Here is a 114310-nt window from a genome sequence, read left to right as displayed (position 1 = left end):
TCTCGCCTTCCTGCGCATCCTGCGGCTGTGGTCGCTGTCGCGCAGCGGTTCGCTCTGGCGGCATCTGGAGATGCGCGGCCTGCGGCCGTGGCGCGAGGCCAGCCACGCGGTCATCAACCTCTTGACCTTCCTGTTTGTCATCACCGGCTTCGTCTACACGTTCTTCTTCCGCACTGGCGCCGGCCTGGAGAACTATATCGACGCGCTTTATTTCACCGTCGCCACGGTGACGACGACCGGCTTCGGCGACATCGTGCTGCCGGGCATGGCCGGCAAGCTGACGGCAATCGTCACCATGATCATCGGCATATCGCTGTTTGTCAGACTGGCTCAGGCGATCTTCCGGCCAGCCAAGGTTTTGTTTCCCTGTCCGCAGTGCGGCTTGCGGCGGCACGAGCCGGACGCCGTGCATTGCAAAGCCTGCGGCCATCTCCTCAACATACCCGACGAAGGGAACTGACGGCCGGCGGAACTACGACGCCGCCACTTCGGCCGGCTTCATTGGCCTGCGCTGAAGATTGAGCAGATTGCCCATCAGGATCAGCAGCGCGCCACCGGCGGTGAAGGCGTCGATCTGCTCGCTATAGAGCAGCCAGCCAATCAGTGCCGATAGCGGCACGCGCAGGAAATCCATCGGCGAGACGATGGTCGCGTCGGCATGACCAAGCGCACGGGCCATGCAGAAATGCGACGACATGCCGGTGAAGGCGATCAGCATGATCCATGGCCACAGCTCCAGTGGCGGGTTGCGCCACGTATAAAGCGCCGGGATGAGACCGACCACCGATTGGATAACCAGCATCCAGAAGATGATGCGCACGACGCTGTCCGTCCGGGTCAGCGACTTGATCGTGACCACCGAGATGCCGAAGCAGGCCGCGGCACCCAGCACGACGAGATGTCCAGGATCGACCGAGCCGACACCGGGGCGCACGATGATCACCACGCCGATCAGCCCCAGCCCGATCGCTGCCAGCTTGGCTCGGTTCAGCCTTTCGCCAAGAAAAATCACCGCCAGGATAGCTGTCCAGATCGGCGTGGTGAATTCGATCGAGATCAGCACGGCCAGCGGGATCAAAGTGAGGGCGTAGAGCCAGGCCGCCTGGCCCGTGTAGTGGATGACGTTGCGGGCGATGTGGGCAATGGGGCGCCGCGTGCGCATGGCTTGAAAGCCGCCACTCGTCATCACCAGCGGCAGAAGGATGAAGAAGCCGATCACAGAGCGCAACTCCAGCACCTGGAAGACGTTGAGCTCCGCTGTCGTGGCTCGGCCGGCGACCGTCATCCCAAGGAAGGAAGCGATCGACAGCGCCATCCAGAACGCGGCCTTGGGGATCGAGGGTGTGGGTGCCATTCGCGCTATGTCGCAGCCCAGGACTTCTGCCGCAATCGCTACGCAAGGCATTCTTCTGGGCCAGTCGCGACTGCTGGATGTTGTGAAACAGTCATGTGGCGGGCGGAACCTGAAACGGCAAGTGGCGTTGAGTCCCGATGGTCAGCCGTGCTGGCGGACCGTCCCGCCTTTTTGAAGATCGACAGGGAGAGCTTCGATGAGATTCTTCGCGCAATTCGCGCTTGCCGGCGGTTTACTGGTTGCGGCAGGCGCGGCACATGCCGACGAGACGCAATTTCTCCAGTCGTTCAAGGGCAATTTCGCCGGCAAGGGTATCGTCAAGGTCACCACCGATGCGCCGACCGTGAACGTGTCCTGCACGTTCAGCTCGAACGCGACATCGACCTCCCTGTCGCTCGACGGCAATTGCCGGGGGCTTGTCGTGGTCACGCGTGCCATCAGCGCGGATCTGAAGGCCAGCGGCGCCAAATACAGCGGCATCTATGTCGGCTCTCGCACGGGACCGGCACAGCTCAACGGCAGCCGTTCGGGCAACGCGATCAACCTGGGCATTCGCTGGGCCAAGGAGGTCAATGGCGACCGAAGGGCGCAGATGAAGGTCGAGAAACGCGGCGAGAACGGCATGCGGCTGACCGTCATCGACACCGACCCGAAAACCGGCAAGAGCGTGGTGACGAGCAGGATAGATCTGCAGCGCACCTAATCCTCGAGCGGCTCCGGCGGATGGGCGTCGCGGCCCTTGCCGAATGTGTAGCCGGTTTCCACCGCCTTGCGGCCGAACTTGTCGCGCAGGGCATCGATGGCGCCTTCGGCCATGGCGCGCTTGCGCGATTGGATGTCGACCAGATCGGGCGGGTCGGCCTTGTCGTCGTCCGAAAGGTCGCTGACGCCGATGCCTAGCAGCCGATATTTCGTGCCGTCGGTTTCCTTGCGCAGAAGCTCCACCCCGGTCTGAAAGATGCGGTCGGCGAGCCGGGTCGGATCGCCGAGCTGGCGATTGCGCGTGCGCAGCTTGAAATCCTGGCTCTTCAGTTTCAGCACCACGGTGCGCCCGGCAATGCCTGACTTTTTCAGCCGTGCCGAGACCTTTTCCGAAAGACCCCTGAGAACCGCGATCAGTTCCTCCAGCGACGCGATGTCGGTGTCGAAGGTGGTTTCGGCCGATACGCTCTTGACATCCTGGTCGGGATCGACGCGGCGGACGTCCTCGCCGCGCGAAAGGTGGTAGAGCCGGTCGCCCATCGTGCCGTAGCGGCGCATCAGGTCGCCGCGATCCATCTGCTGCAACTGGCCGATAGTGCGGATGCCGTCACGCTCCAGCGTGGCGTTGAATGCCTTTCCGACACCCCAGATCATGGTCACCGGCTGCGCCGCCAGGAAGCCGACTGCCTCGGCCTCGCCGATGACCGAGAAACCGCGCGGCTTGCGAAAATCAGACGCAATCTTGGCAAGGAACTTGCAATAGGACAGGCCGGCCGAAACGGTGATGCCGATCTCCTTCTCGACGGCCTGCGCGAAGCGCGCCAGCACCACAGCAGGCGGCAGGCCGTGCAGTCGTTCGGTGCCGGCGAGGTCGAGAAACGCCTCGTCGATCGACAGCGGCTCGACCAGCGGTGTCAGCGCTTGCATCATGGCGCGCACTTCGCGGCCGACGCGCACGTATTTTTCCATGTTGGGGCTGATGACGACCGCCTCCGGGCAGGCTTCGAGCGCCTTGAACATCGGCATGGCCGAGCGGACGCCCTGGATGCGGGCGATGTAACAGGCGGTGGAGACGACGCCGCGCTTGCCGCCGCCGATGATCAGCGGCTTGTCCTTGAGCGCCGGATTGTCGCGCTTTTCGATCGCCGCATAGAAGGCGTCGCAATCGATATGGGCCAGATGCAGCCGGTAAAGCTCGGGATGACGCACAAGCCGGGGGCTGCCGCAGCGCTCGCAGCGGCGCGTCGGGCTGCGCTGAAACATCAGGCAGTCGCGGCAAAAACCGTGATCGGGATTGTTGACAGGGGCCGCCATCGCTGCGAACATAAAGAGAACAGAAGCAATGGTACGACAGTGCAAGGCCAGCGACAAGGCTGGCCTGGGGAGAACGCATGAGCACGACCATAGCGCCGCTTGCGCCCGAGCTTTGGGCTGAATTCGAGGACCTCTTCGGCAAGCAAGGCGCCTGCTACGGCTGCTGGTGCACGCATTTCCGGCTGGCGCCGGCGATGCGCCGCGAGAGCAGCCGGGAACGCAACAAGGACCACATCAAGGCGCGTATCGAAGCCGGCCCGCCGCCCGGACTGCTGGCATTCGAGGATGGCCAGGCGGTTGGCTGGATGCAGATCGGACCGCGCGCCGACGTGCCCGAATGGAACAATCAGGGCAGGGGGTCGGCACCGGTCGATCCTGCCGACGCGGGGGATGCGGCCGTTTGGGCGATCTCCTGCTTCTTCATCCGCGCCAAGGCGCGCGGCAGGGGCATCACGCATCGCCTCGTCGAAGGCGGCATAGGTTTCGCCCGCCAGAATGGGGCCCGGCTGCTCGAGGCGTGCCCGATGGACCTGTCTCGCGATTCGCGCTCGATCGGCCTGTTCGTCGGTTCGTCACGGGTCTTCGAGAAGGCGGGTTTCGAGCGGCTGGTGGAACGCAAGGCCGGTCGCCCGCTGATGCGGCTGGTGCTTTGATCGAGATGGTCTGCCCGGGTGCCGTTGTCGATCTCACCTTGCGGTTGCAGCGGTAATTTCATACCAGACGGACAAAGTCTTTCTTCTAGGTCAAACGGAGAATTCGCGTGAACCGTGCCCTGCCATTCGTGTTCCTTCTTGCGTTGAGTGCCCCTGCTTTCAGCCAGACCGCCGACAGTCAGGGTGCGAAGCAATTGTCCGACGACTTGTCCCGCTATGTCGGCAAGCAGGCCATCGACAAAGGCATTTTGAAGGTTTCGCTCGAAGGTGGCGCCTACAAGATCGTGTTCGATTTCAAGGCACTTGCCGCATCATTTCCGGACCAGAAACTGCTGAAGTTCGACTTCGCGCCCTATGCCTTGATGGTCAAGCCGCGCAGCGACGGGTCCTGGGATGTCTCCATGGATTTCTCCCAAACCGCCTCCTTCGAGTTCAACGGACCCGAGGGGCTGCAAAGCACTCAGTTTTCGATCAAGGACGGCAAGGGCTCGGGTGTCTACGATCCAAATCTGGCGGCCTTTACCAGCGGCACCAGCTCGATGGCCGGCATGACGATGGCATCGAAGGATGCCAAGCAGCACATGGAAGCCAGCACGGGCGCCGGCATCGCGACCGTTGCCGCGACCAAGTCGGCGACCGGGGGCGTCGATTTCACAACCTCGCAGAAGGTGTCGAGTTTTGTCGAAGCGATCAATTTCGATGACCCCGAGAGCGGGCTGAAATTCCCGGTCACCGTCAGGTCGCCTGAACTGTCGGTCGAAGCCAGCGGCAAGGGCGTGCGGACCAAGCCATTGCTCGATCTCCTGGCATTTGCGGTGGCCAACGAGGACGAGGCGACGCTGAAGGCCAACCAGGCGCAGCTCAAATCGCTTCTGCTCGCCGCCTTGCCGCTTTGGCAGCGTATCGACGGGACCTACGGTTTCAAGGATTTCGCGGTGGAAAGCCCGGTCGGCAATTTCGGCGCCACCCAGCTCAGCACCGTGTTCGGCACCGATGGCGTGGCCGAGAACGGCACGATCACGTACGGCATCAAGGCATCGGGGCTGACCGTGCCGACCCAGCTTCTGCCGAGCTGGAGCGTGGGGTTGTTGCCCACCGATGTCGATTTGAACTTTGGCGGCGCCAATATCGATCTCGACAGCATGGCGAAGAAGGCGATCGAAGCCTTTGATCTCAATAAGAATCCGCCGCTGTCGGCCGAATTCGGCGAGCAACTTAAGGTCGACTTCATGGCCAGGATGCCGAAGGTCGTGCTTGGCCACAGCACCGTGAAGAACAAGGACACGGAGATCGCGCTGGAAGGCGAGATGACATTCCTAGGCGAAAAGCCCGAAGGAAGCGTAACCGTCGATGTCGCCGGCTTCGACAAGCTTGTCGAAGGCCTGCAGGAAGCGGCAAAGTCGGAACCGGAGGTTGGCCAATACGTGCCAGTCGCTCTCATGGCGAAGGGCTTTGGCAAGACGCTGCCCGATGGCCGGCTGGAATGGATCGTCAATGCCAAGGCCGATGGCTCGGTCACCGTCAATGGCGTCATGCTGAAGCCCGCCGATCCGGCCGTGGACGACAGCGTGGATGATGGTGACGGCGCGGATGACAGCGGAGACGACAGCGGCGGCGCAGGTGCGAACTGAACCCCTGAAGCTGGAGTTCAGAGCCCCAGCGCGCTTGCGATCTTGGGCGCTGCCTCGTGCCAGTCCTGGACGACGACCACATCGTCCGTCACCGGCGGCAGGAATGCGCGCAGCGAATTGTCGGCCATCAGGTGGAACAGTTCGGCGTCGGCGACCGATTCCCGTACCGACGCCAGATTGTGCGGCTGATCGTCGACGAAAACCACCGGTCGGCCGGCCCTGCCGCGAAGCTTGGCCACTGCCGGTCCTTTGGCCATTTCAGTGGTCAGAAGCGGGTAGCTCAGCCCAAGCGCGTCGAGATGGACGCGACGCACGGCACGGTGCTTGTGCGGCATGGCCGTCAGCAAGATGATTTCCGCGCGGTCGCCAAACCCTGCCAGGGCTTCTGCAGCGCCGTCAGTAATGTTTTGCCAATCGGCTTGCGCGTCAAAGAAATCGGCCAGCAGTGCCGTGACTTCGGGCTGTTCGATCAGGCGGCCGCTAGCGGTCTCTGCTATGTTGCCGGTCAGCCGAAACGAGGCCAGCGTCAGGCCATAGCCGCGCGCCTTGAGGAAATTCGGAAACGGCCGGATGAATTCGAGCACGACATCGTCGACATCGAGGACAAGCAAGGGTCGGTCGTCGGCTGCCAGTTCTTCAATCTGGCGCGCGGTTTCCGGATCATCGCTCATATGGAATGCTCGTGGTTGTCGTCGCCCAGCGGCAGCGACCGCAAGGCCTTGCCGACAGCCGCCGGCGGGGTGCCGGTTTCCTCGGCAAAGCGCATCAGAGTCGGCTCGTGGGCGAGGATGAATTGCAGGACACCGGCCAGAAAACCCGGCTCGCTGGCGGCTTTGCGGATCGAATGGACCTCTATGCCGGTGATCGCCAGAAAGCGCGGCAGCAGCTCCGGATCGGAGGCGACGAAGCCCAGGGCCTTCACGGCAATCGATTCCGCTTCTTCGCGCATTGACGCTGCGTTTGCCATCACTACCTTCGGTGTGTGGAATGAGTCTCTCCCGCAGTAATGGCAAGAGTTGCTTGCGGCAAGCCATTAGAGCGTGGCGCGCCCTTTGGACGCGCAGGGACGAGGTGGAATTCGCGCTGTTTTCCAGCCGCGGATTTCCGTTTCGTCAATCATATTGCCGTAAAGTGAAGCAGGGTTTGGTGCGTTCAGACATGGGCGCATGACGGTCGCCTTCGAAGCGGAAGGGCAGCCGGGACGGGAAATCGATGCCGAAGAAGGTTATGATCGTCGAGGACAATGAGCTCAATATGAAGCTCTTTCGGGACCTCATCGAGGCAAGCGGTTACGAGACCGTGCGCACCCGCAACGGTCTGGAAGCGCTCGATCTGGCGCGCCAGCACCGGCCGGATCTGATCCTGATGGATATCCAATTGCCTGAAGTGTCGGGGCTTGAAGTGACCAAATGGCTGAAGGAGGACGACGAGCTGCACGTCATCCCGGTCATTGCGGTGACCGCCTTCGCCATGAAGGGTGACGAGGAACGTATCCGCCAGGGCGGCTGCGAGGCTTATATTTCGAAGCCGATCTCGGTGCCGCGTTTCATCGAAACCATCAAATCCTATCTGGGCGATGCGTGATGTGCCCTTTCAGCCGAGCCGGAGCCTTGTGAAATGACTGCGCGGATCCTCGTCGTCGACGACATCCCTGCCAATGTGCGGCTGCTGGAAGTGCGGCTGCTGGCCGAATATTTCGAAGTGCTGACCGCCACCAATGGGCCGGATGCGATCGAGACCTGCGAGAACGGCAAGGTCGATGTCGTGCTGCTCGACGTGATGATGCCGGACATGGACGGCTTCGAGGTCTGTCGGCGGCTGAAGAGCGATCCGGCGACATCGCACATTCCGGTGGTGATGATCACCGCGCTCGACCAGGTTTCCGACCGCGTCCGCGGGCTCGAGGCCGGCGCCGACGACTTCCTGACCAAGCCGGTCAACGATCTGCAACTGATGACGCGAGTCAAGAGCCTGGTTCGCCTGAAGTCGCTGACCGACGAGTTGCGGCTGCGCGCCTCGACGACGCGCAACATCGGCATCGAGGAGTTGCTCAGCCGTAATTTCGCATCCGAGGACACGACGCCCAAAGTGCTTTTGATCGACGAACGCAAATCATCCGTCGAGCGCATCCAGAAGATGCTGCGCGACCGGGCCGATCTCGACGTCACACATGATCCGCATGCCGGTTTCTTCCAGGCCGCCGAGACGTCCTATGAATGCGTGATGATCTCGACCGCGTTCGCCGATTTCGATCCGCTGAGGCTCTGTTCGCAGTTGCGCTCGCTCGATCGCACCCGTTTCGTGCCGATCATCCTGCTGGCGGAGGAGGGCGAGGAGGAACGCATCATCCGCGGCCTCGAACTCGGCATCAATGATTATCTGATGCGGCCGATCGACCAGCAGGAGTTGACGGCGCGGCTGCGCACCCAGGTGCGCCGCAAGCGCTACAACGACCAGCTGCGCGCCAGCGTCACCCAGACCATCGAAATGGCGGTGACCGATGGACTGACCGGGCTGCACAACCGCCGCTATCTGGACAGCCATCTGCAGACGCTGTTCGATCGCGCCGTGGCGCGGCGCCGGCCGCTGTCGGTGATGATCACCGACCTCGACCGCTTCAAGGCGATCAACGACGCGCACGGTCATGACGGCGGCGACGAGGTTCTGCGGGAATTCGCACGGCGGCTGCGCAAGAATGTCAGGGGTATCGACCTTGCCTGCCGTTTTGGCGGGGAGGAGTTCGTCGTGGTGATGCCGGACACCGAGGGCGCAGTGGCCGAGAAGGTAGCCGAGCGCATTCGCGCCGAAATCGCCCAGGCAGCTTTTGCCATCGGCCAGGACGGCAAGGCGATCGAAGTCACGGTCAGCGTCGGCGTGTCGTCGGTGCTGAAAGGCGTGGACACGGTGGCGGCGCTGATGAAGCGTGCCGATCTCGCGCTCTACGAAGCCAAGAGCGGCGGCCGCAACCGGGTTGTTGCCAAAGCCGCATAACCGGCCAAGGCTCCGAATATCCAGTCAACCCGACAGGGTTACCCGTTTACCTTAATCCAAGCGATTCGCGAGCCTTGGTTAAGAAACTGTTGATTTTCATAAGCTCTTGCGCAACTGTGCAGGCCAAGACGAAGCCGGCACGAGGATAGAAAGCCGGCTCCGATCCCTGGGAATACCCCATGATGCTCAGGTCCGCCGCATCTCCTGGGTCCGTGGGGTCGGCCGGCCGGCGCTGGCACATAGTGGCCTCCTCGTACCGCTGCCAAACGCCGACCGGCCCCCTTCTCTCCAAAAGAACATCAGAACGTGCCAAAGCACGGAGGAATCTGCGTTTCTGCAGGTGAAATCGGAACACCCGTTCTAGCCGTTCCTACACAGTTTCGCTGTGAGGGCAGCCAACGATGAGGGGAAGAATACCCCTTCCATTTCATACATATGGCGCACAAGAGGCTTGCGGCAAGACCCGGCTCCTCCCGTAAAACCGCGACCCAAGCCAGGGTGCGGAAAACGGGAGTTATGATAATGATTTCAGATCATGCGGTTGTGATCGCCGGGGGTGGTCCGACGGGATTGATGCTGGCAGGCGAACTGGCGCTGGCAGGCGTGGACGTTGCCATTGTCGAAAGGCGACCGGATCAGAAACTGGCAGGATTGCGCGCTGGCGGCCTGCATGCGCGCACTCTTGAGGTGCTCGACCAGCGCGGAATTGCGGATCGGTTTCTTTCACAGGGACAGATATCGCCGTCCGTGGGCTTCCACATGATCCGGTTAGACATCAGCGATTTTCCCACGCGCCACAATTATCTGCTGGCGCTGCGGCAAAACCACATCGAGCGCATCCTGGCCGACTGGGTCGGCGAGTTCAAGGTGCCGATCTATCGCGGACACGAGGTTGCGGGGTTTGCCCAGGACGCCAGCGGCGTCGATGTCAAACTGTCCAACGGCCACCGGCTGAAGACGACATATCTGGTTGGTTGCGACGGAGGCCGCAGCACCGTTCGCAAATCAGCCGGTATTGAGTTCGCCGGATGGGATCCGACGATGAGCTGGATGATTGCCGAGGTCGAGATATCGGAAGAGCCGGAATGGGGCTTCCGCAGCAACGCCTTCGGAATTCATGCCCTGGGTAAGATCGAGGACGGCAAAAAAGTTGGCGTCGTGCTGACGGAACCGAACCTGGAGGCGCGCGGCGACCCGACCCTGCGCGAGCTCAGCGAGGCGCTGACTGCCATCTACGGCACCGACTTCGGGGTCCACAGCCCGACCTGGCTCTCCCGCTTCACCGACATGACGCGCCATGCTGCCGCATACCGCGACAGGCGCGTGCTGCTGGCGGGTGATGCCGCGCACATCCATCCGCCAATGGGTGGGCAGGGCCTCAACATCGGCGTGCAGGATGCGGTGAATCTTGGATGGAAGCTGGCCCAAGTCATCAAGGGGATATCGCCGCAAAGCCTGCTCGACAGCTATCACGCCGAGCGTCATCCGGTTGCCGCCCGCGTGTTGCGCAATACGATGGCACAGGTCGCGCTTCGCCGCACGGATGACCGCAGCAAGGCCTTGGCCGACACTGTTGCCGAGTTGCTCGGCATGGATGAAGCCCGCAAGAAAATCGCCGCGGAGATGTCTGGTTTGGGTGTCCATTACGACCTTGGCGAGGGGCATCCACTGCTTGGGCGGCGAATGCCCGATCTCGATCTGACCACCGCTGGCGGACCGTTGCGGGTCTTCACCTGCACGACGCGCAGCCAGTGTTGCTCAACTTCGGTGAGCCCGGCAGGCTGGACCTCGCGCCCTGGGCTGATCGGGTCCGGCAGATCGACGCCGGTTACGCCGGTATCTGGGACCTCCCGGTGCTCGGGAGGGTCGCCGCGCCCTGCGCCGTCTTGATCCGGCCCGATGGTTATGTGGCTTGGGCCGGGGCGGGAACCCAACAGGGGCTGGTGGACGCGCTGACCACCTGGTTCGGGTCGCCTGCTGCCTCAGATTAGCAGATACGATCGAAGCGCAATCGCGCGACCGCCTTGAAAATATTGCGTCGCTCCCTCCGACAGTGCTCCTGACAGTTGGTTGACAGGAGCTTCCTTCTGTGCAGAAATTGGTTGGACCATTGGACCACTTGGAGGAAATGTGGACCAGAACAGCCTGCCACCCATCCAGACGACGGCGCGCGATGACGCCGTGCTGAAGGCGTTGGTGGGCTTTGTTCGCGCCGAGGCCTTGCAGCCGGGCGAGCGGCTTCCAACCGAGCGTATTCTGGCCGAGCGGCTGAAGGTCAGCCGCAACACCGTGCGCGAGGCGCTGACACGCTGGGAAGGGCTCGGCCTCGTCGAGCGCCGGCAAGGCAGCGGCACCTATCTCAAGGCGGCCGTCTCGCCAGATATGCTGCACATGCCGCTGACGCTTGCCGGCGGCAATGATTTCACCAGCCTGATGCAGACGATGGAGATTCGCCGCGCGTTGGAAGCAGAGGCCGCGGCCCTTTGCGCCGAACGGGCCAGCCAGGCAGATATCGCCGAAATCGCACGCAAGCTCGACATCATGGAGCAGGCGTTCCGCACGCGCGACGGCATGTCGGCGGAAGAGGATTGGGAATTCCACCAGGCGATCTACCGGGCCTCGGGTAATCCGCTGTTCGAGCAGATCATCGCCGCCATGTACGAGTTGTTCCACCGCTTCTGGGAGCATCCGCTCGGCGTTCGCGATTTCGGCCATGCCAGCTTTCCCTATCACCGCACCATCTACGAATGCATCGCAGCCCGTGACCCGCAGGGCGCCCGCGCCGAAGCCCTCAAGCTGATCGCTACCGTCGAGGACGATCTCAAGCGCGGTGCCGCCAAACTCAAACTTTCGAGCCAGACATGAACGAGCATCCATCCGGTTTCGATCACGACTATCTCGCCGAGGCGGCGACACTCTTGGCGCATGACGAACCGTTCCCTGGCGGTGCGGTGGTGCCGCCGATCTACCAGACCTCGCTGTTCACCTTCGCCAGCTATGCCGAGATGGCCGATACCTTTGCCGGCAAACGAAAGCAGCCGATCTATTCGCGCGGCGACAATCCGACGGTGATGGAGTTCGAGGCGCGCGTGGCAGCGCTTGAGGGCGCAGAAGCCGCGCGCGGCTTTTCCAGCGGCATGGCGGCGATCAGTGCCACGGTGCTTGCGTTCGTTGGGGCAGGCGAGCGCATCGTGGCGGTGCGCAATTGCTATGGCGATGCCTATCGGCTGTTCGAGCGGCTGTTGCCTCGGCTCAACATCAAGGTCGACTATGTCGACGGCTCCGACCCGGATGCGGTCGCGGCGGCACTTCCCGGCGCCAAGCTGCTCTACCTGGAAAGCCCGACCTCGATGATGTTCGAGCTGCAGGACATCGCGCATCTGACACGGCTGGCCAAGGAACAGGGCATCGTCACCACCATCGACAATTCCTGGGCGACGCCGGTGTTCCAGAAGCCGATCGCGCATGGCGTCGACCTAGTGCTGCATTCGGCCTCGAAATACCTTGGCGGCCACAGCGACACCGTCGCTGGCGTCGTCGCGGGTTCGGCCGCTCATATCAAGCACATCAACGAGCAGACCTATTCCTATCTCGGCGGCAAGCTGTCGCCATTCGAAGCCTGGCTGTTGCTGCGCGGCTTGCGCACGCTGCCGCTGCGCCTGCCGCACCACATGAAGAGCGGCCTGACCATCGCCGAACGGCTGAAGGCGCATGCCAATGTCGAGCGCGTCAACCATCCCGTCTATTCGAACCATCCGGGCAAGGCGACACTGGCCGGCTATGCCGGTCTGTTCTCCTTCGAGGTGACGGACGATATCGACATCCCGGCCTTCGTCGATGCGCTGAAATATTTCCGCATCGGCGTCAGTTGGGGCGGCCATGAAAGCCTGGTCGTACCGGCCAAGGCGTCGCTTGAGCAGACGCCGGGCCTGAATTCGATGGCGCGCTTCGGCGTCAGCCCCCGAACCATCCGCTTCAATGTCGGATTGGAGAGTGTCGAAGACCTGTGGGCCGACGTGGCCCAGGCCTTCGAAAAAGCCAGAAAATAACAAGCGGGTTCAAAATGGGAGTCTTGAACATGAAAAAACTGACCGTCATGCTGGCCACCGTTGCGGGGCTGGCGATTTCAGCCGGAAATGCCGTGGCCGACTCGACCCTGAAAATGGTCGAAGTCATCACCAGCCCGCCGCGCACCGAATTCCTGAAGAAGCAGATCGCCGAATTCGAAACCGCCAATCCGGGCATCAAGGTCGAGCTTATCTCGCTGCCCTGGGGCCAGGCGTTCGAGAAATTCCTGACAATGGTGCAGGCCGGCGATACGCCCGACATCGTCGAAATGCCGGAACGCTGGATGGGCCTCTATGCCAACAATGCCCAGCTCGAGGATCTCGGCCCCTATATGGCCAAATGGGATGACGCCAAGACGCTGGGCGACCGCGCCAAGCAGTTCGGCTCGACCGTCAACAACACCCAGTTCATGATCCCCTACGGCTACTATGTGAACGCGCTGTTCTGGAACAAGAAACTGTTCAAGGAAGCCGGCCTCGATGGCCCGCCGGCGACGCTCGATGATTTCATCGCCGACGCCAAGAAGATTTCCGCGCTCCCGGGGAAGTACGGCTACTGCCTGCGCGGCGGGCCGGGCGCCTTCAACGGCATGCACATGTTCATGAACATCGCCGCCGGCAAGGGCGGCTACTTCAACGAGGATGGCACTTCGACGATCAACGAAGAAGGCTCGGTCAAGGGCCTGCAGATGCTGGCCGACATGTACAAGGACGGACTGGCGCCTAAGGATGCGGTGAGTTGGGGTTTCAACGAAACGGTCACCGGCTTCTATTCCGGCACCTGCGCCATGCTCAACCAGGATCCGGACGCGCTGCTCGGCATTGCCGACAAGATGAGCGCCGACGATTTCGCGGTAGCGCCATTGCCGGTCGGGCCGAGCGGCAAATCCTATCCGACGCTGGGCTATGCCGGCTGGGCGATGTTCGCCAACTCGCAGCACAAGGACGACGCCTGGAAACTGATGGCGACGCTTCTGTCGCCGAAGGACAATCTGGAATGGGCCAAGGAAGTCGGCGTTGTCCCGATCCACAACGGCGCCGACCAGGATCCCCATTTCAAGACGGAGCAGTTCAAGGGCTGGTTTACGGAGCTCAGCGACAGCTCCAAATATGAAATGGTCACCCCGCCGACGCATCTGGAGAACCTCGGCAATTTCGTCGACCAGGTGGCGATCAAGAATTTTCAGGAAGTGCTGCTTGGCCAGAAGACGGCCAAGGACGTCGCCGACCAGTGGGCTGCCTTCCTGACCAAGGAACAGCAGGATTGGCTGGCGAAGAACAAGAAGTAGTTTTTCTTCCCTTCTCCCCGTTCACGGGGAGAAGGTGTCACGAAGTGACGGATGAGGGCAGCACTAGCTTCTGCCAGGTTAGCGCTGCCCCTCATCTGTCTACGGCATCTTCTCCCAGTTTCACGGGGAGAAGGACACTCTCCGCCAGCCGACGTTCCAGGAGTGACCCCTAAACCAATGACCTATGCCGTGTCCGAAATACGATCCGCCGGCCAGCCGCGCCGCAAGCGGTTATCCCACGCCGCAATCGAGCCATGGCTCTATCTCAGCCCGGCGATCATCCTGCTGGTCGTGGTGCTTCTGGTGCCGCTGGTCATCGGCATCAGCTACTCCTTCCGCAAATTCTCGGCGTTCAAGTCCGAATATGTCGGGCTTGGGCAGTATCAGGCGATGCTGTCGGATCAGGTGCTGGGGCAGGCGCTGGTCAACACGTTGTGGTGGACCGTCGCCAGTCTGTTTTTCCAGTTCTTCCTTGGCCTCGGCCTGGCGCTGCTGCTCGACAAGCCATTTCGCGGCCGCAAGGCCGTGCAAGCCCTGGTGTTCCTGCCCTGGGCGGTGCCGTCCTTCCTGTCAGGCCTGACCTGGGCCTGGCTGTTCAATCCGATCATCGGCCCGTTCCCGCACTGGCTGTTTGCATTGGGGCTGAAGGCCGAGCCGACCAATGTGCTGTCCGATCCGTCAACCGCCATGTGGGGGCCGATCGTCGCCAATATCTGGTTCGGCATTCCGTTCTTCGCCATCACGCTCTTGGCGGCACTGAAATCCATTCCATCGGAACTGCATGAGGCGGCGGCCATCGACGGCGCTTCGCCCTGGCAGCGCTTCACCAAGGTGACGCTGCCGTTTCTGGCGCCGACCATCGCCATCACCGTGATGTTGCGCACCATCTGGATCGCCACCTTCGCCGACCTGATCTTCGTCATGACGGAGGGCGGGCCAGCCGGCTCGACCAACACGGTGCCGGTCTACATCTATGTCAGCGCCTTCAAATCGCTGGACAAGGGCTATGCCTCGGCGGTGGCGGTGCTGCTGCTCGTCCTGCTCATTGCTTATGCGATTGCGCTGATCGGTATCCGCCGCACCCTGGTGAGGCACGTCTGATGATCGCAGGACGCTCAACCTCGCAGCGCTTCTTCGGCGGCATCGGCCTCTACGCGGCAATCGCGGCCTACGTGCTCTTTGCCCTGTTCCCGATCTACTGGACGCTGAAGATCTCGGTCACGCCGGAGCGGCTGCTCTATTCCGAAGGCATCACCTTCTGGCCGTCGCACGTGACGCTGCAGAACTTCGTCACCGTGCTCGAGGCGACCGATTTCCCGCGCTATTTCCTCAACAGCGTCATCGTCTCGGTCTCGACGGCGGCACTGGTGACAATCATCGCCACGCTCGCCGGCTATGCCATGTCGCGCTTCACCTTTCGCGGCAAGGCAGCACTGGCGCTGATGTTGCTTTTGACCCAGACCTTTCCGCTGGTGATGGTCATTCCGCCGATCTACCGCGTGATGGGTCAGATCGGCCTGATCAACAGCCTGACCGGGCTGATCATCATCTACACCGCCTTCAACACGGCCTTTGCCACCTTCCTGATGCAGTCGTTCTTCGACGGCATCCCGAAGGATCTGGAAGAGGCCGCGATGATCGACGGCTGCACCCGCGCGCAGGCGATGCGCAAGGTGATCGTGCCGCTGACGCTGCCGGGCATGGGCGCCACCCTCGGCTTCGTCTTCACTGCAGCCTGGAGCGAGCTTTTGTTCGCGCTGATGCTGATTTCCAGCGACGATCAGAAGACCTTTGCCGTCGGCCTGCTCACCTTCATCGGCAAGTTCGCCGTCGATTGGGGACAGATGATGGCGGCGTCCATCCTGGCGCTGATCCCGGTCTGTATCTTCTTCGCCTTCCTGCAACGCTATCTCGTCACCGGCCTGACCGCCGGCGCCGTCAAAGGATAGATCGATGGCCTCTGTTACGCTCGAAAACGTCCGCAAGGACTATGGCGCCGTCCGCGTCCTGCACGCGGTCGACCTTGAAATCGCCGATGGCGAGTTCGTGGTCCTGGTTGGGCCGTCAGGCTGCGGCAAGTCCACGCTCTTGCGCATGATCGCCGGGCTGGAGGAGGCTTCCGGCGGCGAGATCCGCATCGGCGAGCGGCTGGTCAACGACGTAGCACCCAAGGACCGCGACATCGCCATGGTGTTCCAGTCCTATGCGCTCTATCCGCATATGGACGTGTCGAAGAACATGGGTTTCAGCCTGCTCTTGAAGAAGGCGCAGAAGGCGACGATCGATGCCAGGGTGGACGGCGCCGCCAAGCGGCTCGGGCTCGACACCTTCCTGCAGCGCCTGCCGCGGCAATTGTCGGGCGGCCAGCGCCAGCGCGTCGCCATGGGCCGTGCCATCGTGCGGGATCCCAAGGTCTTCCTGTTCGACGAACCGCTGTCGAACCTCGACGCCAAGCTGCGCGTCCATATGCGCGCCGAGATCAAGGCGCTGCACCAGCAGCTGAAGACGACATCGGTTTATGTCACGCACGACCAGATCGAGGCGATGACCATGGCCGACCGGATCGTCGTCATGCATGACGGGCTGATCCAGCAGGTCGGCGCGCCGCTCGATCTCTACGATCGGCCGGCCAACATGTTCGTCGCCGGTTTCATCGGTTCACCCGGCATGAATTTCCTGCCGGCGACGGTTCGGGAGGGCGCTACCCCGGAGGCCGTGCTGACCGACGGCCAGGCGCTGAGGCTGCAGGAAGGCCTGCCGCTCAAGGATGGTGACGCCATCACCGTCGGTTTGCGGCCCGAGCATATCAAGTTGGCGGATGACGGCGCGTTGAAGGGCGAGGTGGGTGTGGTCGAGCCGCTCGGGCTTTCGACGCAGTTCTACGTCAAGCTGGCCAGCCAGCAGCTTTGCGTCTTTGCTATGGGCCGTGCCGGCGTGAAGCCCGGCGACGAGGTACGGTTGGCGGCCGAACCACACCAGCTGCATCTATTCGATCCGAAGAGCGGTGAGCGCATCGGCTGAGGGACTCAGCCAGGGCAGATGCGGGCAGGATCACGCGCCGCTATCGGGCGGGAATACACGGTAACGCTACATTTCAATTGGATAAAATAGCGGAACGTCCAAGAGACATTTCCGGAACCTAACAGGACCACTCGGACCTTTGCGTGTCGAGCACAAGACCTTGGTCCCGCCGTCTTCTCAAAAAACGGAGGTTATTTCGCCACGAACTAGGCCGCCGTCGGAGCTAGTCAACACCGACGGCGGCACCTGCAATATGGGTGAGTGGGTTGTGTGCGGATATGGTGTGATCGCGGAAGGTGATTGTAAATCGCTAACCGCGAGGGCTTCTTTTAGACAGCGGCGAGCTGTCCAACGGGTTCTCAGCCGACTTGGCCGATCGCCGCTCCTTCAGCCACAGGGACTTCTTTCTCCTTGCCAGGTTCTCGTCTCGAACGCTGTCTTCGGCGGTCACTCCGCCATGCATCGCGGCAATCACGTAGTCGGCTCTGTTGGTTCGAAAGTCGCCTTTTTGTACGGACATCGTTTTCTCCCAGTGCGAGGCATTTCCCCCCTTTTCGCCTGACGCTGAAACTAACTGCCTATCCGTGGTGCAAGTCTACTAATCGGCGATTGTATTAAAACGATACACTCAGCAGGTATGGTGATGGCGCGATCGCACGAGAGGAGCCCATTCTGGCGGGGCTTCTTCATTGACCCGGTTGTGATCCTTGCGGGGGTGCCGCGGCGGGAGGGGCCGGAGCCTGCGGTGTGGGTTCCGTGGAAGGCGGGGCGGGGCTGTCAGGCTGAGGTGCAGGCTGTGCGGCCTCTTCCTCAGTCAGAACCTGGTCAGTCCTGGCCTTGATCTCATCGGCCGTCTGCTGGCTTATCAGCCCGTTGCTGACGGCGAAACCAGCAGCCAGAGCGACAAGGGCTGCAATGATTGCAGCTTTCAACTTCTTCGACATCCATAGGCGCCTTGTTCGTGACACCCAACCCACGGCCAAGGGTGCCGCAACCATGGCGAAGGGTCAATCCTTTGGCTGGAGTCTCTGCTCGGATGCAACGAAATCAATTGGCTACAAACGAAAAACGCCGCCCATTGGGCGGCGTTTCGGCATTGCAGCGAGAAACCCAGATTACTTGATCTTGGTTTCCTTGAATTCGACGTGCTTCTTGGCGACCGGGTCGTACTTGCGGAACGACAGCTTGTCGGTCTTGGTGCGGCTGTTCTTGCTGGTCACGTAGAAGAAACCGGTGTCGGCGGTCGACAGAAGCTTGATCTTGATGTTTGCGGCTTTGGCCATGATATCAGTCCGTTTGTTCGTGGGGTTTTGGCCGCTGGAGCACGGGGAAACACCCGGACGCGGGAAACTTGGCGCGACACATAAAGAACGCGCCCGGAAAGTCAAGCCCGGCAAGCCTCGTGCGATCCGCCTGAGCCTGCTGGTGAACGGAAATCATGCGGTTTCTGTCGCCGGTGCAGCAACCTTCTTCCAGTCTCCGGTCGTGTTCCACCAGCGATTCGGATTGGCGCGGTCGTCCAGCCCCTTGGAACGGCTGGCGAGAATCGGTTGAATGCGGATCACCGGTTCCTGATAGGAATGTGCTTGGAAAATCGCCTCGACGACACGAGCGGCCAGCGCCTGATCGTCCGGCAGTTCGAAGGAAACCTCGACCGTGCCGGGCCGCCGTCTCAATTCGGTTTCGGCGCCGGCGGCCGCACCGTCAAGCGGCCTGTAGCGTTCGATGCCGTGCGCCGACTGATAGGCATTGCGGTCGTATTTGCCCATGGCCAGCGGCGCAATCGCCACCACGGCATCCATGATGCGGTCGACGTCGGCGGCCGGAGCCTGGAACGTTACGAGCAGAAGCAGTGTCATTCGTAGCGATGTGGTTTCAAAGCCGCTGTCGATCATGGAAGTGTCCTCGAGTGTTTTGGGACGCCTTTTTAGCCCTGTGCTCCTGACACGGTTCTGTCAGCAGCCTGTCACCGTGCCGTGCCAAATGCAGGGCTGGCCGCAGTCGCGCTACAGCAGGATCTTGCGAACCAACCTGACGGCGACCAAAGCGATATAGGCCGCGAAGAACAGGCCGAGCGACCAGCCGAAGCCGGACGGGCCGAACGCATCCATGCCGATGCCGATCGCCTGCGGGCCGAGCACCATGCCGACGCCGTAGCACAGCACGAAGGCGGCGTTGGCCGACGCCAGTTCATGGCCGGAAAGCTGCGAGCCGAGATGGGCGAGGCCGATCGTGTACATGGCAGCGACGACGCCGCCCCAGACGAACAGAAGCGCGGCCATCAGATGCCAATTCTGGGCGAAGAAGGGCATGAAGACGGTGCCGATAAGACCGACCGTGGCGCAGGCAATCAGCAGGTAGCGGCGATCGCTGACGCGGTCGCTGATCATGCCGATCGGGATCTGCAACAACACATTGCCGAGGCCGATCATGGTCAGGAGAAGTGCTGCATCGGCTTCGGAATAGCCGATTCGGCTGCCATAGATCGGGAACAGCGCAAAGCCGCCGGTTTCCACCGCGCCGAACACCAGCACGGCAGCGGTCGCCGACGGCACCAGCCAGATGTAGCGCAGGAAATTGCTGGTTTCGCCATCCGAGGCGATCGACGGGCTCTCGTTGCGTGCTGCCAGCACGGGTATGGCCGCCAGCGTCACCAACGCGATGATGACGCCGAACGGCCTGAAGCCGGAACTGCCGAGATGGGCGAACAGCCATGGTCCGGCGGCAAAGCCGAGCGACAGGACAGTGGCATAAATGCCCAGGACAAGGCCGCGTCGGTGCGGCGGCGCCGAGGTGCTGATCCAGAATTCGGACAGGATGAACAGCACCGTCAGCGCAATGTGCAGCACGATGCGCAGTGGAAACCACATCCAGAAATCGGGTGCGAAATGAAAGCCGACAAAGGCCAGCGCGCCGGCGGCGATCATGGCGATCATTGTCCAGGCAACGCCGAAGCGCATGGCGAGCGGGGTCGCCAGCGGCGCTCCGGCGATCGAGGCGAGGCCGGCGACGGCGGTGTTGAGGCCGATCATCGAAGCCGAATGGCCGCGCGTTTCGAGGATGACGCTGAGCAATGGCATGCCAAGGCCGATGGCGATGCCGACGACGCTGATCGACGAGATCGCCGCCACCATCGGCAGCCAGTGTACGCGTTCGTCGCCCTGTGGTTGAGTATCGACCGTCATGGGATGCTGAATACTCTGCCTGTTTGATCTTACGCAATTCCGGGCGGAAAACCGCGTCACACTTTTCCTGGAATTGCTCTAGAGAAGTTCGCGGGTGAAGCGGCTGCGGACAAGCCGGTAGAAGGGCACGGGGCCGCCTGGACGCAACAGCGGGTCATGGGCGAGGCGCTTTTCCAGCTCGCCCAGGATCATTCGGGTGATGTCGGGTATGTCGGCTTCCCTGGCCTTGGCAAGCGGCAGCCAGACCAGCTCTTCCAGTTCGTTGGTCGGACCGCCACCGGGCAGTTCGACCGCGACGTCATCACGCCAGGCGCTGAAGAAGCGGGTGTCGAAGCGGCGCACCCGGTTGGGCGGCGTGATCGCGCGCGCGACGAAGCGCAGCATGTCCAGCGAGGGTTGCACGCCGTGTTCGGCAAAACCCTGCCAGTCGGACCTGGAGGTTGCGAAGGCACCCTTGCGGCCGATCAGCAGCCCGGCTTCCTCATAGGTTTCGCGGATGGCCGACAGGGCGATGGCGCGGGCTCGTGCGGCGCTTGTGCGCCCTGGCCCGGCGATCAGCCTGGCTTCCTGCTCCGGATGCAGGGCGGCGACGACCGGTATGCGGCTGTCGGCCGGATCGGTGCGGCCGCCGGGAAAGACGAACTTGCCCGGCATGAAGGCGTGGCCGGCATGACGGCGACCCATCAGAACCAGCACGTCATCGTCCTTGCGGTCGAGCAGGATGAGGGTTGCCGCGTCGCGCGGGCGGATTGGCCGGTCGCTATGAGCGACCATGCTCCGCTCGATCTTGTCGACTTCCGCCTTGGTCATACCGTCCATGCGCAGGACCTAGCGGAAACTTCTGGCAAGCGAAAGTGGCCTTTCACGGTCGGTATGTTGCGCCAGGCAGCATTCCTGGCTGCGGCCTAGGCTCCGGGATGCGGCTCGATCACGTCGTGCTCGCCGCCGAAGCCGTGCATATAGAAGGCCCATTGCAGTCCGATGACAGCACCCTTGATCGGCTGCAGCAGCGCAACCGACAAAAGGATGGTCAGCGGCACCCAGATGGCGATGTGCTGCCATGTGGACAGCGTCGACGTCGCCTCAACGCCCATGAAGGCGCCCAGCACGATATGGCCGACGATGACGATGACGAGATAGGCGGGCAGGTCGTCGGCCCGGTGGTGATGCAATTCCTCGCCACAGACACTGCATGTGTCGACGGTCTTGGTGAAAGCGCGAAACAGCTTGCCTTCGCCGCAATGCGGGCAGCGGCCGAGCAGGCCGCGCTTCATCGCCGTCCACAGCGGGCGCGTGGTCCGGCCCGAGTGATGTTCTCCGCCGAAAACCTGTTCTTCCATGGCTGTTGTCATCATCGTCTCCTGCCGCGCGAACCCGGTCGCGATTGCGACGCGCGGGCGCGGCCCTTGGCCTTGTGAAACGACCGTTTGGAGCCCGGCAGAGGCTTCGGGTCGGTCAACATCTCGAAGCGCATCGCCCCGGCCATCGGCGCCACCTCGATGAGTCGGACCTCGACACGGTCCGCGAGCTGATAACCTTTGCCCGAGCGTTCTCCGAACAGGGAGCGGGCCGTTTCATCGTATATATAGTAATCGCCGCCCAGAGTTGACACCGGGATGAAACCATCCGCGCCGTACTGCGGCAATTGGACAAATAGTCCTGACTTGGTGACGCCGGAGATGCGGGCATCGAACCGGTCGTCGACGCGTTCGGCGAGATAGCTGGCGATCAGACGGTCGACCGTGTCCCGCTCGGCCGCCATTGCGCGGCGTTCCGTGCCGGAAATCAGCACGGCGACATCTTCGAGCCGTGCCGCTTCGTCCTGCGTCAGTCCGCCCGGACCCAATCCGAGTGCGGCAATTAGTCCGCGATGCACGATCAAATCGGCATAGCGGCGGATCGGTGAGGTGAAATGGGCGTAGCGGCGGAGGTTGAGACCGAAATGGCCGATGTTCTTTGGCGAGTATTCGGCTTGGCTCTGCGAGCGCAGAACCACTTCGTTGACCAGGCCTTCATTGTCGGCGCCGCGCACGCGCTCCAAAATGCCGTTGAACTGGCTTGGCTGCATCTGCGCGCCGCGCGCAAGTGACAGGCCCAATGTCTGCAGGAACTCGCGCAGCGATTCCTGTTTGGCCAGCGATGGCGCGTCATGGACGCGATAGACCAGTTCCTGTTTCTTCGCCTCGAGCGTTTCGGCCGCCGCGACATTGGCCTGGATCATGAATTCTTCGATGAGCTTGTGGGCATCGAGCCGGTCCGGCACGATGACGCGATCGACGGTGCCGTCCGGCTTTAGCACGATCTTGCGCTCCGGCAGGTCGAGTTCGAGCGGCTGGCGGCCATCGCGGCCGCGCTTCAGGATCGCATAGGCGTCCCACAGTGGCTTCAGCACGGTTTTGAGGATAGGGCCTGTCTTGTCGTCCGGCGCGCCCTCGATCGCCGCCTGAGCCTGCTGGTAGGCGAGCTTTGCCGCCGACTTCATCATGACGCGATGGAAGGAGTGCCTGAGCTTGCGGCCCTCGGCCGAAAAAACCATGCGCACTGCCAATGCCGGCCGGTCCTGGCCCTCGCGCAGCGAGCAGAGATCGTTGGAGATGCGCTCGGGCAGCATCGGCACGACGCGATCCGGGAAATACACCGAATTGCCGCGCTTCAGCGCTTCGCGGTCGAGTGCCGTGCCGTAGCGCACATAGGCGGCGACGTCGGCGATGGCGACAGTGGCGACCACGCCGCCCGGGTTCTTCTCGTCGAGATCCGGCGTGGCGAAGACGGCGTCGTCATGATCCTTGGCGTCGGCCGGATCGATGGTGATCAACGGCAGGTCGCGCCAATCCTCGCGGTGATCCAGCGTCGCGGGTTTGACCGCTTCGGATTCTGCGATGACGTCGGCCGGGAAGATATGCGGAATGTCGTGTGCGTGGATGGCGATCATCGAGACCGCCTTTTCGCTGGTCAGCGAACCCAGCACGTTGAGCACCTTGGCTCTCGGCAGCCCATAGCGGGAAGCCCGCGCGGGCTCGACCTCGACCAGGTCGCCGTTCTTGGCGCCGTTCTGGAATTCCTTGTCGACGATCAGTTCGGGCTGGCGCCGTTCCACCGGCTCGATGCGGAAGGTGCCGTCCTGCAAGATGCGAAAGACACCGAGCACGGCATCGGTGCGTTTTTCGAAAATCTTCACCACCCGCCCGGTGTAGGCGGGGCCGCCCAGGGCAACGTTCGTCTCGTCGGCCGGAAAGGTCTTGGCCAGCACGCGGTCGCCAATGCCGGGCGCCGGTCCACTGCCACTGCGCGACAGGCGGATGGAAACGATGGGCGGCGGTCCATTGGCCGTGTGTTCGGTAGGACGCGCCAAGAGCACGCCATCGGCATCACGGTCAAAAATATCGAGGACCGTGACATGGGGCAGGGCGCCGACGCGGGCCAACCCCTTGCGCTCCTTGGTAAGGACGCCTTCGTCCTGCAAGTCGCGCAAAATGTCCTTCAGCCAGATGCGATCGTCGCCGCGCAGCGCGAACGCCTTTGCGATGTCGCGTTTGCCGGCGCGATCGGGATTTTCGGCGATGTAGCGCAGGATTTCGTCACGCGACGGCCGGTAGTCGTCCTTGACCTTGGCCCTGGTGTCGGCGGTGCGCGGATCGCCGTGGGTTCTGCCGGTGATCTTGCGCGCCACGCTGCCCTATCCTTTTTTCTTCGCGGCCGGCTTCTTCGCAGCCGGCTTCTTGGCGGCTACTTTCTTGGTTGCCGGGGCCTTGGCCGCCGCTGCCTTGCGGAACGGCTTCTTGCCGCCGCCGCCCTTGGCTTCCTTCTCGGCAATCAGCGCCAGCGCGTCCTCGATGGTCACCGACTGTGGATCCCTGCCCTTGGGCAGGGTGGCGTTGACCTTGCCGAAATTCACGTAAGGTCCGTATTTGCCGTCGCGCACGACGATCTTGCCGCCGCCATCGGGATGGTCGCCAAGCTCCTTGAGCGCAGCGGCAGTGCCGCCATTGCGTCCGCCCTTGCCCTTCAACTGCTTCTCGGCGATCACCGACACGGCGCGGTTGAGGCCGATCGAGAACACGTCCTCGATGCTCTCGAGATTGGCATAGGTGCCGTCATGCAGCACGAACGGACCGTAGCGGCCGAGCCCGGCCGAGATCATCTTGGCCGTTTCCGGATGCTGGCCGACATCGCGGGGTAGCGACAGCAGCGCCAGCGCCTTTTCGTGATCGATCGATTCTGCCGTCCAGCCCTTGGGCAGGCTGGAGCGCTTGGCTTCCTTGCCGTCGCCGCGCTGCAGGTAGGGGCCGAAGCGGCCGCTCCGCAGCGTGATTTCCTCTGACGTGTAGGGATCCTTACCGATGACCTTGGTGCCGTCCTCGCCGCCGCCATTCTCGCCATTCGGATTGGCGGCGTCGCCGAGCTGGCGGGTGAAGGAGCATTCGGGATAGTTGGAGCAACCGACGAAGGCGCCGAACTTGCCGAGTTTCAGCGACAGATTGCCGGTGCCGCATTTCGGGCAGATGCGCGGGTTCGAACCGTCTTCGCGCGCGGGAAACACCAGCGGCGCCAGTTCCTCATTGAGCGCGTCGAGCACGTCGGTGACGCGCAGTTCCTTGATGTCGGCGACGGCACCGGAAAAATCCTTCCAGAAATCGCGCAGCACGTCCTTCCAGGCGAGCTTGCCGTCCGAGATCTCGTCGAGCTTTTCCTCGAGGGACGCGGTGAAGTCGTACTCGACATAGCGCTTGAAGAAGCTTTCGAGGAAGGCCGACAGCAGCCGGCCCTTGGCCTGCGGCACCAGCCGGCGCTTGTCGATGGTGACATAGTCGCGGTCTTCGAGCGTCTTCAGGATCGCCGTATAGGTGGAAGGCCGACCGATGCCGAGTTCTTCCAGCTTCTTGATCAGCGACGCCTCGGAATAGCGCGGCGGCGGCTCGGTGGTGTGCTGGGTGGCATTGATCGCCTGGCGGGCAAGCTGCTCGCCGGCGCGGATTTCGGGCAGGCGACGATTTTCCTCGTCTTCCGTATCGTCGTCCTTCTGGTCGGTGTAGGCGGCAATGAAGCCGTCGAAGCGAACGACCGAGCCGACGGCGCGAAGCTCGGCGGTGCGCGATCCATTGACCGCTTCGATCTCGGCGGTGGTGCGCTCGATCTCGGCCGACTGCATCTGGCTGGCGATGGCGCGCTTCCAGATCAGCTCATAGAGCCGCATCTGGTCGGAATCGAGATATTGCCTGACCGATGCCGGCGTGCGCATGAAATCCGTCGGGCGGATCGCCTCGTGCGCTTCCTGGGCGTTCTTGGCCTTGGCCGTATACTGGCGCGGCTTTTCCGGCAGGTATTTTGCGCCGAATTCCTTGGTAATGGCGTCGCGTGCGGCGTCGATCGCCTCGGGTGCCATCTGCACGCCGTCGGTTCGCATATAGGTGATGAGACCTGTGGTCTCGCCGCCGATCTCCATGCCTTCATAGAGGCGTTGCGCCACCTGCATGGTGCGGCTGGCCGAGAAGCCGAGACCTGACGAAGCGGCCTGCTGCAGGGTCGAAGTGGTGAAGGGCGGGCCGGGATTGCGCTTGGTCGGCTTGGCTTCCACCGACACCGCCTTGAAGGTTGCGCCATCAAGCATCGACTTGATGTCGTCGGCCTGCGCCTTGTTGGAAATGTCGAGCTTTTGCAGCTTCTTGCGGTCGAAGGCGGTCAGCCGCGCTTCAAAATTCTCGTTGCGCGGCGTGCCCAGCAGGGCGGCGATCTGCCAGTATTCCTCGCGGATGAAGCGCTCGATCTCGGATTCGCGGTCGCAGACGAGACGCAACGCAACCGACTGGACGCGGCCGGCCGAGCGGGCGCCCGGCAGCTTGCGCCACAGCACCGGCGACAGCGTGAAGCCGACGAGATAATCCAGCGCCCGGCGGGCGAGGTAGGCATCGACCAGCGGTGCATCGATCTGGCGCGGATTGGCCATCGCCTCCAGCACCGACGATTTGGTGATGGCGTTGAAGACGACGCGGCTGACCGGCTTGTCCTTCAGCGCGCGCTTCTGCTTCAGCACTTCCAGCACATGCCAGGAAATCGCTTCGCCTTCGCGATCCGGATCGGTGGCGAGGATCAGGCCGTCGGCGTCCTTGACCGCCTTGGCGATGTCGGCGAGGCGTTTGCCAGAGGCGGTGTCGACCGCCCAGGACATGGCGAAATCCTCATCCGGACGCACCGAGCCATCCTTGGCCGGCAAATCCCTGACATGGCCGAACGAGGCCAGAACCTTGTAGTTCTTGCCGAGGTATTTGTTGATTGTCTTCGCCTTGGCCGGCGATTCGACGACGACGACGTCCATGAGGTCTCATATCAGCTGTGGTGCGGCAGAAGAATTCCGCTGCGCGCGACGAAATCTCGTTCTATTTGTCGCTCACATGGCCGCGCTTTTGCATCCGGTCAAGGGGAAGCGCCCAAATTGCGGGCCGGTCCGCAGCAATACACTCTAAGAGTGTATGGAGAAAATCACAGAATTTTGGGAAAGGGAGATGTGGTGCCGAGCCGGCGAAAACGACCTGGTTTCACTTTTCCACCGAGTCGCGGAGTGACGGCCGGGAATAGCGTCGGTTCGACGCCAGAACGGCTGATTGATGCTGGCCGCCGGCGGCATGAAGCGATGCCCGGCGACCAGTCAGCAGGCGGGACTGGGATAGAGTGGCTTAGTCGGCCTTGACGATGTGCCAGACTTCGCCGACGCCGTCGCCGGTCACGTCGCCGGGCTTCTTGTCCTTTATGAAGGTGTAGACCGGCTTGCCGTCATAGGCCCACATCTTGGTGCCGTCGGTGCGGTCGACAACGGTCCATTCGTCATCCGCCTTGGCGCCGGCTTCGGCCTTCAGCGGCGGCCAGTTGGTGGCGCATTTGTCATAGCAGTTGGTCTTGCCCTTCTCGTCCTTGTCATAGGTGTAAAGCGTCATGCCGTTGGCGTCGGTGTAGATCTTGGTGCCATTGACCTCGGCTTCCTTCCACGCGTCGGCGGCGAAGGATGCGGCTGTGCTGAGTAGAAGCGCTGCCAGTCCTGCGGTTATGGTTTTCATGGAAATCTCCCTGACTGATATCTGGAGACGCGCGGGAAATCGCGGCCTCACAGCATCAACGCCTGCGGGCTGTGGTTTCTTCCTGGCAAGTGCGTCGGGCAATGGATGATCTTGCCAACACAATGGTGATTGGTGGACAAGGCTGCGCGTCGCTATATCGGCGTCACGGCATTGGAGTTCTTGGAAATGGCATTGGACATCGGCTATGTCAGCGCGATCGGGGCGGGAGCTATCTCGTTCCTGTCGCCTTGCGTGCTGCCGCTGGTGCCGCCTTATCTCTGTTATATGGCCGGCGTGTCGGTCGACGATTTCCGCGGCAATGCCGGTGCGACAGCGCGTGAAGGCGCACGCGGCGCGCTGCTCTTTTCCTCGATCGCCTTCGTGCTCGGCTTCTCGACCGTCTTTGTCGCGCTGGGCGCCGGCGCCTCGACCATCGGCCGGCTGCTGCGCGTCTGGCAGGAGCCGCTGGCAATGGGCGCCGGTGTGCTGATCATCCTGATGGGCCTGAATTTCCTCGGCATCCTGCGCATTCCGCTGCTGTCGCGCGAGGCGCGCTTCCAGTCGCAGGGCAAGCCGGCAAGTGCCGTCGCGGCCTATGTCATGGGACTGGCCTTCGCCTTCGGCTGGACGCCCTGCATCGGCCCGGTGCTGGGGCCGATCCTGACGCTGGCAGGTGGCCGCGAAACGGTGGGCGAGGGCGCGCTGCTGCTCGCCGCCTATTCGCTCGGGCTGGGCATCCCATTCCTGATCGCCGCACTGTTTTCCGGCGCCTTCATGCGCTTCCTCGGCAAATTCCGCGTCCATCTCGGCCGCGTCGAAAAAGCGATCGGCGCGCTGCTGGTCGTCGCCGGGGTGTTTTTCCTCACTGGTGGCGTGCAGACGGTGTCGTATTGGCTGCTGGAGAATTTTCCGGTGCTGGGGCGGCTGGGGTAGGTTTGATCTAAATTTGGATGCGGCTCACCGCAACGCGGTCACGAGCTACCGTGGGATCGCTGAGAACTCGCTCGATCCAAGAATGGGTATCCGGACTTGGAAAAGCGATCTTGCCAATCGCCGTGGTGTCATTTTGCCAAATTTCTTCGCGCATTAATCCTCGATCTTTCAGCTCCTTCAGGCATTCAAGCGTTGCCATGGCAATGGGCGCAAATCGCACTATCTTTTCGATATCGAATCCTGCCTCCCGAATGTCGCGAGCCAAAGTTACAACCGCGAAATGTGATGCTGTTTCGGCTTCGCTGTATCCGCTCTCGAGAGACAGTAGCGCGACACCTGCTCCGTAGGGGGTGATGTCAACGCCAAGATACCTTGCAAAGTTCTCTACACTACCAAGCCTTGAATTTTTCTGGTCGGCGCTCGAAACAATTTCTCGCGAGATATTCGACTGCTTTTTTGAAAACGGCCACATGTGAATTATCCCCGAGACGATTAGAAAATTTAACATGATCTAACAGCACCGGCTATCGCTTTGCTTTTGCTTAGGGCGACGCGGATGCCTACGGCAACGCGGATCGAATCCTGAACGCCTCCGCTCCCACCTCACCGGAATTTAACCGCATTGGTGAAGCATGGCGCCACTGCTAGCATGCTTTGATTCCCAACCCTTTCATATGGTTGTCGTTCCATGAGCCAGAGATCCTGCCTGTCCGTCATCCTTGCCGCCGGCGAAGGCACGCGCATGAAGAGCGTGCTGCCGAAGGTGCTGCACCAGATCGCCGGCCTGCCGATGGTCGCCCATGTGGTGAAGGCAGCCGAAGCCGCTGGTGCCGGCAGCCAGGCGCTGGTGATCGGCCATGGGGCCGAAGAGATGCGCAAGGCGGCGGCGAAATTCGCTCCAAAGGCCGAGACCTTCGTGCAGGACAAGCGCCTCGGCACCGCGCATGCCGTGCTCGCCGCGCGCGATGCGATATCAAAGGGTTATGACGATATCCTGGTGATGTTCGGCGACACGCCGCTGATCGACGCCGATGCGCTGACCGTGGCGCGGCTGAAACTGGCGGAAGGTGCGGCCGTCGTGGTGGTTGGCTTCCGTCCGCCCAGCCCGACGGGCTATGGCCGGCTGATCGAAAAGGACGGCAAGCTGGTCGCCATCCGCGAGGAAAAGGATTGCTCCGAGGAGGAGAAAAAAATCGGCTTCTGCAATGCCGGGATGATGGCGGTAGCCGGCGCTCACGCGCTGACGCTGCTCGATCAGGTCGACAACAAGAATGCCAAAGGCGAGTATTACCTCACCGACATTGTCGAGATCGCCGGCGCGCGAGGCCTCGATGTCGTCGCCACCGAAGCCAGCTTCGAGAGCGCGCTCGGCATCAACAATCGCGCCGAACTGGCGCAGGCCGAGGGCATCTGGCAGGCGCGCCGCCGCCATGAGGCAATGCTGTCGGGCGTGACGCTGATCGCGCCGGAGACCGTGTACTTCTCGCACGACACCGAGATCGGCGCTGACACCATCGTCGAGCCCAATGTCTGGTTCGGCCCGGGCGTGAAAATCGCCACGGGCGCCAAGATCCATGCCTTCAGCCATATCGAGGGCGCCACCATTGCGTCCAATTGCGATGTCGGGCCGTACGCGCGGCTGCGGCCGGGCGCGGATCTCCGAAACAAGGCCAAGGTCGGTAATTTCTGCGAGGTCAAGCAGGCGGTTATCGAGGAGGGCGCCAAGGTCAACCATCTGACCTATATCGGCGATGCCCGCGTCGGCGCGGGTGCCAATATCGGCGCCGGCACCATCACATGCAATTACGACGGCTATTCGAAATTCTTCACGGACATCGGCGAGGGCGCGTTCATTGGCTCCAATTCGTCGCTGGTGGCGCCTGTCACCATCGGCAAGGGCGGCTACATCGCCTCGGGCAGCGTGATCACCGAAAGCGTGCCCGACGACGCGCTGGCCTTCGGCCGCGCCCGCCAGAAGACGATTCCAGGCAAGGGCAAGGAATTGCGCGAGCGCTTTGCTTCGGCGGCGGCGGCGAAGAAAAAGGCTGCTGGATAACGGGCGTTAGCCGGAAGTCTTCGCGTCCTTGCCGAAAGCGGCTGTGACTTCGATCTTGCCGACGATCGCCTTGTTGAATTCAGGGAGATCTTCGGCCGGAATCCAGTATTCCAGATGCGCCTTGCTGCCAGCGTGCTCGACCCGGTAGCGGTCGAGAAAGCTCTTGAGAACGTCGAACCGGGTGACGAACCCCGAGCCGCTGGCCGGCACGTTCCAGTCGCGTGCGATCTGCACCGCATAGGCTTCGGTCGTCACGGGATAGAAAATGGGCTGCTCGGGCAGGCGCGGCGGAAACGCCTGCATCCCCGAGGCCTGGATCAGTTTCAGTTCCCTGGGGCCGACAGGGCGCCAGAGGGTTACGGTGGGCTTGCTCTCGCTCATGGCAGGGCTATTAGCGAGATATCTCTCTGGTGAAAACCATCGTCTGAAAACCGAAGCCTGACAAACCGAACGATTGCAGTAACCGGATTGCAAGGCGGCCTGTCATGGTGCATCGACAGAATGAGCGTTCCGTTATACGGGACGAAATGCAATGTGACTTTCCACGGCAGGCCGGCCATCCCTAAATAGCGCTGGTTTTCCGGGGAATCGGGGGCTTTCTGCATGTGCGGTATCGTTGGAATCGTCGGCCACTCGCAGGTTGCGCCGCTCATCGTCGATGCGTTGAAGCGGTTGGAGTACCGCGGCTATGACTCGGCCGGCGTCGCCACCATCGAGCGTGGCGAACTCGCCCGCCGCCGCGCCGAAGGCAAGCTGATCAACCTGGAGCGCCGGCTCAAGGACGAGCCGCTCGACGGCACGATCGGCATCGGTCACACACGCTGGGCGACGCATGGCGTGCCCAACGAGACCAATGCGCACCCGCATTTTTCCGATGGCGTCGCCATCGTCCACAACGGCATCATCGAGAATTTCGCCGAACTGCGCGCCGAGCTGATCCGCGACGGCTATTCTTTTTCGTCGCAGACGGACACCGAGGTCGTGGCGCATCTGGTGGCGCGCGAACTCGCCAGGGGGCTGAAGCCGGTTGATGCCGCGCACCAGGCGCTGAAGCGGCTGGAAGGCGCTTTCGCGCTGGCCATCATGTTCAAGGGCGATGAAGACCTGATCGTCGGCGCGCGCAACGGTCCGCCGCTGGCTGTCGGCCATGGCGATGGCGAGATGTTTCTGGGTTCAGACGCCATCGCGCTCGCCCCGTTCACCAATTCGATCACCTATCTCGAAGATGGCGACTGGGCGGTGGTGCGCCGCGACGGCGTCACCATCTTCGACATCGACGGCACAAAGGTCGACCGCAAGCGCCAGCAGTCCCTCTCGACCAGTTTCATGGTCGACAAGGGCAATAGACGCCACTTCATGGAGAAGGAAATCCATGAACAGCCCGAGGTGATCTCGCACACGCTGGCGAATTATCTGGATTTTGTCGGCGGCGTCTCCAAGCCGCTCGACCTGCCTTTCGATTTCGCCAAAATCGACCGGCTGGCGATTTCGGCCTGCGGCACCGCCTATCTCGCCGGCCTGATTGGCAAGTACTGGTTCGAGCGCTACGCGCGACTGCCGGTCGATATCGATGTCGCTTCGGAATTCCGTTACCGCGAAATGCCGCTGTCGAAGAACGATGCCGCCTTCTTCATCTCGCAATCGGGCGAGACCGCCGACACGCTGGCCTCGCTGCGCTACTGCCGCAAGGCGGGGATGAAGATCGGCGCCGTCGTCAATGTGCGCGAATCGACCATGGCGCGCGAATCCGACGTCGTGCTGCCGACGCTCGCCGGGCCGGAAATCGGCGTCGCCTCCACCAAGGCGTTCACCTGCCAGTTGTCGGTGCTGGCATCGCTTGCCGTGCGGGCTGGCGTGGCGCGCGGTACGATCTCGAAGGAGCAGGAAAAGACCTTTGTGCGCGAGCTTTCGGAAGCACCGCGCTATGCCAATCAGGTGCTGAAGCTCGACCATCAGATCGAAAAGACCGCGCGCGACCTCGCTCACTATAAGAACGTGCTCTATCTCGGCCGCGACACCAATTTCCCGCTGGCCATGGAAGGCGCGCTAAAGCTCAAGGAAATCTCCTATATCCACGCCGAAGGCTATGCAGCCGGCGAACTGAAGCACGGCCCGATCGCACTGATCGACGAGAACATGCCGGTCATCGTCATCGCGCCGCACGACCGCATTTTCGAAAAAACCGTGTCGAACATGCAGGAAGTGGCGGCGCGCGGCGGCAAGATCATCCTGATCACCGACAGCAAGGGTGCGGCACTGACGAGCGTCAAGACGATGGAGACGATCGTGCTGCCGGACGTGCCGGAAATCATCTCGCCGATCATCTACGCGCTGCCGATCCAGATGCTCGCCTATTTCACCGCCGTCTTTATGGGCACCGACGTCGACCAGCCGCGCAATCTGGCGAAATCGGTGACGGTGGAGTAGGCCTCATCCTTTCGTCATCCACGGGCGGAGCGGGAGCGAAGCTCCTGCGCAGACCCGAGGATCCATTCCGGGACGGTATGGCGGATCAAAGCGGTGCAGAACTTGGCGCTACCACCCAGTCCCGCGGAAAAGCTCGAACCACTCCGGATTGACCTTTTCGATCAATTCAATCTTCCACTGACGCGGCCAACGTTTCAGCGACTTCTCGCGCTGGATCGCATCGGATCGTTTGTGACGCCAATATAGATGGTGCCGCGTTTCCGGCTCGCAGTTAAATAGACATAGCCCGTCATGAACGAAGTATAGCGACCGAAGGATTCGCCGACCATCTTGAGGGGTTGCGTTCTTCGGCCGACGTCACGGAATGGATCCTCGGGTCTGCGCCGCGTCGCTTCGCTCCTTGCTCCGCCCGTGGATGACGAAGGGGAGGGATGTTTCGGCTAATCGCGAACGTATGCTGCTTCCGTTTGGATTGCTTCGCTGGAAGCGGCGGCATAATCGGCTCTTTAAAAACTTCGCAGTTCCAAAACTTCGTCCGGTTCACTAATGTTGCGCTGCAACCCGCGCCTCCGGTGAATCATGTCCGACGCTCCCAAGACTTCCGGCGTGACCCGGCTGAGGAACTATTTCCTCACGGGCTTCATTGTCTGCGCGCCGCTGGCGATCACCGCCTACATTGCATGGTCTTTCATCGGCTGGGTCGATTCCTGGGTGAAACCCTATATTCCGGCCCGCTACAGCCCTGACACCTATTTGTCGTTTCCGGTGCCGGGGTTCGGGCTGATCGTCGCGTTGATCCTGATCACGCTGATAGGCTTCCTGACGGCCAACATAGTCGGCCGCGCCATCGTCAATTTCGGCGAGCGCCTGCTTGGCCGCATGCCGCTGGTGCGCGGCATCTATGGCTCGCTGAAGCAGATTTTCGAGACCGTGCTGTCGAACAAGGGTGACATGTTCCGCCAGGTCGGGCTGGTCGAATATCCGCGCAAGGGTGTGTGGTCGCTGGTGTTCGTCGCCAGCGAGAAGGAAACCGAGATCAACCAAAAGCTCGACCAGGAAGGCGATCCGCTGATTGCCGTGTTCATGCCGTGCACGCCGAACCCGACCACCGGATTCCTGATGTATGTGCCGAAGTCGGACATCGTGCTGCTCGACATGACGATCGAGGACGGCGCCAAGCTGATCGTCTCGGCCGGGCTGGTGGCGCCCGAGGTCAAGCAAATGGTTGTCGTGAATGGCGAGCCGATCGAGGGGATGCTCGCCAACCCGTCGGTTGCCGCCCTGGCTCAGCCGGCGCGCAGGAGCCGCACGGCCTCGTCGCGGCCGAACAAATAAAGCAGCAGGCGCAACGCCTCGCCACGCTGCGATTGCAGCTCCGGGTCGCGCGACAGGATCAGCCTGGCATCGTCGCGGGCGGCCTCCAGAAGATCGGCATGCGCCTCGATGCGCGCCACCTGGAAACCCGGCGTGCCGGACTGGCGGGTGCCAAGCAATTCGCCTTCGCCGCGCAGCTTCAGGTCCTCCTCGGCGATCAGGAACCCGTCCTCGGTCTCGCGCATCACCGACAGCCGGCGTTTCGCGGTCTCGCCGAGCGGGTCCTTGTAGAGCAGCACGCAGGAGGAGGGCTTGTCGCCACGCCCGACCCGGCCGCGCAACTGATGCAATTGGGCGAGGCCGAAGCGCTCGGCGTGCTCGATGACCATGACGGTGGCGTCCGGTACGTCGACGCCGACCTCGATGACCGTGGTGGCGATCAGGATGCGTGTCTCGCCCTGCTTGAAGGCGCGCATCGCCTCGTCCTTGTCGGCACCTTTCATGCGGCCGTGAACGAGCCCGATACGGTCGCCGAACAATGGTTTCAGCGAGGCGAAGCGGTCCTCGGCCGACATCAGCTTGATTTCTTCGGATTCCTCGACCAGCGGACAGATCCAGTAGATCTTCTGGCCGCCGGCCACCGCCTCGACCATGCGGCCGATCAGTTCATCGAGCCGCTCCAGCGGCAGAGTAACGGTACGGATCGGCTGGCGGCCGGCCGGTTTTTCCGTCAGTTTCGACACGTCCATGTCGCCGAAAGCGGTCAGCACCAGCGTGCGCGGGATGGGAGTGGCCGTCATCACCAGCATGTCGGGCGCATCGCCCTTGGCGGTGATGGCGAGCCGTTGATGGACGCCGAAACGGTGCTGCTCGTCGATCACGGCAAAGACCAGGTCGTGGAACATGACCGTCTCCTGGAACAGCGCATGGGTGCCGACGACGATGTCGATCTCGCCGCTTGCCAGGCCGGCCAGCGTATCAGCGCGTTCGCGGCCCTTCTCGCGGCCCGTGAGGATGGCGATGCGCAGCCCGACCTTGGCGGCAAGCGGCGTGATGGTCGCCAGATGCTGGCGCGCCAGGATTTCGGTCGGTGCCATCAAGGCCGCCTGGCCGCCAGCCTCGACAGCCCGCGCCATGGCCAACAGCGCGACGACCGTCTTGCCGGAGCCGACATCGCCCTGCAGAAGCCGCAGCATGCGCTCGGGATCGGCGAGGTCGGCATTGATTTCGGCCAGCGCGAACTCCTGGCTCGGTGTCAGCGAATAGGGCAGTGCGGCTCGCAGTTTTTCGACGATGCGGCCGTCGCCGACCAGAGGGCGGCCGGACAGGCGGCGGACTTTTGCCCGCACCAGCGCCAGCGAGACCTGGCCCGCCAGCAGCTCATCATAGGCGAGGCGCCGCCAGGCAGCGCCATCGACGGAGACATCGATCGGGTCGGCCGGATTGTGGATGCGGGCAAGCGCGCCGGCAAAGGAGGGAGACGTGTGGCGGCGCATGAAAGCGCCGTCCTGCCATTCGGGAAATTCGGGCACACGCGCCAGCGCCTGGCCGATCGCCCGGCGCAGCACCTTGCCCGAGAGCCCGGCTGTCAGGGGATAGACCGGTTCGACCAGCGGCAGGTTTTCCGCCTCGCTGGCGAGCGCGATGTGGTCGGGGTGGACCATGCTCGGGCGGCCGTTGAACCATTCCATGCGGCCGGAGACCACGACATGCTCGCCCTCGGGCATCGCCTTTTCGAGATAGGAAGCGTGAGCATGGAAGAAGGTCAGCGCGATCTCGCCGGTGTCGTCATGGGCGAAGACCCGGTAAGGCACCGACCTGTTGCCGCGCGGCGGCGGCTGGTGGCGGTCGATGCGCACCTCCAGCGTCACGATCTGGCCCTCCGCGGATCCTGCGATGCCCGGCCGGCTGCGCCGGTCGATGACGGTGTGCGGCAGCACGAACAGAAGGTCGCCCGCGCGGGCGGGGCGGTCACCCAGATCGGCCGGGACAACCTTCTCGATCAGCGCGCCGACTTTCGGTCCGACGCCGGCAAGCGAGGTGATCGGGACAAACAAGGGATCGAGGATGGAAGGTCTCATCTGAGAGAAACCATGCGGTGTCTGCGCTCACCCCCCTCTGGCCTGCCGGCCATCTCCCCCTCAAGGGGGGCGATTAGCAGTTCTGACCTCGCCCGCCTTGCGCAGTTGGAAATTGGCGAAAGCAGTCGTGCCATACGATCTCCCTCCTTGAGGGGGAGATGTCCGGCAGGACAGAGGGGGGTGCTAGCGCCGATACTGTCAGGAATGTTCGTCACACCGAGATGTTAGACGCCAACCGGGCCGTTGCAAGGCTGACAGCCCCTTCTATCCACGCTATATGCGCCCGCAGCAAGCAAGGATGCGGCACGATGACCGGAACGACGAGATCAAGCGAGGGGCTCGACGTCCGCCGCCGCAAGCTTCTGTTTCGCTCCTGGCATCGCGGCATGCGCGAGATGGACCTTATCCTCGGCACCTTCGCCGACGCTGAGATCGGCGCCTTGACCGGCGACGAAATCGACCAATATGAGAGGCTCCTCGACATTCCCGATACCGAATTCCTGCCCATGGTCACCGGCGAACGCCCGGTTCCGGCCGATATCGATTGTGCCGTCCTGCAAAAGATCCTGGCTTTCCGCCAGTCCATGACATTTTGAACAACGACAGTCTGAACGACGTGATTTCATGAGCCTCATTCCCACCATCGGTCTGCCGAAAGGCCGCGCCGGCCAGTTCATCGTCGACGGCGTCGCCGACGGCTACGAAGCCTTTGCGCTGGTGCAGGCGGCACTCGAGATCGCGCCCGACAAGCCGGTTCTGTTCGTCGCACGCGACGGTCAGCGCCTGCCGGCGATCATCGAGGCGCTGTCTTTCGCGGCCCCCGGCCTGCCGGTGCTGGAACTGCCGGCCTGGGATTGCTTGCCCTACGACCGCGTCTCGCCCGGCTCGGATGCGGCCGCCAAGCGCCTCGATGCACTGACCGCCATGATCGCGCTGGCGAAGAAGCCGCACCGCGCCGTCATCCTCACCACCGCCAACGCGCTGCTGCAGCGCATTCCGCCGGCGGATCTCGTCGAGGCACAGACCTTCCACGCCAGGCCCGGCAACCAGATCGACATGAACGTACTGGTGTCGCGACTGGAAACGTCCGGTTTCGAGCGCGTGCCGACCGTGCGCGGTATCGGTGAATTCGCGGTGCGGGGCGGCATTCTCGACCTGTTCGCCCCCGGCTGGACCGAAGCGCTCAGGCTCGATTTCTTCGGCGACACGCTGGAATCGATCCGTGTCTTCGATGCCGCCACGCAGCGCACCACCGGTCAACGCAAGTCGATGGCGCTGCAGGCGATGAGCGAGGTGGCGCTGACGGCGGAAACCATCAGCCGTTTCCGCCGCTCCTATATCGAAGCCTTTGGCGCTCCACAGCGCGATGACGGGCTCTATGCAGCAGTCAGCGAAGGCAGGCGGTTTGCCGGCATGGAACACTGGCTGCCGTTTTTCTATGAGCGGCTGGAGACGGTGTTCGACTATCTGCCTGACACGCCTGTCATCTTCGACCATCTGGCGCATGAGGCGCTGGCCGAGCGCCACACGCTGATCCTCGACCATTACGAGGCGCGCAAGAAGCAGGCGGACGGTGCCTTGAAGGACGCCGTGCCCTACAAGCCGGTCGCACCGGACCTGCTCTATCTCTCCCCGGAAAACCTGATTGCCTCGCTAGGGCCGCGTGAAGCGATCGACTTCACGCCGTTTGACGCGCCTGACGCCGGCGCGAAAAAGGTTTTTCATGCCGGTTCGCGCCTTGGCCGCAGCTTTGTCGAGGAACGCGCCGATCCGAACGCCAACGTGTTCGATGTCGTCGTCAAACACATCGCTGACGAGCGCGCAGCGCGCCGCCGCATTGTCATTGCCGGCTGGACCGAAGGCTCGCTCGACCGGCTTGGCCAGATCCTTGCCGAACACCATCTCGGCAACCTCAAGCAGGTGGCGACGCTGGCGGAAGCCGAAAAGCTCGAACCGGGTCAGGCGGCCTTGGCCGTGCTGCCGCTCGAATCCGGCTTCGAGACCGAAAAACTGGTCGTCGTCGCCGAACAGGACATTTTGGGCGACCGGCTGATCCGGCGCTCGAAACGCAAGAAGCGTCCCTCGGATTTCATTGCCGAGGCCTCGGCGCTCTCGGCCGGCGACATTGTCGTCCACGCCGACCACGGCATTGGCCGCTTCATAGGCCTGCGCACCATCGAAGCGGTCGGCGCACCGCATGACTGCCTGGAAATCCACTATGCCGGCGACGACCGGCTGTTCCTGCCGGTGGAAAACATCGAACTCCTGTCGCGCTACGGTTCTGATACGGCCGAGGCGACGCTGGACAAGCTTGGCGGCGGCGCCTGGCAATCGCGCAAGGCGCGGCTGAAGAAACGTCTGCTCGACATGGCCGGTCAATTGATCCGCATCGCCGCCGAGCGGCAGATGCGCTCCGCACCGCCACTGGTGCCGGCAGAAGGCCTCTATGGCGAGTTCGCCGCGCGGTTCCCCTATGAGGAAACCGACGACCAGCAGACAGCGATCGACTCGGTACGGGACGACCTTGGCGCCGGCAAGCCGATGGACCGGCTGATTTGCGGCGATGTCGGCTTCGGCAAGACCGAAGTGGCGCTGCGCGCCGCCTTCATCGCGGCGATGGAAGGCTTTCAGGTGGCGGTTGTGGTGCCGACGACATTGTTGTCGCGCCAGCATTTCAAGACCTTTTCGCAGCGTTTCTCCGGCCTGCCGATCCGTGTCGGCCAGGCGTCGCGGCTAGTCGGCGCCAAGGAACTGGCCGAGACCAAGAAAGGTATCGCCGAGGGCCAGGTCGACATCGTCATCGGTACGCATGCGCTGCTCGGTTCCGCAATCTCGTTCAAGAACCTTGGCCTGCTGATCATCGACGAAGAGCAGCATTTTGGCGTCAAGCACAAGGAGCGGCTGAAGGATTTGAAGACCGACGTGCACGTGCTGACGCTGTCGGCGACGCCGATCCCGCGCACGCTGCAACTGGCGTTGACCGGGGTGCGCGAACTGTCGCTGATCGCCACGCCGCCGGTCGACCGCATGGCGGTGCGCACCTTCATCTCGCCCTTCGATCCGCTGGTCATCCGCGAGACGCTGCTGCGCGAGCGCTATCGTGGCGGCCATTCCTTCTATGTGGTGCCGCGCATCAGCGATCTCTCGGAAATCCATGATTTCCTGAAGGAATCCGTGCCGGAGTTGAAGGTGGCGGTGGCCCATGGCCAGATGCCGCCGGGCGAACTCGACGACATCATGAATGCCTTCTACGACGGCCAGTACGATGTGCTGTTGTCCACGACCATCGTCGAATCCGGCCTCGACATCCCGACCGCCAACACGCTGATCATCCATCGCGCCGACATGTTCGGCCTGTCGCAGCTTTACCAGTTGCGCGGCCGCGTCGGCCGCTCGAAGGTGCGCGCCTATGCGCTGTTCACGCTGCCGGCCAACCGCAAGCTGACCGACACCGCGGAGCGGAGGCTGAAGGTGCTGCAATCGCTCGATACTCTGGGCGCCGGCTTCCAGCTCGCCAGCCACGATCTCGATATCAGGGGCGCCGGCAATCTTCTCGGCGAAGAGCAGTCCGGCCACATCAAGGAGGTCGGCTTCGAGCTCTACCAGCAGATGCTGGAAGAGGCTGTCGCCGAGGTGAAGGATTCCGGCGAGGTCCAGGATGGCGGCTGGTCGCCGCAGATTGCCGTCGGCACGGCGGTGATGATCCCGGAAAGCTATGTTCCGGACCTGCAGCTTCGGCTGGCGCTTTATCGCCGTCTCGGCGATCTCGAGAACACCGAGGAAATCGACGCTTTCGGCGCCGAGCTGATCGACCGCTTCGGCCCGCTGCCGGAAGAGGTCAAGCATCTGCTCAAGATCGTCTTCATCAAGGCGCTCTGCCGCAAAGCCAATGTCGAGAAGCTCGACGCCGGGCCGAAGGGCGTCGTCATTCATTTCCGCAAGCGCGAATTCTCCAACCCGGTTGGGCTCGTCCGGTTCATCGGCGAGCAGGGCTCGCTGGCCAAGATCCGGCCGGACCACAGCGTCGTCTTCGTACGCGATTGGCCAACCCCCGAGAAGCGATTGGCGGGCTCGGCGGTGGTCATGACGCAGTTGGCGCGGCTGGTGGAGAAGGCGGCATAGCCCGCCCGGACCATTCGCCAGCGCTTGAATTCCGGTCTAGAATAGGAAATCGGCTTCGTGTATGGAGCCGCGATCCCCAAATGGGGGCGGGAATGGCGGAGTATAGGCCGCTGGAAAGAGCGTTGGGTGCAGCGATGACGAAATGGTCGCCGAATTCGTGGAGAGCAAAGCCGATCAAGCAGGTCCCTGCCTATCCGGACCTTGCCGCGCTGAAGAACACGGAGGCCCAGCTCGCAACCTTTCCGCCGCTGGTTTTTGCCGGTGAGGCGCGCAAGCTGAAGAAGCAGCTCGCTTCTGTCGCCGCCGGTGACGCATTCCTCCTGCAGGGCGGCGATTGCGCCGAGAGCTTCGCCGAGCATGGCGCGGACAACATCCGCGACTTCTTCCGCGTCTTCCTGCAGATGTCCGTGGTGCTCACCTTCGCCGGCGCGCAGCCGGTGGTGAAGGTCGGCCGCGTTGCCGGCCAGTTCGCCAAGCCGCGATCGTCCGACAACGAGACCAAGGGTGAGGTGACGCTGCCCAGCTATCGCGGCGATATCATCAACGGCATCGAATTCGACCCCAAGTCGCGCATTCCGGACCCCGCTCGCCAGGAGATGGCGTATCGCCAGTCGGCGGCGACGCTCAACCTTTTGCGCGCCTTCGCGCAAGGCGGCTATGCCAGCCTGGAGAATGTGCACCGCTGGATGCTCGGCTTCGTGTCCGACAGTCCGCAGGGCGAGAAATACGAGTCTCTTGCCAACCGCATCACCGAGACGATGGACTTCATGAAGGCCGTCGGCATCACCTCGGAAACCAACTACGCGCTGCGCGAGACCGATTTCTACACCAGCCACGAGGCGCTGCTGCTCGGCTATGAGGAGGCACTGACGCGTGTCGATTCGACCTCCGGCGACTGGTACGCCACCTCGGGTCACATGATCTGGATCGGAGACCGCACCCGCCAGCCCGACCATGCGCATGTCGAATATTGCCGTGGCATCAAGAACCCGCTCGGCCTGAAATGCGGTCCGTCGCTGACGCCGGACGGCTTGCTGGAGCTGATCGACCTGCTCAATCCCGAGAACGAGCCCGGCCGGCTGACGCTGATCGCCCGCTTCGGTTCCGACAAGGTCGCCGACCATCTGCCGAAGCTGGTGCGCGCGGTGCAGAAGGAAGGCCGCTCCGTGGTGTGGTCGTCGGATCCGATGCACGGCAACACGATCGAGGCCGCCGGCTACAAGACGCGGCCGTTCGACCGCATTCTGAAGGAGGTGCAGACCTTCTTCGAGGTGCACCGCGCCGAAGGCACGCATCCGGGCGGCATCCATGTCGAGATGACCGGCAAGAACGTCACCGAATGCACCGGTGGCGCGCGCGCCATCACCGCCGAGGAGTTGCAGGACCGCTACCACACCCATTGCGATCCGCGTCTTAACGCCGACCAGGCGATCGAACTGGCGTTCCTGGTCTCGGATCTGTTGAAGAAGAGCCACCCGGTGCAGCACAAGCAGGTTGCCAACGGCTGATTTTTTCGCGCAGTCCGAATAAGATCCACGAAAGGGCGTCCGAGAAATCGGGCGCCTTTTATGTCTGCGCTAGTCCAGTGTTCCCGGCACCAGCGGGCAGGGACTGTCAGTCCTTCTTGTAGAGCAGCCAGCTCTTGCCGGCCCGGGGGCCTGCCATCGTCGAGTGCCTGGTGACGCGGTTGCGGCCGCTGACCTTCGAGCGATAGAGCGCCCGGTCGGCCTTGGTGTAGAGATCTTCGGGTCCTTCGGCTTCGGACGCCATGCAGATACCCATCGAGACGGTAACGGTGCCGTAATTCGTACCGGTCTGGCTGCTGGTGAACGGCGTCTGCGCGATCAGGGCACGAATACGCTCCGCGACGTCATAGGTGGCGTCCTCGCTGGCGCCCTCGATGATCAGCGCGAACTCCTCGCCGCCGGTGCGGGCGACGAACATGTCGCCGCGAATGCTGGTCTGGAAAATATCGGCGATGCTCTGGATGATCTTGTCGCCGACCGGGTGGCCATAGCGGTCGTTGATATCCTTGAAGCGGTCGATGTCGACAAGAACCAGGGCGTTGAACAGGATACCCCTGTTGCTGTTGTAGATCCTGGTGATCTCCTTGTCGAAGGCGCGCCGATTCCAGATATGGGTCAACGGATCGGTGTCGGCCAGCCGCTTATACTCCTCAAGCTTCGACTTGACGCTCTCGAGTTCGGCCGTCTTGTCGCTGAGCGTCGAGGCCACCTGCCGGCCGTGATCGATCGTCGAATTGGTGGCAACCGCCATGGCGTTGGCGATCTTCTGCAGGAGATCCTGAGAGAGAAGGCTGCGGCCGCTGAGGCCGCTCGATGTCTCATCGAGGATCCTGCCGTATTTCTCGATGTGGCTGCGCTCGCTCCGCAGCAACGAAGCAACCTCCTCGAGCTCCCTGGCGATGACGTCTCTGGCATGCTCGACGATGCCCGGACCATGGTTGTGGGCAAAGAAAGTGCGCCCGATCTGGTCCAGTTCATCTTGTGTCGGCCGGCTGCTCAGCGAAACGACGGCGAGGCTGAGTTCGCGATTGGTGCCGCTCAGCGCCTCGTAGAAAATCTCGTAGTTGCGCGGCAGGCTGAGCACGCCCAGCTGGCGCATTGTGGCAACGACACTGGCCGCGATGTCGGTGCTTCGTTCGGTCGGAAGAGCTGCCGGCTGCATTTTTGATTCTTCCCCTCGGATTCCGCTGTAGAATTCGCGGGTTCCCTTTGTCGCCGACCTGGGGAATGCGACCGACTCCAGAACAACTTGCAAAGGGATGCGTCCCCACCCACGACCTTCGCTTGCCATGACCATAAATGCGCCAGCGCTAAAGTTTCCTTAATTGCCGAGATTCCACAGTTTTTCTCTACCTGCGGCTGTAAAAGCTTAAATTTGCGCACCCAATAATCGAAAACGACGCCAGTTTGGTGGCTTTGAATCCGAAATTCGCGCATCGCGCTCTTGAAAATGAAACCGAATTTCGGATTCACCACGCCAGTACATGTCGCATTTGCTTGCGTGTGGTCGTCGCAAAGCTGGAATCCTGACGACGATGCTGAGGCAGAGTTTTCCTCGAGGAGGTCGAAATGAGCGACAATCATACGGGATCGTGTCTGTGCGGAGCGGTTCGCTTCAAAACGCACGGAGCGCTGCGTGGCGTCGTCTATTGTCATTGCTCGCAATGCCGCAAGCAGAGCGGACATTTCTATGCCGCGACCAATGTTGCCAACGCCGACATTGTGATCGAGGGCACGGAAAGTATCACCTGGTACGAAGCCTCTACCTTCGCCAGGCGTGGGTTCTGCAAGGCATGCGGATCGGTGCTGTTCTGGAAGCCGCGAGACCAGGACTACGTTTCAGTCATGGCGGGATCGTTCGACAAGCCGACAGGTCTTGAGGGGGAATGCCATATCTTCGTCGGTGACAAGGGTGACTACTATTCGATCGACGACGGGCTGCCGCAGTTTGAAAAGTCGACACCGTCCATACCGGTTGCTGAATGAATCTTGGACAAGTCACCTTATTCCATTGATCTGGCCAGCCATTGCATTATCCCGTGCCGGTGATTCGCAAAGGGGTTTGGCATGCAGCGGCTGATCGATGCTTATTTCAATTCGGTGCGGGCGTTTCGCAAGCTGGCCACCAGCGAGAAGGCTTTCCAGCAGGAGCTGATGCTGCTGGCGCTTGCCTTGCCGCTCGGCTGGTTCGTTTCGATCTCGTGGCGCGGTTATGCTTTGCTGATCGGCGCCGTGCTGCTCTTGATCATGGTCGAAGTGCTGAACACCGGCATCGAGGCGGCATGCGACGCTTTCAGCCGCGAGTTCAATGTCGATATCCAGTTGGCCAAGGATTGCGGTTCGCTGGCGGTGCTGATTTCGGTGCTCATCGTCGCCGGCGTCTGGGGTATCGCCATTATCGAGCGGATTACGGGACTACCGATCTAGCCTTTCGATGCCTACATGCCAGTCACCAAAGGAGACTGTCATGTCCGAAGCCACGAGCTTTCTGCTTCTTGAGCGTGCTGGCCTGCCAGACGATCTGCGCTGGCTCGTCGAAAAATACCCGCGTGAAAACTGGCAGGACCATGCCAACATCCATGGCATCGCCAATATGTGGCTGCAGCGGCACGACATGTTCCGCGAACTTGGCGGCATGCTGGCCAACGGTATTGGGGACTACCGTGAGGGACGGCTGACGGCGCCTGATTTCGCGCGCTGGTTCGCGCCGCGCCTCGATCATTTTCTTGGGCATCTCGACGGTCACCACAATGTCGAGGATTATCAATATTTTCCGGTCTTCGCCAAGGCCGAGCCCCGTTTGAAGCGCGGCTTCGAGATTCTCGATGCCGACCATCACACCATTCATGAAGGGCTGGAGCGCAATGCCGAGGCGGCCAATGCGTTCATCAAGACGCTTCAGGAAAACGAAGACAGACAGCGCTTTGCCGCCGACGCCTATGCCGACGAAAACAGCCGGCTGATCGCCATGCTGACAAGGCATCTTGCCGACGAGGAAGACCTGATCATCCCGCTGATCCTCGATCGGGGGGATCAGGCGCTCGGCGTGGATTGACGATCAGTCCTCCCTGGCGCGTTCCTTCCTGGCGATGTGACGGGCGACGAGCCATGCCAGAACGGCCACGGTCAGGCCGATGCCAAGCCCGATCAGCAACCGTTCGTGATGCATCAACGCCTGGCCGATGACGTGCTCGGCTCCCAGTCCAAAGACATAACCGATCGTGCTGAACAGTACCGCCCAGACCGCCGATGAAAGCGCGTTGAGGATGACGAAGCGCGGCGCGGCAATGTTGGAAAGCCCGGCTGCAATGCCGCCGACGAGGCGCATGCCGTAGATATAGCGGTTGGACAGCACGAAAATGTCGGGATGGGTGTTGAGCAGCCGAAAGGCGCGGCGGAAGCCGGGCCGTTTGCGCAATCTGACGACATAGGGATGGTCGGCGAAGCTTCGTCCGAGGATGAAGAAGAAAGTATCGCCGACGAAGGCGCCGAGCGCGGCCGCAAGAACCGCGTGCCACAGGACGAAGACCTGCTGGTGGGCGAAGAAGCCGCCAAGGATGGCGGCACTTTCGCCCTCCGCGACGCAACCGATAAAGACCGCGAGCAGCCCGTATTGTTCGATGAAATGATGGATTGCGTCGGTCATGAAGCCGACTGCTGCGAAGACAGCCTTTCGTCGATCCGCTTGACCATTTCGGTCAGCTGCACGATCTCGTCGCGCATACCGAGAATCTGGCCGTGGCGCAGTTCATCCAGCTTTTCATGCAGCGCCATGATCTCGATCTCGGCTTTCAGGTTGACCTCGTAATCGTGGGCGGCGTCGATGCGGTCGCGTTCGGTCTGGCGGTTCTGCGCCATCATGATCACCGGCGCCTGCAAGGCGGCGACCATCGACAGAACGAGATTGAGGAAGATGAACGGGTAGGGATCGAAGGCGTCACGCGACAGCAGCCAGACATTGCCTGATGTCCACAGGATCAGAAAGGCGATGAAGGTCAGGATGAAGGACCATGACCCACCGATGCGGGCGATCGTGTCGGCGAGCCGGTCGCCGAAGGTCTGGTGGAAGGCGACGGCCTTGTTGGTGTCGCGCGAGATGGTGGTCCGTTCGAGCGTCGATTGCAGCACCCGGCTTTCGAGCTGGCTGAGGCCGTCCGGCCGCCGCTTGAGCCAGCGGTTCGCCAGGTCGTCGATCGTCTTGTTCATGGCCATCTCCAGGGTCTTTGGCTTGCCGTAAGAGGTAGAGGCTGCCGGCTCACACGGGAAGTGTTAGATTGATTCCAGTTGCCGAGGGACCAATGGCCGATTTCAAGAAAATTCGCGCACGCGCCGCAAAACGCAAGGGCGGCGAAGAGGAACTTACGTCGCTGCTGGGTCCGGCGCCTGACAATGCCGCCGTGGCTGACATCGCCGATGACCGCATTCTCTCTGTTATGGCCGAACGCGTCTTCGCCGCTGGTTTCGTCTGGCGCGTGCTCCTGTAGACGTCTGGACATCGCTGGGAGCTTGTAACGGGCAGGCTGCTCCCTATATCCAGGGAAAGGAGCTAACCCAATGAAAATAATACACAATTCTAATCCAAAGTTATCAGAATCTATTGAGGCCACTGACAAAGTTCTAAAAAGTTCAGTGGTAAAAGAATCGCTGATCATCAGTTACATCAGGTGGTCAACGGTCATCCAAGGCGAAGGCGACTCCTATCGTCGGCAAAAATGTTTGGCGGACGAATGGTGCAAAAAGCAGGGCCTGGAACTCGCTCCAGAACACATTATGACCGATGCCGGGCTATCCGCCTACAAGGGTAAAAATGTGTCGGAAGGTGCACTCGGTGCGTTCCTGAAAGCCGTTCAGGAAGGTCGGTTTCCGGCGGGGACTATTCTGCTGGTTGAAAATCTGGATCGGCTTAGTCGCCAGCACCCAATGGTGGCCATGAACTTGCTGCACCAGATTGTAGAGGCTGGAATAGTGGTGGTGACGCTGGGCGACCGAAGCGTTGAATACCGCAAACCGCTGACCATGGGCGACATGTTCAACGCCATCATCGACCTGTCCAACGCACACGTCGAATCTGAAAAGAAACAATTCCGTTCGACCAGAAATTGGGAGAAGATTCACGCTGACCTCGAACAGGGCAAGCCCATGGGCAATTGTCCTGCGTGGTTGCGAGTGTCCAAAGACCGGCAGCGCTACGAAGTCGAAATAGGGCGAGCCACGGTCGTCGAACGCATGTTTGACATGTGCATTTCAGGACTCGGTCTGCCTGCTATCGCCAAAGCGTTGAACGATGCCGGGGTAAAGCCATGGGCAATGGAAAAGCGCAAAACCCGTAGGGCAGATTATTGGACCATTGCTAGCGTCAGCTACTTCCTCGCAAGCCGGGCCGTGTTCGGGGAGTTCTATTCGCCAAAGCTACAGCGGGTCTATCCCAATCATTTCCCGGTGATCGTTGAAAGAGAGATTTTTGACCGGGCACAAGCAGCCAAGGCAACCCGATTGAAAGCGGGTAGGGGCAGGAAGGGAGCCACCTACACCAATCTGTTCGGCCAGCGAGCATATTGCCAAGATTGCGAAGAGCCGATGACCATCAGAAACCCCAAGAAGGGCAGGGCCACACAGTTTTATTGCAAAGGTACGCTGCATGGGCAGTGCAACCATCGCCCATGGAACTACAACGTTTTTGAAGAGTCGTTCCTGACACTCGTGAACGAACTCGATATGCAGGCCATCATTCACGGTGGCAGCGCTTCTCGTTATACAGAAATCATTGGACAGATGCAGGCGTTGGAAGGCCAGAAAATCGATTTGGAATCCAAGGTGAACAAGTTGGCTGAAATGATGCTGGACGACACCATGCCGGTGGATTTGTTGAAACCGAAGATGCAGCACCACAAGAAGCTTCTGGACGAAACCAAGGAGCGTGTCGCCAAGTTGGACGACGAAAGAAATGCGATTCAATTGGAGCGAAGCGCCGCCCAAGAATCCAACAGGATCACATTCCCAACCGACATCAGCACTATCGACCTGTACAATCTCAGAGCCAAGGCCGCACAGCACATCAAAACCTTGGTAGACCACATCGAATTGAAACGGATGGATATCGGGGAGCTGGTGCATTCCTTCTACACGGTCAGGTTCGTTGGTGGTGGTAAACGCACGGTGTTTGTGAATTACTCCAATCCAAGGAAACCATTTGCTGTATCGGGCAATCCTGACGCATCCGACTACGTTCACAACAAGGACGGCAGCAAGATCGGCATCCGGTTGGGCGGCAACGTGAAGGGTATGGAGTTTACCTAGAAAGCACGATGCTGGTGACGGCTCACTTATCGAGCCTTCATAGCGTCGGGCGTGCAGGCCGGCAGCGACATCCGTAGTTCGAATGCGCTATCGTGTAGCACCCATTTTGCATGATATTTCGATGCGTAGCGAACAGTGTTGGCAAGGTGTTCGTGCGTTTCATCGGCGGAACGGACATCCAGCTTATCGAAGTTCGACCATGACCTGTCGGACCATCGCCCAAAGCCCTCTACAAGGGCCGCAGGGACCCAACAGACGGCATGGATGTGCGGGTATGGCTCACCATCTCCTTTGTCGTCCAGAAAGGCATGGCAGACCGGCTGAAGCGCTATCTTATTTGGTCGGTGGAAGTTCGGCATATAGTCGGCCAAGCCGTGGACCCACCATTGGCGGAACAAACCAAACATTTCGGGCGCAAATTTCCCGATTAGCTCGTGCCGAGCGGAGCCGGTCTTGCCGGTCCAGACCCTGCCATGGAACCAGTGCGGCCTAAAGACAACGGTCACATGATAGATATGTGATTGTGGTTCGCATCGCTGGCGCTCAGCGAAATCTTCGATTATCCGGTTGGTTTCGAATGTCTTGTAATATTTTAGCAATTGTAGCTTAGAGAGCAATAGAGCATGTCCTTGTTTTTGGCTTATTGTCAGACAATAACGTAATTACAGCCGTATGGTATACGTCAGTACAGTCGAGTTTGCATTTTGAAATTGCACTTCACGGTGCGTTTAAATGAACCAAAAGCCCCGCACTACTTCGTTCATGCCAAAATTCTTTATATTATATATATGTATATATAAACTTGGAGATTTTAAATGTTCAATAAAACATACGAATTACAAATCATTCAGCGCCGAATGGATTATCTGGATGGCCTTATGGGCGCCAAGGTATATAGCAGGAGCGAACTAATCGAGGCATTGCTTTGGCTCGATGAGCAAGATGCCATTGATAGGGAGATTGCAGATGGAGCGAAAGCCAATTCTTCTCGTCATTCCTAAAGGGCTTCTCCGGGAGATCGACAACGCAGTTGATGAATTGGGCATCAGTCGAACTCGGTTCCTCCTGCATTCGGCGGAAAAGCATCTGAGGTATGTATGCGAAGTTGAACTGCCCGCTTTGCGAGAGAGCCGCCAAGACGCTGGTTGTTGACTGATCACTGCGACGCTTCCTGCTTCCGGACGAAATAGGACTCCATCCCATCCATGTAGTGCGTGTAGCAGGATGCCCATGACGGCGATTGCCGGTGCACGAGCTGGCGGTAAATCCGGTGTTTTCTTTGATCCGTGGCATGGAAATGGAACAGGTACGGTTTTTCCTGCCGAATCCAATCGGCGGCCAAGGCCACTACCAGGCGCAGCACGGGCCTTCCGTCGCTAAAATAGCCACTCTCGCAAAAAGGTACGATGTCCTCGTCCCACGCACCCCACGTGCCGCCAGTGAAGGCTTTCTTCTTGGTAGCACCGCCAATAACCCGGAACGTGACGGCTCCCCCATTTAGGGCCTTGAATTCATAGAGTAGGCCGTCGACGGTGAAGCGTCGGCGATATTCTCCTGAATTCGACTTTTGACAGATCGTGCTCAATCTCGCTTCAGTTCGCATCGGCAATGATGCGGTAAACGGAAGACCGGCCCACACCAATGGCTGCGGCGATTTCCGATGCGCCTCGACCAGCCAAATGCATTTCTATGATCTGGGATGCCTTGCGTCGTGCGGTGGGTGCTCTCCCCATAAACTTGTGTTCTGCCTTGGCCTTGGCAATCCCCTCTCTCTGGCGTGCCAGCATGATTTCACGTTCGAACTGTGCGATTGACCCAACAAGATTCATTAGAAGTCGGCCAGTAGGCGACGTGGTATCGATAGCCATATCCAGAATCTTCAGGCCGACCTGCTTGGCCTCAAGTCTGGCGACAATTTGGCTCAGATCAGAAACTGAGCGGGCGAGCCGATCCAAGCGAGTCACAACGAGAACATCGTTCTCTCGCACGAACTCGATTGCCCGCTCCAATTCCGGACGACTGGAATTTACGGAAGAAACCTGCTCGCCAAAAATCTTCTCGCAACCCGCCGCATGCAGGTCACGCAACTGCGCCTCGTAGCCTGCAACTTGGTCAATCTGACTTGTCCGTGAATAGCCAACAAACATACCAAATCCTTCCCAATAGCCTCCTAGACACTATGGGACAATTTTCCCAAAAAGTCAACGGAACTCTTGTGGGACACGGATCGTCAGATACAGTCGTTCCCATAAGATCAGGGTCCAGCGGGATCATGGAAAGGCGGGACTGTGTTTCGAGAAGTTGAAATTCAAAACTATCGTGGGTTGGCTCACGAGAAGATTGGTCCCCTCGCAGGTGTCAACCTCATCACAGGTAAAAACGGTTCTGGGAAGTCGTCGTTTCTGGAAGCAATCTTCCTAAATGCGGGAGGAAGCAATCCGAATTTGGCGCCCATGATGAGTGCATTCAGAGGTGAGAATCGGCTCTCCCATCTTATAGACACCCCATTCCGCCTGTTTTTCGACCTGCAAGACCTGAAGCCTGCCAAAATCAATGCGACATGGAACGGACGCAAGAGGCGGCTCGTAATCCACCCACTCTCTTCGACCATTGGTGTGGTGGGTGCTTCAAGCACAAAGGCGCTTCTTTCTGGGGTTAGGCTGAATTTCAAGGGGCCATCGGGTGCGTCGACGGGGCAAATCGAAATCAAGCCACCCATCTTGCCTGGCATACAAGTAGGAGCCGACTTAGCCACCGGCCAGAATGCCGCCCCGCCTGCTGGCCCGTCAGTATCGTTCTCAAGCAGCGGGCAGTCAGACGTGGTGAATGGGCATTTCATTCCGCCCTACCAGATCGATCTATTCGAGCAGGTGCATCAGCAAATAACAAAGCTGACAAAAGAAAAAAGAATTGGCGATTTGGTTGCTATGATGAAGGGGATTGAGCCGTCAATTTCAAATATATTTGCCTTATCCGAAACTAATATGAACGAGATTTACTTAGATATAGGCAGAAATTATTTGATGCCGTTATCTGGAGTTGGTGCAGGATTTTTCAATCTGCTAAAGATTTGTGCCGGAATAACTACAAATCCACGAGATGGAATCTTCATAGTTGATGAGATTGAGAACGGAATCCATCACACCCTTTTGAAAGACTTAGCTAAAATTGTTATCGACGGAAGCCGATCAGCAGGAATTCAGTGCTTTTGCTCTACACACTCCGGGGAGATGATTTCGGCCTTTGCTGAAGCTGCAAGCGAGCTGAATTTCCACGACTTATGCGTAGTGAGATTTACAAGGACCGAAGCGGGACGGCGGAGCACCGTTTTTAGGGGGGGCGAGATCGGAACGGCCCTGGCAATTGATGGAGAGTTGCGGTGACCTATCTGGTTGAGAAGCCAGATGCTTCAACTCGCCCCGGTGCAACCAGACTTTTAATGGCGGAAGGCTATGCAGAGGTCGGTTTTATTGAAACCTATCTTGCAACGCTGCAAACACCGATAAATCAGGTGATACTCACATGTTTCAAGGGCGTGGCGAACCTCGCCCAGTCCGTGAGGGTAATGCGAAAGGTCCTGGATCCTGGCGAAGGTGCTGGGCGGTTTGGTCGAGTAGGCGTGTTTGCTGATGCAGAGCAGAATCCCGCCGGGCGGCTTGATGCGGTTGTGGATTCAGCCGACCAATTTGGATTCGGTGCCGTGTCCCAGAATCTTCGCCAGACAAACTTTTGCGATGCTGGTCAGCGCCGCTTCGCCTTCCATCTTGCGCCGAACAATGTGGGAGCCGGGATGATCGAAGATCTCGTTGCCGCTGAAATTGCTGGCAGCTCTATTGCGCAGTGCTTGACGGACTATCGTGCCTGCGTACTGGCGGCTGACGCCATGAACTTGTCGTCAAAGGCGCAGGCCCAGATTTTTATCCTGACAAAGCGAAACTCGGATGCAGCCGGCCTGGGAAGAGCTTTCCAAGACGGCATTCTCGACGTCATGCATCCGGCATACGCAAACTTTCGGGACGCCATCAACAGGTTAGTTCAATAGACGATGGGGCGTCGCAAAAGTGGGTAGCTCGATTCGGCGGTTCACAGCGGATCAGCGGCGCATCCGGCGGGGGGGTGGCGTGCATGTTTACCAAGAAGACGACGTTCGTTATCGGCGCCGGCGCCAGCAAAGAAGTTGGGTTCCCAACCGGTGGCGAACTCAAAACGACAATCAGGGAACTGTTGCGTTTCGAGCAGAAACCCAATGAGCCTTTGCGGGGAGACGAGGTCCTTCTGAATTCCTTCAAACGGCTTGTTGAACAGGCGCATCCGATAGACAAGTCGCCTCGCAAAGCGGCTTTACTAAACCTGTATGGCGTGGCCGGCCACATCTCGGAGGCGCTGCATGTCGCCAAATCCATTGACAATTTTTTGCATGAGAACCGTGGCGATCCGTTTGTCGAAACTGTCGGCAAGCTAGCGATTGCCCGAGCTATCTTAGATGCAGAAGGAAACGAGATTTACAGCAAGCTTTATGTCAGCCCATCGAATGTTCACAACCGACTTCAGTTAGGGAAGCTCGAAGACACATGGTATGTGCCCTTCGCTCAGTTGCTGCTGTCATGCACCTTGGATGAGTTGCCCGGCCAGTTGTCGAAGGTACGCTTCATCGTATTCAACTACGACCGTTGCCTTGAGCACTTTCTACTTTGGGCTATTCGGATCAAATTCAAATTGGACGAGGCAGAAGCGGCGTCCTTGGTGAACGAAATCAAGATTTGGCATCCCTATGGCAGAGTTGGCCGATTGCCGTGGCAGAAAGGGCAGGGCGTCTCAGTTCAGTTCGGCTCTAAAGAGGCCGATATCATCGAGGTGGCGAAGCAGATACGAACCTTCACTGAGAGTAATGACGGCGAGGGAAGCGACATCGACAATTTGCGAAGGGAGCTGGACGATGCCAACGTCACAATTTTTCTCGGCTGTTCGTACCACGAGTTGAACATGAAACTCATCCAGCCGGCTCCATCCGAGCGGCTGAACGCCGGGAAAGAGAAGCGTTTTTACGGAACTACATTTGGCTTGTCGCAATCAAGCTTGGCGGCGGCGGAAAGCCGAGTACGCAACTTTACGACCGAAAAGGCATCGGAATCGCCCTATATGCGGTTTGGTCTCAATTGTGTGGGGCTGTTTAACGAACTTTATGCGGAACTGGAGAGGTGACGGAGGAGCGCTCGGCCCGGTTTTGCTGGGCCGAAAAGTGGGGGGAAGGTCAATAGATGCTACAGAGAGCCTTTGGCCACCGCCCGCAAACGAGCCTTCAGGCCCTCTCGCAAAGACCTCATATTGTCGTAAAAAATTATCGGGTAGTCCTTGATGTCGAACTCGATCTTAGTCCCTTGTTTGGCTAGGAAAATAGGTATCTTTCCAATCCCCTGCGCATATCCTGCTTCGTAAAATACATTTGGCCTAGCGCCGGTCACATCGACAATGACGAACTGCGCAACTCGAATCGCTTCGAATATGCGATCGGTAATCCGTGTGTTCGATTCTTGATCGTCTATCCGTTCCGCCTCGATACCCAAATCTTTTGCCGCAATTTTTATTGCGTCGAGAACGTCATCTAAATCCCTATTGGAAGGGTCGATCGACATGGCTACAAATGCATAACCAGCCCGCAATTCGTCCTTTGCAATTTCTATGTTCGTGATCACTTTGCTAAAGACCCCGTCTTGGATCGATCCTATCGCAACGTCGATTGAATCGAGAATTGGAGCTATGACGTCCATGCCGTACGGAGGATCGAATATACCGTCAAATGGGTCAAAATCTCGCTGAATCAATCCGCCGACGGCGGGAGGAGGTGCGATAGTATAGGTGTGATGTGCGCCAGCCTCAATAATAATTCTTCGGATAGATGACTTCTTTTGGTTTATAGCGCTTCGACGTGCGGTGCTTGGCGTGATCTTATAATCTCGAAGCATCAACGCAAACTCTTTTAGTCTTTGGATTTTCATCTCGTCTGAGCTGGATTCTTCGAATTTGTCGGTTGCCACTTTGGGCTTACTCCAATGCCTTATGTTGTCGTATGTTTGAGTATGCTGACGATTTCTCGCAAAACATTAGCGGTAGTAGCGTTTGAATTTCGGTGACGACATACATGTCTTCTGAAAAAAGACACGGGGAACGGTGGCAGCGTTAGATTCGTCGAGCGCAAATCGGCCATTGGCATCTTGAAAATGGTAGTCGGATTCGTGTCCGTCGGACCAGATGACCGTCACATCGTAGCCGGCGGTCTTCGGGTCGTATGTTTCGCAGGTTGACTGAACCAAGTGCGTCGCAACGCCGTACCTGACCTTGCCATAAAATCCTCGGAGACCCTCTCCATCCATTGGGGTAGGTTTCCCGACTATTTTGACATCAGTCTCATCGGCTTGTGCCAACGACACTGAAATGATTGACATTAAAATCGATAAAAGCAGCGTGAAATTGCGCACGTTGTTCCCCCTCATTTGGCTATGAGGATCGATACCAAGGCAGATACCGATCGACGTATACTATCTGCATGCGTTATCGATTCAGCAGGTGGTGAGCAACGGATAATGGGAGGGGGAAATGAAGATCTTTCTTTATGCTCTGGCTTTGACGCTCATGGCTACAAGCGCCATGGCGGGTGGGAGCTATCTTTCTACTGTCATGAAGGGTTCGAAAGGTCCGGAAAAATACACCGCCACCATCATCTCCAAGAAGGCTTTCTCAGCGGAGGAAAGCCAAGGCTACAAGGTTGTTTCGAAGATCAAGTTCGATACTGGCCAATCGTATTTGCTTCGACAGTCGGTCGATTGTTCCTTCCCGTCTGTGGTTGACGATGAGACGGGGCAGGCCGTCGAAATTCATGTTGGTCGAAAGGGCGGTTTGGCATTTGACCAACAGTATGCCGTGTTTTACGCCGTGTGTTTGAACAAGAAGTACAAACCCACGCTTGGTTAGGCGGGGCCGCATTCAAAAACGTTCTTGATCAAGGCTGAGTTGAGTGCTTGAGGCCTTCATAAAAATTATGAAGGCCAAAGCCGGCCTTGTCTCGGAATTCTTGCTCTGCCGCCTTTAGCTGTTCAGAAACAGGTCGGTAGTCCTTGATCTTATCAATCGCATAAAGGCACCCAGCGACCAACGTTGCCGCTGCGCCGATCCCGCTCTGGAGTTGGGATAGAAGGCCGGTTAGTCCAGCTCCACCGCCACTTCCGGTCAAAGCAACTACCTTTGCAACCTCACATTTGATTTGAAAGCCAAGGCTTTTCCGTTCCTGCTCCAGTTCCTCGGCCTCTTTCCGATATGCCAAGACACTCGCTTGCGCATGCTGTTGGAAATCTTCCCTATCGCCTATTTCGGCTGAAATGGCAGCGATCGACTGTAGCATTTCGTCCCTAGCGGCAGCCTGATGACCCCACGCACGAGAGCGCAGTTTCAAGACTTCCTCGACGGGCATAGCCGCTAGCACCGTCTCGTCAATGTACTCGCTATGAGCTATTCGCATCACCTGTGAACGTGTAGCCCAAAACGGATCAAATTCCGTGACAGCGTCCATCACCTTGTTGGCTCGACTGGCAATCCGGGCAGCGATTTTTCCCGTCGATGCGTGTCCGAAAAAGGGAACCATTCGTCGTGATGCGCAGAAGCCAATTGTCTTCATCGCCGATGCTATTCTCGCCCGGCCAATGCGGGAATATTCCTCTCGAAGATTCTCTCGATTTAGGGGACGCTGAATCGGCGCAATCGCCGGATCGTTGTTGATTCCTCCGTCAGCGGCAGACTGGATAGCCAGTTCCTGAACAATCTCATCCGGCAAAGAGAAAAGCCATTTGTCGCCTTCCAGTGCTTTGGAAACTACGTCTTCGTCCCGTGCGATGTTTCGAAAGGCCCACAGAAGGAATCGTGGGTTGAGTGGGTAGCCACCCATTTGAACGGCACCAATTGTGAATGAATCGGATGAAGACCGATCATACGATGACACCACGTCAACGAGTCCTTGCCGACCTGCAACTGAGAACTCGTCAAGAAGTCTCTGAAAAGCATCATCATAACCGGGAGCTTTTCCCAGCGGTTTCACTGGGCCCATCTTCATTCCAAAGATGGGCGGCATCCCCATCGCTATCGTAAACGCTTGTCGAGGAAAGAAATCCCGATCGTCAGGGTCGAACAGAAGAGCCCGATCAAATGTGAGCAAAGCCCTTTTCAGTTCAAGTGAGCTAGGAACATACTCTGTAGGCGAAAACAGTGTCTCGTAAATCACAGAAAGCCTCCAAAAGGCCGGGATCTCACCCAAGTGGTTTCGATAGCATACAATCGGCTAGCGATGTTCAATTGACGTGTGGAGCGTCATCGAGCAGAAATGGCCGGGCTTCGAGGAGGCGTTTCTGCGCTTCGAGCCGAAGCGGCTGTTGTTCCAGCCCGATGATTTCTGGCACGATCTGACGGCGGACCAGCGCATCGTGCGCAACCCGCAGAAGATCAGATCCGTGCGCGACAACGCTGCCTTCGTCGAGCGCGTGTCGAAGGAATATGGCGGTTTCGGCCAATTCCTCGCCAACTGGCCGGCTGACGACCAGGTCGGGCTGATGGCCTGGCTCGGCAAGCATGGCAGCCGGCTGGGCGGCAATACGGGCCAGTATTTCCTGCGCTGGCTGGGTTGGGATGCGTTCGTCATCTCGGGCGATATGGCCGCGGCGTTGCGCGACGCCGGCCTAGACATCGCCGAAAGCCCGACTTCGAAGAAGGACCTGGACAAGATCCAGAGGCAAATCAACCAATGGGCAGCGGAGACGCATCTGCCGCGCCGGCATATTTCACGCATCCTGGCGATGTCGATCGGCGAGAACCATTCGCCGCAAGCGCTGCGCGAATATATGGGCGACGACTGATACCTGGTCGTATCGCCACGATTGAAGTACGTTGATCGGTCCGTACACGGTTGACGTATGTCAATCGGTCCGAATTGGTCCAAACGAACGCCATTGCCCGGGCAATTTTGCCGCGCTAAGTCAGCAGGCATGACCAAGAAGCTCGACATCCTGCGCATCGCCGTCGCCCAGCTCAATCCGACTGTCGGCGACATATCAGGCAATCTCGCCAAGGCCCGCGAGGCGAGGGCGGATGCCGCACGTCAAGGCGCCGATCTCGTGCTCTATACCGAGCTTTTCCTCGCCGGCTATCCGCCGGAGGATCTGGTGCTGAAGCCGGCCTTTTTGAAAGCCTGCGAAAAGGCGGCACAGGATTTTGCCGCCGACACCGCGGATGGAGGTCCCGGCGTCATCATCGGCACGCCGTTGAAGCGCAAGAGCGGCACGCACAATTCGATCGTCTTCGCCGATGGCGGCAAGATCATCGCGGAACGTTACAAGCTCGATCTGCCTAACTACGGCGAGTTCGACGAGAAGCGCGTCTTCCAGGCCGGACCCGAGATCCAGGGGCCGGTCAATTTCCGCGGCGTGCGCATCGGAGTTCCGATCTGCGAGGACATCTGGGGCGATGTCGATATCTGCGAGTCGCTGGCCGAAAGCGGGGCGGAAATCCTGCTGGTGCCGAACGGCTCGCCCTACTACCGCGCCAAGATCGATGTCCGCCACCAGGTCGTCATCCGCCAGGTCATCGAATGCGGGCTGCCGATGATCTATGCCAACCAGCTTGGCGGCCAGGACGAGCTGATCTTCGACGGCGCCTCGTTTGCCATTGGCGCCGACAAGACGCTTGCCTTCCAGATGAGCCAGTTCGAGGAAGCGGTCGACGTCACTACATGGAAACGCCAGGGCGATCACTGGGTCTGTTCCGAAGGGCCGATGTCGAAAATTCCGGACCGGGAGGAGGCCGACTATCGCGCCTGCATGCTAGGCCTGCGGGACTACGTCAACAAGAACGGCTTCAAGAATGTGGTGCTTGGTCTGTCCGGCGGCATCGATTCGGCGATCTGCGCGGCGCTCGCCGTCGATGCGCTCGGCGAGGAACGCCTGCGCGCGGTGATGATGCCCTACCGCTACACCTCGAAGGACTCGCTGAAAGATGCCGAGGATTGCGCCCGGGCGCTCGGCTGCCGCTACGACATCGTGCCGATCTTCGAGCCGGTCGAAGGGTTTCTGCACGCGCTGACGCAGATGTTCGAAGGCACTAAGGAAGGCATCACCGAAGAGAATCTGCAGAGCCGCGCGCGCGGCACCATCCTGATGGCGATCTCCAACAAGTTCGGCTCGATGGTCGTCACCACCGGCAACAAGAGCGAGATGTCGGTCGGCTACGCTACGCTCTATGGCGACATGAATGGCGGCTTCAATCCGATCAAGGATCTCTACAAGATGCAGGTCTACGCGCTGTCGCGCTGGCGCAACAGCCACGTGCCGCCGGGCGCGCTTGGCCCCTCGGGCGAGGTGATCCCGAAAAACATCATCGACAAGGCGCCATCGGCGGAATTGCGCGAGAACCAGACCGACCAGGATTCGCTGCCGCCCTATCCGGTGCTGGACGATATTCTCGAATGCCTGGTTGAGAACGAGATGGGTGTCGACGATATCGTCGCGCGCGGCCATGACCGGGCGACAGCGACGCGCATCGAGCACCTGCTCTACATCGCAGAATACAAGCGACGGCAGGCGGCGCCGGGCGTGAAGATCACCAAAAAGAATTTTGGCCGCGACCGCCGCTATCCCATCACCAATCGTTTCAGGGATCGCAGCTAAGTACCGAAAGCGCGCGGCGGTGCGGCCGGAGACAGCTATGCCCGATTGTGAAATCAGCTTCGACATGTCACGGATCGATTTCCGTGCGACATCGGACCTGTTGATGGCAAGCTATTGGGGCGCCGGACGCACTGACGAAGTCCATCGCCGCGCCTTTGCCAATTCACTGTGCGTCGGTGCCTATGTCGATGGCAAGCAAGTCGGCTTCGGCCGCGCGATCACCGACCGCACGGTATTCGCCTATCTCGCCGATATCATCGTCTGGCCGGAGAACCGCGGGCAGGGCATAGGCAGCCGGCTCGTCCAGGCCCTGATCGACCATCCGGAGGTCAGGACCGTTTTCCATTGGAGCCTGTCGACCAGCGATGCCCATGGCATGTATGAAAAGCTCGGGTTCAAGCCATCAACCGATGGCCGCTACATGCGCTTCGATCGCGTTTCTGAATGAGGCGCGGCTTGCCCGCCATTGTTGCAAAATAATCGCAGTGGTTGGACCAGATACGCTTTTGGCGTCAGCCCGTCTTGGCGATGCATCGGAGCGTCTCTATAAGGACCCCTCCGCAATTGTCTTGCGGGAGGTCCGAATGGCAGTATTTCACATGGTAATGCGAGGCCGCGAAGCCTAGGTCTCATCCGGCGCTCAGCGAAGGTTTGCCCTTCGTGCTGATGCCGGATCGAGCACAGGCTTATGCCGATGCCGGTCGCCGCCCGATTATGGGCGAGACGCCAAATATGCCACTCCGCTTTCCGGGCACTCATTGGCCCCTTGCGCGGCTTCTTCAATTTTCGACCTACTGGGATCGGGCTCGTTTGTGCCCGAATGACATCATGGCTCGTTTTAAGATCGATTTGCGCGCGAGCGCCTTTCGCAGCGTTCTTGGCTTCACGCTCACCCATTGGCGGCGCCAGCCCTGGCGGCTCTCGCTCATCATGGGCAGCTTCCTGCTGTCGACGCTGGCCGATGTGCTGACGCCGCTCTACTCCGGCCGGCTGGTCGACGCCGTCGCCAGCAGCGCCGGCGCCGACGCGATTGCCTGGAATGCCGCGATGACGGCGTTCTCGATGCTGATGGCGTTGGCGCTGGCCGGCGTCGTCTTGCGCAATCTTGCGTTCATGGGGATCGTCGAGTTGACGTTGAAGATGATGGCCGACATCGCCGCCGATGCTTTCCATCGCGTCCAGCGCTTTTCCACCGACTGGCATGCCAACAGCTTTGCCGGTTCGACCGTTCGCAAGGTGACGCGCGGCATGTGGGCGCTCGACCTGCTCAACGACACCATCCTCATCGCGCTGCTGCCGTCGGTCGTCATGCTGGTCGGCTCGACGTTGCTGCTCGGCTGGTTCTGGCCGTTGATGGGTGCGGTCGTTGCTGCCGGTTCGGTGCTGTTCATCACGGTGACGGCGCTGCTGTCGCTTGGCTATGTCGCGCCGGCGGCAAGGCTCGCCAACACCTGGGATACCCGCCTCGGCGGCTCGCTGGCCGACGCGGTCAGCTGCAACGCCGTCGTCAAGGGCTTTGGCGCCGAGGAGCGCGAAGAACGCCGACTGGCCAAGGTCGTCGCCAAATGGCGTGCGCGCACACGGCGCACCTGGGTGCGCGGTACCATCAACGGCACCACGCAAGGGGTGCTGCTGCTGGTCATGCGCGCCGCGGTGATCGGCCTGGCGCTGATGCTGTGGTCGTGGGGGCAGGCGAGCGCCGGCGACGTTGCCTTCGTGCTGACCTCGCTTTTCGTGCTGCAGGGCTATCTCAGGGATATCGGCACGCATATCCGCAATCTGCAGCGCTCCATCAACGATATGGAAGAGCTGGTCGATTTCCAGTCCGAACCGCTCGGCATCGAGGACCGGCCAGGTGCCGAGCCGATCCGGATCACCGAAGGACGGATCAGCTTTGACAACGTCACCTTTCACTATGGCCATCACCGATCGGCGCTTTACCGCGACTTTTCGGTCGATATCGCGCCGGGTGAGCGCGTCGGGCTGGTCGGCCATTCGGGGTCGGGCAAGACCACCTTCGTCAAGCTTATCCAGCGGCTCTATGACGTGAATGCGGGGCAAATCCTGGTCGACGGCCAGGACATCTCGCAGGTGGCGCAAGCCTCGTTGCGCGGGCAGATCGCCATCGTTCAGCAGGAGCCGATCCTGTTCCACCGGTCGCTGGCCGAAAACATCGCCTATGCCAGGCCGAGTGCGACGCAGGAGGAGATCGAGCATGCCGCGAAGCTGGCGAGTGCGCATGACTTCATCACCAACCTGCCGAAGGGCTACGGCACGCTGGTCGGCGAGCGCGGCGTGAAACTGTCGGGCGGCGAGCGTCAGCGCGTGGCGATCGCGCGCGCCTTTCTTGCCGATGCTCGCATCCTGATCCTCGACGAGGCGACATCGAGCCTCGATTCGGAATCGGAGGTTCTGATTCAGCAGGCGATGGAGCGGCTGATGGTCGGCCGCACGACGCTGGTCATCGCGCACCGGCTTTCGACGGTGCGGGCGCTGGACCGGCTGCTGGTCTTCGATCGCGGCAACATCGTCGAGGAAGGCTCGCATGACGAACTGATCCGGCTGAAAGGCGGCATCTACCGTCGCCTGTTCGAACGCCAGGCGTTGGAACTGACCAAGGGACTTGTGAGCTGAATTGAGGCGGCCTGCAGCTTCGGCCGGAGGCCGCTTCTGTCCGGCACGGTCAGCCCAGCGGGCTGGACCAGGGCATGCGATCGCAGGGCCGCGGCCAACCCGCCGATCAGCGCCGTGATGCTGGCCGACTTGATTTGCCTGTGAAGTCCTGTCCGGATAGTAAGTCTTGAGACCTCTGTTCATCATACCGACCGAGATACGTTGTTTCTACCATTGGTTGATATATATCCGATGGAGAGCAACCTACGGACGTTCTTCACGATGCATCTTTCTGCGAATGCCGAGGAAAAGTTGGCTGCGCCGTCAGTGCTGGAATCTCAGCATGGCTCGGTTCGTCCGCTGGCTGCCGAAGATCTCGAGCGCGTCGCCGCACTCTTCCTGACGAAGTTTCGCCGCCGCCGCCGCCACCTCCTCGATCGCGCGATCGCCGAGACGGCCGCGTATATGAGAGAGATTTATCTCGACCCTGCCGGCCAGTCCGGGGAAAGCAACGCTCTTGTCCAGATCAATCGGCACGGTCGTCTGGGTGGGTTCCTCGGCGTTCTGAAAGCCCGCTACGAGCTCAATGGAGCGGCATTGAATGCGGCGATCATCGGGCCGCTCATGGCCGACCCCGGCACCGATGACGGCTCGGCCGGACCCCAATTGCTGCGTGCCTTGCATCAAGGCGAATTCGATCTGCAACTGACCGATTCGGCCAACCGGACATCCTTGGCCTTCGCGCGCCCGATGAAGTACCAACTCCTTCCGGTGCATTGTCTGGGATGGACATATGTTTTCCGGCCGGCGGCGATGGCCGCCTCCGCACTGCACCGTAAATGGCCTGGCCTGCCTCGCCTTGTACTCGATCCATGCGCGAGAGCATTCGATGCTCTCGCGAAGAAAAGGTTCGAGCCCCCCGTCCTCCATTCATCGTCACATCGCACCCACCGTGAGCCGATCGATGCCGTGCAATTTGCCGAGAAGCTGCCGACTCTCCTGTCTGGTTACGCTCTTCGGCCGAGTTGGAAGGATGGGGAACTGCCACGGCTGCTTGCGCTGGCGGCCGAGAAGCGGGCCGACGGCCCCCTTCATTTCGGTGGGATCTACGACGAAACGGGCAAAATGCTCGGTTGTCATGCCTTCTATGGTCAGGCCGGCGGCATGGCGAACCTGTTGCAGATCCAGGCATCCGCACCGCACTGGGGCGCGACTCTGGATGCGCTTGTCGCCGCCGCATGGGAGATGGGCTGCGTGGGCATCACCGGACAGACGCAGACCAGATTCATACCTCAACTCTTTGGCTACAAGAATGTCTTCTTCCGCTATGCCGGGGGAACGATGGTCCGCTCGCGCATCGCCGAGGTCACGGAAGCGGTCCGCTCCGGCGACATTTTTATCGGTGGATTGGTGGGCGACCGCTGGACCCGCCTCAGTTCCGATGATTTCGGCCGCTGATCGCCTTCAACCGGTCGTCGGCCCCAGCGGCTGGCTACGCTTGGGTCACAAAGGCCGCCTCCGGACTGCGCGCCTCCTGAGGCGTCCACCGCCCGGTCTTTTCATTCCAGCCGCCATGTTCTATGTCTGCCGGGCAACGCGGGGGCGCGTCTTGTCAACCACAAAAGCATCCGGTACGCCCCGTTCATGACAGTTACCGTTCGTTTCGCCCCGTCGCCGACCGGCCGCATTCATATCGGCAATGCGCGCACGGCCCTGTTCAACTGGCTGTTCGCCATGAACAACAAGGGCCGATTCATCCAGCGCTTCGACGACACCGACATTGCGCGCTCGAAGCAGGAGTTTTCCGACGCCATCCTCTATGACCTGCATTGGCTGGGCATTTTTCCCGACGCCACCGAGTACCAGTCGCGGCGCTTCGAAGTCTATGACGCGGCGGTCGAGAGGCTGAAGACGGCAGGCGTTCTCTATGCCTGCTACGAAACGCCGGAGGAACTCGATCTCAGGCGCAAGGTGCGCCGCACGCGCGGCCTGCCGCCGGTCTATGGCCGCGAGGCGCTGACACTGACGCAAGAGCAGATCGACGAGTACCAGGCCGATGGCCGCCGGCCGCACTGGCGGTTTCTCCTCCCCAATTTCTCAGGCGATCCACAACAGCCGGAACGCACCGAAATCCACTGGAACGACCTGGTACGCGGTGAGGAAACCGTCGATCTGGCCTCGCTTTCCGACCCGGTCCTGGTGCGCGAGGACGGCACCTATCTCTATACGCTGCCTTCCGTGGTCGACGACATTGAGATGGGCGTCAGCCATGTCATCCGCGGCGACGATCATGTCACCAACACCGGCGTGCAGATCGCCCTGTTCCAGGCTCTGGATGCCGAGCCGCCAGTGTTCGGCCACCATAATCTCCTGACCACCGCATCGGGCGAGGGCTTGTCTAAGCGCACCGGCGCGCTCTCCATCGAGAGCCTGCGCGAGGACGGCATCGAGCCGATGGCCGTCGCATCATTGGCCGTTCTGGTAGGCACTTCGGAGAATGTCGCAGCGATGCCGACGATGGGCGAACTCGCCGAACGCTTCGATCCGGCGGCGACATCGAAATCCGCGGCCAAGTTCGATCCGGACGAGCTGTTCGTACTCAACCGGTCGCTGCTGCACCACATGCCGTTCGCCGAGGCACAAGACCGTCTGATCGTGCTCGGCGTCTCCGGCGAGCAGGCCGAACCGTTCTGGCTGGCGGTGCGCGGCAATCTCGACAGGCTGGCCGATGCGGTCAATTGGTGGCGCATCCTGCGCGAAGGGCCTCAGGAGACGCCGGAATTTTCCGATGAGGACCGCGACTTTCTTCGACAGGCGTTCGACCTGTTGCCGGAGGAACCCTGGACCGCGACGATCTGGAAGGACTGGACGGGCAAGATCAGGGAAGCGACCGGCCGCAAGGGCAAGGCGTTGTTCATGCCGCTCAGAACAGCCCTTACCGGACTGCCTTCGGGGCCGGAGCTTGCAGATCTATTGCCGCTGATGGGTCGGGAAGGAACGTTGGCCCGACGACCCTGACCTTCCGCTGTTCCGGCGGCAAGGCTGATATCGGCGACGTCACCGGCTTGGCGGAAACCCGCTTGATCGTCTCGCGGTCGAGCCCGCCTTCCTGATTGGCCAGCGTTTCGGGATCGGCACCTGGATCCGGTTTGGAGATCGGCACCGGAATGAACGGTGCGGAGTCCGTCTCGGGTTGCAACTGTTCCGGATTCGGCGGGTTGCCGGCGATGATCTGAAAACCCTGCGCGGCGGCGTTGCAGCCGCAAGCCGGCGGCCGCGACATATCGGGCTGCTTGTAGAGATAGGCGGTCGGCAATTCACTGTAGGGCCGGCCGGTGATAGATGACGTCATCGAGGCCGAATCGTCGCCCATGCCGCGCGAGTAGAAAACCTGCATTTCGGTGCCGGGGCAGCTCGATTCGCAATTCTTCTGGTCACGTTCGAAATCGCCAGCCGAGGCTGAGTTCGACATCGGGAAGAAGTAACCGTCGCAGGTGCGCACACAGGAGGTGTGGAACTCACCGCCGACGCTCGGAAAATCGGGTATGCCGGGCTGGTTGAGCACCCGGCGGACATTGCGCTCCTCGCCTGGATCGTCGGGCGGGCTAGGCTCATCAAGCATATCGAGTTGCTGGCTGTTGCCGCCAAAAAGCTGATTGAACAGGTTTGCGCTGCCGCCGTCGCGGTTGGCTTCCTGCAAAGGCGTCCGCCGAGGCGCTACGATGTCGTCGCGGCAGCCATTGGCGTCAAGCGCCGCCAGGATGCGTCCGCGGTCGCGGCGAGAGCCGCCGCCGGCCAGCCGCTCGCGCTTGTTCTGCAAGGCGTCGAGATTGGCATTCATGCGGTCGATCGTGGCGTTGAGTCCGGCGCATTGATTGAGGTTGCGACCAAACAGCGAAAAACCGCACCCGGCCCGGCTCGCCTGGCTGCGAGCCTTCGAAATCTGTTCATGCTGCCTGGCAATTGCGGAATCGTATTTCCGGATCAGCGCCGGACCGCCACCGCCGCCGCGCGAGGACGCGGCAAGATCGGCTTCCAGCTGGCGGCAGACCCGCGAAGCAGCCTGTGGCTCGGCCACCCCCCAGGTTGCAGACAACAGGAGGCCAAGCAGCACGGCAGCATGCGCCTGCTTCCACCCTCCGCTTGCCATCCGCCCAAACTCCGCCTGCCAAATCCCGACTGTTAGCCCCGCAAGGCTACCGTGTTCGCGGTTAACTGCAGTTTACCGCGAAATCCGTGTTCAGCCCAGATTGACGACCGCCTGTGCCTTGTGGGCGGCTTCGACCACGGCAAGCGCCGTCATGTTGACGACGCCGCGCGAGGTGACGGACGGCGTCAATATATGCGCCGGCATGTCGGTGCCGAGCAGGATCGGCCCGACGTGTAGCGCATCCGTCATGGTTCTGAGCGCCGTCAGCGTGATGTTGGCCGAATCGAGGTTGGGGAACACCAGCAAATTGGCTTCGCCCTTCAGCCTCGAATGGGGATACACGCGCTGGCGCAGGTGCTCCGACAGAGCAGTGTCCGCATGCATCTCGCCATCGCATTCAAGGTCAGGCGCGATGCGCGCCAGGATCGCCGCTGCTTGCCGCATCTTCAGGGCACTGGGCGAATCGCGCGAGCCGAAATCGGAATGCGACAAGAGCGCTGCCTTAGGCTCGATGCCGAAGCGCTGGATTTCTTCCGCCGCCAGCACGGTCATTTCGGCGATTTCTTCCGCCGTCGGGTCGACGGAGACGTGGGTGTCGGTCAGGAAGATGATGCCGCGCTGCGAGATCAGCATGGAAAGCGTCGACAGGTCGTGGTCCTTGATGCCGGCGCGGGGGCCGATGATCAAGGTGACGTTGCGCAGATGCCGCTCGAAGCGGCCTTCGAGGCCGCAGACCATGGCATCGGCATCGCCGCGCTTCAGCGCAAGCGCTGCGATTACCGTGTTGTCGGTGCGCACCATGGTGCGCGCGGCCTCCGTCGTCACGCCACGCCGGCCGGCGAGTTCGATCAAAAGGTCGACATAATGGCGGTAGCGCGGATCGTCTTCCGGGTTGATCAGGCCGAAATCGACACCGGGCTTGATGCGCAAGCCGTAGCGCTTCAGGCGCACCTCGATGACGTGCGGGCGGCCGATCAGGATCGGCTCGGCGATGCCTTCCTCGAGCACCACCTGGGCGGCGCGCAACACGCGCTCATCCTCGCCGTCGGCATAGATGACGCGCTTGGCGCTCGATGCCTTGGCGGAGGAGAACACCGGCTTCATCACCAGGCCGGAGCGGAAGACGAAGCGGTTCAGCTTGTCGATATAGGCGGCGAAGTCGGTGATCGGCCTTGTCGCGACGCCGGTGTCGCAGGCTGCCTTGGCGACCGCGGGCGCTATGCGCAGGATCAGGCGCGGATCGAACGGCGAAGGAATCAGGAATTCAGGGCCGAAGATCGGCGTCTCGCCGGAATAGGCGCGGGCAGCGACGTCCGAAGGTTCCTCGCGGGCAAGGGCTGCGATGGCGCGGACCGCCGCCATCTTCATCTCCTCGTTGATAGCGCTGGCACCACAGTCGAGCGCGCCGCGAAAAATGTAAGGAAAACAAAGTACGTTGTTGACCTGATTGGGAAAATCGGAACGGCCTGTGCAGATCATCGCATCGGGGCGGGCGGCGCGTGCCGCCTCCGGCATGATCTCCGGATTGGGGTTGGCCAGCGCCAGGATCAGCGGCTTCGGTGCCATGTGCTGGAGCAGTTCCGGCTTCAGCACGCCTGCCGCCGACAAGCCGAGGAAGACATCGGCGCCCGATATGACGTCGGCCAGCGTGCGCGCCTCGGTGTCCTTCACATAAGGGTCTTTCCAGCGGTCCATCTCGTCGGTCCGCCCTTTGTAGGCAACGCCGAAACGGTCGGTGACCCAGATGTTTTCGACCTTGGCGCCGAGCGAGACCAGCAGGTTGAGACAAGCAAGGGCGGCAGCCCCGGCGCCGGAGGTGACGATCTTGATTTCAGATATGGTTTTTCCGGCGAATTCCAGCCCGTTGAGCACGGCGGCGGCGACGATGATGGCGGTGCCGTGCTGGTCGTCGTGAAACACCGGTATCTTCATGCGCGCCTTCAGCTGTTCCTCGACCTCGAAGCATTCCGGTGCCTTGATGTCCTCGAGGTTGATGCCGCCGAAGGTCGGCTCCAGCGCCGAGATCGTCTCGACCATGCGCTCAATACCGGGCGCGTCGATCTCTATGTCGAAGACATCGATGCCGGCGAACTTCTTGAACAGGACGGCCTTGCCTTCCATGACCGGTTTGGAGGCCAGCGGGCCGATATTGCCGAGGCCGAGAACGGCCGATCCGTTGGTGACGACGCCGACAAGATTGGCGCGCGCGGTATAGTCGGCGGCGGTCGCCGGATCGTCGCGGATTTCCAGGCACGGGGCGGCGACGCCAGGCGAATAGGCGAGCGCGAGGTCGCGCTGATTGCCGAGCGGCTTGGTCGCCTGGATCTCGAGTTTTCCCGGCCTTGGGTGCTTGTGGAAGTAGAGGGCGGCTTCGTCGAGGTCCGAACGTGCCGTCTTTTTGCTCTCGCCTTCCATGCGGCCGCTCCCTCGAAATCTGGCTGGAGATTCCCTTTTAGCATGCAGCCGTGGTTTTTCGCGACGCTAATTGACGCGCCGAGAGCTTTACCCGGTGGCGCGGCGAAAGCCACAATTAATCAGATGCTTATCTTGATTTTCTGACAGACCATTCCTGCAGTTTCACGGACAAGTTGATCAGAAGGCGCTGACGTAGAGACCACCATCGACCGGTATGTTCTGCCCGGTCAGATAGCCGGCATGGACCGAGCACAGGAAGGCGCAGATCTGGCCGAATTCCTCCGGCGTGCCGAGCCGCTTGGCCGGAACGTCGGCGCTGATGCGGGTCTTGCGCGCGGCTGCGGCCTCAGGGCTTTCGACACTGCCGGCCTCGTGCGGCCCGCGCAGCCGGTCGGTGTCGAGCTTACCCGGCAAAAGACTGTTGATGGTCACGTTGCGGTCGATCACCGTTCTGGCCACGCCGGCAAGAAACGAGGTCAGGCCGGCGCGCGCGCCGGACGAGAGATCAAGGCCGGGAATGGGCACATAGACCGACAACGAGGTGATGTTGACGATGCGGCCGAAGTCGCGCTTGGCCATGCCGTCGATGACAGCCTGCACCAGCTCGATCGGCGTCACCATATTCTGGGTGACGCCTTCGAGGATTTTTTCGCGATCAAGCGTGCGGAAGTCGCGAAGCGGCGGCCCGCCATTGTTGTTTACGAGGATATCTGGCTCGGGACAGGCCGCGAGCAGCGCCTTCTGCACCTCGGGCTTGGAGACGTCGCCGACGACTTCCGTCACCGACACGCCGTAACGCTCGCGCAGCTCCGCGGCGGTCTTGGCCACCAGTTCGGCGTTGCGGCCATTGACGACGATGTCGCAACCGGCCTCGGCCAGCGCCATGGCGCAGCCTTTTCCGAGCCCCTTGCTCGAAGCGCAGACGATGGCCTTCTTTCCGCGGATACCAAGATCCATGACGATTTCTCCTGTGATTTGGCCGGCAGGCTAGTCCTTCGGCTGGACCAATCGCAACCGTCATACGGTTGTTGCATGAATCGGGGCATAGGCTCGCGAAAGCAACGGTGAAATCGCGATGTCCGGCCAAGAGCCCCGCACTTTCCGCAGCATGTTCATTTCCGACGTCCATCTGGGCTCGAAGGCGGCCAAGGCCGAGTTCCTGATCGATTTCCTTCGATATCACGATGCCGATATCATCTATCTGGTGGGCGACATCGTCGACGGCTGGCGGCTGCGACGGAGCTGGCATTGGCCGCAAAGCCACAATGACGTCGTGCAGAAACTGCTGCGCAAGGCGCGCAAGGGCGCCAACATCACCTACATCGCTGGCAACCATGACGAGTTCGCCCGCCAGTTCCAGGGCGTGCATTTCGGCGGCATCGTCGTCGCCGACAGCGCCATCCACGAGACCGCCGACGGCAAGCGCCTGCTCGTCATCCATGGCGACCAGTTCGACACCGTCGTCCACAATGCGCGCTGGCTCGCCTATCTCGGCGACCGTGCCTATGACGCGGCCATGCTGGTCAATCGCGTGGTGACGCGGCTGCGGCAACTGCTCGGCCTGCCGTATTGGTCGTTTTCGTCCTGGGCCAAGCACAACGTCAAGAAGGCGGTGAACTTCATCGGCTCGTTCCAGACCATGCTTGCGGACGAGGCGCGCCGCTCGCATGTCGACGGCGTCATCTGCGGCCACATCCATCATGCCGTCATCGAGAATTTTGGCGATGTCCAGTACATCAACACCGGCGACTGGGTGGAAAGTTGTACGGCCGTGGTCGAGCATTTTGACGGCCGCATGGAAATTCTGACCTGGGCGCAGGTGCTGCCCGAAGCGCCGGACGAGCCCTTTATCCCGTTGCTCATCGAAGATCGGGTAGGGCAGGCGGCATAGTCCGAAGTCTTTTCGGGCTTCGGAATCAATCAATTAGTCCAACCGGTTTCGTCCGGTTTTCGTCCATGTTAAGGGATCGACACGCGTTGCCGTCCGGTCGAATACAGCGCGATTGGATCGATTCATGGCCCTGCCGCAGCTCTCGTCCGAACAACTCGTCAAGCCGCGCCATTTCGAACTGCGCATGAGCCTGATCTTCGCGACGCTGTACGTGCCGCTCGGAACGCATTTGCCTTATTTTCCACTGTGGCTGCAGGCCAAGGGTTTTCACGCCGAGCAGATCGCCGTCATTCTGGCGGCGCCGATGTTCCTGCGCGTGGTGACGACGCCGTTACTGACCGCGCTGGCCGACCGTGCCAGGGACCGCGCCGATGTCTATGTCGCGCTGATGGCTGCATCACTGCTCTTGTCGGCAGGCTATTTCCTGCCGCCGACCTATGCGATGGTGCTGGCGGTCTCATTGGCGCTGACCATTGTCTGGACGCCGCATTCGCCGATCGCCGATTCGCTGGCGCTTTCGGGTGTCCGCCGCTTCGGTTCGAACTACACAAGCATGCGCAAATGGGGCTCGATCTCCTATCTCTGCGCCAATGTCGCCGGCGGCTTCATTCTGTCGGCAACCGGTTCGCAGGCCGTTCCGGTTGTCATTCTGGCGGCGTTTACCGCGGCCCTTGCCGCCGGCCTGCTGGCGCCGCGTCTAGGCCGTCCGCGGCGCGCCTCACCGCTGTCGGCCGCCGACATCCAGCATTCGGCGCCGAAGCTTCTCAACCCGTATTTCCTGTATTTTTCCGTCGGCGTCGGCGTCATCACCGCCAGCCACGCATTCCTCTACGGTTTCGTCTCCATCTATTGGAAATCGATCGGCATCAGTGATTCGGTTGTCGGTCTCTTATGGGCTTGGGGTGTGGTGTCGGAAGTCTGCATGTTCATGATGTTCACCCGCTTTTTTGACCGGTTCTCCGTCGTGTCGATCATGGTGATGGCGGGGATCGGCTCCATCGTGCGCTGGATCGCCTTTCCGCTGGTCTGGCCGCTCGGCCTCGGCATTCCCGGTTTCTTCGGTGTCCAGTCGCTGCACTCGGTCTCGGTGGCGCTTGGGCTGATCGGCCTGCAGAAGATGATCGGCGAAACCGTCTCCGAGGAGCGGACAGGTGCCGCGCAAGGCATTGCCTATTTCTCCAACGGCTTCTTCATGGCGGTGGTGACGCTGGCGTCCGGCCCGCTCTACGACCGTCTCGGCGTGGACGGCTTCTTTGCCATGATCCCGATCGCCTTGATCGGGCTGGTGCTCATCGGGCTTGCTGCGCGCTCAGCCCCACAGCGCCGCATCGGGCGGTGACACCAGCGATCCCTGGTAGACAAGGCCCGGTACCCGGTCGCGGGCAAGCAGCAGCGGACCGTCGAGGTCGACAAAATCGGCATGCTGGGCAAGCAGCACCGCTGGCGCCATCGCCAGTGACGTGCCGACCATGCAGCCGACCATCACGCCGAAACCGAGTTCGCGGGCGCGATCGCGCAGCACCAGTGCCGCAGTCAGGCCTCCCGACTTGTCGAGCTTGATGTTGACCGCATCGTAAAGACCGACAAGCGCTTCGAGATTCTCAGCCTCGTGCACGCTTTCATCGGCGCAGATCGGCACGGGATGGGCGATATGGCGCAGGATCTCGTCACGACCGGCCGGCAGCGGCTGTTCGATCAGCGCGATGCCTTGTTCGGCGGCAAAGGCGAGGTTCGCAACGATGTTGTCGTCGCTCCAGCCCTCATTGGCGTCGAGGATGATGCGGCTGTCTGGCGCTGCCTGCCTGACCGCGCGGATGCGGGCAATGTCGTTGTCGCCGCCGATCTTGACCTTGAGCAGCGGCCGCGCGGCATTGACGCGGGCCTGCGCCGCCATCGCCTCCGGCTCGCCCAGCGACAGCGTGTAGGCGGTTTTGAGCGCCTGCAAGGGAAGAGCACCTATCGCGACTGCTACCGAGGTTCCGCTGAGCTTTGCCTCCAGATCCCACAGGGCGCAGTCTATGGCGTTGCGGGCGGCTCCGGCCGGCATCGCATCGAGCAAGGCGGTCCGGCCGATGCCACCGGCGATCCGGCCACGCATGGCCTCGATCGCGTCGCGCACGCCCTCCATGGTCTCGCCATAGCGCTTGTAGGGGACACATTCGCCGCGGCCGAAGTGGCCGCCGTCGCCGATCGTGCAGGAGATCACCTCGGCTTCGGTCTTGGAACCGCGCGAAATGGTGAAGGTTCCGGCGATGAGAAAACGCTCGGCCTCAACCGAAATGACACGCGCCATATTTTTCTGCTCCTGCTATGCGACAACCGTTGTCGGCAAATCGACAGGTCAGACCCGTCAGGCTAAACAGGACGCCATGTTGACCATCGGCAAGCGCGACGCAAGCGGCACGACCGCAGGGGAGGCTGACCACGAACCGCGCGTGGCGATCGGCGAGGAGGATGGCGTTCTTGGCTGCGCCTTCTCCGGAATCTGGACCACAAGGACCGTCGCGCTCATCGACGCCGACATGCGCAAGATCGAAAAGCGAAGCGGCTTCAAAACCTTGGCGCTCGATGTTTCCAAGATCGAGAAGATGGACACCGCCGGCGCCTGGCTGATCGACCGGCTGGTCAGCGCCTTCGAGAAGAAGGGCGTCGAGATCCAGATGCAAGGCCAGAGCGAGATCGCTTCGATCCTGCTCGAAGCTGTCGGCGAGGCCGTGCGGCGCGAACCCGAATCCGGCCCGGCGCGACCGCCCAACATCGTCATTCGCGCGCTGGAGGCGGTTGGCCGCCGGGTCTACGAGATGCGCGACGATTTTCTCGCCTCGATGAACATCCTCGGCGCCACCATCCGTGGCGCGCAGATGAAGCTCGGCCGTGGCCATGCCGTCAACCCGGCGGCGATTTTCAACCAGATCGACCGCATGGGCGTCGGCGCCATTCCGGTGGTGGTGCTGATGTCGGCGATCGTCGGCGCCATCGTTGCCCAGCAAGGCGCCTATCAGCTCAGCTATTTCGGCGCCGATATCTTCGTCGTCGACCTGGTCGGTGTGCTGATCCTGCGCGAACTCGGCGTGCTGATGACGGCAATCATGATCGCCGGCCGCTCCGGCAGCGCGATCACCGCCGAGATCGGCTCGATGAAGATGCGCGAGGAGGTCGACGCGCTGAAAGTCATCGGGCTCAACCCGATCGGCGTCCTGGTCTTTCCGCGGCTCGTGGCGCTGGTCATCGCCTTGCCGTGCCTGACCATCATCGCCAATTTCGCCGCACTCGGCGGCGGCATACTGGCTGCCTGGCTCTATTCCGACATCCCGCCCGCCGCCTTCATCGACCGGCTGCGCGTCGCCATCGATCTCAGCACCATCTTTGCCGGCCTGATCAAGGCGCCGTTCATGGCCATGATCATCGGCACGATTGCCTCGGTCGAAGGCATGAAGGTCGGCGGCAGCGCCGAATCGCTCGGCCAGCATGTTACCGCTTCGGTTGTGAAGTCGATCTTCGTCGTCATCATCCTCGACGGACTTTTCGCCATGTTCTACGCAGCGATCGAGTTCTGAGATGAAGCTGCGAAACAGGAAAAGGGCAGGCGCATTGGCTGATGACGCGGGTGAGGGCGACATCGTGCTATCCGCGCATGACATCAGCGTGTCCTTCGCCGACAAGCTTATCCTCGACAGACTGTCGCTCGACATAAGGCGCGGCGAAATCCTTGGATTTGTCGGCGCCTCGGGTGCTGGTAAATCCGTTCTGCTGCGCACCATTCTCGGCCTGACGCGCAAGCAGTCGGGTACGATCAAGCTGTTCGGCGTCGATATCGAGAAAGCTGATGATGCGGAGCGTCTGCGCATCGACATGCGGCTTGGCGTGCTGTTCCAGCACGGCGCGCTGTTCTCGGCGCTGACAGTGCTGGAAAACGTCCAGGTGCCGATGCGCGAATATCTCGACCTGCCGCGAAAGCTGATGGACGAACTGGCGATGCTCAAGATCGAGCTGGTCGGGCTGCCGCCCGATGCAGCGCAGAAATTCCCGTCCGAACTGTCCGGCGGCATGATCAAGCGCGCCGCGCTGGCCCGGGCGCTCGCGCTCGATCCCGACATCGTCTTCCTCGACGAGCCGACATCGGGCCTCGATCCGATCAGCGCGGCGGAGTTCGACGAGCTGGTGGTCAAGCTGCGCGATACGATGGATCTGACCGTCTACATGGTGACGCACGATCTCGACACGCTGTTCACCGCTTGCGACCGGGTGGCCGTGCTCGGCAAGAAAAAAGTGCTGGTCGAAGGCACCATCGGCGACATGCTGAAGAGCGAGGAACCGTGGGTAAAGTCCTATTTCCGCGGAAAACGCGCCCGGCAACTTGATCTTGCGGCGCGCGCATAGCCATAAGTGGGACAATGGAAACCAGAGCCAACTACGTCATTGTCGGCATCTTCACGCTGGCCGCGATCCTGGCGGCGTTTGCCTTCGTCTACTGGACGGCGGCCATCGGCGACAAGGGCGAGACGACGTTGCTGCGCGTGCGCATTCCGGGCTCTGCGTCCGGGCTTGGCCGCGGCAGTTTCGTGCTGTTCAACGGGGTCAAGGTCGGCGACGTCAAGCGCGTCTATATCGACGTCGACAATCCGACGGTTGCCATCGCCGATACCGAGATCGACCGCATGACGCCGATCACCAAATCGACGCAAGCCGATATCGGGCTTGCCGGCCTGACCGGGCAGGCCAACATCGAGCTCAAGGGCGCCGACCCCAAGGAAGTGAAACTCCTCGACCAGGCGGAAAAGGAAGGCAAGGTCGCCGAGATCGTCGCCAACCCGTCGGCGGTGACCAACCTCTTGCAGACGGCGCAGAATATCTTCACCCGCGCCGACAAGGTGCTGACCGAGCTCGAAGGCTTCACCAGGGACGTTCGCGGGCCGCTGACGCAGACCGTCCAGAATGTCCAGACCTTCTCCGATGCGCTGGCCAAGAATTCGGACGGCATCGACAAGTTCCTGTCCGCCGCCAGCACGCTGGCGGATGAGCTGAAAGGCGTTTCCGGCAAACTCGACGGCACGCTGAAAGCAGCCGAAGGCCTTCTCAACGCCGTCGACAAGGACAAGATCAAGAGCATCGTCGCCAATGTCGACGCGGTAACCGGTAACCTCAAGGAGACGTCGAAACAGCTCGACGGCGTGATCAAGAACGTCGATACGGCCGTGGGGTCGGTCAACGATTTTACCAAACGGACGCAAGGCACGCTGGCCAAGGTCGACAACGTGCTCGACGGTATCGATCCCGCACAAGTGCGCTCGGCGCTCGCCAACATCCAAAAGGCCAGCGAGAGCGCCGACAAGGCCGCCGCCGACATCGCTGAGGTGACCCACAAGTTCGCCAACCGGGCCGACGACATCGACCAGACGATCAAGGATGCAAAGCAGCTCGCGCAACGGCTCAACGATGCCTCGGTGCGCGTCGATGGCATTCTTGCCAAGGTCGATACCTTGCTCGGGTCGGGCCAGGCCGACGGCGTGATGGCGGATGCCAGGGCGACGCTGAAGTCGTTCAAGCAGGTTGCCGACACGCTGAATGCCCGCCTTGGCGTCATCACCGACAATCTGGCGCGCTTCTCGGGACAGGGGCTTTCGAATGTCGAGGCTTTGGTGCAGGACAGCCGCCGTTCGATCAGCCGCATCGAAGAGGCGGTGACCGATCTCAGTCGCAATCCGCAGCGCATCCTTTCGGGTGGCGACGGCGAGGTTCGGCAATTCGATGGCAGGGCGCGGCGTTGACTTCGGCGACGGCGCGCCCCAGAAACATGAGCCGCGAAAGCGGGTCGATCTTACGATCCGGGGACAACGGGGATCGCGCGTGAAGTCTGTGTGGGTGAAAACGGGCGGGTTGACTTCGGCTGCGGCACTGCTTGCCTTGACGTTGGCCGGCTGCGCGGCGTTGGGCGGCAAGCCCGCGCCGCTCGATACGTTCGAGTTGTCGGCGCCTTCGGTCGACGCGCATGGCCACAGCCGCCGGCAGATCCTGATCGCGCAGCCGTCGGCGCTCAAGGCGCTGGACAGCCAGAACATCGTCATCAAGCCGTCGGATCGCTCGATCCAGTATCTCAAGGGCGCGCAATGGGCCGACCGGCTGCCGCTGATCGTGCAGGCGCGGCTGGCCGAGACCTTCCAGCGCTCGGGCAGCTTTGCCGGCGTCGGCAAGCCGGGCGAGGGCCTGGCGATCGACTATCAGGTGATCGTCGAAATCCGCTCCTTCGAGGTGCGTGTCGACGGCGGCGAACATGCCGAGGTCGATCTGTTCGTGCGGATCCTGAACGATCGCAACGGCGAGGTCCGTGCCTCCAAGAGCTTTACCGCAGCCGCACCCGTCTCGGGCAGCGGCAATCCTGCCTATGTCAGCGCGCTCGACAAGGCGTTCGGCGACGCCGCCGGGCAGATCGTGAGCTGGACGGATTCGGTGATCTGAGCGCGGGGGCGCCGGAATCCCACAAAGCTTCATCCCCCCAGGCTTCTCTACCTACAAGCGGTCGAAGATTTCCGGGCGGAGCTTTCCGGTCTTCATCAGGTACTGCAGGGTATAGGTGACGGACAGCGCGTCACCGAGCGCGTCGTGCCCCTGCAATGGCGGGTGTTCGACGCCGTAGTAATCGGCGAGCTTGTTGCTCGGCGTTCTCGCCAGATCCTCGATGGGCATTCCGGCCGCGATCAGCAGCTTGACGGCATTGTCAAACCGGGTGGCCGGGACCGGAGGCTGAATGCCCGCGACATAGCAACTGATGGCGATCATGTTCAATTCGTCCTTGCCCCAGGACCAGAATCGCGACCCTCCGGAAAAACGATCGACGTCAGCGAGCGCATCTCCTAGCGCCACCCCCTCGGTCTCCAGATCTTCCTCGGTGATGCCGGTTAGTTTGGTGAAGAACGGATCGAGGGCGTATCTCTGACCAAACCGGTCGACCGGTCTGATATAGGCCTTGTGTTTGCCGAGCAGGGGGAAGTCGCCCTCAAGTCCAAGCCTGACCGCGCCGATCTGCGCGATCACCGGGTCGGGGTCGTGTGCCGCGCACCAGAATCGGCGTTGCGAGCCCTCCAGGCAAAGAAACTCGCAGTCGAAGATGATTGCCGTCTTCACGATCACACCCTTCGAGCGTCAGGGCAGCGGGTATTGTCGGTGGACTTCAGTGCGTCGGAAATCGACTTAGCAAGTCCCGAACGCGTCGATCGGCTTGCAAACGTGCTACGGGCAGGTTCGGCGCGTGCCGGAGGTTCAGCGCAGTCACAGGCGGGACCATGGCCCCGCCTGTTCAATTCCTGTCTTAGTGCAGGCGGCCGCTCGCATGGGCCAGCATGGTGTAGACCTTGCCTGTGTCCGACGTCAGATAGGTCTGCGCCATGATGTTGTCGCGGTCGTTGCGCGAGACATCCTTGAGCAGCTTCTCGAAATCGTCGCAGTAGCGGTCGACGGCGGCGCGGAACTCGGCCTCGGCCTGATACTTGCGACGAATCTCGTCGAACGTCTGCTGTCCCTTCAGCGTGTAGAGCCGCCGCGTGAAGACGTCACGCTCGCCACGCCGGTAGCGGTTCCACAGCTCGATCGAAGCATCGTGGTCGATGGCACGCGCGATGTCGACGGAGAGCGAGTTCAGCGATTCCACGACATGCAGGGGCGAGCGCTGGGCAGGGGTAGCGCGCTGCGCTTCCACAGGGGCCGTAGGGGCTGCCGACCTGAGGTCCTCATCGTTCGATGCCGCGGTAAGCAGATCGCGCACCCATCCGCCCTGAGGCGTGCGGGCGCTGGCATCGCCGCGCGGACGCGGTGCCGCCTCGGCAGGACGCTCAAGGTCGAGCGTGCCTCGCAATGCAGGGCCGCCCAAGGGCGCCTGAGGCGTGCGCAGGTCCGGCTGCGGTGCCGGTGCGCGGCGCGGCGGCTCGGCAGCGCGTGCGGCCGGCGCTTGCGGCGCCGGGCGCAGGTTGCGTGGTTCTGATCCGTCACCGCCGCCGCGGCCGGACTTGGCCACGATGTCCGAAAGCTCCTTGAGGGCATTGATCTGCTCGGAAACGGCGCGGCGGATGGCCGAGGTCGATTCCTTTGCCTCTTCCGGCATTTCGATGACGCCCTTCTTGAGCTCGGCCCGGGTCAGGTCGAGTTCGCTCTTGATCGAGCCCGCGGTGCGCCGCATCTCCTCGGTCGCATCGGCAAAGCGCTTGGTTGCCGAATCGACGACGTCGGTGATGGCATTGCGGATCTTGTCGGCCGATTCCATCGTCTTGCCTTCGGCGTTCTGCAGCGTCTGGCCGACGAGATTTTCGAACGAGCGCATGACCCTTTCGAGATCTTCCGACTTCTTGACCAGGCCGACGGCGAGGTCTTCGAGCGACGATTGCCTCTCGAGCGTGTGTTCGAGATTGCTCTGGGCCGAGCTCAGCAGGTCCGAAGCGCTGGACAGCAGGCGGCTGTGTTCGTCGAACTTGGTGGCGATCGACGCCACCTCGCGCAAGGTGGACGACGACAGTTCCGTCAGCCTTGTCGTGTTCGAGTCGACCAGTCGCGCCGAGCTGGCGAAGGTCTGCGCGGCTTTCTCGGTGGTGGCGGCGAAGCTTTGCGTGCTGCCGCTCAGGCGTTCATCGACCTGGCCGAGATTGACCGCGGCCTGCTCGATCAGCTGGCCGAGCTGCGAACTAGACTTGGTCATCCGGCCGATGAGATCGGCGACGCTGTCGGACAGCGACGAGCGGGCGCCCTCGACCGCCGACAAGGTTTCGGCGGTGCGGTTCGCGAGTGCGTCGACAAGCGCGGCATTCTCGCTGCGCAGCTTCTCGGTGGCGCGTTCGGTGACCTCTTCCATGCTCTTTTGCAGGTCCGAGCCGCCCTGGGCGAAACGCTCGACCAAGGGCCGTGCGGTTTCGTCGAGGATCTTCGACATTTCGGCCGAACGTGCGGCGAGCATGGTGTTGAGTTCGCGGGTGTTGGCGCCGATCGTCTTGGCGGCATCGTTGGTGCTCTGGCCGATATGCTGGCCGACCGCGGTGAAGGTCTCGGCGATCACATTGGCGCGCGAGACGAGTTGCGCCTCGGCATTCGACACCTGCTCGTTGAGCTTCTGGCCCATCGTCTCGGCTGTGAAGGCGAGGCGGTTCTCGACGCCTGAGACCTGCTCTTCGACACGGGCGGCCGCGGCCGCGGCGCTCGAGGCGAGCCGCTCGTCGGCGCCGGCAAGCGCCTGCTCGATTTCGCGGGCGTGCACGGCCATGTCCTGGCCGGTCCGCCTGGCGCGTTCGGCGACCCTTTGCTCGGTATCGGCAAAGGCACCGACGATGGTCTCGGCATGCTCGCCGATCGTGGTGGTGCTGCTGGCGATGCGCGACACCAGGCGCTGATCCGCGTCGTCGAAGATACGGCCGATTTCCGAAGCACGGCTCGACAGCGCTTCCGAACCTTCGGCGATGCGCGAGACGAGCTGCTGGTCGGCGGCATCGAAGATGCGGCCAAGGTCCGATGCGCGTGCGGCAAGCGCTTCGGCCGATTCGCCGATGCGCATGCCGAGCCGCTGGTCGGCGCCTTCGAAGTTGCGCAGGATGTCGCCGGCGCGCGCTGCCAGCGACTGGGCCGTTTCGATGGCGCGGGCGACCAGCTTCTGGTCGGCGGCATCGAACGTGCCTGCAATCTCGCTTGCACGAGCTGCCAGATGATCGGCGGTGTCCTGAGCCCGGGCGGTCAGCTGATCGGCGGTTTCCTGGGCGCGGGCGGCGAGCTTCTGGTCCGCCGCTTCGAAGGTGCCGGCGATCTCGCTTGCGCGAGCAGCCAGTTGATCGGCGGTTTCATGGGCGCGGGCCAGCAGCGAGCTGGACGTGTCGTCCGCACGGGCAAGCAAGGCGCTCGACGTATCTTCCGCACGGGCGTGCAGGCGACGGTCTGCATCCTCGAAGGTGCGGGCGATGTCTTCGGCCCGCGCCAGCAGGGCGGCGGAGGTCTGCTCGGCGCGCTCGGCGATCTTGCGGTCGGCGTCGCTGAACGCGGCACCAGCCTGCTCGTGCAGGGTGCTGGTGACTTCCAGCACCTTCTCGCGCAGGGCGCCGGCGACAAATACGGCGCTCTTCTCGAGCACGGCGCGGACGTTGTCGACGCCTGTCGAGAGCGCACGCTCCATGGTGCCGGCGCGCTCCTCGATGATGCCGGTCTGACGGCTGAACGCCTGCTCGATCTTCTCGACATCTCCCGCAATCGCGGCAGAGATGTCCGAGCTTCTGGCGGCGATCTGGTCGATGTGGCCGGAGAGTGAGCGGTCGACGTCCTTGCGGGTTTCGGCGAGCTTGCCGAGATCGTCTTCCAGCGCGCGGGTCAGCATATTGCGACCTTCGGACAGCTTGCCGACATGTCCGGCGATGACGTCGTCGATATCGCTGCGGCTTTCGGTCAGCTTCTGCAGGTCAGCTTCGAGGGCGCGTTTGAGAATGTCGCGGCCCTCGGCCAGTTTCTCGACCTGGCCGGCGACCAGGCCGTCGATGCTGGAGCGGCTTTCGGCCAGCTTGGCCAGATCGGCTTCCAGCGCGCGCTTGAGAACGTCGCGGCCTTCGGCGAGCTTCTCGACCTGGCCGGCGACCAGGCCATCGATGCTGGAGCGGCTCTCGGCCAGCTTGGCGAGATCGTCCTCGAGCGCCTTCGACAGGGTCGAGCGCTCCTGGACAAGCCTTTCCGCGTGGCTGTTGACGAGGCCACCGACGTTTTCCAGATCGGCCTCAAGTGACCTCGACAGTGTCGAACGATCCTGGGCGAGCCGTTCGGAATGGCTGTTGACCAGGCCGTTGACGCTTTCGAGATCAGCCTCGAGCGCTCGGGCGAACTGTGCCCGGTCATCGACCAGCTTCTGCGACTGATCGGCAATGGTTCCCTTGATCGCATTGAGGTCGGATTCCAGAGCGCGCCGCAGGATGTCGCGACCCTCGGAAAGCTTCTCGACCTGACCGGCGACGAGCCCGTCGATGCTGGAGCGGCTGTCGGCCAGCTTGGCGAGGTCGTCCTCAAGTGCCCTGGACAGGGCGGAGCGGTCTTGGACAAGCTTGTTCATGTGATCGGCGATGACGCTGTTCACATTCTGCAGGTCGGTTTCCAGCACCCGCGAAAGCTGCCCGCGATCCTCGGCCAGCTTTTCCGACTGGCTTGAGATGACGCCCTTGATCGTGTTCAGGTCGGATTCCAGCGCGCGCTTGAGAATGTCGCGGCCTTCGGCCAGCTTCTCGACCTGACCGGCGACCAGACCGTCGATGCTCGAACGGCTTTCGGCCAGCTTGGCAAGGTCGGCTTCAAGGGTCTGCGACAGCAGGCTGCGGTCTTCGGCGAGGCGTCCTGAATGCCCTTCGATCAGGCCGCGTATGCCGGACAGATCATTGTCGAGCGAATGGGAAAGCTGCGTGCGGTCCTCTGCCAGTTTGGCGGAATGGGTTTCGATGAGGCTCTTGATGCCGACGATGTCGTTTTCCAACGCCTTGGCGAGCACGGCGCGGCCTTCGGCGATCTTTTCCACCTGACCGGCGACCAGACCGTCAATGTCGGCGCGGCTGTCGGACAGTTTGCCGAGGTCGGCTTCCAAGGCGCGCGACAGAATGTTGCGGCCCTCGGCGAGCTTGCCGACATGGCCAGCGACCATTTCATCAATGATCGTACGGGCTTGCACCAGTTTACCGGAGTCTTCGTTTAGGGCAGTGGAGAGCCTGTTGCGGCCTTCTTCCAACCTTTCGAGATGGCTGCCGAGCGACGCATCGATGGCCGCCCGCGATTCATTGACCTTGCGCAGATCCTCTTCGAGAGCGCGCGAGATCAGGCTGCGGCCTTCGGCCAGCTTCTGCACCTGGTTGGTCACCGCCGCATCGATGCCGGCGCGGCCCTCGGCGAACTTCGCCAGGTCGGCCTCCATGGCCGCGGCCATGCGTTCGCGGCTTTCGGACAGTTTCCTGCTGTGGTTCTCGACAGCTTCCTCGATGCCGACGCGGGCGTCGGCGAGCCGCTGGATGTCGCTGTCGAACGAACGCGACACGACGTGGCGGGCGGCTTCCATGCGTCCGGCGAAGTCGCTGGCGCGGGCTTCGAGCATGGAGGAGGTCGAGGTGACGATGTCGGCCATGTCGGCGCCGATCTGGGTCTTGCCCTGATCGATCATCGCCGACAACGTGTCCTTGCTCTCGGCAAAGGTGTGGGCGATTTCGCGGGCGCGCTCGACCAGCGTTTCGTTGATCTGGCGGGCGCGGGCCTCGAGTGCCGCATTGAGCTTCTGCGTTCCGGTGTCGAGCGCCTCGGCGCGGGTCTGGAACTCGCTGATCAGTGCCTGGCCGCGTTCGGCGAGCGTCCGCTCGATGCCGTTGAGGCTGGCCTCGAATTCGGAATTGAGGGTGCGCGCGGCGCCGCCGAGCAGTGACACCATGCCGGTGGTGCGATCGTCGAGCAGATCGGTCAACGACCGCGTCAGGCCGTCCGTGGTGTCCGTCAGCTTGGCAATGCGGGTGTCGAGAAGGCTGGCGAAGGCCTCGCCCGAGGTCGACAGCCGATCGGTGATCGAATCGAGCCGGCCTTCGACCGAATCGAAGATCGACATCGAGCTTTCGTTGATGCGATCGATCAGCGTGTCGCCGGAATTGGTGATCGTCATCGACAATTTGGTCGATGCATTCAGGATCGAGTCGCGGATGATATCGGAGGCGGCGCCGATCTCGTCCTTCAGCGTCTCATGCGCGCCGGTGATCGAGGCGCGGACGCGCTCGGCATGGGTGACGACGGCTTCGCGCTCGCTGCCGAGCCCGTCGACCAGCGAACGGATGCGGGATTCATTCTCGGAATAGGAGCGTTCGATCTGGTTGACTTCGCTGTGGACAAGCGTTTCCAGTTCGACGGCGCGGGCAAGTGTGCGTTCGATGCCTTCGCCCATGGCCGCGACTTCGCGACGAACGGCCTGGCCGATCATCATGACGCGATCCTGGGCAAGGTTTTCCGGCTCGGTCAGGCGGAAGGCCACTTCGGTCATGGACTGTGCGGCGATGCGCATTTCCTGGGCGCGGCGAATCATGGCGGCGAAGGCCCAGAACAGGATGACGGGCACGATGGCCGCGACGGCGAGGCCGATCAGTTCCGGACGGGCAAGGAACTGGTCGAGCGTACGGATTCTCCAGATGCTCGGTCCGAAAAGCAGATTGGCCAAACCGCCGGCGCCGGCGAACCAGGCGAGCGAAACGAAGGCGACGACCCAGTAAATGGTGCTCGAGGCACGCCTGTTGAGGCTGTGCAGAAGCGTCTTGTAGTCCTTCTGGCGATCGTCATTGGCCGGCGCGAAACCCGCGGGCTGGGCGCCATTGCGCGGTTCCACGGGGCGCAATTCGGCAGGCTTGGCCTTGGGCGCGGGTTTCGCGGCGTGGTTCTGATTGACCACAGGCTCCGGGTTTTGTTCCGGCTTATGATTGCGTCCCTCGCGCGCCAGCTCGTCGGCCGCCTGGGATATCTGAGCTTCCAGATCCTCCATCGAAGCCGCGATGTCGAGGTCGCCGCTGCCGATCTCGTTGCTGAGGTCGAGATCGAGCGCCTTTTCCAGTTCCCTGGCCACGTCGCTGTCGAGAGTTCTCGTCGTCGTTGGTTTCTTTGCCATGCCTTCGCTACCCTGTACTAGCTGCCGCGGGCTTATAATTCTGTTTGTCTTGCCCCGCGCAGGAGGCTGAAAATGGACCCCTCGTATCGTAATGACACAGGGGGGTAAAGAAAACATGCATTCCGCGGGATACGTAAAACTTTAAATATAAGGTTAACGGAACTGTGATTTGGGCGCCGCTTTGGCAACATTTTTCCCGGCCATTCATTAACCCGTTGTCCATTGGATTCGCCTAGGTTTTTGGGCGAATCGAAGAAACGGAGTTCGAGTTTATGCGTGGCGAAAGCGGCATTGCCTTCTCAATGCCCGGGGGCGACGTATCCGGACCAAGGCGGTCACGGCCGGTCGATTTGGCACACCTTGCCCGCCAGACGATGGGCGACCGCAGCCTTGAGCAAGAGGTGCTGGCGCTGTTTGTACAGCAGGCGCTGTCCGTGCGCGACAGAATAGTCGACGCCGACATCAAGGACCGGCTTCTGCTCGCCCATGGATTAAAGGGTTCGGCACGGGGCGTCGGCGCCTTTGCCATCGCCGATTGCGCCACCGAGATCGAGCACCGGCCGGAAGACGGCCAGACGCTCAAGCGGCTTGGCACGCTGATCGACGAAGTGCGCGATTTCATCGCCGCCATCAACCGCTGAATCCGCGCCGAACCCGATTTGCGGAAAAACGTCATCGGGCGGCGCTTTCATGCGGCAGTTGACTTGTCAGCCGGAGTGATTATCTCGGCTGGAACTCCCTTCAGGTGACAAATGACCAAGCTGACTTTCATTGCCCATGACGGCACGCATTTCGACATGGACGCCGAGAACGGCTCTACGGTCATGGAAAACGCGATCCGCAACGCCGTGCCCGGGATCGAAGCCGAATGCGGCGGTGCCTGCGCCTGTGCCACCTGTCACGTCTATGTCGACGAAGCCTGGACGGCTGAAGTCGGCGAGCCGGAAGCGATGGAAGAGGACATGCTGGACTTCGCCTACGACGTCCAGCCCAACTCGCGCCTGTCATGCCAGATCAAGGTCCGCGATGCGCTTGACGGCCTGGTTGTCCGCGTGCCCGCCCGCCAGGGATAAGCGCAGGATCTTTGCCAACTGATTTTTCCCGCTGCGGCTTGGCAGCGGAGCATTGGTCATGCAGTGTCCTGCTCTCTTCGCAGCGAGGCACATCGCATGACCGAGACCACCAAGACAGACGTGCTTATTGTCGGGGCAGGGCCGGTCGGCCTGTTTGCCGTGTTCGAGCTCGGCTTGTTCGACATGAAGTGCCACCTGATCGACATTCTGGATCGGCCGGGCGGCCAGTGCGCGGAGCTCTATCCGGAAAAGCCGATCTACGACATTCCAGGCTGGCCTTCGATCTCGGCGCAGGGGCTGGTCGACAAATTGCTCGAGCAGATCGCGCCGTTCAAGCCTGATTTCAGCTACAACCGAATGGTTTCCAGCCTGGAAAAACTGGAGGACGGCAGTTTTCGCGTCACCACCGACGAAAATGAGGTGTTCGAGGCCAAGGTGGTGGTGATTGCCGCCGGCGGCGGCTCCTTCCAGCCCAAGCGTCCGCCGATCCCCGGCATAGAGCCCTATGAAGGCAAGAGTGTCTTCTATTCGGTGCGCCGGATGGAGGATTTTCGCGGCCATGACCTCGTTATCGTCGGCGGCGGCGACTCGGCACTCGACTGGACGCTGAACCTGCAGCCAGTGGCAAAGAGCGTGACGCTGGTGCACCGGCGGCCCGAGTTCCGTGCCGCCCCCGACAGCGTCAACAAGATGTATGCCATGCAGGAAATGAGGCAGCTGGAATTCCAGGTCGGGCAGGTGACCGGATTGACCGGTGCCGACGGCCAACTGTCATCGGCCACCATCAAGGGACCGGACGGCGATGTCGAGGTGCCTTGCACGCGCATGCTGCCGTTCTTCGGCCTGACCATGAAGCTCGGACCGATCGCGGAATGGGGTCTCAACCTTCACGAGAACCTTATTCCGGTCGATACCGAGAAGTTCCAGACATCGGTGCCTGGTATCTTCGCGGTCGGCGACATCAACTGGTATCCGGGCAAGCTGAAGCTGATCCTGTCGGGCTTCCACGAAGTGGCGCTGATGGCGCAGGCCGCCAAGCGCATCATCAGCCCCGGCGAGCGCATCGTTTTCCAGTACACGACCTCCTCGACCAGCCTGCAGAAGAAGCTCGGCGTCTCCGGCTGAAGCTTACTCGGCGAGGATGGGCGCCGCATTGTCGGCGTAACCGCGAAGCTCCTTTTCGGGCATCAGCGTCAGCGTGATCAGCCCCAGCAGCAATGTAGCGGCGGCGACGGCAAAGATCATCACGAACGGCTCGACCGTCGCGCTATGGCCCACGATCCGCACGCCTTCACCGGCAAGCGGCAGGCCGTAGCCCAGAGCGACCGCGCCGAGCATCGCGACACCAAGCGCACTGCCAAGCGAACGCAGGAATGTCAGCACGCCCGTCGCGACGCCGAGATGCACGCGATCGACGGCGTTCTGGACCGACACGGTGGTGACCGGAAACGTCGTTCCGGTTCCAAACCCGATGCAGATCGTCAAGACCTCTACCTCCAGCAGCGTTGCATATCCTGCGACGACGGCCAGCAGGCAGAGGCACAGCATGCTGAAGACGACGCCCACCATTGCAATGCGCTTGTAGTGGGTGAAATGCGGTATCATGCGCCCGCTGAATGCCGCGCCGCCGACGGTCCCCAGCAGAAGCCCAAGCATCGCGATGCCCGACTCTGCTGCCGACAGGCCGAGCACCGCCTGAAGATAGACGGGCAGGTACACAGCCATGCCGACGCTTGCGGCCTGAAGCAGGAACATCGAAAGCGTGCCTGCCAGAACGATTGGATTGCCAAGCACTTCAAGCGAGATGAGCGGCTCGGCGGCTCGCATAAGCCGCAAGGCAAAAGCGCCCCAGAAAATCGCCGAACCGCAGAGAACGCCGATGACTTCAAGCGAAATCCAGGGATAGGCGCTGCCGCCCCAGTTCAATGCGAGCAGCAGCAGCGCCGTGGCAATGATCAGAAGCAACGCGCCCAGGCCGTCGATACGATGGCGCTTTGCGGCAACGGGCAGTTTCTTGAGCGGCTTGTTGATGATCGCCATCGCAAGAAGACCAAGCGGAATGTTGATCCAGAAGATCAGTGACCAGTGCAGGTGCTCGGCGAAAGTGCCGCCGAGCAACGGACCGGCAACGCTGGCGACAGCCCATGTGCCGGAGAACCAGGCGGCATAGCGTGCCCGCTCGCGCGGCGGAACGAGATCGCCGACGACGGTCTGCGTCAAAGCGAACAAGCCGCCGCCACCGGCGCCCTGGATCGCCCGCCCGACAACCAGCACAAACATGTTGGGAGCCATCGCACTGACCAGCGATCCCGCCAAAAAGATCAGGATCGCGGCATAGACGGTTGGCCGGCGGCCGTAGACATCGGAAATCTTGCCGTAGAGCGGGGCCACGGCGGTAGCGGTCAGGAGATAACCGGTGACGATCCATGGCAGATAGTGTGCGTTTCCGAGCGCATGCCCGATGGTCGGCATGGCCGGCGCGACAATGGTCTGGTCGAGTGCCGCCAACAGCATCGACAACAGCACGCCGCCGATGATGGCGTTCTTTTCGCTCTCTGTTATCGGCGTGCCGGTTTCCGCCATCGTTTTGTTATCGACAGCCTGGTCCATGATCGTTCATCCAAAAGCTTGCGATTTGACCGGCGCTGTTCAGCCGTTCCGGTTTCTTGACCGTTTGGATCGCATTGGTGTTTTAAGCTCGCGTCTGGCGAGCCTGATATATGTCGTCCCATATAGGCCGGTTTCGACAGGGGCTCGAAAGTTTTTCGAATCTGGCACTACGCTTCGGCGAATTTGGCTTTCAGTTCGGGTGCGTTCAGGCCGGCGGCAGTCGGCCGTTGCCGATGCGCTCCATGCGGTAGCGCAGCAGCCGCAGGATGCGGCTTTCGAAATTGACGCTTTCGACGCGGTCGAACTGAAGCTGGGCGCGGTCGTGCCTGGCCAGAACAGCCGCGGTGATCGCGGCCGCCTTGGCCTTGGCGGCGTCGCAGTTCTTTTGCGGGTAGGTGGCCTTCAAGGCTTCTTCGAGTTCGCCGCCATGGTTCTTGGCGATTTCGACATGGCGCTCCTCATGGCGCTTGATGTCGGCGGACAGCGTATCCCAGAACAGCCTGACATCGGCATCGGCCTTGCGCGGGCGGCGCCACTCCGGAAGGATCACCTTCACCTTGACGGTCACCACCGCGTCGGCGATCCGGCAGGCACTCGGTGTCTGCGCATAGCTGATGCGGGTGGTGAAAGCCATTTGCGTGGCGCCCGGGTGCCGCGTGCCGGTGCTTTTCACCTCCGGCCCGCGTTTGGAGAGTTGTGCCTCGATGTCGTCGAGCGTGCTGCCGCCGATGGCGAAATAGCTGTACGTCTTGACGAGATTGGCGGCAGCCGCCGGAAGCGGGGTCATGGCGAGCAGCAGCGCGCAAGCCAAGGATTGTTTCACGCCCAAGGACGGTTTTTTCATGCCAAGCATGGATCGTTTCATCATGTTGCCTCTTCGACCACCTTGCTTTACGGCCGTTGCCGGCGCAATGAAATTGATCCGCCAGGGATCACACATGATTGATGAACTCCATGGTCGATGAGCAATGACGGCCAGGCGATGGCAGTTGGCGCATGGACGCCATCTCGACCTTGGCGGCAAGGCCGTGGTCGTCGGCATCCTCAATGTCACGCCCGATAGCTTTTCCGATGGCGGCCAGTTCGACGCCCCTGAAAAGGCGCTGGCCCAGGCGCGCCGCATGATCGGGGAAGGCGCACTGGTTGTCGATGTCGGCGGAGAATCGACGCGCCCAGGTGCTGCCGCGGTATCGGCCAGCCAGGAACAGGACCGCATCCTGCCTGTGATCGAAGCGCTGGCGGGCGTGAGCGAGGTGCTGATTTCGGTCGACACCTATCGCGCCGACACGGCGCGGCTGGCGGTTGCCGCCGGCGCGCATATCGTCAACGATGTATGGGGTTTGCAGCGCGAGCCCGATATTGCGCGTGTCGCCGCCGACACCGGCGCCGGGCTTGTCATCATGCATACCGGGCGGGATCGCCAGAAGCTGCCGGATGTGATTGCCGATCAATTGACGTTCCTGCGAAGGTCGCTGGAAATCGTCCGCCAGAACGGCATCGCCGACGATCGTATCGTGCTCGATCCCGGTTTCGGATTCGCCAAGGAGACGGCGGAGGAAAATCTCGACCTGATGGCACGCTTTTCGGAATTGCATGCACTTGGCTTGCCGCTGATGGCCGGTACGTCGCGAAAGCGCTTCATCGGCACGGTCACCGGCCGTGATGCCGCCGACAGAGCGGTCGGAACAGCGGCGACCAGCGTCATCTTGAGGCTCCAGGGCGCCGATCTGTTTCGCGTCCACGATGTCGCATTCAACGTGGACGCTTTGGCGCTTGCGGATGCTATGCTGGCGCGTCAGACGGACCGGGCGAGAAACTGAGCGATGTATGTCATCCGCATGAAGAACTGCGCTTTCTTTGCCCGGCACGGCGTGCTGGACGAGGAGGAAAGGCTCGGCCAGCGCTTCTATGTCGATGCCGTTCTCACCGTCGATCCAGGCCGGGCGCTTGCCGAGGATTCCATCGAGGATACGGTCCACTACGGCATTGCATTCACCGTCATTGAAAAGATCATCGCCGGGCAGCGCCGTTTTCTGATCGAGTCGCTGGCGCTCGAAGTGGCCCGTGCGCTGACGGCGCGTTTTCCGCAGATAAAGAAAGCCGAGATCACGGTGCGCAAGCCGAACGCACCGGTGCCCGGCGTGCTCGATTATGTCGAGGTGACCGTTGTCTGGCCCGAATAGTACCGTTTATCTCAGCCTTGGCGGCAATCTTGGCGATCCGGCGAAATCCATGGGCGCGGCGCTGCGAATGCTGGATGCCGACGCGGATACGCGCGTCACCGGCGTCTCGTCGCTTTATCGCACGCCGCCCTGGGGCAAGCTCGATCAGCCGGATTTTCTCAATGCGGCCGCCGAGATTTCCACCGTGCTTGCACCGCGTGCCTTGCTCGACCTCTGCCTCGATGCGGAGCGCAAGCTGAAGCGGGTGCGCGAGGAGCGCTGGGGGCCGCGGCTGATCGACATCGACATTCTGGTGTTCGGCGACCGCGTCATCCACGAGACCGGGCTGGAGGTGCCGCATCCGCGCATGCTGGAGCGCGCCTTCGTGCTGGCGCCGCTGGCCGAGATCGCGCCCAGCCTGGTTGTCAGCGGCCGCAGCATCACCGACCGCCTGGTCGCCGTCGATACTTCAGGCATCGAGCGATTGTCGTCCGGCCGGGATTGGTGGCTGGCCTGAGGTCCGGACGAGGCAGTAGCCGGATCTTCAGCCAGAGAAGCCGCCACCATCCAGGAACGCCTGCTCCTGCACCGTGGTTTCGCGGCCAAGCATCTTGTTTCGATGCGGAAAACGGCCGAAATGCTGAATGATATCGCGGTGTTCGACAGCGTATTTCAGGTAGGGCTCGGCCCTGGCCTGCGTCAGCTCGACCGAAATGTCCTGGTCGGCCAGCAGTTCCGAATGCTCGTACGGCAGGTAGAGGAAAACGCGGAGTTCTTCCTCGAGTGCCAGGTCATGGCCGGCCGCGACCGCCCTCTCTGCGAAATATCTGGCGAGCGGATCGGTCGCGTACATATGGCCGGTGCCGCGAAAACAGTTCCGCGGAAACTGATCGAGCAGGATCATCAGCGCCAGCGCGCCTTCGGCATGTTCCAGCCAGTCGTCGCATTCACGCCGAGCGGCGGCATAGTGCAGGCCGAGAAAGCGGTCGCGGAACTCGGCATCGAATGCTTCGTTCTTCTCGAACCAGGCATCCTCGCCGGCATCGCGCCAGAATTTGGTGACCGATAGGGCCCGGCTGTCCAACTCCATGCATAGTTCCTTGCTCAATCGGCGGGTTCGGACTTGTGCAGCACACCCGCGGTTTCTTCATTGAGTGCCTGACCAGGCCGGCGCGGCGTGGAGAGCGGTGTCGGAATCGGCGTGCCGATATTGCCTCTCAGGAAGCGCTGTCCGGCGCGAATGCCTTCGGCAAGCTGGGTTTCGAAGCGATCGGTGTCGCGGCGCCTGACGTCTTCGATCGTTTCAGCCACGTCTTCGGGGTCGACGCCCAGCGATTCCAGTGCCGAGCCACCGAAAACAAGTGCGGATTCGAAGGTTTCGCGCAGTTGGTAGTCGACGCCGGCACGAATGAGCTGCAGCGCCGTTCCACGGTCGAATGCGCGGGCCAGCACTGTGAGCAGTGGGAATTCGGCCTTGATCAGCTGGGCGATGCGAACACCCACATCGGCCTTGTCGACGCAGATCAGCACGGCACGCGCCCGGCCGGCACCGGCGGCATGCAGGATGTCCAGTCGCGTGCCGTCGCCATAGTAGACCTTGAAGCCGAAATCGGCCGCCGCCTGGATCATTTCGACATCATTGTCGATGATCGAGACGTCGATGCCGCGCAGCAGCAGCGGCTGGCTCGCGATCTGGCCGAAGCGGCCGAAGCCGATGACCAGCACGCTGCCGGTCAGGCCATCGGCGACATCGACGCCGTCGAGCGACTGCTCGTCGCGCGGCGTCAGATAGCGCAAGGCGATGATCGCCAGCGGCGTCAGCACCATGGAGATGATGACGATCGCCGTCAGCGTCGCGTTGGCGTTGCCGTCGATGATGCCGACCGCCGCGGCCGCCGAGTAGAGGACAAAGGCGAATTCGCCGCCTTGTGCCATGAAGACCGCGCGCTCCAGGGCTTCGCGGTGGCCTGATTTCAGGATGCGGGCGACGATGTAGATGCCGAACGCCTTCATCACCATGTAGGCGACGACATAAAGGGCGATCAGCCGCCAGTTCGCCGCGACCACATGCAGGTCGAGCGACATGCCCACCGCGAGAAAGAACAGACCGAGCAGGATGCCGCGGAAGGGTTCGATGTCAGCTTCGAGCTGATGGCGGAAGGTCGATTCGGACAAAAGCACGCCGGCCAGGAAGGCACCCATCGCCATCGACAGGCCGCTGAGCTGCATGGCGAGGGCGGATCCGAGAACGACCAGGAGCGCTGCCGCCGTCATCACCTCGCGGGCACGGGCATCCGCCAGGATGCGGAAGAACGGATTGAGCAGATAGCGGCCTGCCACCACCAGGCCGACGATCGCGGCGAGCCCGATGCCGACCTCGGTCAGCCGCTCCGACAGGCTGGTGTCGGCCCCACCGGGCGCCAGGAACGCGATCAGGGCCAGCAGCGGTACGATGGCTAGGTCTTCAAACAGCAGGACCGATACGATGCGCTGGCCTTTCGGGGCGGCGATTTCACCGCGTTCCTCGAGAAGTTGCATGACGATCGCTGTCGAAGTCAGCACGAAGCCGGCGCCGGCGACGAAGGATTGTGCGATCGGAAACCCTCCAGCCATGCCGACACCGGTCAGCAGCAGCGCGCAGACGCCGACCTGCAGCGCGCCGAGGCCGAATATCTCACGGCGCAGGCCCCAGAGCCGCGATGGCTGCATTTCCAGCCCGATGATGAACAGGAACATCACAACGCCGAGTTCGGCGACATGAAGAATGGCTTCCGATTCGGAAAAGACGCCGAGGCCTAACGGGCCGATCACCACGCCGGCGGCCAGATAGCCGAGAATCGAGCCGAGGCCCATGCGCTTGAAGATGGGGACGGCGACGACGCCGGCAGCAAGCAGCGCCACCACCTGAACCAGATCACTGCCCGATGCTTCCGCCGCCATGCCTCTTGTCCCTGTGTCTCGCAGCACTCCTTGCATGCAGTTGGAGCGGGAGGCAAGGCGAGAAATCTGCCGGGAAAGGTAGGGTGCCGTTGCAGCGATTCCCCTGGTGGAACAACGGTCCCCGCTTGCCTGTCGGACGTTCGGCATCTATATCTCGTATATGCCTGACTATTCGTCCCGGCCGTCTTCGACGCCACATATCCCGATGGATGCGCTCAGCGAAGTTTTACAAGACTTTCGCTTGAGTGGTGTCAACTATGGTCGCTGCGAGCTCCGGCACCCATGGAGCATAGACTTTCCGCAACAACAGCTGCTTCGGTTTCACTTTGTCGGCCAGGGCCCGTGCTGGATTCATACTGAATCGCAAGGCTGGCAGGAGTTGCGCGATGGCGATCTGGTGCTGCTGCCGCAAGGCATCGCCCATCGGCTGGCCAGCGCGCCGGACGTTGCAGGGGACTCGCTCGAAGGTTGCCAGGTGATCAAGTTGGGGGGCAACGTCTGCGAAGTGGTACGGCAAGGAACGGGAGCGACGAGCACCCTTTTCTGCGGCTCCATGGCCTTGGACTCCTATGCGCTCAACCCATTGATCACGTTGATGCCGCCTGTCATCAAGGGTTGCGACGTGGCCGGCAATGACCCGGTCGTCGGTCCTTTGCTGGCGGCCATGACGGTGGAGGCCTCGCAACCGCAGATGGGCAGCGCCACGATTCTGTCGCGTATGGCCGACTTGCTAACGGCCCGGCTCATACGCTGCTGGGTCAATTGCAACGGAGCCTCGACCACCGGTTGGCTCGCAGCCATCCGCGACCCCCATATAGGCCGCGCTTTGGCGGCCATGCACCGCGACCCCGGCCACAACTGGACGCTGGGAAGCCTGGCCAGCGTGGCAGGCCAATCGCGTTCGATTTTCGCCGAGCGTTTCAGTGCGGTATTGGGAGAGGGTGCCGCACACTATCTCGCCCGCCTGCGTATGCAGCTTGCCCGCGAATTGCTGGGCCAAAACGGCTTGTCGGTTGCCGAAGTCGCTACCCGTTTGGGCTATGATTCCGAGGCATCCTTCGCGCGAGCGTTCAAGCGCATCACCAATGTCTCGCCGGGCGTTGTGCGTCGCACAATTCCCGGACGAACGGACATGAATTTCGGATTCTAAGATACATATCATCCGAGCGGACTCGCCTATTTAAGACCTCCAAACTTTGGAGATCTTTCCGTGACTGACACAACATTACAGCTTGAAGACGCGGCGATTGGCCTTGATGCCGATGCACCAGCCGCGTGGAGCGCAGCCACTTGGTTCGCGGTCATTTCATTGGCGGCCACCAGCTTTGCCCTGGTGTCTGCCGAATTCCTGCCCGCAGGTCTGCTGACGCCAATGGCACGCGATCTCGGCATCAGCGAGGGGACGGCCGGCCAGGTCGTCACCGCCACCGCTTCCGTCGGCGCCGTGACGGCCATGTTGAGCAATGTTCTCATCGGCCGCTTGAACCGCAAGGCGGTGCTGGTTGGTCTCAGCGCCCTTGCGGTCGGTTCCAATATCCTGGCGGCGCTGGCGACCGATTTCTGGCTGTTGCTGTTGGGCCGGGCCGGACTGGGCATCGCTCTCAGCGCTTTCTGGGCACTTTCGGTCGCCGTCGTGGCGAGGCTGGTTGGCGCCAATGCGACAGGTCGGGGCATGGCGATCGTCACCCTCGGCGTCTCGCTTGCCACCATTGCCGCACCGTCGATGGGCGCGCTGATCAGTGACTGGATAGGGTGGCGCAGTGCCATGGCCATGACGGCGGGGCTGGCCGCGCTTGCCATGCTGCTGCAGTTTCTCAGCCTGCCGACCTTGCCTGCAACGGCAAGCAACAGCCTTGCAGATGTATTTCGGCTGACCCGGCGGCGCGGCATCCAACTCGGCATGTTGGCTATTGTTTTGCTGATGACGGGGCATTTTGCCGGCTCGGTCTATGTGCGTCCCTTCCTCGAACAGGTGACACTCCTTACAACCGGACCGATTGCCCTGGCTCTGCTCGGGTTTGGCATCGCTGCCGTGATCGGTAATGTTGCCGGCGGCCGCATGGCCGACACCAACATCCACATGGCCCTCGCAGTCACCGCAGCGTTGATGGCGGTTGCGGCACTTACTTTGGTGCTTTGGGGCTCGCATATCGGCGTTGCCTTCGGCTTCGTTACGCTGTGGGGTTTCGCCTTTGGCATGGCGCCGGTGGTGCTGCCGACCAATATGTCGCGCGCGGCGCCTGATGCGCTGGAGGCAGCGGGCAGCCTGATGGTCACCTCTTTCCAAATTGCCATCACCATCGGCGCGGTTGTCGGCGGCTATGTCGTGGACACCTATGGCGCGACTGGGCCTTTGACTCTGACTGCTATCCTTGCCGCATCGACCGCCGTCTTGGCGCTGCTGCAGCCGCGCAGCTGAACTTTGCTGCCGCTGATAAAATAGCCTGAATCCGGGCCGCCGCCGATGTTGCAGGCGCGATACACAAGTTGAGGCCGGGAACACGTTGCATCTTGCCGCAATCGAAGGCTAAGGACGCTCGGCTTCGGCCATTGGAGGGTGATCGACGATCAAGTCGCGCCCTTTTTGAGGAGATGACTGACATGAAGAAGTTTTTGTTTGTTGCCGTCGGCCTGGCGGTGCTTGCCGGTTCGGCTTGCTCGAAGGCGCCTGAGTGCACGGCGGAGATCGCGACCAAGAAGGCGCAGGACATGGCTGCAGCACTTCAGGAAGCGATTACCAAGGACCCGTCCAAAGCGGCTGATCTGACGGCCAAGGTCCAGGCGGTGACAACCAAGTATCAGGGCGCTACGACATTGGCCGACTCCTGCAAGGCCTATGACGAACTGACGGCCACGATCAAAGGCTAACGCCCTGATTCGATTGGATCAAACGAGGCGGCGACCGTTTGGTCGCCGCCTTTTCTTTTGAATTGTTCAGTTCGGCGCGATGGAGCCGACTTCGACCGCGTCGACGCGCTTCAGGCTCATGCCGATCACCGGCACCAGCTGGTCGTCGACGCGCACGGCAATAGTCACCGTCATCGAATTGTCGTCAGGGATGCGAGCCTGCATGACGCCGCGCAGCTGGTTGCGGTTGATGGTAAAGACCACTTTGCGGGCATCGACGACGTTGCCGCCGATGATGTCGAGGCCGGAACCGGTCGCGCCACCCATGAAGCTGCCCTTGTAGCCCTCACGGCCCTTGCGCTCGATCTTGGCCGACATCGGTTGGGTGAACATGCCGACCCGACAGCCGCCGTCGAGCGACATGCCGACCTTGCCGTCGGGCGTCGAGCCGGTGAAGCTGCAGTTGAACTTCGTGCCTTTGTATTTGCCGGCGACGATTTCGCCGGGACCGATCCACTTGCCTTCGGCGGACTGGAAGAACTGCTTGTCCGGCTCCGCCGCAGAGGCCACTCCGGCAATGCCGACGACTGCCGTAATCACCGTTGCCAAGGGCAGGACGCTGGATAGAATTACGCTTTTCATCGACGACACCCGGCAACAAAGATGCTGTTTGGAACCCGTCTGACCATGAACAAGATTGGTTAATGCTTCGTCACCGCGGGGCCGCCGCAAAGCAGTCCGGTAACAATTCCGAAGATCCAGACACTTCAGCCCGGCTCACTTGCCGGATGGGTCGTTTCACCGTCTTTCCTGGTTGCGAACGATGTCAGCGCCGAGAGGAAGTCGCCCAATCCGGGACGCTTGGCGGCGCTGAAGGGCAGGGGTCGCGCCGTCTCCATCGCGGCAATGCCGATGCGTGCCGTCATCATGCCGTTGACGACGCCCTCGCCAAGCTTGGCCGAAAGGCGCGCGGCCAGGCCGTGGCCGACGATCTGCTGGACGAAACTGTCGCCGATCGCGATCGAGCCGGTAACCGCCAGATGCGCCAGCACGCTGCGCGCCAGGCGGAAGAAACCCAGCGTTCCCGGCCGTCCGCCATAGAGTTCTGACAGGCGGCGAATAAGCCGCCCGGCCTCGAACACGACATAGGCGACATCGACCAGTGCGCGTGGACTGACCGCCGTCACCAGCGAAACGCGTTTGGCGGCTTCGAGAATCATCACCTTCGCCCTGGCATCGAGTGGTCCGAGAATTTCAGCCTCGGCCAGGCGCACGAGATTGCCGCCGTCGATGATTTCGCCGCGCAGTTCGGCCAGCGCGCGCCGGCCGGCCGCGGTTTCGGGTTTGGCCGCGACAAAGGCCGACAATTCGTCGACGACCGATCGTGCAGCCTTGGGATCGTCGCGGGCGATCGCGTCGAGCGCACGCTTCTGCAGTTTTTCGACCTCGGCAAGGCGGGCGATCGCCAGGAACTCGCGAATCAGGATCACCATAAGCGCCAGCACGGCGATGGCAGCCATGCCCGCGGCCAGCCAGCCCAGCCATTCGGCGCGCGCGAAGAGGTCGCGTATGAGCTGGTCGGTCCACAGGCCGACAGCTAGCGAAACCAGCACGCCAAAGGCGCCGAAGAAGATGCTGCCGAGCAGTGAGCGTTTTCTGGGGGCGATCGCCGGCGGCGGCTCCGCGGCAATGATGTCAGGCTCGTCGAAGACATCGACTTCCGCCGGGATGACCATCGCGACATCGGCCTTCATCGCGCGGGGTTTGCGCTGGGCATCGGCCTGGGCACGGCGCGCCTGCGGCGCCTCTTGCCTTGGTTCGGCTTCCGGCTCGATGCGGAACGCTGCCGGCTTGCGGGGCGCAGTCATGCCAGATGATCTCCGATCAGGAACTGCAAGGCACGGTCGAGCCTGATATGCGGCAGCGACAGGGTGATACCTTCGGCCGTGCGTTCTAGCTTTGGGGGACGGAAACGGACGAAGCGGATTGCAGGGTCCGCGGCATCCTGCTTGTGATCGGCTCCCGAAAGATCAAAAACCGCATCAATTTTCTCCGGTAAATCACCGGGAAATATGGCTGTTTCAGTCTTTCCATCGAAGGTTGCGCCATTGATCTTCTCGCCGGCGATCGGCGTGCCGATAATGACTGGCAACGTCTCTCGGCCTTGCTTGACGGCGCCTTCGCGCGTCGCGCGCACCGCCGCCATGGCGACCACATCGACATCGGCGCCGGTGAAATTCGCCCGTGCCACGGCGCGGTCGGCAAGCCGCCGCACGATCGCCTGCAGCCGGTCATGGCTTTCGTGATGCAGATGGTCGGCCTTGGTCGCGGCAACCAGGATGCGGTCGATGCGCCGCGAGAACAGATCGGTGAGGAAGCTGCCCCGGCCGGGTCGGAAACAGCTGAGGATCTCGGTTACCGCGCGTTCCAGGTCGGCCATGGCGCCGGGGCCGGCGTTCAGCGCCTGCATGGCGTCGATCAGCACGATCTGGCGATCGAGGCGGGTGATGTGTTCGCGGAAGAAGGGTTTGACGACATGCGTCTTGTAGGCCTCATAGCGCCTGTCCATCATGGCGTGCAGCGACCCCGGGCGCGGACGCCTGTCGCCGATCCCGGCCAAGGGCGCGAAGGTCAGTGCCGGCGAGCCTTCGAGATCGCCCGGCATCAGGAAACGGCCGGGCGGCAAGGTCGAAAGCGCCCGCTCGTCGAGCTTGCAGGCCTTCAGATAGGCGGCGAAGCTTTCGGCCAGGCGGCGCGCCGTCATCTCGTCGGCGTCGGCGTTCGGATCGATCCCGGACGACAACGCCCGCCAGCCCTGCGAAAGGTCCTCGCGCACCGGCAGAACGGCCATTTCAAAGGCTTCGTGCGAAAAATCGGCAAAGGATTTGCCGAGCAGCGGCAGATCGAGCAGCCATTCGCCGGGATAGTCGACGATATCGACCGACAATCTGCCGGAGGAAAACATGCGGCTCCAGCCGGAAGCCGATTCATATTCGATGGTCAGCCGCAGTTCCGAAATGGCGCGCGTCGAATCGGGCCAGGCACGATCGTTGACCAGGGCGGCGATGTGGTCCTCGTACTGGAAACGCGGCACCGCGTCGTCCGGCTGCTGCTCGAGGAAGGCGCGGGCGATGCGCCCAGATTTCTGCGCCTCGAACAGCGGCAGGCGGCCGCCATGGATCAAATTGTGGACAAGGGCCGATATGAACACCGTTTTGCCGGCGCGGGACAATCCCGTCACGCCGAGGCGCAGCGATGGGGAAAAAAGCCCGGTGGCGCGGCCCGACAGCGTGTCGAGGGCAATCCTCGCCTCGTCGGTGAAGGTGGTCAGCGATGATGCCAAAATATGCTCTCTCGAACTTCGGTCCGTCCGATATAGGCTCTGCTACCAGGCTTTGAAATGGCTTCAGAGATCGGCCGGCGTCAGGAACGCTTCGAGATAGCCGGCGCCTTGGGCGGCGCTGGCAAGATCGCCGTCAAAGCGGACGACTGCCAGGCCCGCGGTCGGGAACCCATGGTTCAGCGTGACCCGCGCAGTCTCGTCGCCGTCGCCCGAAACTGCCATGGTGAGGTCTTCCATCATCGGGTTGTGGCCAATGACCAGCAATGAGCCTGATCCGCCATTGTCGCGGATAAGGTGGAGGTACCCGGCCGCGTCCGCGCTGTAGAGCGCGTCGAAGAACAGAACCCGGCCGGTGTCGGTCTGGCCGGCCAGGCCTTCCAGCGTCTCCTTGGCGCGCTTGGCATTGGAGCAGAGCGTCCGGTCCGGAACATAGAGGCGGGAGCGCATGGCGGCCCCCACCATTTCGGCATCGGCGCGGCCGGACGCATCGAGCGGGCGATCGAAATCCCGCATGCCGGGCAGTGCCCAGCCAGCCTTTGCATGTCGCAACAGATAAAGCCTGCTCACCCAACCTCCGAATGCCGAAGCGTCCCGGATTAGCCACGAGAACGGCGTTGCGCACAATGGCCCGTGCTCTTCAACACGGCGAATCACCCAATGCTGCTTGCTGCAAAGGTCTCTTGCGTATCGGCCCCCGGGGTCACGGCAATCTCGGAAAGCATGTGCCACCGGATCGAAAGTGTCTCGGCGAATTTTGTACCAAAGCGACCGTACGCGGCCGCAGAGACGCGTGACGGGTACTTTAACAATTGCGTGAGACAGCGGCCGATTGCGCTTGTGCAGGCGTCGGACGACGAATATATAGGCGCCAAAATTGGGGCAGTTTGGGTGAGTCGAATGAACGACATCGTTACCGCCGATTACGTACCCTCCGAAGACGAGCCGTTCATGAACGAGCGGCAGAAATCCTACTTCCGCTCAAAGCTCGTCACCTGGAAGAGTGACATATTGCGCGAAGCGCGCGAAACACTGGAAATCCTGCAGCAAGAGAACGCCAACCACCCCGATCTGGCCGATCGCGCCTCTTCGGAAACCGACCGTGCCATCGAACTCAGGGCCCGCGACCGTCAGCGCAAGCTCATTGCAAAGATCGACTCCGCCCTGCAGCGCATCGACGAAGGCACTTACGGCTATTGCGAAGAGACCGGCGAGCCGATCGCGCTGAAGCGGCTCGATGCACGTCCGATCGCGACATTGTCGATCGAAGCGCAGGAGCGGCATGAGCGCCGCGAAAAAGTCTATCGCGACGACTGAAGGTCAGGCCGGCGGCTCACGGCCGGCTGTCATCGAACGAACTCGATTCTGAAATGGCCGGTTTTCCGGCCATTTTTATTGGTGCGGCATCCACCGCTCAGGGCGGGCGAAGGCAGTAAACCCTTGATATTTGGCGCTTCGGACGAGGTGGTTCGGCAGTAGACCAGTAGACCGGCGACGATGTTTTCCGCGGGGATAGCGACCCGGCAGTTGCTCATCTCTTCTGACTGGAGAGTTCGCCGAGAAGCTTGGTCATCTCGTCGTCGAGCGACTGCGGCGCCGCCGGCTTGCCCACCGGGCCGCCCGAACGGGGCTGATCCAGCGACACTTCGAGTTCCCTCATCAGCGTGTCGTCGATGCTGTCCTGCACCGGCTGCGGTGGTGGCGGCGCGTGCCGGGCGGTGTTGGCGTTGGCGGAGCCGTAGGCAGGCAACGGCGTGACATTGGTCGGCTGATAGCTTTGCGTTGCCGGCTTCGGTGCAGGTGCCGGCGGCGCTGTTGTACGCGGGCGGGCGGGTGGCGTCGTGTTCACCGGCTGTGGAGCGGGAGCCTGTCTCGCCGGCGGCGGAGCGGGTTGCGGCGGACGCGGTCTTGCCGGGGCCGCGGCGGCCGGAACCGGCTGCAAGCCGCCATCTCCGGTCAATGCCGGCCGGCGTAGCGCCGAAAGTCGGATATCGCGCTCGACGACGACGTCGGTCGGGCCGCCGATCAGAAGCAGGTGCTCGATATCGTCACGGCGTATCAGCACCAGCCGGCGATGGCTGTCGACGGCGGTGGCATCCATGACGGCCAGTCGCGTCTTGCGGTTCCGGCCACCGGCGACGAAGGTTCCGAATGTCAGGTTGCGCACCAGCTTGATGATAACGAGAACGATAACCAGCAGGACAAGCGCTGCAAACGTCCACAACAATGCTGCGGCATAACCGGGACCTGCCACGCTATCGAGCCATTGCATTGGGTTCCCCTGATCGCCCTTGGAAGTGAAGAGACACTAGACCGTTGCAGCGGGCCACCGCAAGTTGCGTTTCACGCTGGTGAACAGCTAGAAAAACTCCGAAGCCTGGAAGACATCATTTTTATCCGACATTTGCCGCCCAGGCCTTTTCCGGACTAGGAGAATGTGATTCAACCCGCTAGGGGCGGGTGTCGGAACACCGGAATTCACGAGCAGGGGGCACATGGCCAAGGAAGCGCGCGGCGATTTCTATCCGGTACCGATCGTCGACCAGAATACGCGACCCGGCGCGGTCACCCGGCTTATCATTTTCATCGTCGTTCTGACGGGGGCGGCGATCGTCTTCGGGCTTTTCCGCGAGCGCCTCGGCGATCCTTTCCTGCTCGGCATGCTCGGCGTGCTGGCGATGATCGGCGTCGGCTTCCTGTTCGCGACGGCGATCGGCTTCGTGCAGGTCACGCCACGCTCGACAGGCGACGAACTGTCGAAATCCTTCGTCGATTCGATGTCGCAGGGGCTTCTCGTCACCGACACCAAGGGCCGCGTCGTCTACGCCAATCGCGCCTATGCGGATATGACCGGAGCATCGTCCGCTGCCGACCTGAAGACCGTCGAGGGATTGCTCTCGGATGTCCCCGAAGCCTCGGTGACGATCTATCGCCTGGCATCCGGCCTGCGCGACGGCCAGCCGGGCGACGGCGAGTTTAGGCTCGCACAGTCCATTCGGCCCGGTGCCGAGCCTGGCGCCCGCTGGTACCGGGCACGCGCCCGCGCCTTCAGCGTTCCAGGCCAGCGGCTGCCGATGCTGGCCTGGCAGCTTGCCGACATCTCGCAGGAGCGGGCCGAGCAGGAGCGCTTCTTCCTCGACCTGCAGAAGGCGATCGATCATCTCGACCACGCGCCGGCCGGCTTCTTTTCGGCCGACCAGGAGGGCCGCGTCACCTATATCAACGCCACGCTCGCCGAATGGCTGGGCATCGACCTCACCAGCTTCACGCCCGGCGCCGTGTCTCTGTCGGAGATCGTGGCTGGCGACGGCATGGCGCTGGTCCGCTCGGTCAAGGCCGACCCCGGCACCACACGCAACGCGGTGATAGATCTCGACCTGACGACCACGACGGGCGAAGCGCTGCCGGTGCGCTTCATGCACCGCGTTTCGGCCAGCCGCGAAGGATTGAACGGGCCGACACGCACGATCGTGCTCAACCGCACGCAAGGCGAGGATGCCTCTGCCGATTTGCGGGCTTCGGAAGTGCGCTTCACCCGCTTCTTCAACTCGACACCGATGGCGATCGCCGGCGTCGACCACAATGGGCGCATCCTGCGTACCAATGCGCCGTTCCTGTCGCTGTTTTCGTCTGTCGTCGATCGCGACGCCGTCGACCGTCGCGTAAGGCTCGACACGGTGATCCACGAACGCGACCGGCCGGCCTTCGCGGCTGCCTTCGAGAAAGCGCAGCAGCGGCAGGCCGACATCGAGCCGATCGACACGCTTTTGCCTGGCAACGACGAACGGCACATCCGCTTCTACGTCAACGCCGTCGCCGACGGCACCGGCGGCGAGGGGGCCGAGGAGTCGGCCATCGTCTACGCCGTCGAGACAACGGAGCAGAAAGCGCTCGAAGGGCAGATGGCGCAAAGCCAGAAGATGCAGGCGGTCGGCCAGCTTGCCGGCGGCATCGCGCATGATTTCAACAATGTGCTGACTGCCATCATCATGGCGTCCGACCTTTTGTTGACCAACCACCGCCCGTCGGACCCGTCCTTCCCCGACATCATGAACATCAAGCAGAACGCCAACCGGGCGGCTTCGCTGGTGCGGCAGCTTCTGGCCTTCTCGCGCAAGCAGACATTGCGACCGGAAGTGCTCAACCTGACCGACGTACTCGCCGATCTCAGGATGCTGCTCGCCCGCCTGGTCGGCAACGACATCAAGCTGAAGGTCGACCATGGCCGCGACCTGTGGCCGGTCAAGGTCGATATCGGGCAGTTCGAGCAGGTGGTGGTCAATCTTGCGGTCAACGCGCGCGACGCAATGCCGGCGGGCGGCGATCTCACCGTGCGCACCCGCAATGTGACCGCCGAGGAGTGCAAGGCCTTTTCCTACCGCGAACTCGCCCCGGCGGACTATGTCGTGGTCGAAGTCGAGGACACCGGCAGCGGCATCGCGCCCGACGTGCTGAAGAAGATTTTCGAGCCCTTCTTCACCACCAAGGAAGTCGGCAAGGGCACCGGCCTTGGTCTGTCGATGGTCTACGGCATCATCAAGCAGACCGGCGGCTTCATCTTCTGCGATTCCGAAGTCGGCAAAGGCTCGACTTTCCGCATTTTCCTGCCGCGTCACATCGCCGAAGCGAAAAAAGCAGGCGAGCCCGGCGATGCGCCGGCAGCGCCGGCAAAGGTCGCCGATCCGGCCAAGGATCTGTCGGGCTCGGCCACGGTGCTGCTCGTCGAGGACGAGGATGCCGTGCGCATGGGCGGCATGCGGGCGCTGACCTCGCGTGGCTACACCGTGCACGAGGCATCGTCGGGCGTCGAGGCGCTGGAAGTGTTCGAGGCGCTGGGCGGCAAGGTCGATATCGTCGTTTCCGACGTAGTCATGCCGGAAATGGACGGACCGACACTGCTTGGTGAATTGCGCAAGCGCCAGCCGGACATCAAGTTCGTCTTCGTGTCCGGCTACGCCGAGGACGCATTCGCCAGAAACCTCCCGGCGGATGCGCATTTCGGCTTTCTGCCCAAGCCGTTTTCGCTCAAGCAACTGGCGACGATCGTCAAGGACGTGCTGGAGTCTTAGAGCCTTTCCCATGTTCCTCCTTGCACAACGCCGTGACAACGCCATGATTGCGGGTGAAACGGCAGGAAGGCTTAGGGGAGCAACTTGTGACGCCGCACAACGAAGCGGACAAGGACGACTACGCCGACACGGTGTTGTTGCCGGGTGATCCGCAGCGTGCCGAGTGGATGGCGCAAACGTTCCTGGAAGCGCCGCGCTGCATCAATCGCCGCCGCGGCACGCTTGGCTTCACCGGGCTGTTTCGTGGCAAGTCCATCAGCATTCAGGCGACGGGCATCGGCGTTTCATCATTTCTGATCTATGCGCATGAACTGCTGGACCATTATGGCGCCCGGACCTTGATCCGCACCGGCACCTGCGGCAGCCTGACCGCAAAGGCAAAACTGCGCAGCCTTGTCATCTCACAATCGGCACAGGCGGAAAGCGCCCAGAGCGGCCAGGTTTTCGGCCTTTATGGACCCGCTGGCCCCGACCCGGCGCTCCTCGCATCGTCACTGGCCAAGGCGGTAGAATTCGGCATCGACCATCATGCCGGCCTGACGGTGTGCAGCGACATCTTCTATCACCCGGAAGGGCGCGCCCGTTTTGCCGTTGCGCGGGCGGAAGGAGCCCTGGCCGTGGATATGGAAACCAGCGCGCTCTATCGCATATCGGAGCATTTCGGAGCGCGTGCGCTGTCGATGTGTGTCGTGGTCGACAACATCGAGACCGGCGAACAGACCGACTATTCCGAGCGCCAGGAATTGTTCGCAGACATGAGCCGTCTGGCGCTCGCTGTCGCAGCAGAGAGCTAGAGTACGGGTCTACCGGGTCAGCCCCTTGCGTACGGCAGCGACATCGTCAGAGGAGACCGCCGGGGCGGCGTTGCCCCAGCTGGCGCGCACATAGGTCAGGACGTCGGCGACCTCCTGGTCCTTCAGGCGCCAGGCCAGGGAGGGCATGGCGGGCGTAGTCGGTGCATCAGCCGTGTGCACGGCCTGGCTGCCGGCAAGGACGAGCCGGGCCAATGTTTCGGAACTGCCCTGCGCGACGATCGAATTGCCGGCAAGGGAAGGGAAAAGCACGCCTGACCCGGCACCATCTCCACCATGGCAAGCCGAGCAATTGTCGCGATAGATTGCCTCGCCCGTTGCCATCCGTGTCGCGTCAGGCTTTGCCGGTTGGACGCTGTCGACATCCGAGCCCAGGCTCTTGAGGTAGACTGCAACCGCCTTGAGATCGGGATCGGTCATTTTCGACGTGGAGTTCTCGATGGCCTCCGCCATCGGACCTGATGCAATCGAATGCGCGTTGACGCCGGTCTTGAGGTATTGGACCAGATCCTCCTGAGACCATTTTCCAAGGCCCGATTGCGCGTTGTTGGTGATGTCGGGGGCAAACCAGCCTTGCAGGGAGGCACCTTGCAGGAACTCGCTGTCCTTGTCGGCGCCAAGGAAAGATTTGGGCGAGTGGCAGGTGCCGCAATGTCCTGCGCCCTGGACGATATAGGCGCCGCGATTCCACTCCGCCGACTTGGAGGAATCCGGCTGAAAGCTTGCCTCGGTAAAGTTGAGGACATTCCAGCCCAGCATCGCCAGCCGGATGTTCAACGGGAAGGGCAGCTGATTGGCCTCGACCTTATTCGATACCGGTTCAACCGTCGTCAGATAGGCCCACAGGTCGGAAATGTCCCGATCGTTCATCCTGGTATAGGCGGGGTAGGGCATTGCGGGGTAGAGCCGCACGCCATTGTGGCCGACGCCTGACTTCATCATGCTGCGGAAATCGGCTTCCGACCAATTGCCGATGCCCGTTTCGCCGTCGGGGGTTATGTTGGGCGGGACAAGCATGCCGAACGGCGTCTCGAGCGGCAGTCCGCCAGCCAGCGGTTTGCCCCCGGCCTGCGTATGACAGCCTGCGCAGTCGCCGAGCACGGCCTGATACTGTCCACGTATGATCTGGTCCGCCTGGTCGGCACTCCGTGCCGGGCCCGCGTTGAGGGCCGCGGCGCCGATGGCGAGCGTGAAAACGAGCTTGTTCATGCCTGCACCAGCGGTGCACCGGGATTGCGCAGATATTGATTGCGGATGGCATCGGCGGCGCGGAAAGCGAGCGCGCCGACGGTTCCTGTCGGGTTCTTGCCGGCATTCTGCGGGAAGGCCGACGCGCCGATGACGAAGACATTGGGGACGTCCCAGCTTTGGAGGAAGGTGTTGACCGCGCTCTTCTTCGGGTCCGTTCCCATGATGGCGCCGCCCGTATTGTGGGTGCTCTGGTAGGGGACGCTGTCCCAGCCCTTCTTGCGGCGGCCGACGGCGTACTGCTTGCCGCCGAGTGCCTTGGCGATTTCCTCCATCCGGTCGCAGACATAGTTCGACATGCGGATGTCATTGTCGGGAAAATCAAACGTCATGCGCATCAGCGGACGACCGAAACGGTCCTTGTAGGTCGGGTCGAGGTCGAGGTAGTTGTTGCGCGTCGCGTAACTGCTTCCCTGGGACGAGTAGCCAAGCGTGCTCCTGTAACCCTCGACCGTTGCCTTCTTCCAGGCGCTGCCCCATTTCGGCGTGCCGGGCAAGGTCGGCCTGGTTCCGATCGGGCGCCCGTTGGTGGGAATGCAGTTGATGCCCGCGCCGCCGACGAAGTCCAGCGCGCCGTGGTCGAACGCGTCACCATTGTAATCGTCGATCGTCTGGCCGAGCGCGCCGGCGGCGATGAACGGGTTGAAGTTCTTGTCGTCGGAGAACACCTGCACGCCGGCATTTGTCTGGTAGCAGTAATTGCGCCCAACCGTTCCTTCGCCACTGCCGGGGTCGTAGATCTTGCCGATGCCGGACAGCATCATCAGCCGGGCATTGTGCAGGCCGTAGGCGCACAGCAGCACCAGATCGGCCGGCTGGAAATATTCCTCGCCTGACGTATCGACATAGGTGACGCCGCGCGCCGACTTGCCTCCGGGGGCCAGATCGACATGCAGCACCTCGCTGTCGGTGCGAACCTCGAAATTCGACTTCTTCATCAGCACGGGAAGGACGGTGGTCTGGGCGCTCGACTTCGAATAGTTGGCACAGCCGAAGCGTTCGCAGAACCCGCAATAGGTGCATTGACCCATGGCGATGCCGAGCGGGTTGACATAGGCCCGCGACATGTTGGCGGATGGGGTCGGGAAGGGATGCAGGCCGATCGACCGGCCAACCTCGGCGAACAGGGTTGGCGCGTAGGTCATCTGCATCGGCGGGTTCGGATAATCCCGCGACCTTGGATCCTCGAACGGATTGCCACCTTCCTGCAAGTGCCCCTTGATATTGCCGGCCTTGCCCGAGATGCCTGCCAGATACTCGAACTGGTCGTAATAGGGCTCCATCTCCGCGCCGGTCACGCCCCAGTCCTCGACCTGGAGATCGGCGATTCTCGATGCACCATATTTCTTCGTCAGATTGGTCTTTATCTGAAAGTCCGAATCCCAGAACCGCCAGGTGTGGCCGTTCCAGTGGACGCCGGCGCCGCCGACGCCGTTGCCGGGGAGAAAGGAGCCGAAATCGCGCATCGGCAGCGCCTTCTGCGACGGGTCATTGCGCACCGTCATGGTTTCGACGGTCGGCTGCAGGAAGAGGTCGCGCCGGATGCTGTAGCGCAACTCGTCCTGCGCATAGCCGATGTTGAAATCGGTTGCCGTGTCGCGCCAGGGGCCGCGCTCTATGGCCACCACGTCCAGGCCCTGATCGGTCAATTCGTGGGCCAGAATGGATCCCGTCCAGCCGAGGCCGACGATCACGACGTCTTTGCGAGGCAGTATCTTGGTCATGATCAGGCGCCTTTGCCGAGCCATTCGGGACGCCCGATGATCGAGACAGGCGGCTGCGGATATGGCTGATTGTGTTTGCTGACATGGTCGCGGTAGTCGTAGCGGGCACCTGGAAAACCAAGCATGCGCCACGAGACCATGTCCTTGTTGCCGCCATAGACGGGGTCGGCAAAAAACCCTTCCATGGTGTTCTGCAGCAGAAGCCCGAAGAAACCGGGACCCTTGACGCCATTGGGCAGGTCGACTTTCCCGGCCTCCATTGCCGTCAGGAAGGCATCCTGTTCGGCCGATGCGAGCTCGACGAATGTCTTGCCGTCCCGCTGTTTCAGGAAGGCGTCGATGGCGGCAAGCCCGGTGCGGTAACGCTGCGCCGGATTGGCCTCGCCCTGATAGCCCTGGGTGGGCAGTCCAGGCAGAAACGGGCCTTGCGTGTAAAGCCGGCTCGACACTCCGAACGCCCCCATCAACTGCCTGTCGATATAGACGGCGCAACCGGCTTCCTTGCCGCCCATGCTGAGCTCGTCGGCCGGAATGATGCGGTCGACGATCGCCTCGACAAGGGCTGCTTCCTGGGCTGAGAAAAAGTGCCAGCCGCCGGCCACGACCTGCGCGGGTGGATCGGATGCCATTGGCGTCCAGGGCAAAGTGCCCGAGAACGATCGCGTAAAACCGGCCGATGTCGCGGTTGCCGTAAATATTGCGACCGAGGACAGGAAAAGACGCCGATTCATTCGAACAGGATTGCGATGGTTCATATTAGGAATCTCGAAAATAAGAGAACGCACCCGGGAAGTGACGCCCAAGTAATCATGACAACGATAGTTAGTTTAATCCGCAGATCGAATGCCGATAGACTGCGAGATGAAAATGACCTCGTCAACCACATCACAAAATCGTTAGCGAGGGTTCGGTCGACTGCCGATCGGGTCTGGGTGTGTTGTTGAAGCCGGATGGCTGCCCGAAAGTCGGGCCACGATCCCGCGAAGCATCCGGCCTACCTGCCCGGATGCTGGACCGATAGAAACAGCGTCGTGCCATCAGGCATGAATCAGGAACCAGCCACTGACCGGGTGGCGTTCGAGGTCGCGGTCAATGCCAGGCCCACCGCGACGCATCACCAGGCTCTCAAGATCCCTTGATCATACTTGCTCAGCTGGCAAGCAGGCTAATGAGTTTACGACCTGGACGACACCTTGTAGACTAAAAACCATGGCGCTCAAACGGATGGACAACATAGGAATCGTCGTCGATGACCTTGAAGAGACGATTGGTTTCTTTGGCGAGCTCGGCCTTGAGCTCGAAGGGCGGGCTACGATCGAAGGAGAATGGGCCGGACGTGTCACTGGACTGGGCGATCAGCGCGTCGAGATTGCCATGATGCGGACGCCGGACGGCCACAGCCGGCTCGAACTGTCCCGTTTCCTCACGCCGCCTGTCGTCGCGGATCACCGCAACGCCCCGGTAAACGCCCTGGGCTACCTCCGCGTCATGTTCACTGTGGACGACATTGACGGGACGCTCGAAAGGCTCCGCAATCGCGGTGCGCGGCTCGAAGGCGAAGTCGTCCAGTATAGAGACGTGTATCGGCTATGTTACATTCGAGGGCCTGGAGGGCTTCTCATCGGGCTCGCCCAAGAACTCAGCTGAGCGCAATACGCTAAGCGGCCTCCCGCTTCGGCACCATCTGCTCATCCATTCCCGGCCGATGGCCGCGCAAATAGAGCGCGCAGGTGGTGCGCAGCATCGACGCAAAGTTCGGGATGGCGCCGTTGATCTCTATGGCTTCGTCATAGAGCTTGGAGATGAATTTCGGCGTCGTCAGGTTCTGGTTTTCGGCGATCTCGTCGAGCAACGCCCAGAATGTTCCTTCAAGCTGGATGCTGGTCGAGTGGCCGTCGATGCGAATCGACCGGTTGATCTGGCGATAGCCTTCGGGATCCTGGCCCGCAAACACCCTGCACATCCGACAAACCTCCCATAATTGTTGGTCTTGGGTGGACGGGCGTGCAGTTTGATACTGCTTGACCTGTCCCCACATGCATTCTCGGGCAAAATCGCCGCCACGGCAATCGAACTTTTGTCCTTGTTGGCGATGGAGGACGGTTCACGGCTTCGGGCGTGGTAACCGGCTGCCACCACCTTATTGTCCGTGCCGCGCATAATCGTCTCCACACCAGAGCGGAGACTGATTTGGCCAAGGCGATCCACAGCATGATCCGGGTTCTCGAAGAGGCCCGGTCCGTCGATTTCTACAGAAATGCATTCGGGCTCGATGTCGCCGACAGGCTGGACTTCGAGACATTCACGCTCATTTACCTCAGCAACGCAGAGTCGGGGTTCGAACTCGAACTGACCGTGAACAAGGATCGGCAAGAGCCTTACGGGCTCGGCGACGGCTACGGTCACCTCGCTGTCTCGGTCGCCGATCTCGACAGCGAACATGACCGTCTCGGTGCGCTTGGCCTCAATCCGAAGAAGATCGTCGAGTTCAACCGCGACGGATCGCTGATCGCCCGCTTTTTCTTCATCGAGGACCCCGACGGCTACAAGATCGAGGTTCTGCAACGCACAGGTCGCTTCCAATAGGAGACATCGCAGCCGCCTCTGAGGGGCGGCGCGCCAGCAACGGCGTTCTGAGCAGAGCGCACATAGCAAGCAGGGAGGAATAAAATGGTCACGATCTATGACGCGAAGCCTGGGCTTTCCCGTCGAGAGCTTCTCAGACGCGGCGGCATCGGTGCGCTGCTCGTCATCTCCGGCAGCGCCGTCATCAGCCCCGAACATGCCTGGGGGCTCGAGACATCGGCACTCAAGCCCGAAACCATGGCGACGCTGATCCAAATGGCGCGCGACATCTATCCGCACGATCAGGTTCCGGACAAATATTACGCCATTGCCGTGAAAGGCCACGACGAACAGGCCGGCAAGGACGCCGCCTACAAGACGATGCTCGAGGACGGCATCGCCGACCTCGACAAGAAGGCCGGTGACGGCGGCTACCGCGGCCTTGGCTGGGAGGAGCAGCGGGTCGCCGTGCTGAAGCAAATCGAGGCGACGCCGTTCTTCCAGGCCATCAGAGGCGGCCTCGTCGTCAGCCTCTACAACCAGAAAGAGGTGTGGCCGATCTTCGGTTACGAGGGCGAGTCCTATTCCAAGGGCGGCTACATCGCGCGCGGTTTCGACGACATCGAGTGGCTCTGAGCCCCGTCGTTCCTGAACCCGCAAACAGAAATCATGGGAGGAAACCATGGCAGCTTCATTTGATCTGAACAACGACGGCGTGGTCGTCATCATCGGCTCGGGTGCCGGCGGCGGCACGCTCGGCAACGAACTCGCCCAGAAGGGTGTCGACGTCGTCATCCTGGAAGCCGGCGCGCGCCACGAATACGAAGACTTCATCAATGACGAGTGGGGTTCGTTCAGCCAGCTCGCCTGGACGGACAAGCGCACCACGTCGGGTGACTGGCGTGTGGCCAAGGACTTTCCCAACCTGCCGGCCTGGATCGTCAAGTCGGTCGGCGGTTCGACCACGCATTGGGCCGGAGCTTCGCTGCGCATCCAGGAGCATGAGTTCAAGACGCTGTCGACCTACGGCAAATTGGAAGGCGCCAACCTGCTCGATTGGCCGATCACGCTGGCCGAGCTGGAGCCCTACTATGCCAAGGCTGAAGCCAAGATGGGCGTCACCGGCACCAATGACTGGCCGCGGCTGCCGGGCAACAACAATTTCAAGGTGCTGAAGGCCGGCGCCGACAAGCTCGGCTATAAGGAATGCCACACCGGCAACATGGCGATCAATTCGGTCGATCGTGACGACCGCATGTCTTGCCAGCAGACCGGCTTCTGCTTCCAGGGCTGCAAATGGGGCGCCAAATGGTCGACGCTCTACACCGAGATCCCCAAGGGCGAGGCGACAGGCCATCTCGAAGTCAGGCCGAACGCCATGGCGATCAAGATCAACCATGACGCTAGCGGAAAGGTGACCGGCGTCGTCTACGCCGACAAGGACGGCAAGCTGCAGGAGCAGAAGGCGCGCATCGTCGCGGTTGCCGGCAATTCGATCGAGAGCCCGCGGCTGCTGCTCAATTCGGCGTCGGGAAAATTCCCCGATGGGCTTGCCAACTCGTCGGGTCAGGTCGGCAAGAACTACATGCGTCACACCACCGGCTCGGTCTATGCCATCTTCGACAGACCGGTGCACATGTATCGCGGCACGACCATGGCCGGCATCATCCGCGACGAGGCGCGGCACGATCCGTCTCGTGGGTTCGTGGGTGGCTACGAGTTCGAGACGCTGTCGCTCGGCCTGCCGTTCATGGCGGCGTTCCTTGATCCGGGTGCCTGGGGGCGCTCGTTCACCACCGCACTCGATCACTACGACCACATGGCCGGCCTGTGGATCGTCGGTGAGGATATGCCGCGTGCGGAGAACCGCATCACGCTGCATACCGACGAAAAGGACGCGCACGGCATGCCGATCGCCGACGTGCATTTCGACGACCATCCGAACGACACCGCGATGCGCAACCACGCCTACAAGCAGGCTACGGCACTTTACGATGCGGTCGGCGCCACCCGCACCTTCCCGACGCCGCCCTATCCGTCGACCCACAATCTCGGCACCAACCGGATGAGCGAGAAAGCGGAAGACGGCGTCGTCAACAAGCACGGCCAGGCGCACGACATCAAGAACCTGTTCGTGTCCGACGGCAGCCAGTTCACCACCGGGGCCGCCGAAAACCCGACCCTGACGATCGTGTCGCTCGCGATCCGCCAAGCCGACTACATCGCCGCGCAGATGTCGGCAAAGACGATCTAGTCAAATCCTCCCGACAGACTGCTGGCGCGGAACCCGCAAGGTTCCGCGCCTTTTTTCCTTGCCGCCTCATTGCTTGGTGCAGGTCGAGGCGGTGAAGGCGCCGTCGGGCTGCTTCATGATGATGTCGAAGGAAGGCGCGGTTTCACCGTCCAGCGTCGCCTGGGTCAGCGACAGTGAATTGCCGCCGGCGGTATATCCGCCCAGCGGCCCCAGCCACGAGATCACGCCGTTTGCGTCCATTTGGTAGTTATAGCCCTGCCGCGCGGTGCCGAAGACGCCGAGGCTGGTGTAGACGGGGCCGCTGTAGACGTTCCCCTTGATGGTGATGTCGCCGAGGCTGAGGAACATGCCAAGCAGGTACACTTCGCAATGATAGGCGCCGTCAGGCATCTTGCCGTCGCTGAAATCGGCTCGCGCTGCCCCGGTTGCTGCCGTCAGAAGTACTATGCCGATGAAAATACGTGAAATACCTGTAACCATGACGTCGCTCGCTTGAAGAGCGAGCTTGCCCTATTTTTGCACCGCGCTGCAACATCGGTCGCCTGAGGCACTGGTGAGATCAAAATCTAGGCAGATTGGGCAAATGATCGAAAAATAGGCAGCAGCTGCGCAAGCTGCGCAAATTTCCCTCAATCGATTTCTGGCCACCTCTCTTTGTTTTGTAAGCTCTATATTCCAAGGTGCTGATATCTCTAATTTATTTGTGCCCTTTCGGGATTGCCAGAGCGGTTGGCATGGGGGTTGCTTTGTAGTGTTGCGGTGCAATCAACCAGCTTGGGAGTCCGTCATATGAGGGGTAATTTCTCGACAATAACAAAAATGTTTTCGGCGAGCGTGGTCGCCGCCGGCCTGTTGATGTCCGCTCCGGCGAAGGCCGCCGACGACACGATCAAGGTCGGCATTCTCCATTCGCTGTCGGGGACCATGGCGATTTCGGAGACGACGCTGAAGGACGCCATGCTGATGCTCATCGACGAGCAGAACGCCAAGGGCGGCCTGCTCGGCAAGAAGCTCGAGGCGGTCGTCGTCGATCCGGCTTCCAACTGGCCGCTGTTTGCCGAAAAGGCGCGCGAGCTGATCTCCAAGGACAAGGTCGCGGCGGTGTTCGGCTGCTGGACCTCGGTGTCGCGCAAATCGGTGCTGCCGGTGTTCTCGGAACTCGACAACATCCTGTTCTACCCCGTCCAGTATGAGGGCGAGGAAAGTGAGCGCAACGTGTTCTACACCGGTGCGGCGCCAAACCAGCAGGCCATTCCGGCCGTCGACTATCTGATGAGCGAGGATGGCGGTTCGGTGAAGCGCTGGGTGCTGGAAGGCACCGACTACGTCTATCCGCGCACCACCAACAAGATCCTCGAAGCCTATCTGAAGGCCAAGGGCGTGGCTGCGGAAGACATCATGGTCAATTACACGCCGTTCGGCTTCTCCGACTGGCAGACCGAGGTTTCGGCGATCAAGAAGTTCGGTTCGGCCGGCAAGAAGACCGCCGTCGTCTCGACCGTCAACGGCGACGCCAACGTGCCGTTCTACAAGGAACTCGGCAACCAAGGCATCAAGGCCGAGGACATTCCGGTCATGGCCTTCTCGGTCGGCGAGGAAGAGCTTGCCGGTCTCGACACCGCGCCGCTGGTCGGCCATCTCGCTGCCTGGAACTATTTCGAGAGCATCGATACGCCCGAGAACAAGAAGTTCATCGCCGACTGGCACAAGTTCATCAAGAACGACAAGCGCACCACCAACGACCCGATGGAGGCCCATTATATCGGCTTCAACATGTGGGTGAAGGCGGTCGAGAAGGCCGGCACCACCGATCCGGACAAGGTCATCGACGCCATGATCGGCGTCTCGGTGCCGAACCTGACCGGCGGCTATTCGACGATGATGCCGAACCACCACATCACCAAGCCGGTGCTGATCGGCGAAATCCAGGCCGACGGCCAGTTCGAAACCGTGTCGCGCACGCCGGGCCTGGTGATGGGCGACGAATGGTCCGACTATCTGCCTGATTCCAAGGACCTGATCTCCGATTGGCGCGCGCCTCTGTCCTGCGGCAACTTCAATGTTGCCACCGGCAAGTGCGGCGGCAAGGGCACGAACTGATCCCTCCCAGGGCTGACCTAGTCAGACCGCGCGCGTGCCGGCCGGGTAAGACCCCCTCCCGCCCCCCCCATAAAACAAAAAGGGTTAACAAACACCCCAGAACCCCTATAGAAAGATAGGGTTTATGCAGTTGGTACCAGGCGCATTTAAACAGAAGAACGAGG

The 114310-nt window shown here is 61.5% G+C and carries 101 protein-coding genes and 4 pseudogenes (1 of these 105 cut by a window edge); 59 read left to right on the top strand and 46 right to left on the bottom strand.

What is annotated here, in order from left to right; all coding sequences use genetic code 11:
• Positions 1-460 carry the 3' portion of a potassium channel family protein gene (locus tag NKI69_RS04415; RefSeq protein WP_352440260.1) on the top strand. It extends 344 nt beyond the left edge of the window, so only the last 460 of its 804 coding nucleotides appear in the window; its start codon lies beyond the left edge, outside the window; it ends in the stop codon at positions 458-460.
• Positions 461-472: 12 nt separating this feature from the next.
• Here NKI69_RS04415 and NKI69_RS04410 read toward each other — a convergent pair whose 3' ends face one another.
• Positions 473-1354, bottom strand: coding sequence for a DMT family transporter (locus NKI69_RS04410; protein ID WP_023810527.1), 882 nt, complete (start codon positions 1352-1354; stop codon positions 473-475).
• Between the two features lie 196 nt (positions 1355-1550).
• Here NKI69_RS04410 and NKI69_RS04405 point away from each other — a divergent pair, with 196 nt between their 5' ends.
• Positions 1551-2057: a hypothetical protein gene (locus NKI69_RS04405; RefSeq protein ID WP_023810528.1), complete on the top strand. Its 507-nt coding sequence runs from the start codon at positions 1551-1553 to the stop codon at positions 2055-2057.
• On the opposite strand, the gene NKI69_RS04400 is transcribed toward NKI69_RS04405, so the two are convergent.
• On the bottom strand, positions 2054-3382 hold the full coding sequence (locus tag NKI69_RS04400; RefSeq protein WP_023810529.1) for a DNA polymerase IV: 1329 nt from the start codon (positions 3380-3382) through the stop codon (positions 2054-2056). The genes NKI69_RS04405 and NKI69_RS04400 overlap by 4 nt on opposite strands.
• Before the next feature lie 65 nt (positions 3383-3447).
• Here NKI69_RS04400 and NKI69_RS04395 point away from each other — a divergent pair, with 65 nt between their 5' ends.
• A complete protein-coding gene (locus tag NKI69_RS04395; protein WP_023810530.1) occupies positions 3448-4023 on the top strand; it encodes a GNAT family N-acetyltransferase in 576 nt (191 codons plus the stop codon).
• A 107-nt stretch (positions 4024-4130) separates the two neighbouring features.
• On the top strand, positions 4131-5654 hold the full coding sequence (locus NKI69_RS04390) for a hypothetical protein (protein ID WP_352720215.1): 1524 nt from the start codon (positions 4131-4133) through the stop codon (positions 5652-5654).
• Between the two features lie 17 nt (positions 5655-5671).
• On the opposite strand, the gene NKI69_RS04385 is transcribed toward NKI69_RS04390, so the two are convergent.
• Together NKI69_RS04385 and NKI69_RS04380 are read right to left on the bottom strand one after the other, a co-directional pair.
• Entirely contained in the window at positions 5672-6325 is a 654-nt protein-coding gene (locus NKI69_RS04385) for a hypothetical protein (RefSeq protein WP_352720212.1), read from the bottom strand.
• Positions 6322-6621: a DUF3572 domain-containing protein gene (locus tag NKI69_RS04380; RefSeq protein ID WP_024503583.1), complete on the bottom strand. Its 300-nt coding sequence runs from the start codon at positions 6619-6621 to the stop codon at positions 6322-6324. Before NKI69_RS04380 ends, NKI69_RS04385 begins: the two co-directional genes overlap by 4 nt.
• 245 nt (positions 6622-6866) lie before the next feature.
• On the opposite strand from NKI69_RS04380, the gene NKI69_RS04375 reads away from it, so the two are divergent.
• From NKI69_RS04375 to NKI69_RS04335, 9 genes and pseudogenes are all read left to right on the top strand, one after another.
• Positions 6867-7238: a response regulator gene (locus NKI69_RS04375; protein WP_013531932.1), complete on the top strand. Its 372-nt coding sequence runs from the start codon at positions 6867-6869 to the stop codon at positions 7236-7238.
• A 33-nt stretch (positions 7239-7271) separates the two neighbouring features.
• The gene (locus tag NKI69_RS04370; RefSeq protein ID WP_023810534.1) at positions 7272-8645 is read left to right on the top strand and encodes a PleD family two-component system response regulator; all 1374 of its coding nucleotides are present in this window, start codon (positions 7272-7274) and stop codon (positions 8643-8645) included.
• A gap of 522 nt (positions 8646-9167) precedes the next feature.
• A pseudogene (locus NKI69_RS04365) lies at positions 9168-10636 on the top strand (FAD-dependent monooxygenase).
• 139 nt (positions 10637-10775) lie between these two features.
• The gene (locus tag NKI69_RS04360; protein ID WP_352720210.1) at positions 10776-11510 is read left to right on the top strand and encodes a FadR/GntR family transcriptional regulator; all 735 of its coding nucleotides are present in this window, start codon (positions 10776-10778) and stop codon (positions 11508-11510) included.
• The gene (locus tag NKI69_RS04355) at positions 11507-12694 is read left to right on the top strand and encodes a PLP-dependent transferase (RefSeq protein ID WP_352720208.1); all 1188 of its coding nucleotides are present in this window, start codon (positions 11507-11509) and stop codon (positions 12692-12694) included. The genes NKI69_RS04360 and NKI69_RS04355 overlap by 4 nt, the downstream gene beginning before the upstream one ends.
• A 29-nt stretch (positions 12695-12723) precedes the next feature.
• Positions 12724-14001 (top strand): ABC transporter substrate-binding protein, encoded by a 1278-nt coding sequence (locus NKI69_RS04350; RefSeq protein WP_127296148.1) that lies wholly within the window; start codon positions 12724-12726, stop codon positions 13999-14001.
• 177 nt (positions 14002-14178) lie between these two features.
• Complete coding sequence (locus NKI69_RS04345; RefSeq protein WP_352720206.1) at positions 14179-15102, top strand: carbohydrate ABC transporter permease; 924 nt, start codon at positions 14179-14181, stop codon at positions 15100-15102.
• On the top strand, positions 15102-15950 hold the full coding sequence (locus NKI69_RS04340) for a carbohydrate ABC transporter permease (RefSeq protein WP_352720204.1): 849 nt from the start codon (positions 15102-15104) through the stop codon (positions 15948-15950). Before NKI69_RS04345 ends, NKI69_RS04340 begins: the two co-directional genes overlap by 1 nt.
• Before the next feature lie 4 nt (positions 15951-15954).
• Positions 15955-17022 (top strand): ABC transporter ATP-binding protein, encoded by a 1068-nt coding sequence (locus NKI69_RS04335; protein ID WP_352720202.1) that lies wholly within the window; start codon positions 15955-15957, stop codon positions 17020-17022.
• 310 nt (positions 17023-17332) lie between these two features.
• On the opposite strand, the gene NKI69_RS04330 is transcribed toward NKI69_RS04335, so the two are convergent.
• The 9 genes from NKI69_RS04330 to NKI69_RS04290 form a co-directional block, all read right to left on the bottom strand.
• Positions 17333-17542 (bottom strand): hypothetical protein, encoded by a 210-nt coding sequence (locus NKI69_RS04330; RefSeq protein ID WP_013531922.1) that lies wholly within the window; start codon positions 17540-17542, stop codon positions 17333-17335.
• Between the two features lie 595 nt (positions 17543-18137).
• Positions 18138-18305 (bottom strand): 50S ribosomal protein L33, encoded by a 168-nt coding sequence (gene rpmG / locus NKI69_RS04325; RefSeq protein WP_006201775.1) that lies wholly within the window; start codon positions 18303-18305, stop codon positions 18138-18140.
• 153 nt (positions 18306-18458) lie between these two features.
• On the bottom strand, positions 18459-18917 hold the full coding sequence (locus tag NKI69_RS04320) for a YqfO family protein (protein WP_023810542.1): 459 nt from the start codon (positions 18915-18917) through the stop codon (positions 18459-18461).
• Positions 18918-19028: 111 nt separating this feature from the next.
• Positions 19029-20207 carry an MFS transporter gene (locus NKI69_RS04315; protein ID WP_023810543.1) on the bottom strand — a complete coding sequence of 393 codons (1179 nt, stop codon included), beginning with the start codon at positions 20205-20207 and terminating at the stop codon, positions 19029-19031.
• Between the two features lie 78 nt (positions 20208-20285).
• Entirely contained in the window at positions 20286-21026 is a 741-nt protein-coding gene (locus NKI69_RS04310) for an NUDIX hydrolase (protein ID WP_023810544.1), read from the bottom strand.
• An 86-nt stretch (positions 21027-21112) separates the two neighbouring features.
• Positions 21113-21547 (bottom strand): DUF983 domain-containing protein, encoded by a 435-nt coding sequence (locus tag NKI69_RS04305; protein WP_023810545.1) that lies wholly within the window; start codon positions 21545-21547, stop codon positions 21113-21115.
• Positions 21548-21558: 11 nt separating this feature from the next.
• Positions 21559-23877 carry a ribonuclease R gene (gene rnr, locus NKI69_RS04300; protein WP_023810546.1) on the bottom strand — a complete coding sequence of 773 codons (2319 nt, stop codon included), beginning with the start codon at positions 23875-23877 and terminating at the stop codon, positions 21559-21561.
• A gap of 6 nt (positions 23878-23883) precedes the next feature.
• Complete coding sequence (gene topA, locus NKI69_RS04295; RefSeq protein ID WP_023810547.1) at positions 23884-26520, bottom strand: type I DNA topoisomerase; 2637 nt, start codon at positions 26518-26520, stop codon at positions 23884-23886.
• 358 nt (positions 26521-26878) lie between these two features.
• A complete protein-coding gene (locus NKI69_RS04290) occupies positions 26879-27256 on the bottom strand; it encodes a COG4315 family predicted lipoprotein (RefSeq protein ID WP_128303545.1) in 378 nt (125 codons plus the stop codon).
• A gap of 186 nt (positions 27257-27442) precedes the next feature.
• On the opposite strand from NKI69_RS04290, the gene NKI69_RS04285 reads away from it, so the two are divergent.
• Positions 27443-28189, top strand: coding sequence for a cytochrome c biogenesis CcdA family protein (locus NKI69_RS04285; RefSeq protein ID WP_023810549.1), 747 nt, complete (start codon positions 27443-27445; stop codon positions 28187-28189).
• Between the two features lie 7 nt (positions 28190-28196).
• Here NKI69_RS04285 and NKI69_RS04280 read toward each other — a convergent pair whose 3' ends face one another.
• Complete coding sequence (locus tag NKI69_RS04280; protein ID WP_023810550.1) at positions 28197-28661, bottom strand: hypothetical protein; 465 nt, start codon at positions 28659-28661, stop codon at positions 28197-28199.
• Between the two features lie 216 nt (positions 28662-28877).
• On the opposite strand from NKI69_RS04280, the gene glmU reads away from it, so the two are divergent.
• Complete coding sequence (gene glmU / locus NKI69_RS04275; RefSeq protein WP_023810551.1) at positions 28878-30245, top strand: bifunctional UDP-N-acetylglucosamine diphosphorylase/glucosamine-1-phosphate N-acetyltransferase GlmU; 1368 nt, start codon at positions 28878-28880, stop codon at positions 30243-30245.
• Positions 30246-30251: 6 nt separating this feature from the next.
• Here the strand turns inward: glmU and NKI69_RS04270 are convergent, their stop codons facing one another.
• Entirely contained in the window at positions 30252-30626 is a 375-nt protein-coding gene (locus NKI69_RS04270; protein WP_023810552.1) for a hypothetical protein, read from the bottom strand.
• Positions 30627-30848: 222 nt separating this feature from the next.
• Between NKI69_RS04270 and glmS the strand changes: the two genes are divergently transcribed.
• Entirely contained in the window at positions 30849-32672 is a 1824-nt protein-coding gene (gene glmS, locus NKI69_RS04265) for a glutamine--fructose-6-phosphate transaminase (isomerizing) (RefSeq protein WP_023810553.1), read from the top strand.
• 108 nt (positions 32673-32780) lie between these two features.
• Here glmS and NKI69_RS04260 read toward each other — a convergent pair.
• Positions 32781-32965 (bottom strand): annotated as a pseudogene (locus NKI69_RS04260) (GIY-YIG nuclease family protein).
• A 286-nt stretch (positions 32966-33251) separates the two neighbouring features.
• On the opposite strand from NKI69_RS04260, the gene NKI69_RS04255 reads away from it, so the two are divergent.
• Positions 33252-34007, top strand: coding sequence for a DUF502 domain-containing protein (locus tag NKI69_RS04255; RefSeq protein WP_027036784.1), 756 nt, complete (start codon positions 33252-33254; stop codon positions 34005-34007).
• Here the strand turns inward: NKI69_RS04255 and recG are convergent.
• Positions 33959-36067 carry an ATP-dependent DNA helicase RecG gene (gene recG / locus NKI69_RS04250; RefSeq protein WP_352440273.1) on the bottom strand — a complete coding sequence of 703 codons (2109 nt, stop codon included), beginning with the start codon at positions 36065-36067 and terminating at the stop codon, positions 33959-33961. The genes NKI69_RS04255 and recG overlap by 49 nt on opposite strands.
• 308 nt (positions 36068-36375) lie before the next feature.
• Between recG and NKI69_RS04245 the strand changes: the two genes are divergently transcribed.
• From NKI69_RS04245 to NKI69_RS04235, 3 genes are all read left to right on the top strand, one after another.
• Positions 36376-36663: a succinate dehydrogenase assembly factor 2 gene (locus tag NKI69_RS04245; RefSeq protein WP_023810556.1), complete on the top strand. Its 288-nt coding sequence runs from the start codon at positions 36376-36378 to the stop codon at positions 36661-36663.
• 28 nt (positions 36664-36691) lie between these two features.
• On the top strand, positions 36692-40189 hold the full coding sequence (mfd, locus tag NKI69_RS04240) for a transcription-repair coupling factor (protein WP_352720197.1): 3498 nt from the start codon (positions 36692-36694) through the stop codon (positions 40187-40189).
• 134 nt (positions 40190-40323) lie between these two features.
• Complete coding sequence (locus NKI69_RS04235) at positions 40324-41697, top strand: class II 3-deoxy-7-phosphoheptulonate synthase (protein WP_013531905.1); 1374 nt, start codon at positions 40324-40326, stop codon at positions 41695-41697.
• Positions 41698-41803: 106 nt separating this feature from the next.
• Here the strand turns inward: NKI69_RS04235 and NKI69_RS04230 are convergent, their stop codons facing one another.
• Positions 41804-42877: a diguanylate cyclase domain-containing protein gene (locus tag NKI69_RS04230; protein WP_023810558.1), complete on the bottom strand. Its 1074-nt coding sequence runs from the start codon at positions 42875-42877 to the stop codon at positions 41804-41806.
• A gap of 407 nt (positions 42878-43284) precedes the next feature.
• Here NKI69_RS04230 and NKI69_RS04225 point away from each other — a divergent pair, with 407 nt between their 5' ends.
• From NKI69_RS04225 to NKI69_RS04215, 3 genes are all read left to right on the top strand, one after another.
• Positions 43285-43701: a GFA family protein gene (locus tag NKI69_RS04225; protein WP_023810559.1), complete on the top strand. Its 417-nt coding sequence runs from the start codon at positions 43285-43287 to the stop codon at positions 43699-43701.
• A gap of 81 nt (positions 43702-43782) precedes the next feature.
• Positions 43783-44142, top strand: a complete 360-nt coding sequence (locus tag NKI69_RS04220) for a diacylglycerol kinase (protein ID WP_023810560.1) — start codon at positions 43783-43785, stop codon at positions 44140-44142.
• Positions 44143-44182: 40 nt separating this feature from the next.
• Positions 44183-44770 carry a hemerythrin domain-containing protein gene (locus NKI69_RS04215; protein ID WP_352552965.1) on the top strand — a complete coding sequence of 196 codons (588 nt, stop codon included), beginning with the start codon at positions 44183-44185 and terminating at the stop codon, positions 44768-44770.
• A 3-nt stretch (positions 44771-44773) separates the two neighbouring features.
• On the opposite strand, the gene NKI69_RS04210 is transcribed toward NKI69_RS04215, so the two are convergent.
• The gene (locus NKI69_RS04210; RefSeq protein ID WP_352720194.1) at positions 44774-45361 is read right to left on the bottom strand and encodes a DedA family protein; all 588 of its coding nucleotides are present in this window, start codon (positions 45359-45361) and stop codon (positions 44774-44776) included.
• Positions 45358-45921 (bottom strand): DUF1003 domain-containing protein, encoded by a 564-nt coding sequence (locus NKI69_RS04205; RefSeq protein WP_023810564.1) that lies wholly within the window; start codon positions 45919-45921, stop codon positions 45358-45360. Before NKI69_RS04205 ends, NKI69_RS04210 begins: the two co-directional genes overlap by 4 nt.
• Before the next feature lie 92 nt (positions 45922-46013).
• Here NKI69_RS04205 and NKI69_RS04200 point away from each other — a divergent pair.
• Together NKI69_RS04200 and NKI69_RS04195 are read left to right on the top strand one after the other, a co-directional pair.
• Positions 46014-46193, top strand: a pseudogene (locus tag NKI69_RS04200) (DNA-3-methyladenine glycosylase I); the annotation flags it as partial.
• Positions 46194-46269: 76 nt separating this feature from the next.
• Positions 46270-48012 (top strand): recombinase family protein, encoded by a 1743-nt coding sequence (locus NKI69_RS04195; protein ID WP_352720192.1) that lies wholly within the window; start codon positions 46270-46272, stop codon positions 48010-48012.
• A 26-nt stretch (positions 48013-48038) separates the two neighbouring features.
• Here the strand turns inward: NKI69_RS04195 and NKI69_RS04190 are convergent, their stop codons facing one another.
• Positions 48039-48629, bottom strand: coding sequence for a hypothetical protein (locus NKI69_RS04190; RefSeq protein ID WP_352720191.1), 591 nt, complete (start codon positions 48627-48629; stop codon positions 48039-48041).
• A gap of 198 nt (positions 48630-48827) precedes the next feature.
• Between NKI69_RS04190 and NKI69_RS04185 the strand changes: the two genes are divergently transcribed.
• Complete coding sequence (locus NKI69_RS04185; protein WP_352720189.1) at positions 48828-49013, top strand: hypothetical protein; 186 nt, start codon at positions 48828-48830, stop codon at positions 49011-49013.
• A 155-nt stretch (positions 49014-49168) separates the two neighbouring features.
• Here NKI69_RS04185 and NKI69_RS04180 read toward each other — a convergent pair whose 3' ends face one another.
• Positions 49169-49597 carry a hypothetical protein gene (locus NKI69_RS04180; protein WP_352720187.1) on the bottom strand — a complete coding sequence of 143 codons (429 nt, stop codon included), beginning with the start codon at positions 49595-49597 and terminating at the stop codon, positions 49169-49171.
• Positions 49598-49604: 7 nt separating this feature from the next.
• Positions 49605-50159: a recombinase family protein gene (locus NKI69_RS04175; protein ID WP_352720185.1), complete on the bottom strand. Its 555-nt coding sequence runs from the start codon at positions 50157-50159 to the stop codon at positions 49605-49607.
• Positions 50160-50300: 141 nt separating this feature from the next.
• Between NKI69_RS04175 and NKI69_RS04170 the strand changes: the two genes are divergently transcribed.
• The 3 genes from NKI69_RS04170 to NKI69_RS04160 all read left to right on the top strand — a co-directional run bounded on the left by NKI69_RS04170 (position 50301) and on the right by NKI69_RS04160 (position 53214).
• On the top strand, positions 50301-51395 hold the full coding sequence (locus tag NKI69_RS04170) for an AAA family ATPase (RefSeq protein WP_352720183.1): 1095 nt from the start codon (positions 50301-50303) through the stop codon (positions 51393-51395).
• Positions 51392-52054: a DUF3226 domain-containing protein gene (locus tag NKI69_RS04165; protein ID WP_352720181.1), complete on the top strand. Its 663-nt coding sequence runs from the start codon at positions 51392-51394 to the stop codon at positions 52052-52054. Before NKI69_RS04170 ends, NKI69_RS04165 begins: the two co-directional genes overlap by 4 nt.
• An 83-nt stretch (positions 52055-52137) precedes the next feature.
• A complete protein-coding gene (locus tag NKI69_RS04160) occupies positions 52138-53214 on the top strand; it encodes a hypothetical protein (protein ID WP_352720179.1) in 1077 nt (358 codons plus the stop codon).
• Between the two features lie 59 nt (positions 53215-53273).
• On the opposite strand, the gene NKI69_RS04155 is transcribed toward NKI69_RS04160, so the two are convergent.
• Together NKI69_RS04155 and NKI69_RS04150 are read right to left on the bottom strand one after the other, a co-directional pair.
• The gene (locus NKI69_RS04155; protein WP_352720177.1) at positions 53274-54047 is read right to left on the bottom strand and encodes a hypothetical protein; all 774 of its coding nucleotides are present in this window, start codon (positions 54045-54047) and stop codon (positions 53274-53276) included.
• A 66-nt stretch (positions 54048-54113) separates the two neighbouring features.
• A complete protein-coding gene (locus NKI69_RS04150; protein WP_352720174.1) occupies positions 54114-54488 on the bottom strand; it encodes a hypothetical protein in 375 nt (124 codons plus the stop codon).
• Between the two features lie 118 nt (positions 54489-54606).
• On the opposite strand from NKI69_RS04150, the gene NKI69_RS04145 reads away from it, so the two are divergent.
• Positions 54607-54981, top strand: coding sequence for a hypothetical protein (locus tag NKI69_RS04145; RefSeq protein WP_352720172.1), 375 nt, complete (start codon positions 54607-54609; stop codon positions 54979-54981).
• 28 nt (positions 54982-55009) lie between these two features.
• Here NKI69_RS04145 and NKI69_RS04140 read toward each other — a convergent pair whose 3' ends face one another.
• Complete coding sequence (locus NKI69_RS04140) at positions 55010-56281, bottom strand: hypothetical protein (protein WP_352720170.1); 1272 nt, start codon at positions 56279-56281, stop codon at positions 55010-55012.
• 76 nt (positions 56282-56357) lie between these two features.
• On the opposite strand from NKI69_RS04140, the pseudogene NKI69_RS04135 reads away from it, so the two are divergent.
• The 6 genes and pseudogenes from NKI69_RS04135 to gltX form a co-directional block, all read left to right on the top strand.
• Positions 56358-56909: pseudogene (locus tag NKI69_RS04135) on the top strand (DNA-3-methyladenine glycosylase I); the annotation flags it as partial.
• A gap of 129 nt (positions 56910-57038) precedes the next feature.
• On the top strand, positions 57039-58715 hold the full coding sequence (locus NKI69_RS04130) for an NAD+ synthase (protein ID WP_023810566.1): 1677 nt from the start codon (positions 57039-57041) through the stop codon (positions 58713-58715).
• A 37-nt stretch (positions 58716-58752) separates the two neighbouring features.
• Positions 58753-59163, top strand: coding sequence for a GNAT family N-acetyltransferase (locus tag NKI69_RS04125; RefSeq protein ID WP_023810567.1), 411 nt, complete (start codon positions 58753-58755; stop codon positions 59161-59163).
• Between the two features lie 380 nt (positions 59164-59543).
• Entirely contained in the window at positions 59544-61349 is a 1806-nt protein-coding gene (locus tag NKI69_RS04120) for an ABC transporter ATP-binding protein (protein WP_023810568.1), read from the top strand.
• 231 nt (positions 61350-61580) lie between these two features.
• Positions 61581-62786, top strand: a complete 1206-nt coding sequence (locus NKI69_RS04115; protein WP_245273191.1) for a hypothetical protein — start codon at positions 61581-61583, stop codon at positions 62784-62786.
• 186 nt (positions 62787-62972) lie between these two features.
• Positions 62973-64346, top strand: coding sequence for a glutamate--tRNA ligase (gene gltX / locus NKI69_RS04110; protein WP_023810570.1), 1374 nt, complete (start codon positions 62973-62975; stop codon positions 64344-64346).
• On the opposite strand, the gene NKI69_RS04105 is transcribed toward gltX, so the two are convergent.
• The 3 genes from NKI69_RS04105 to NKI69_RS04095 form a co-directional block, all read right to left on the bottom strand.
• The gene (locus tag NKI69_RS04105; RefSeq protein ID WP_023810571.1) at positions 64264-65478 is read right to left on the bottom strand and encodes a DUF2865 domain-containing protein; all 1215 of its coding nucleotides are present in this window, start codon (positions 65476-65478) and stop codon (positions 64264-64266) included. The genes gltX and NKI69_RS04105 overlap by 83 nt on opposite strands.
• A 90-nt stretch (positions 65479-65568) precedes the next feature.
• Positions 65569-67893: an NADP-dependent malic enzyme gene (locus NKI69_RS04100; RefSeq protein ID WP_352720167.1), complete on the bottom strand. Its 2325-nt coding sequence runs from the start codon at positions 67891-67893 to the stop codon at positions 65569-65571.
• Between the two features lie 177 nt (positions 67894-68070).
• Complete coding sequence (locus NKI69_RS04095; protein ID WP_352440283.1) at positions 68071-68850, bottom strand: SDR family oxidoreductase; 780 nt, start codon at positions 68848-68850, stop codon at positions 68071-68073.
• A gap of 118 nt (positions 68851-68968) precedes the next feature.
• Here NKI69_RS04095 and NKI69_RS04090 point away from each other — a divergent pair, with 118 nt between their 5' ends.
• Together NKI69_RS04090 and NKI69_RS04085 are read left to right on the top strand one after the other, a co-directional pair.
• The gene (locus NKI69_RS04090) at positions 68969-69784 is read left to right on the top strand and encodes a UDP-2,3-diacylglucosamine diphosphatase (RefSeq protein WP_352720165.1); all 816 of its coding nucleotides are present in this window, start codon (positions 68969-68971) and stop codon (positions 69782-69784) included.
• A gap of 124 nt (positions 69785-69908) precedes the next feature.
• Positions 69909-71123 carry an MFS transporter gene (locus NKI69_RS04085; protein ID WP_352720163.1) on the top strand — a complete coding sequence of 405 codons (1215 nt, stop codon included), beginning with the start codon at positions 69909-69911 and terminating at the stop codon, positions 71121-71123.
• Here the strand turns inward: NKI69_RS04085 and dgcA are convergent.
• Complete coding sequence (gene dgcA, locus NKI69_RS04080) at positions 71094-72077, bottom strand: N-acetyl-D-Glu racemase DgcA (protein ID WP_352720161.1); 984 nt, start codon at positions 72075-72077, stop codon at positions 71094-71096. The two genes, NKI69_RS04085 and dgcA, sit on opposite strands and share 30 nt — an antisense overlap.
• A 76-nt stretch (positions 72078-72153) precedes the next feature.
• Between dgcA and NKI69_RS04075 the strand changes: the two genes are divergently transcribed.
• From NKI69_RS04075 to NKI69_RS04060, 4 genes are all read left to right on the top strand, one after another.
• Positions 72154-73341 carry an MlaE family ABC transporter permease gene (locus NKI69_RS04075; protein ID WP_023810578.1) on the top strand — a complete coding sequence of 396 codons (1188 nt, stop codon included), beginning with the start codon at positions 72154-72156 and terminating at the stop codon, positions 73339-73341.
• Between the two features lies 1 nt (position 73342).
• A complete protein-coding gene (locus NKI69_RS04070; protein WP_352440286.1) occupies positions 73343-74164 on the top strand; it encodes an ABC transporter ATP-binding protein in 822 nt (273 codons plus the stop codon).
• 14 nt (positions 74165-74178) lie between these two features.
• A complete protein-coding gene (locus tag NKI69_RS04065) occupies positions 74179-75552 on the top strand; it encodes an MlaD family protein (RefSeq protein WP_352440287.1) in 1374 nt (457 codons plus the stop codon).
• Between the two features lie 79 nt (positions 75553-75631).
• Positions 75632-76240: an ABC-type transport auxiliary lipoprotein family protein gene (locus NKI69_RS04060; protein WP_502900147.1), complete on the top strand. Its 609-nt coding sequence runs from the start codon at positions 75632-75634 to the stop codon at positions 76238-76240.
• 51 nt (positions 76241-76291) lie between these two features.
• Here NKI69_RS04060 and NKI69_RS04055 read toward each other — a convergent pair whose 3' ends face one another.
• Positions 76292-76906: a 3'-5' exonuclease gene (locus NKI69_RS04055; protein WP_352720157.1), complete on the bottom strand. Its 615-nt coding sequence runs from the start codon at positions 76904-76906 to the stop codon at positions 76292-76294.
• 184 nt (positions 76907-77090) lie between these two features.
• Positions 77091-83402, bottom strand: coding sequence for a kinesin (locus tag NKI69_RS04050; protein WP_352720155.1), 6312 nt, complete (start codon positions 83400-83402; stop codon positions 77091-77093).
• A gap of 272 nt (positions 83403-83674) precedes the next feature.
• Here NKI69_RS04050 and NKI69_RS04045 point away from each other — a divergent pair, with 272 nt between their 5' ends.
• The 3 genes from NKI69_RS04045 to NKI69_RS04035 all read left to right on the top strand — a co-directional run bounded on the left by NKI69_RS04045 (position 83675) and on the right by NKI69_RS04035 (position 85600).
• Positions 83675-84043: an Hpt domain-containing protein gene (locus NKI69_RS04045; protein WP_023813039.1), complete on the top strand. Its 369-nt coding sequence runs from the start codon at positions 83675-83677 to the stop codon at positions 84041-84043.
• 111 nt (positions 84044-84154) lie between these two features.
• Positions 84155-84475, top strand: coding sequence for a 2Fe-2S iron-sulfur cluster-binding protein (locus tag NKI69_RS04040; RefSeq protein ID WP_013531878.1), 321 nt, complete (start codon positions 84155-84157; stop codon positions 84473-84475).
• A 96-nt stretch (positions 84476-84571) separates the two neighbouring features.
• A complete protein-coding gene (locus NKI69_RS04035) occupies positions 84572-85600 on the top strand; it encodes an NAD(P)/FAD-dependent oxidoreductase (protein ID WP_352440292.1) in 1029 nt (342 codons plus the stop codon).
• Positions 85601-85603: 3 nt separating this feature from the next.
• Here the strand turns inward: NKI69_RS04035 and NKI69_RS04030 are convergent, their stop codons facing one another.
• Both NKI69_RS04030 and NKI69_RS04025 read right to left on the bottom strand, forming a co-directional pair.
• Positions 85604-87085 (bottom strand): MDR family MFS transporter, encoded by a 1482-nt coding sequence (locus NKI69_RS04030; protein WP_023813037.1) that lies wholly within the window; start codon positions 87083-87085, stop codon positions 85604-85606.
• A 205-nt stretch (positions 87086-87290) separates the two neighbouring features.
• Positions 87291-87950 carry a DUF922 domain-containing Zn-dependent protease gene (locus NKI69_RS04025; protein ID WP_050592737.1) on the bottom strand — a complete coding sequence of 220 codons (660 nt, stop codon included), beginning with the start codon at positions 87948-87950 and terminating at the stop codon, positions 87291-87293.
• Between the two features lie 103 nt (positions 87951-88053).
• Between NKI69_RS04025 and folP the strand changes: the two genes are divergently transcribed.
• The 3 genes from folP to folK are packed head-to-tail and all read left to right on the top strand — an operon-like array spanning position 88054 to position 89764.
• Complete coding sequence (gene folP / locus NKI69_RS04020) at positions 88054-88905, top strand: dihydropteroate synthase (RefSeq protein WP_023813035.1); 852 nt, start codon at positions 88054-88056, stop codon at positions 88903-88905.
• A 3-nt stretch (positions 88906-88908) separates the two neighbouring features.
• Positions 88909-89268 (top strand): dihydroneopterin aldolase, encoded by a 360-nt coding sequence (gene folB, locus NKI69_RS04015; protein ID WP_352720153.1) that lies wholly within the window; start codon positions 88909-88911, stop codon positions 89266-89268.
• Positions 89252-89764 carry a 2-amino-4-hydroxy-6-hydroxymethyldihydropteridine diphosphokinase gene (folK, locus tag NKI69_RS04010; RefSeq protein WP_023813033.1) on the top strand — a complete coding sequence of 171 codons (513 nt, stop codon included), beginning with the start codon at positions 89252-89254 and terminating at the stop codon, positions 89762-89764. The genes folB and folK overlap by 17 nt, the downstream gene beginning before the upstream one ends.
• Before the next feature lie 27 nt (positions 89765-89791).
• Here folK and NKI69_RS04005 read toward each other — a convergent pair whose 3' ends face one another.
• Together NKI69_RS04005 and NKI69_RS04000 are read right to left on the bottom strand one after the other, a co-directional pair.
• Positions 89792-90337, bottom strand: coding sequence for a DUF924 family protein (locus tag NKI69_RS04005; protein WP_023813032.1), 546 nt, complete (start codon positions 90335-90337; stop codon positions 89792-89794).
• A 14-nt stretch (positions 90338-90351) separates the two neighbouring features.
• Positions 90352-92187 (bottom strand): monovalent cation:proton antiporter-2 (CPA2) family protein, encoded by a 1836-nt coding sequence (locus NKI69_RS04000; RefSeq protein ID WP_352720151.1) that lies wholly within the window; start codon positions 92185-92187, stop codon positions 90352-90354.
• A gap of 160 nt (positions 92188-92347) precedes the next feature.
• On the opposite strand from NKI69_RS04000, the gene NKI69_RS03995 reads away from it, so the two are divergent.
• The 3 genes from NKI69_RS03995 (at position 92348) to NKI69_RS03985 (ending at position 95055) form a co-directional block, all read left to right on the top strand.
• The gene (locus NKI69_RS03995) at positions 92348-93337 is read left to right on the top strand and encodes an AraC family transcriptional regulator (RefSeq protein ID WP_352720149.1); all 990 of its coding nucleotides are present in this window, start codon (positions 92348-92350) and stop codon (positions 93335-93337) included.
• A 60-nt stretch (positions 93338-93397) separates the two neighbouring features.
• On the top strand, positions 93398-94606 hold the full coding sequence (locus NKI69_RS03990; protein WP_352440296.1) for an MFS transporter: 1209 nt from the start codon (positions 93398-93400) through the stop codon (positions 94604-94606).
• Between the two features lie 182 nt (positions 94607-94788).
• The gene (locus tag NKI69_RS03985; protein WP_127295927.1) at positions 94789-95055 is read left to right on the top strand and encodes a hypothetical protein; all 267 of its coding nucleotides are present in this window, start codon (positions 94789-94791) and stop codon (positions 95053-95055) included.
• 66 nt (positions 95056-95121) lie between these two features.
• Here the strand turns inward: NKI69_RS03985 and NKI69_RS03980 are convergent, their stop codons facing one another.
• From NKI69_RS03980 to NKI69_RS03965, 4 genes are all read right to left on the bottom strand, one after another.
• Positions 95122-95676: a hypothetical protein gene (locus tag NKI69_RS03980; protein WP_023813027.1), complete on the bottom strand. Its 555-nt coding sequence runs from the start codon at positions 95674-95676 to the stop codon at positions 95122-95124.
• Positions 95677-95801: 125 nt separating this feature from the next.
• Positions 95802-96902 (bottom strand): YcjF family protein, encoded by a 1101-nt coding sequence (locus tag NKI69_RS03975; protein ID WP_352720146.1) that lies wholly within the window; start codon positions 96900-96902, stop codon positions 95802-95804.
• Positions 96899-98377, bottom strand: coding sequence for a YcjX family GTP-binding protein (locus NKI69_RS03970; protein ID WP_352720145.1), 1479 nt, complete (start codon positions 98375-98377; stop codon positions 96899-96901). Before NKI69_RS03970 ends, NKI69_RS03975 begins: the two co-directional genes overlap by 4 nt.
• Positions 98378-98440: 63 nt before the next feature.
• Positions 98441-98944, bottom strand: coding sequence for a SixA phosphatase family protein (locus NKI69_RS03965; RefSeq protein ID WP_352440299.1), 504 nt, complete (start codon positions 98942-98944; stop codon positions 98441-98443).
• Positions 98945-99274: 330 nt separating this feature from the next.
• On the opposite strand from NKI69_RS03965, the gene dksA reads away from it, so the two are divergent.
• Entirely contained in the window at positions 99275-99691 is a 417-nt protein-coding gene (dksA, locus tag NKI69_RS03960; protein ID WP_023813023.1) for an RNA polymerase-binding protein DksA, read from the top strand.
• Positions 99692-99905: 214 nt separating this feature from the next.
• Here dksA and NKI69_RS03955 read toward each other — a convergent pair whose 3' ends face one another.
• The gene (locus tag NKI69_RS03955) at positions 99906-100646 is read right to left on the bottom strand and encodes a hypothetical protein (RefSeq protein ID WP_352440300.1); all 741 of its coding nucleotides are present in this window, start codon (positions 100644-100646) and stop codon (positions 99906-99908) included.
• 223 nt (positions 100647-100869) lie between these two features.
• Between NKI69_RS03955 and cckA the strand changes: the two genes are divergently transcribed.
• Positions 100870-103443 carry a cell cycle histidine kinase CckA gene (gene cckA, locus NKI69_RS03950; protein WP_023813021.1) on the top strand — a complete coding sequence of 858 codons (2574 nt, stop codon included), beginning with the start codon at positions 100870-100872 and terminating at the stop codon, positions 103441-103443.
• 86 nt (positions 103444-103529) lie between these two features.
• Positions 103530-104237 (top strand): purine-nucleoside phosphorylase, encoded by a 708-nt coding sequence (locus NKI69_RS03945; RefSeq protein ID WP_023813020.1) that lies wholly within the window; start codon positions 103530-103532, stop codon positions 104235-104237.
• Between the two features lie 9 nt (positions 104238-104246).
• Here NKI69_RS03945 and NKI69_RS03940 read toward each other — a convergent pair whose 3' ends face one another.
• From NKI69_RS03940 to NKI69_RS03930, 3 genes are read right to left on the bottom strand one after another with little or no spacing between them, the layout of a single operon-like run.
• Entirely contained in the window at positions 104247-105464 is a 1218-nt protein-coding gene (locus NKI69_RS03940) for a cytochrome c (protein WP_023813019.1), read from the bottom strand.
• A complete protein-coding gene (locus NKI69_RS03935) occupies positions 105461-107227 on the bottom strand; it encodes a GMC family oxidoreductase (RefSeq protein ID WP_352720141.1) in 1767 nt (588 codons plus the stop codon). The genes NKI69_RS03940 and NKI69_RS03935 overlap by 4 nt, the downstream gene beginning before the upstream one ends.
• 2 nt (positions 107228-107229) lie before the next feature.
• Positions 107230-107856, bottom strand: coding sequence for a gluconate 2-dehydrogenase subunit 3 family protein (locus NKI69_RS03930; RefSeq protein WP_245273274.1), 627 nt, complete (start codon positions 107854-107856; stop codon positions 107230-107232).
• A gap of 580 nt (positions 107857-108436) precedes the next feature.
• Between NKI69_RS03930 and NKI69_RS03925 the strand changes: the two genes are divergently transcribed.
• Positions 108437-108874 (top strand): VOC family protein, encoded by a 438-nt coding sequence (locus NKI69_RS03925; RefSeq protein WP_023813016.1) that lies wholly within the window; start codon positions 108437-108439, stop codon positions 108872-108874.
• Positions 108875-108884: 10 nt separating this feature from the next.
• On the opposite strand, the gene NKI69_RS03920 is transcribed toward NKI69_RS03925, so the two are convergent.
• On the bottom strand, positions 108885-109190 hold the full coding sequence (locus NKI69_RS03920) for a ribbon-helix-helix domain-containing protein (RefSeq protein WP_023813015.1): 306 nt from the start codon (positions 109188-109190) through the stop codon (positions 108885-108887).
• Between the two features lie 227 nt (positions 109191-109417).
• On the opposite strand from NKI69_RS03920, the gene NKI69_RS03915 reads away from it, so the two are divergent.
• The 3 genes from NKI69_RS03915 to NKI69_RS03905 all read left to right on the top strand — a co-directional run bounded on the left by NKI69_RS03915 (position 109418) and on the right by NKI69_RS03905 (position 112046).
• Complete coding sequence (locus tag NKI69_RS03915) at positions 109418-109813, top strand: VOC family protein (protein ID WP_023813014.1); 396 nt, start codon at positions 109418-109420, stop codon at positions 109811-109813.
• Between the two features lie 84 nt (positions 109814-109897).
• Positions 109898-110428: a gluconate 2-dehydrogenase subunit 3 family protein gene (locus NKI69_RS03910; protein ID WP_352720138.1), complete on the top strand. Its 531-nt coding sequence runs from the start codon at positions 109898-109900 to the stop codon at positions 110426-110428.
• Positions 110429-110474: 46 nt separating this feature from the next.
• Positions 110475-112046, top strand: a complete 1572-nt coding sequence (locus tag NKI69_RS03905) for a GMC family oxidoreductase (protein ID WP_352720136.1) — start codon at positions 110475-110477, stop codon at positions 112044-112046.
• A gap of 66 nt (positions 112047-112112) precedes the next feature.
• On the opposite strand, the gene NKI69_RS03900 is transcribed toward NKI69_RS03905, so the two are convergent.
• Entirely contained in the window at positions 112113-112526 is a 414-nt protein-coding gene (locus NKI69_RS03900) for a hypothetical protein (RefSeq protein ID WP_352720134.1), read from the bottom strand.
• Positions 112527-112835: 309 nt separating this feature from the next.
• Here NKI69_RS03900 and urtA point away from each other — a divergent pair, with 309 nt between their 5' ends.
• On the top strand, positions 112836-114146 hold the full coding sequence (urtA, locus tag NKI69_RS03895; RefSeq protein WP_127258859.1) for an urea ABC transporter substrate-binding protein: 1311 nt from the start codon (positions 112836-112838) through the stop codon (positions 114144-114146).
• Positions 114147-114310 lie beyond the last annotated feature (164 nt).

This window comes from Mesorhizobium sp. M0491 (assembly GCF_040321265.1).
Taxonomy (GTDB): Bacteria; Pseudomonadota; Alphaproteobacteria; order Rhizobiales; family Rhizobiaceae; genus Mesorhizobium.
The sequence above is the reverse complement of the archived record's forward strand: the minus strand, read 5'-3'. Positions and strand labels throughout refer to the sequence as shown.

Bases quoted from the DNA above. Each gene is read 5' to 3' on its own strand.
- NKI69_RS04100 (WP_352720167.1), bottom strand. From the start codon at position 67,893: ATGGAAGGCGAGAGCAAAAAGACGGCACGTTCGGACCTCGACGAAGCC.
- NKI69_RS04025 (WP_050592737.1), bottom strand. From the start codon at position 87,950: ATGAAACGATCCATGCTTGGCATGAAAAAACCGTCCTTGGGCGTGAAA.
- NKI69_RS04030 (WP_023813037.1), bottom strand. From the start codon at position 87,085: ATGGACCAGGCTGTCGATAACAAAACGATGGCGGAAACCGGCACGCCG.
- NKI69_RS04000 (WP_352720151.1), bottom strand. From the start codon at position 92,187: ATGGCGGCGGAAGCATCGGGCAGTGATCTGGTTCAGGTGGTGGCGCTG.
- mfd (WP_352720197.1), top strand. From the start codon at position 36,692: ATGAGCCTCATTCCCACCATCGGTCTGCCGAAAGGCCGCGCCGGCCAG.
- NKI69_RS04380 (WP_024503583.1), bottom strand. From the start codon at position 6,621: ATGGCAAACGCAGCGTCAATGCGCGAAGAAGCGGAATCGATTGCCGTG.
- NKI69_RS04075 (WP_023810578.1), top strand. From the start codon at position 72,154: ATGTTGACCATCGGCAAGCGCGACGCAAGCGGCACGACCGCAGGGGAG.
- NKI69_RS04305 (WP_023810545.1), bottom strand. From the start codon at position 21,547: ATGGAAGAACAGGTTTTCGGCGGAGAACATCACTCGGGCCGGACCACG.
- NKI69_RS04320 (WP_023810542.1), bottom strand. From the start codon at position 18,917: ATGATCGACAGCGGCTTTGAAACCACATCGCTACGAATGACACTGCTT.
- cckA (WP_023813021.1), top strand. From the start codon at position 100,870: ATGGCCAAGGAAGCGCGCGGCGATTTCTATCCGGTACCGATCGTCGAC.
- urtA (WP_127258859.1), top strand. From the start codon at position 112,836: ATGAGGGGTAATTTCTCGACAATAACAAAAATGTTTTCGGCGAGCGTG.
- NKI69_RS03955 (WP_352440300.1), bottom strand. From the start codon at position 100,646: ATGCAATGGCTCGATAGCGTGGCAGGTCCCGGTTATGCCGCAGCATTG.
- folP (WP_023813035.1), top strand. From the start codon at position 88,054: ATGACGGCCAGGCGATGGCAGTTGGCGCATGGACGCCATCTCGACCTT.
- NKI69_RS04310 (WP_023810544.1), bottom strand. From the start codon at position 21,026: ATGGACGGTATGACCAAGGCGGAAGTCGACAAGATCGAGCGGAGCATG.
- NKI69_RS04130 (WP_023810566.1), top strand. From the start codon at position 57,039: ATGACCAAGAAGCTCGACATCCTGCGCATCGCCGTCGCCCAGCTCAAT.
- topA (WP_023810547.1), bottom strand. From the start codon at position 26,520: ATGGACGTCGTCGTCGTCGAATCGCCGGCCAAGGCGAAGACAATCAAC.
- folB (WP_352720153.1), top strand. From the start codon at position 88,909: ATGTATGTCATCCGCATGAAGAACTGCGCTTTCTTTGCCCGGCACGGC.
- NKI69_RS04210 (WP_352720194.1), bottom strand. From the start codon at position 45,361: ATGACCGACGCAATCCATCATTTCATCGAACAATACGGGCTGCTCGCG.
- NKI69_RS03925 (WP_023813016.1), top strand. From the start codon at position 108,437: ATGGCGCTCAAACGGATGGACAACATAGGAATCGTCGTCGATGACCTT.
- NKI69_RS04245 (WP_023810556.1), top strand. From the start codon at position 36,376: ATGACCGGAACGACGAGATCAAGCGAGGGGCTCGACGTCCGCCGCCGC.
- NKI69_RS04065 (WP_352440287.1), top strand. From the start codon at position 74,179: ATGGAAACCAGAGCCAACTACGTCATTGTCGGCATCTTCACGCTGGCC.
- NKI69_RS04095 (WP_352440283.1), bottom strand. From the start codon at position 68,850: ATGGATCTTGGTATCCGCGGAAAGAAGGCCATCGTCTGCGCTTCGAGC.
- gltX (WP_023810570.1), top strand. From the start codon at position 62,973: ATGACAGTTACCGTTCGTTTCGCCCCGTCGCCGACCGGCCGCATTCAT.
- NKI69_RS04375 (WP_013531932.1), top strand. From the start codon at position 6,867: ATGCCGAAGAAGGTTATGATCGTCGAGGACAATGAGCTCAATATGAAG.
- NKI69_RS04145 (WP_352720172.1), top strand. From the start codon at position 54,607: ATGAAGATCTTTCTTTATGCTCTGGCTTTGACGCTCATGGCTACAAGC.
- NKI69_RS04085 (WP_352720163.1), top strand. From the start codon at position 69,909: ATGGCCCTGCCGCAGCTCTCGTCCGAACAACTCGTCAAGCCGCGCCAT.
- NKI69_RS03980 (WP_023813027.1), bottom strand. From the start codon at position 95,676: ATGAAAAGCGTAATTCTATCCAGCGTCCTGCCCTTGGCAACGGTGATT.
- NKI69_RS04235 (WP_013531905.1), top strand. From the start codon at position 40,324: ATGACGAAATGGTCGCCGAATTCGTGGAGAGCAAAGCCGATCAAGCAG.
- NKI69_RS04225 (WP_023810559.1), top strand. From the start codon at position 43,285: ATGAGCGACAATCATACGGGATCGTGTCTGTGCGGAGCGGTTCGCTTC.
- NKI69_RS04410 (WP_023810527.1), bottom strand. From the start codon at position 1,354: ATGGCACCCACACCCTCGATCCCCAAGGCCGCGTTCTGGATGGCGCTG.
- NKI69_RS04285 (WP_023810549.1), top strand. From the start codon at position 27,443: ATGGCATTGGACATCGGCTATGTCAGCGCGATCGGGGCGGGAGCTATC.
- NKI69_RS04220 (WP_023810560.1), top strand. From the start codon at position 43,783: ATGCAGCGGCTGATCGATGCTTATTTCAATTCGGTGCGGGCGTTTCGC.
- NKI69_RS04370 (WP_023810534.1), top strand. From the start codon at position 7,272: ATGACTGCGCGGATCCTCGTCGTCGACGACATCCCTGCCAATGTGCGG.
- NKI69_RS04350 (WP_127296148.1), top strand. From the start codon at position 12,724: ATGAAAAAACTGACCGTCATGCTGGCCACCGTTGCGGGGCTGGCGATT.
- NKI69_RS04290 (WP_128303545.1), bottom strand. From the start codon at position 27,256: ATGAAAACCATAACCGCAGGACTGGCAGCGCTTCTACTCAGCACAGCC.
- NKI69_RS03900 (WP_352720134.1), bottom strand. From the start codon at position 112,526: ATGGTTACAGGTATTTCACGTATTTTCATCGGCATAGTACTTCTGACG.
- NKI69_RS04125 (WP_023810567.1), top strand. From the start codon at position 58,753: ATGCCCGATTGTGAAATCAGCTTCGACATGTCACGGATCGATTTCCGT.
- NKI69_RS04280 (WP_023810550.1), bottom strand. From the start codon at position 28,661: ATGTGGCCGTTTTCAAAAAAGCAGTCGAATATCTCGCGAGAAATTGTT.
- NKI69_RS04070 (WP_352440286.1), top strand. From the start codon at position 73,343: ATGAAGCTGCGAAACAGGAAAAGGGCAGGCGCATTGGCTGATGACGCG.
- NKI69_RS04005 (WP_023813032.1), bottom strand. From the start codon at position 90,337: ATGGAGTTGGACAGCCGGGCCCTATCGGTCACCAAATTCTGGCGCGAT.
- NKI69_RS04185 (WP_352720189.1), top strand. From the start codon at position 48,828: ATGTTCAATAAAACATACGAATTACAAATCATTCAGCGCCGAATGGAT.
- NKI69_RS04160 (WP_352720179.1), top strand. From the start codon at position 52,138: ATGTTTACCAAGAAGACGACGTTCGTTATCGGCGCCGGCGCCAGCAAA.
- glmS (WP_023810553.1), top strand. From the start codon at position 30,849: ATGTGCGGTATCGTTGGAATCGTCGGCCACTCGCAGGTTGCGCCGCTC.
- NKI69_RS04215 (WP_352552965.1), top strand. From the start codon at position 44,183: ATGTCCGAAGCCACGAGCTTTCTGCTTCTTGAGCGTGCTGGCCTGCCA.
- dgcA (WP_352720161.1), bottom strand. From the start codon at position 72,077: ATGGCGCGTGTCATTTCGGTTGAGGCCGAGCGTTTTCTCATCGCCGGA.
- NKI69_RS04330 (WP_013531922.1), bottom strand. From the start codon at position 17,542: ATGTCCGTACAAAAAGGCGACTTTCGAACCAACAGAGCCGACTACGTG.
- NKI69_RS03920 (WP_023813015.1), bottom strand. From the start codon at position 109,190: ATGTGCAGGGTGTTTGCGGGCCAGGATCCCGAAGGCTATCGCCAGATC.
- NKI69_RS04230 (WP_023810558.1), bottom strand. From the start codon at position 42,877: ATGCAGCCGGCAGCTCTTCCGACCGAACGAAGCACCGACATCGCGGCC.
- NKI69_RS04045 (WP_023813039.1), top strand. From the start codon at position 83,675: ATGCGTGGCGAAAGCGGCATTGCCTTCTCAATGCCCGGGGGCGACGTA.
- NKI69_RS04040 (WP_013531878.1), top strand. From the start codon at position 84,155: ATGACCAAGCTGACTTTCATTGCCCATGACGGCACGCATTTCGACATG.
- NKI69_RS04270 (WP_023810552.1), bottom strand. From the start codon at position 30,626: ATGAGCGAGAGCAAGCCCACCGTAACCCTCTGGCGCCCTGTCGGCCCC.
- NKI69_RS04115 (WP_245273191.1), top strand. From the start codon at position 61,581: ATGGAGAGCAACCTACGGACGTTCTTCACGATGCATCTTTCTGCGAAT.
- recG (WP_352440273.1), bottom strand. From the start codon at position 36,067: ATGAGACCTTCCATCCTCGATCCCTTGTTTGTCCCGATCACCTCGCTT.
- NKI69_RS04315 (WP_023810543.1), bottom strand. From the start codon at position 20,207: ATGACGGTCGATACTCAACCACAGGGCGACGAACGCGTACACTGGCTG.
- NKI69_RS03910 (WP_352720138.1), top strand. From the start codon at position 109,898: ATGGTCACGATCTATGACGCGAAGCCTGGGCTTTCCCGTCGAGAGCTT.
- NKI69_RS04385 (WP_352720212.1), bottom strand. From the start codon at position 6,325: ATGAGCGATGATCCGGAAACCGCGCGCCAGATTGAAGAACTGGCAGCC.
- NKI69_RS03975 (WP_352720146.1), bottom strand. From the start codon at position 96,902: ATGACTGCGCCCCGCAAGCCGGCAGCGTTCCGCATCGAGCCGGAAGCC.
- NKI69_RS04335 (WP_352720202.1), top strand. From the start codon at position 15,955: ATGGCCTCTGTTACGCTCGAAAACGTCCGCAAGGACTATGGCGCCGTC.
- NKI69_RS04345 (WP_352720206.1), top strand. From the start codon at position 14,179: ATGACCTATGCCGTGTCCGAAATACGATCCGCCGGCCAGCCGCGCCGC.
- NKI69_RS03935 (WP_352720141.1), bottom strand. From the start codon at position 107,227: ATGACCAAGATACTGCCTCGCAAAGACGTCGTGATCGTCGGCCTCGGC.
- NKI69_RS04355 (WP_352720208.1), top strand. From the start codon at position 11,507: ATGAACGAGCATCCATCCGGTTTCGATCACGACTATCTCGCCGAGGCG.
- NKI69_RS04105 (WP_023810571.1), bottom strand. From the start codon at position 65,478: ATGGCAAGCGGAGGGTGGAAGCAGGCGCATGCTGCCGTGCTGCTTGGC.
- NKI69_RS04050 (WP_352720155.1), bottom strand. From the start codon at position 83,402: ATGGCAAAGAAACCAACGACGACGAGAACTCTCGACAGCGACGTGGCC.
- dksA (WP_023813023.1), top strand. From the start codon at position 99,275: ATGAACGACATCGTTACCGCCGATTACGTACCCTCCGAAGACGAGCCG.
- NKI69_RS03985 (WP_127295927.1), top strand. From the start codon at position 94,789: ATGAAGAAGTTTTTGTTTGTTGCCGTCGGCCTGGCGGTGCTTGCCGGT.
- NKI69_RS04120 (WP_023810568.1), top strand. From the start codon at position 59,544: ATGGCTCGTTTTAAGATCGATTTGCGCGCGAGCGCCTTTCGCAGCGTT.
- NKI69_RS04175 (WP_352720185.1), bottom strand. From the start codon at position 50,159: ATGTTTGTTGGCTATTCACGGACAAGTCAGATTGACCAAGTTGCAGGC.
- NKI69_RS04195 (WP_352720192.1), top strand. From the start codon at position 46,270: ATGAAAATAATACACAATTCTAATCCAAAGTTATCAGAATCTATTGAG.
- glmU (WP_023810551.1), top strand. From the start codon at position 28,878: ATGAGCCAGAGATCCTGCCTGTCCGTCATCCTTGCCGCCGGCGAAGGC.
- NKI69_RS04400 (WP_023810529.1), bottom strand. From the start codon at position 3,382: ATGTTCGCAGCGATGGCGGCCCCTGTCAACAATCCCGATCACGGTTTT.
- NKI69_RS04340 (WP_352720204.1), top strand. From the start codon at position 15,102: ATGATCGCAGGACGCTCAACCTCGCAGCGCTTCTTCGGCGGCATCGGC.
- NKI69_RS04035 (WP_352440292.1), top strand. From the start codon at position 84,572: ATGACCGAGACCACCAAGACAGACGTGCTTATTGTCGGGGCAGGGCCG.
- NKI69_RS04405 (WP_023810528.1), top strand. From the start codon at position 1,551: ATGAGATTCTTCGCGCAATTCGCGCTTGCCGGCGGTTTACTGGTTGCG.
- NKI69_RS03995 (WP_352720149.1), top strand. From the start codon at position 92,348: ATGCCTGACTATTCGTCCCGGCCGTCTTCGACGCCACATATCCCGATG.
- NKI69_RS04255 (WP_027036784.1), top strand. From the start codon at position 33,252: ATGTCCGACGCTCCCAAGACTTCCGGCGTGACCCGGCTGAGGAACTAT.
- NKI69_RS03930 (WP_245273274.1), bottom strand. From the start codon at position 107,856: ATGGCATCCGATCCACCCGCGCAGGTCGTGGCCGGCGGCTGGCACTTT.
- rpmG (WP_006201775.1), bottom strand. From the start codon at position 18,305: ATGGCCAAAGCCGCAAACATCAAGATCAAGCTTCTGTCGACCGCCGAC.
- NKI69_RS03940 (WP_023813019.1), bottom strand. From the start codon at position 105,464: ATGAACAAGCTCGTTTTCACGCTCGCCATCGGCGCCGCGGCCCTCAAC.
- NKI69_RS04395 (WP_023810530.1), top strand. From the start codon at position 3,448: ATGAGCACGACCATAGCGCCGCTTGCGCCCGAGCTTTGGGCTGAATTC.
- NKI69_RS03905 (WP_352720136.1), top strand. From the start codon at position 110,475: ATGGCAGCTTCATTTGATCTGAACAACGACGGCGTGGTCGTCATCATC.
- NKI69_RS04205 (WP_023810564.1), bottom strand. From the start codon at position 45,921: ATGAACAAGACGATCGACGACCTGGCGAACCGCTGGCTCAAGCGGCGG.
- NKI69_RS04090 (WP_352720165.1), top strand. From the start codon at position 68,969: ATGTCCGGCCAAGAGCCCCGCACTTTCCGCAGCATGTTCATTTCCGAC.